Genomic DNA, 115343 nt, shown 5'->3' on the forward strand with positions numbered 1-115343 from the left:
CAGAGCCTGATGGCATTGGAGGCCGATGGATGGGTTGGCTTGTCGACTTGGGCGGCTTTACTTGTCAGCAAAGGAAATGTGGACCGCAGCTGCAATGCCTGTGATTGTACTGATAGAATTACTTTGGAACGTGCACTTAATTTAAAGGCAAATGGGATTAACTACGTGGGTCGTTATCTGACAGGCTATTGGTCTGTTTCCAGAACTGAACTTAATAATATGAGAATTGCAGGATTAAATTATATCCCAATCTTTGAACGTTCAGGAAAAGACATATTGAACTGTGATTATGATGTAACAGAAGCGGGATATTTTAACTATGCTCAAGGCCGGGCAGATGCTGCTTACGCGGTAGAAGCTGCCGAAAATTTAGGTTTGCCGAATGGAACAGTAATCTATTTTGCAGTTGATTTTGATGTATATGATTTTGAGGTCAATAGTAATGTAGTGCCCTATTTTAGAGGTGTAAAAGCGAGTATTGGAAGCTATAAAGTTGGTATTTATGGTCCCAGATATGCATGTACTGCTATTTCGAATGCAGGTTATGCAGAAAAGAGCTATGTGGCAGATATGTCAACAGGATTTTCAGGAAACATTGGCCAGCGAATCCCGGAAAACTGGGCTTTCGATCAATACTATGAAACTTCAATCGGCAGTGGCTACGGCGCAATGGATATCGACAAAGTTACGGCATCAGGCAGAGATGCGGGTGTTTCAAATTACGATTCAAGTGATCTTGTGCGAAAACTTGCTGAAAGCATGTTAGTATCCTTTAATTTGAGACCGATCGGCTGGGAATGGAATAACACCTATACGATTTTTACCACTTATTTCAATGTTTTTTATAAGATGGGGATTGAAGGTAACTTTAATCCAATTGTAAATTTAGCAGATATACCCGATAATCAGAAATCAGTCATTGAAATTGAGAATGGTGTTTTTGACAAACTAGAACTTGATCACGCTCAAGAAATCTACAAAGGCTTTACTTCGGATACAAAGCTCGCGTTTGGTAATGATGGATTTTTATCCGCTTCGGTTGAGCTTGCAAATACAATTGGAAAAGGTTCGGTCACAGTCTCTTTTGATGTACAGGGTGGCTTACCGTCATTTGGTATCCTGGTTGAACAGATCGTTCATAAAAGTCCAACGGATACTGAAACAGTATATTTTGAGATTAAAATGACGGCCAATCCCGCAGCAGGCGCAATGCCTGAAATGGCGACAGTGAATGAGTACGGATATGCTGTTTTAGTTACTGTCGGATTACTTTTATTTGTTCCTCTTATTGGACCAGGTTTAATTGCCGGTATACCAACTTTTCTTCCATCTTTTGGAGAATTTTTAACCAAAGTTTGGGCTTTACCTGCTATGTAACAAACAAGGGCTGTCACTTTAATGATGAACCGATCCCCGTCAAATAGACAATTAAAAAAATAAAAATTTCTGCCAGTGGGTTTAACTCACTGGCAGTTTTACGCTGCCAGCAAATATATTTCGTGTTTTTCCATAGTAGAATTTTCTCACTGTTTCCTATTTAGTTATAGAATTTAACCTATTAACCATAATTTTTGAGTTGATAAATTTTTTAAAATCGTCTGGCGATCCTTGAATAAAGCCTCTTCTATGAATTACAAAAAAAGAATATCCAAAATAAACAATCCATATCTTCCCTTCATCCTCATTACGCAGACTTGTAATATCAGAATATTGATATTTTTTGTTTTTTATCTCGATAATTTCTTCAGAATCATTAAAGAGAACGGATTCATTAATAATATAGTCCTCATAAAAAAGGATTCTGCCTCTTGGGGTAAATCCAGATTCTTTCCATTTTTTCCTTTTTGAAACTGCTATTTTTTTCGCTAATACAAAGTTAATATATTTGGAAAAAAGGAGATACACTAAACCTACCCCCCCGAAAACCAGGCAGAAATAAAAGAGCACAGAGTAGAATGACAGAGTAAACGGATCTATTTGTTTAAATAATAAGTAATCAAGTAATAAAAATATTATAAAAAGAGTAATTTTTTTGCCTCTGTTCGGGAATTTTAAATATTTCATACTGATCTCGTTTGCTTCTTCTTCAGTAAATCGCTGTTCGTTTATATATAATAATTCCATAGTAAATCTCCTTTTCAGTAAATTATCCTTACAAAGTATATTACAAAACTAAACAAGCATAAACTTTCTTTAATTAATACTTTTTTACTATAATACAAGAAATTAAGATTGTCAAAAAAGTCAGCTTTAAAAGTTTAGCTTTTTGGGATACACAAAAAAAGAGGGAGAATCCGTGTGTTTAAAAAGCAGCTTGAAATGGAATAGCGTGGAAGTAATCAATACCGATATTGGAAAGTAGAAGCGGCTAGCTATCTTCGACCTGATGTGGTTTTGGTGAATGTCACACATATCGAAATCAACACCAATCTCAAAACGAAATCCAATGCTTCATTCATTAGAAACATTGGCTTTCTCACACAGAAAGTCACGAAAGGGATCAATATCAACACCGCTTTTCTCAATATCCTGATATTTCAATAAAAAGAACCCCTCAAGTTTTGTCTTTTTATTTTCATACAAAATAAATTTTAAATAGAAGCAGTGTCGTATTTCTTTAAAATTAAATCCTTTATATCCAGTTTTATCTAATCCATTATATCTTATATAATCATCATAAAAGTCAATACAATCAAAGGGTTCATCAATGAGACCCTTTTTGCGTCCGACTATCGATTTAAATTCTATCAGATAGTAATCGCCGCATGGAACCAGCAGGGCAAGAAATAGACAATATAACACGAAACCAAGCATAATTAGGTTCAACCATTGAATACTATTGGTAAAAACAAGAATCGGAAATAATACAAGGAATATAGGGGTAACGATGAAAATATATTTTATGCCCATTTTTAATTTCCGTTTCTCTTTGGCGGTTCGATAAGCCATATCGCCCCAAAACATGGCTTCTGAAAAGTGTTTCCGTTCCTTTTTATCCGTTGATAAAATAATTTTAAATAGCAACTTATCATCCATCTAAATTTACTCCCTCAGAAATCCGGCTTTATTTTTTAGTATACTTCTCAACCATTTTTAGAGCGTGTCTACTAACCAAACCCCAGCATTTCAAAGATTCCATTCTCAAGAATAATTTGGCCAAAAACATAAGGTTATAGAAAATATTTTGTACAGCAACAACATTATAGAATTGGATGCGCTATCTGCTAAAAAAATAAACGGATTTTATTAGCCCTATTTGATAAATTGCGCATTAACATTTTCATAGCTCCTCTCACTTAGCATTTGCTCCGCAATAATACTAATTCTTCCAACGAATATAGATTGATCTCTGATATCTGTAAAAGAATCCAAAATAGCAAGAGTATCTTCTTTATTTTTCCTTATCATCGGGTCTTTCTCGTCTCTCTCTGTCGTAATATCGGTACCGTAATACAAGTATTCCATTGTTACATTAAAATAAGCCGCTACTTTAGCTACCTTTTCAATTGAAGGTGAGTGATCCTTCATTCGTCCGATTGTTCCTTTTGCAAACTTCAGCTGTATTTCTAACTTACGAGCTGATAATCTGTTTTGCTGAAGCAAAGCCAATATTCTTTGATACATGATTTTCCTCACATTTTTTATATTATCAAACTATAATCAATTATATTTTGTTTAATGGACAAAATCAAGTATTCAAACACGCTTTGGTTAAAGGTCAGTTGTCTCGATTACGAAATGAGCGATTGGAATACCGCCTTTATCTTAGGCACTAAATAATGACTGCCGCCACGATCCTTCACATCTTCAACCATACTGACCACCATCAGTTGCTGACTGCTGGCCGAGTCTGCAATAAAGGCATTGAACCACCCAAGTTCTGTACCAGTGACGTCATCCTGGGATGCCTTGATTTCGGCTGTGCCTGTTTTTCCAGCGATGCTCATCCCCTCTATCCTGGCCTCATGTCCTGTGCCCGCCGGATTTTCCACTACTTGGATCAGGTCGTTACGGATGATGTCGCTGATATCTTTTGAGATGACTTGCTCCTTCCAATACTCTGGCTGTATATTTTCTTTGTATTCAATATAGGGCTTTATCATACTGCCATCATTTGTAAAAGACGAATAAATGGACGCCATATGCAGCGGATTGACTAAAATTTGTCCCTGCCCAAAGCCGCTGGCCGCCAGCTGGGCTTCATTGTCAAATCCTCCGCTTTCCGATATCTGGGAAGGGGACATATCCAAGTCAATGGGAATGGTCTCGCCGAAGCCTAATTTTTTCAGCGTGTCGGCAAAACGGTCCCCGCCGATTTTTAAAGCAGCTTTAGCAAAATAAATATTATCGGAATAAACCAGCGCATTTTCCAGATTCGCAGGCCCGCTGTATTCCTCCAATGTCGTGATGTTAAAATCCTCCCAACTGCTGTCCTGCTGCCAGACTAATCCGCTTGGCCCAAAGTCCTCATCCGCGGTAAAAGCTCCAGTTTCAAGACCTGCGGCTGCTGTCACTGGTTTAAAAGATGAACCAGGCACGTAGATGGACTCAAATCGACTGAACAGCGGATTAGCCGGATCGGCATTTAGCGCATGCCACTTCTCGTCGCTGAGCCCTAAAATAAATGTATTGGCATCGTAAGTTGGTGTACTCACAAGAGCCAGTACCTCACCTGTTTTAGGGTTTATAGCGACCGAACAGCTTTTATCTGCGGCAAACTGGTCGTACAAGGTGTTCTGAAGGTTAATATCAATCGTTGTTTTGACATCTTTTCCTCGCACAGGTTCTTTACTTTTTATGACTTCCTTTGCTATCATATTCGATTCAGGATAGGTTTGATTTACTGTAATTGTTATACCATCCTCCCCACGCAATCGTTCATCATAAAGTCTTTCCAGCCCGCTTTTTCCAATCACACTGTTTTCTGTATAGTCTTCATCCTTTTTTTCTGCCAGTTCCTCTGCGCTGATTCCCTGAATATAACCGGTCAAATGCGATGTTTTTTTGCCATAAGGATAAAAACGGACGCTTTCATCATTAATCATCACCCCTGGTATCTTCAGAAGTTCTGTCTCCAGCGCGGTATTTCCGCCTGCAATGGTTTTAACTGGGACAAAAGTATCATCAGTAACCCATTCTGCCGACAGTGCTGTCTGGATTGCTTCGACGGTCATACTCAAAAGCTCCGCCAGCTTTGTAAAGTCGGCATCCCTGGTTTCGGCGTTCATCTTTCCAGGCACCAGCCCAACGGCGGAAGCAACACCGGTGGTCGCTAAGGGATTCCCATTTCGATCTATGATATCTCCCCGCTTCGCTGGCTCCTCCGTGACGGTAACAGTTCCATCTTTCTGCAATTCCGGCAAAATAACAGAGGGCTCCCACACAATTTGATAAGGCTTGAAAATACCATTTTTTTGAAATCTCACAACACCCCACTCGGTGATTGGTCCGGCAAGTGTATCCATCGTAAATCCATAATCAATAATTTGATAATTTGATTTTACCTTTTGAATACTGCGAATCTCCTTAACAGCCATATTTTGACCGTTAATTCCTTCATAAATATTTTTGTTTTTTTCGATAAATTGAGTCTTACGATCTTCATTTTTTTCTTTGTCACTCGTCAAGGCATACATTCGCTCATAATCACGTTGATTTACAGCTTCAATATATTTGTTTAAAACCTTCTCAGGACTGTTCATTGCATTGAAAATGCTATAGCTCGTTATTATTGCAATTACGATTACTATAGCTATGAGTATTAATAAAATTTTTCTGTTTTTTATTAACTTGTTGTTCATTTTTCCATCCTCTTTTTAAACTATTTTATTAGCTACTTATCTTTATACAGCTTTCATAACCTACACAAACGCAATGTTTTTTGTAATGAATACATCTATTGTGGCAAAACTCTATCCTAAAAAACTCTTTTTTTAATGTATTCATAATACTTTTTTAAAATATCTGAACGTTGCCGATTACTGATCATTGCCGTTCCACCTCCTACTAAATAAAACGTACAATCTTTATAGCGAATCACTTTTGACATATTAATAAGGTAGCTTTTATGAGATCTTAAAAAACCGTATGGCTCAAAAATCTTTTCTAACTTAGAAATTTGATCAAATACTGTATATTCTCCTGTTTTAGTATAATAGGTCACTTGTCTTCGAAATGATTCTATATAATAAATATTATCTAAATGAAAAAAGTAGTGGCTTCCGTCACAATATACTTCATGTATATAATGACTTTTTTTATATTTTTCGATTGCTGCATTCAAACACTCTATTAAAATCTCGCTATTTAAGGGCTTTACTAAATAATTAAATATTTCATAATTAAGTGTATCGAAAACATACTCTCTATGACAAGAAATATATATAATAATGCAGTTTTTACCCATTGTTCGCAATAATTTGACAGTTTCTAATCCATCCATTGTTGGCATTTCTATGTCAATAAATAAGATATCAATTCTAGATGAATTCTTTTTTGACCATTCTATTAAATCTTTTCCATTATTAAAATAAAAAGTATCTATATCAGAATAGTGATCTTCTATACTCTTAATGTATGGAATTAAAAATCCAGGAACAGACTTATCATCGTCACATATAATGATATTCATTGTTATTCCTCCGAATTTCAGATGTTTAAGTTCATTTTACATTACTCACGGATTTTTTTCAAAAGCTGCATTAAGGTGTCTCTATAGCTTTTTTCTGTTATGGAAATCAATATATATTATGTTGTTATTATATTTATTTTCTTTTTTTCCTAGCTCTATCAGTTTGCCAATAACCTGCCATTTTGTTACTTGATTTTCAATCATATTGTAATAACTAATCAGTTCATATTCATCTTTAGAAAGATATAATTGTGGTTTCAACTGTCTTCTCAATATTTCTTTTTCGATTTTACTAAGTATTTTTTTAATATCACTTTTATTATTACTTCTATCTAAATTGTCTAAATTCAGATACTGTTGACACAATTCTGAATCTCCACCTTCTCTATAATTTTTTTTACTGTTATTTAAAAATAACATCTCATCTAAAGATATATTTAAACATTCAGAAATATATTTAATTTGTTTCAATGTGATTTCAGAATACTTACCAGTTTCGATTCTTTTTAAAATGCTTTCACTGATTTTTAGCTTTTTTGAAAGTTCGAAATATGTAATTTTTAGACTACTTCTTTTTTTTGCAGATTTTGGCCAACATTTATCCGTATTTCCTTTGAAATTATCATGGTACTACTCCTTTTTGAATTTATTATTATATTATCATAGTTGTCCACATCAAATTTTATTAATATTCTTTTTTCTTGCGATCGGTACATGTCTTTTAATTTTTTTCTTTTGTATCCGTAGGGCAGAGATAGCCTGTTTTCAGGAAAAATCAAAAAATAAAGGATACTTTTGATTTCAGTTATCTCTTTCCTGCCCTATCAAAAATTCTCTTCCAGCAGGTCCACTTCAAGGCGGTTTCCCGCATGTTTCTTTCGCCCATTCCCGTCCAGGCTTACCATTTAATCCATGGCGAAACACACAGCACAACATAGGACGTCCCCCGAGCCGCTTTTGTTTTACATGAGTCTGCGCTCTCCACCCCATTGACGACGGATTGGCATAAGTGGTCTGCCGCACCGCCGGGCCCACTCTCTGCATCTGCTGGGCCAGACATATTTGTTGTTTTGATACTGGGGATCAACAAAAGCCTAAAAACCACGGTTTGTTCGATTTTCGTGCACACAAATAAAGGGGAACGCGAAAACGAACTGCCTCCGGTTCCCCATTTTTCTCAACCTAATATCTTGATTTAATGATTAGATTTTTTTAGCTTTCTTCTTTTTCTTAGCTTTTTTCTTCCTTTTCTCAGGCTTTAGTTGTACTTTATAGACTGCGGTTGTCGCCTCGTCGTCAAGAAAGTATTCCATCGGAACCCCTAAAGCCTTAGCTACTTTTTATAAACTTACTGCGGACACACGTTGACTGTCTCGTTTCAAGATCGAGTAGAAGCTTGTATAGGGCATTCCTGCTTTCATAGCAAGCTGTTTAAAATTCAGGTTCTGCTTTTTGGCTTCCATTCTTATTTTCTGTCCAATACTCATTTTAATTCCTCACTTTATCTAATTCATATAGCCTGGGACACCATATCCCATTCCGTTGCCTCCTTTCGATCCTAAAAAAGCCAACGTTTTGTTACTAAATGTCTCCTTTATCATGAGTGCCATCATTCAATTTTCCCATTTCTAATGATCCCACCGGATCAGGTACTAGATAAATAGCTTATCGCTATTATCCGTGTGAGCAAGCATTTTGCCCTCTGTGTAGTTCTTAAGTGCCATAACTCTTTTACAGCGATGACATTTCATAGTAATGCCGGACAACACCGGCTGTTCCAAATTTCCTGAAAGTGTATAGCTGACTCGCATACTACATTTACACTTTTTACAATATAAACTAATTTTTTTCATCGTCTCTCCTTCTACAATACAAATGCGTTAATAAACAATTTGTGCTTGTAAAGGAAAAGGGAAATTTGTCACCTTTGCAAGTCCGTACTAAAAGGCGTTGATGAATCGCCTTTCGCAGTCGGCATATCTGAGTCCGCCCTCTAGGATATTGCCAACCGCGCATTGCCACATTTTTCACTTAACTATTTCCTCCCTTCATTCTTGCTCGAACACCTGTTCGTATTTTTATTATAAAAGAAAGTACCTCTACCAACAAGTGCAGCATCTTGCACTTTCCCTTACAATTCGCTTACGGATATAGCTCTTCAAATGTAATCTCAAAATACGCCAAAAGGCGCTTCACCGTACCCACTGACGGATTAGCACCTGCATCATTTTCTATGGTAATGATTGTTCTTTTGCCTAAGCCTGTTGCTTCAGCCAACTCCTCAAGGGTTAGACCAGCATCTAGTCTTAACTCCTTGAGGTTAGACTTGTATTTTTCCAACATTTTCACCCCCAAACCCAAAGCTACTTATCTAGTTTTTCTGCCATATTATGTATGCATTCGCCAGCCCATTGCATATTTACAATATAGTCGCGTTTTCCATCATCCTCCGGATCTATCATTTCTTCTTTAATTTTGTCATACACCTCCTGATTAAATGGTGTACTGCCCCATTGTCCATCTGTAAGACATATAGCAAATCTTGATGGAACATCATCACTAATTTCCAAAAAGATTTCATCCACCTCATGATCAGGATCCTCTTGGGAGATATCAAACCTGATAAATAACTTCATAATCTCTATTACACGGTCATCTAGACTATGGTCAAAAATGCAAACTTTCTCTCGAAGATTGTTTCTAGAATCGACCAAGCGCAGTTTATACTCATCATCCATTTTTATCAGGTCATCTGTCTTTTTAGAAAAATCATCAAACATAGCAATATAATCTGCCACACGTTCTTCCGATTCACAAAGCTGAATCATAAACATTGATTCCATGTCATGATATAAAAGATCATATGTGTAACTATCAACATGACCGCATTTCGGACACTTATGCTCAAACAGGCAGCTTTCCATCATGTCAGCTTTTGCCTCCGGATTAAGCGTAGCATTAAGGCTCTGCCAAATAACAAAGCCGTCTTCATTTCCACAATTGGAGCACTTTACCAATTCTTCATGTTCCATAGACATAAAAAACACCTCCTCGTGTTCGTTAATCAGCTCCTTTTAGTAGGTTCTGATTATACATTACACGACGAGGTGTACGTTAAAAATACCAGCTTAATTTTTACAAGATGCCTTTTAATTTTTGAGTATATAAGCGTTATAAGAATAAACCATTTATTTCTTACCGATAATATTAATCCATTTTTCACCGCGCAAAAGATTATCTTCAGTTATCCATAATTTTTCGATACTAAAAGAAGATGAATCAAAAAGCTCAACAAGTGAATTTTCGTTCAAATCAGTATAATATTTTCCATTGTTAATATGTTCCATATATCCATATTTCCATGAAGCGTATATTAGACCTTTATCCCTTAACGCCTTTCTTATTCTAGCAAATACCTCAAGCAGTTCACCTGAATCCACATGCAATAATGAAGCGCATGCCCATACTGCATTAAACTCGTCAACATAATCAAGTTCATTGAAAGTAATATTCCGTGCCTCTTTACATAAATACTTTGCAGCTAAGCGACACATCTCAATTGAACCATCTACTGAAACCACCTCGTATCCTTTGGATAAGAAATATTTAGAATCTCTTCCACTTCCACATCCTAAATCTAAAATCTTATCACCGGGGTTTAGATATGCTTCAAACTGATCATATAGCGCCTGCATTGAAACATTGACTGTCTTATTAAAGTATTCCTCCGCATTTTGGTTGTAATAAGTAATAGTCTGGTTCATCTAGATTACCCACTCTTCATACTCTTGTAACTTGGCAGAATCGTATACAAGACTAAGGTTTTCTTCCAAAATATTTCTAAACTGTTCTTCTGTATTACCCGGAATATAAAGCTTTTCTGTAGCCCATACTGCATTCAAATGCTGATTCTCACATCTATCAAAATAATGTTTCAAAATGGCGGCCTGGTCTTTACTATCATTAGCGAATATTAAGCTATATAAATAATAATTATACTTTACAAAATCCTTGATGTATCTTCGATCTGGTAACTTATTATTCTTGCTTGAATTTAAATTTTTAGCCATCGGTGTAAGATTCCATAATTCATCGTTCGATACATATGACCTTGGTACAAAATGATCCAAATCAAACTCATCTATAGACAACTCATTACCAGTATATATTTCATACAATGGTCTTCCTGTAACATCTACAGTAGCAATCCATAATTCTCTCGCATTCTTCAAGGATTTTCGTTTTTCTTCGGTTTCTGGGGCAACTTTATACATAACCCCAGGTACACCCGGATTACGATCTTGAATAAATAAAGCTTTATTAAATCTAAGCCATCCCATAATAACAGCATAGTTCTGAATAATAAAATTAACCCATTCTTCGTTGAGACGAATTTTTCTCATAAGCGGATTCTCAGCATCTACAATGTCATAAAAGAATTCATGATTCGCTTTGGTAAATGCGTTCAAATAAGCAATAAATCGTCCGTAGGTTTTTCTATCAATGTATTCTTTACCTTCCTTTTCAACGCTTGATTAATCTATATGGGACATAATCTGTCAAATGTAGCTTATCTTCCATCAAATTATCTTGATACTTCTTAATCAAAAACATTAGTCGATCTTTTGACGGAGTCTTGTTTCCAATTTCTTTCTTTGAGCATTCATAAAGAATTCTTATAGCATGTTCAAGAAAGTTTTCCGCATTTCCATTAACTGTATGTCCCAAACGAAGATGATAGTATGTAACCATACGCTATGCGCCAACTATCATCTCATCTATTACATCTTCAAATGTAAATAGCTGCCTATTTTGAGCAATTAACTTTAGAATTGCCTCTAGCCAAAAAAACTTATATCCCTGATCATTATTACTCAGCAGATTCTCAAATTTCTTTACGTCTAACTTATTTGAATATAATATTGTGCTTAATTTGTTTGAATCCACCTTCATCCCCCACTTTACGAATTAAACTGCTTTGCTACCGCTAAAAGTTCCTTAATACCTTCTACCGCTTCGTCTTTATCCGTTCCTGCTCCCCAACTAATACGTAATGAACTTTCAATCGTATCAGTATCAATTCCCATAGCTACTAATACATAACTAGGAGAATAATTTTTAGAGGTGCATGCTGATCCATTTGATACACCACAAAACTGTTTTGTAGATATCATTAAAGCTTCAGATGATACCCCTTTGAATGAAACATTAATAGTAGTATCAACGCAAAACTCTGGATCTCCGTTAACGGAATACTCTATTCCAGACTCATTCAATTCTTGAAGTATAGCCTTTTTAATATCACTAGCTTTTGTTGCATTATCCTTATACTCTTTATTTGCTATTTCGCAAGCCATACCACATCCAGCAACCAATGCAACTGGTATTGTACCAGGACGTATTCCATGTTCTTGTTGACCACCATACATAATATTCTTTACAGGTGGCAACTTATATCTTTTCTTTCTTAAAACAAGTACACCTATACCTTGAGGTCCCATTAGTTTATGAGCGCTAAACGAAAGCATATTATATTTAATACTTCGCAGCTCATCGACAAGTTTTCCGCAACTTTGAGTAGCATCAACATGAAATAAAACCTCTTTTTGTTCAAGTACTTCACCGATTTCCTTAACTGGCTGTATAATTCCAGTTTCATTATTTACATGCATAACACTAACAAGTAGGGTATCTTCTCTTACTTTATCTAAAATATCATTAGCATTTACTCTTCCATTCAGACCGGGCTTAACAAAATCAACTTCAAAACCATCTTCAGATAAGTGTTTTACGGTTTCAAGAACTGCCTTATGTTCAATCGCCGTCGTGATAATATGCATCTTTCCAGTCTTCTTACCATAATCCACTAACCCTCTTATGGCTATATTGTTACTTTCAGTGGCTCCACTGGTAAAAAAGATCTCATCAGATGATATTCCTAAAAGAGTTGCAACCTGCTTTCTAGCATCCTCTACCACTGATCTAGCCTTTTCGCCAAACCCGTGAGTCCTGCTGTCTGCATTTCCAATTGAATTCTTATAAACATCCACCATGCAATCTAAAACTCGCAAATCAATTGGGGCAGACGCATTGTAATCTAAGTACGTACTCATGTCCTTTTCTCCTTCACCGCAAGTTTTATTAAATCATCAAATTCTTTAATAAAACCTGTTCCACATAAATGAGCTATTCCACGTTCTAAATTCAATCTAAAATACTTTATTACAGTTTCGTTGTCCGTAGGCAATTTCATCTGTTGACACCATGCCTTAACCAATGCTTCATACAATTCATAATAATCGCCGCCAAAGGTCAACCAAGACATCTCTAAGTTACTATCTGCTGCAATTTGAATATCTGTTGGTATTGTTTTTTCGCTAAGCGAATAGCACAGTGCCCACCTACACAAAACATTCCAATTCTTAATCCCAGTCTTTCCTTTTAATCTAGATAACTGATCTTTCGCCTGCTGAGAAACTCTAACCTGCTTTATTATCATAATTACGCTCCAATCAAGTACCCACGTTCAATAGATGTACTTTTTGTTTTTTCATCATACTTAAGGGTGAACTCATCTCCAACATTTTCTTTCATCAAGCCATAATATGTACTGTCTATTTCAGAATCTGTTGATAGGATAATTGTCTGTTCTCCCGCATTAGGGAAATATGTATTTATCAACGCCGTTCTATGCAAAGAATCCAATCTAGATAATGGAGTATCAATAATTACAGGAAGCTTTTTCTTTGAACATATTGCTAACGCCCAAAGAATGGATATCACCATTAACTGTTGTTCTCCGGCAGATAAAGAATCTTGTGTCACCTCTTTACCTTCTTCAGATAAATACTTAATAGCCAAAGAATCCGCTTCCATCACAATCTTGTCAATTAGATTCTTTTTGTTAGCCAGTTTTTTGTAACAAGATGTAATTGTTTCAGCCAAGATATCAGTCTTTCTCTTCTGTAATTCAACTTGATATCTATCTAAAATACTAAGTGCTATATTGGAATATTTGATAGTTCTCTCAGCACTATCACGAGACTCTGCGGTTGCTAAATATGATTCGACATACTTGTTGAATTCAGATGTAGCTGTCATAGCCTTAGAATTTGCAGCACTCCTCTTTTGCTCTAACGCAGACATTTTCACTTGATCCTTAATCAGTTTCTCCTCGGCTTTTTTTATCCTCTTGTATACTTCTTTTAGCTCCTTCTCATTAATATCTAATGAAAGGTAGCTATCTAATTCACCGATTTGCTTTTGCTTCTTCTTATTCTCCGCTAATATTCTTTTTGCCTCTGTTTTTGAAGAATTTAAAAGACCTTCAACTAAATTGTTAACCTGAAACAATGCTTGATCTGACAAACTGTAAAAAGGTTCGTCTTGTGAGTTTTTCTGACGAGTTTTTACATATTCAACAAAATCAAAACTTGCCTTCGTATCACCATGATATTCATTTGCAAATTCATCCAAGATATCATCTAACTGCAACACAGCCTCACGCATAATCGTATCATTATGCTCATCTGTAGCTTGTAGCTTAATGTTCTGTAACAAATCCGAAACTAATACTAGCGGTAATTCATTACTTGCAATTTCCCTCAAATGGTTCTCTTCAGATAGCAACTCAGACTTTAATAAAGCTCTTCTTTGCGTGGTTTCCTGTTTCTTTTCTACAGCATCTCCACCTTTTGCGTTATATAACTGATGCAAAGCTTCAAGCTTATCATTGTCCTCAGCTAAAACATGTGTCAAAGATTCTATCTCTGCATCAATCTCCTCTAATTCTGCAATTGCTTGATCCTTTTCATCTCGCAACTTTTGAACCATTTCCGAAGATTTATCATTTAAATCATCCTTATTTATCTTCTTAATATTCCTTAGAATATCATTTCCCAATACATCTAATACTGTGATACCCAGCATAGATCTAATAGCATTCTTTAACTGGTTATTAGAGCTATCTACTGCCATTTCCGCAATCTTTTCACCATCAAAGAAGAAGAAACTTGATAACGCACTAGGTAAAATGTTTTCAACAAACATAGGCCAATTCTGTGTTAGGAATTCATTTGCCACGCCATCTTTATAAACAAAAATGCTCTCATCGGTTTTCTTATCAAGACTGTTCCAGGTTCTTTTTACTAAGTAGTTTTCTATTGTTCCGTTATTTATTTCGAACTCAAGCTCTACAATACACTTTTTGTCTTCTGCATTCTTATTAACAAAAGATTTAAGATACTGCGAATAAGACCTCTTCTTGCTTTCTGTATAAGCTACAGAATTAGATCCATATAAAGCGAGAAGCACTGCTTCCAAAAAAGTAGTCTTTCCTCGTCCATTCATTCCACCAACTAAAACTATTGGCTTATTATTCGTAAATAAAAATTCATTATCTCCTGCATATACTCCAAAGTTATGCAATCGTAATCTCCTAATAATCATAGATTATTCATCCTCATTATCTTCAAATTCAGCTTCAAGCGGTTGGTAATCCAAAAACTTTTCATTGTATTTACCACCGTTTTCTTTTTTTCTGACCATTATATTGGAATAGTACTCTGTTGCATCATTCTCATCTTTATAGAACGTTTTAGCTATAGTTTTATTGATATCATCCAGAATATTTTTTCTCTGATTCACATCGGAAGCCTTATTCTCAACATCAATCAGTGTGTACATCATTTCAAAAGCTAATTCCTCTTCCGGATACATTTCAGCACAAACCTTCTTAAGAATATCCCATTCATCTGACTCAAAATTCTCATTATGTAGCCACGTAGGATCTACAAAAGTTTTTCCCAATACCCTTTCATATATTTTAGGTAATGCATCATCAAACTCATGTTTATCATTCACCCAAATTCTTCTAATAGCCTGTAATTCTTCTATTTGAATCAGTTCAAGATCTCTAAATTCTTCAGGCCCATTCTCATTTATATCTTTTTGAATAGAAAGCAGTCTTTCTAACCATTGTTCGCGAACTTCTTTTTTGTATGGACCATGAAAAAGCTTTCCATAATTTCCTTGAAGATTGCCTTTCATTCGTCTAAAACTTCTTCGTTCTCTATCTCCTTCTTCATTACCGAATTCATTTCTAAATTCCAACAGAGCACTCATCCATTCCTTCTCTTGATCATTGGCAATCATAGCTTCCATCGACTTATCTTTTTCAACCATCGTGCATACCCAACAACCGAAACGACTCTTTCCACAAGATTGTGTAGATTTATCTACCTGAAGTGGACACTCATTATCAGCAGTTGCGCCTCGATACATTGTTAAAAGATCTTTATTGGAATAGTTCCAAGGATTTTTATATTGCATCAAAAAGGCCCAAACGTCGTCATCAGTCCAATCCTCCATAGGAGAAAAAACAAGTTCATTAGCTAAGGTCGGATTAGGACTAAGAAGTTCTCGAACTCTTTTCTTTTCAAGATTTGTCATAGTTCGATTTCTTCTTGAGCTTTCCTGCTTTCGAGTTCCCAAAACCAATATTATTTCACCATGCTCTGCAATTTTATTTTTAATAAAATTATTTACTGGCTGAATTTTCAATCTATCTGTACACCATCTGTACTTCATTCTAGGAAATGGATATCCACGTCCAATAAGATTCACCCAAAAGGTGTTATTATAATCTGGAATTAGCCTTTCTGGTATAATTGGTAAGTCACACTTCTCTGCTTCAACTCTCATCGATTCCAAAGATTTCTCTACCCATTTTGAAACCACTGGAGACTCAACCAAAGTATCTGTATTCATTATATGGATAGGTTTTTTTCTATCCTTTTTAGGAAGCTTCTCTAATGCCATCCATACTAATTGAACAGCTGCAGTACTATCCTTTCCACCGGAGTAGCCAACCATCCATGGAATATCATCTGCCAAATATAAATTCTGGATGGTTATAATAAGTCCATCTATCAATTCCTTTGTAATAGCCATATTCAATCCTCTAATCTTTTATTGTTTTCTTTAATGCCTCTTCTGCATTTATTTCTTCAGCACTTAATGCAATTCCGAGTTCCTTCTTTATTACATTTGAAATCAACAAAGCGGCTCTTTTACTAGTAATAATTCGACCATTCTTTCCAACTGCTCGCATATACCATTGCTTAGCACTTCTGCTCCAATTGATTTTTTCTAGATTTCGTAATCCTTCTTCCATATTATCTTGATGTGAAAAATAGTAATTTCCAATACGTCCAAGTGCCTGTATAACGATACTTTGTGTAGCAATATAGCTCTCCCTTAGATCTACTTTCGTAATTTCTCTATGTTGAAGTTCTTGCCATTGCACCATATGTTCAACTACATTATTCCAATAGTTCAACAAAAACTTTTCAGTATCCTTTTTTATAGTTCTTCCAACTATAGTTTTATTAGCAGTATAAAATGTATTAAGAGTAAACAAACTCGAAGAATACTTGCCCAAAATATCTTTCTCTTTGTCTGTATATGTGTTAAGAAAATCATTATTCCAAATCACATTTCTCGTTATAACTGCCATTTCGTCTCTCGAGTCATATAACTCAGAAATAGAATTTGATGTCTTCACCGCATTTTTATTTAAATCAGTAAAAATTTGCTGGCTTCTTCTAAGCCCTTTATCCGCGTAAAAAACTATAGAAATAGTTTCATTCTCTAATGATTTATCCTCTTTTAATGCAGCAATAATTGCAGACTTCCTATGCTGACCATCATTTATAAGAAAATGTGCATCCATTGATACTTCTAAAATCCCAGTATCATCGTCAGCCTTATTATTCTTGAATTCAAACTTACCATCTATAGATGCAGCTAGCGCAGAAAAAACATAGTTTTCACGGTTGTCTAAGATATACTTACTTATTATAGGTATTCTGCTCTCATTCAGTTTTCGCTGTGCTCTATACTCAGGCGGTATATACTCTTCTTCATCTGTTGAAAACAATTTTGAAAGCATTTTCAACGGAACCATTGCAATATAATACTCTGAACCAGCTTGAACGCCTCTAACTACTGGAAATCTATATACGTAATCCATATTTCCTCCAATATAAAAAGGATATACTTAAGTATATCCTTGAGTATATAAGGTGTCAATCTATTTCTCTAGCTTTCTACTTCAAAGAAACATACATCTTTCGCTGTAGATTTTCTTTCTTAATCCAATTCAAAATCTTATCATCAGCAGAGAAGATATCTTCCAGCGTCGCTTTTCCATTTCTTATTTTGCTTAAAAACGTTTTTATTTCTTCATCAAGTCCAAGGCTATCTATTAGTTTTTCGGCCTCATCAATAGCAGACTTCATGTCCTGAAGCTGATTTAGGTTATTATCCCAGGTTTTGGCGGCTTGAATTCTGGTTATACATGCTGATACCTTTTCCGGATTAATTCCTTGAATCACATTTAACGTTCCTAATGTAAATGCAGTCAACTGATCAAACTGTTTAGGCCACATTCTTTTTAACTCGGTTTGTAAACCCTTATAATTTTTATCAGCCGAATCAACCTTTTCCTTTTCAGCAACACCGTTTTCTATAGATTCCTCTAAAAGTGCAAGGGTACTCTCTGTATTAGAAATAAGCTCATCATCGGAATCAACATTCATGTTGTAATGCAAATATTCAATTGCATCTATCATTTTGTCTAATTGAACAAGCAGCAATCTGAATCTATTGTCCGTTGCATTTTGCTCATCTTGATTCTTTTGAATATTAATTTTTCTTTGCAGATCCTGCATGTCTTTTGTTGTTGTTGCTAATTCTTCAAAAATCATGCATTCACCATCCTTTCGAGTTTCTCTTTGTATTCCACTATATTCTTTTTCTCTTCAATATAGCGTTCATCCACTTCTGTTCCATCTAACCCTACCAAGCCAGATTTCTTGCTCATAATTTGATTCTTAGCTTTTAATACTTCATTTTCCAAACTATCAATGAACTCCAATAAAGGCTTAATAGTAGCTATAGGATCTCCTGAAAAAGCCATCAATATCGTCAATTGATCTTTTTCATCTAACACGCTTGCTATATCAGAAATAGCTTTAGCTAATGTCGGTAATTTTTTCTCACCTTCTAACCTACACTCTTTAACATTAATCTGCGTTTTGTTTGCTTCCTCAAAGAATTTTTTAGCACGTTCAACAAACTCTGTAAGCTCTTCCTCACCTACTTCATCGTCACCAAAAGCATCAAAAATCTTTTCAAGTTTTTCTCTTCCAAGTTCAAGCTCAGCCTTTGCAACGCTTTCCATTCTTTCTTCAATATCATTAAGAAAAACATAAGCATCTTTTCTTAATTTCACTTTATCATCACTCTGTTTTTCTTCTTCTGTTATTGTCAAATGATTTCTTTTAACTTTACTAAAAACTTTTGAAAGCAAAATTTGATCAAGTACTATAACTTTACTTCCACCACCCTGATCAATATTAAAATATGTACGAACAGTTTCTTGGTTATTCTTTGCAGCATTCTTCTGCTCCATAACACTTAGCAAACTATTCCACTCTTTGCTATGTGAATTCGAAGTATTCTTATTAGGTTTACTTGCAAGGAGTTCTTTAATGGTAAAGTTCTTTAATGTCTTCTCCCTGAATTCCCCTGTAAGAATCGTACGATACATCTCACCAGCAATTGCAGCCTCAATGTATTTAGTCTCAACTCCAGGCTTATATTCTTTAACTCTCGCAACAAGTTCCTTTTTTATTGATTCTGTCCATGTAGTAATCAAATATGCGTCAAAATCAGCGTCTGGATAATCCCAACTTTTGTTTCCGTACTCTTTCCATCTAATAAACGCAAGAATAATATTTATACTATTCCAATTTGCCGGTAGTACATACAATCCCTCGTTTTTAGTTTGGCCTTCTAAGGCAACAAAAAGCAAAGATGATTCTTTGACTTTTTTTGCATTATTAGTCGTAACGCCTTCGGCTTGCCAGTTGATCGCAGAGTACAGATAATCAGGAATCTCATCATAAATAGCAGAATGAACTGTTCCAGATGCACCTACTGTTGCAGAAATATCAATGCTATGTTCATTTGTCCACTTAGTCAACAACTTATTTGCTGCATCCAACTTCTTAATCTTCGCAACAGGAACGCTGACATCTGCAGTCTCAACCGGAGGGATTACCGGTTCCTCTGTTTGAGCATCTCCATCACTCTTTTTTTCAGCATGAACAGGTGCTTGTACCTTATCCATATTTAATGACGGAAAATTAAAATCATCAAAAGCATCTTTAGGGATTCCAGCAATAAATGTTCTACCATTCTCATCGTATTGATCCGGCTTTCCATTACCCCAAACGCTCATAAATTTTAAAACTCTATTTATCATTTTCTCATCACTAATTTGTGAATGAATTCTGAAGCTCAGAGTCTGATTTACGTTCACCACATCAATATCTACACTTGGGAAAGACTCTTTATTAAAGATTGCATCTCTAACCACAGGTTCAATAATATCTCTTATTATATATCGTGGAGTCTGATGTCCCTTTTGAAGCACATAATTATAAAAATAAAGTATACTTCTTCTAGTAAAGGGATAAATATTAATCTCTTTATTGTATCCTACATTAACAAATTCCCAATTCTTACCTTCTACAACATCATGTACTGGATAATCTTCGGGATTTGCATGTCCATTTACCCAATCAGCAATGCTCTCTTCATCCAAGGACATTGTATTAATATATCTAGCCACAAACTCATATAACCCGTCCTCATCCAATACATCACTTGGAATATAAATGTACTTGGTTATTCTATCCTTATGATTATCTTTAAAGTTGTTCTGCAGATAATTATTTGTTGTTCCAACTATTGAAGATATTCTACAAAGGTTTTCTCCATCTCTTTTACCAGTATGCTCTTCAATCAAAGCGTCTAACAATGCCGTATCCACACCAGTAAAAGAAGTTACATCTTCAATAAACAAGGTCAGCTTTTTATCAAGCCTATATAATTCCTTCCTTATATCTAAAAAAATCTGTTTAAAATCACCTGGCTCAATCCCAGCACACCTCTGAATAACCGCGCCAACGAACTGATTTAAATAACATGCAATTTCCTGTGCTTCATTTGGACCTTCTTCATCAGACATCAATTTCCTAGCCATCCTCTCAGCTTTGGGATCCGCACCAGCATTAGTTATATTGTTATATAGCTCTGAAGATACAATAAAATCATTTGTTTCAAACTGAGCAACTGTATCTCTATCTACAAGAGTATGTTCCGCAATTTTCGAATACATCCTCTCAACAGGCCCACTAGCCCCCATTAAATAATCATGTACGACTTCATTATTTAAGAAAGCTATTAACCTCTTTTTTCTTACTGTAGTCAGCTTAATATCTTGTTCATCTGAATCATTATTGATTTCAATAATGAAATTATGATAAATCATATCTTTAAGCTTATTTTCTTCTACAGACAGAGATGCCTTTACAAGTCTTTCATAAACCTCTTTATTAGAAATATCTTGTACTTCTGGCTTTTCTAAAAGCTGTCTTATCGTTCCCTTTAAAGTATTGTCACTTCGTCTAATAAATAAAATAACCTCATCCTTTGGCTTATTTTGCTCATATCTAGCTTCAAACCAACGTATAAGATGCGATTTTCCAGTTCCACTCTGCCCATATACAGCAATAAACTGATGCCTATCCTCTGGATTACTGATTAACTCCTTAAATAATTCTTCTTCTGTATATGATTTACCACCTGTAGGCGATAACTCAAACTTGTCTAAAACTTTAAGCTTTTTAACCGCTACGTGTGTAGCCAAGAAATCTCCTTCAGATGAAGTAATTGAGTCAGGGCGCGCAACATCTGAAATTCTTTCTTTAGCTATTTCAGCATTCATATTAATTACTCCTCCTAAAGTATCGTGATATTCGTAATAATCGAATCATTTGAGTACGCTTTCATCGGATATAGTGCCCAAATATCTTTCTGATCCAAAATATGTTCCATTTTCAAGAAGCCTGAATCCTGCAAGGCTCTTAATCCATTTGAAACACCATAATTAAACTTTTTGCTAGACGGATCTGAAATAATAATATTGGCTTTAGGAGATAAAATGTCTATAAATTCACTGATTGAATACATTTTATTCTTTTCAAAATTGGACTCTTTTATAATATCCTTTAAAAACACATTTGCATTTGGAATAACAAACATATCTTGCAAATATCCAAATCCTAAGAATGAAGCCCAAAAGCGCCATGCACGCATAGCCATCGCGTCTACCTGCAATCCTGTCATCTCCGAAAACATCGGACCTAAGTTAGCAATATTTTTGTCTTCTTTAAAAATATCGCTACCTTTCTCAAAAAAAGCGTTCGTTACTAAATAAAACTGTCCAGCATTAAATTTTTCCAACTGTTGGTTAATGTATGTCCTCATGTTGTCTGTGCTCTTTACAATTTTATCTTCTACTGCCAAGCTTACTAAATCATCCGATATTGAGATAAGTCCTAATTCTTCGGCCGCATTTCTATAGTCATTAAAATACGACGATTTATTTCCTAAAAAATCAGGCTCCATTTTTTCTTTTATCTCGGATGTTGTAACTGGACCTTTCTCAACAATTTTGCAAAGAGCATATACCCTTTCTGGTATTGCCGGAGTAACCATTTTTTCTTTAAACATCTTGTTCCTTTCTACACATAAAGAGTATCGCTTAATAAACTAGGACCATCCACCAACTCTGTAAAATTTTTCCCTAACTCTTCTAAATATGTGTTTTCTTTAATTATATGAATCACTCTTGTTTCACTTTTTCCGCATAGGTTATTTCTGACAGATAAATATTGCTTACCAATACTATCCCTACCTTTATCATAAATAACTGCAACTAAGCCAGATGTATAATAATAGCCACCAGCCTTTTGAATATTGAACAAATCACTTTGAGTTATAATCAAAACGTTTCTTCTTGAACTGATTCGAATAATATCTTCGTATTCTTCTTTCGTATCCGGTAAAACAAACGTTGTCACACCCTTGTTAGCAAGCTTATCTGCTAATTGTATTAAAGAATCATTATCACTTAATATCATCACTAATTCCGAAGCATCTCCAAAAGGTTGTCTTTGTTCATCTGATATTATCCTTAGAGGCTCTACTACACGATTCTTTAGCGGGAACTTGTTAACATCTCCTATGATTGCATTAGTATGTGCATTACAACCAGCGCAATACTCATACACTTTTGAATATGTATCATAGAATAACTCAGAAATACAATCTTTACAGTTAGCCCTAACCGCACTCGATATAGCATTATATGAAGAGTTGTAAAAACCCCACTCCTCTTCTCTATATTGCTCTATTAGTTCTATTAACTCATCGTTAATAACCATGAGCCTATCATCAATCACCTCTATCAAGATTACATAATGATCAATATCCTTTTTTACTTCTAGCATTTTTATTAAATTAAATCTGCGAAGGAATAAAAGGACATAAACATTCCAATTCATATCTGCATCACTTGTAGGCGAATCATCAAATTCATCAACATCTGCATAGTTTGGTTTTATTGAAGTGTCTATAAAAACCCTATTGTTTGATATGCGTTGAGATTTTGGATTATTATACAAACTATCCCATCTTCCAATTATTTTCTCAGGCGTCAGCACCCTTTTTTTGATACGATCACGTCCGATAGTTGTATCCTCTGGCTGCAGACACATTACGCTCAAGCATGGTAATCTATCTCTTCCTCCTCTACCTAATTCTTGATAATAGGTATTTGCATTTTGAGGAATATATGTATGTACAACAGTTCGTACATCACTCTTATCTACACCTACGCCAAACGCTGATGTTGCTATCATTATCTCATAGTCATCGTCTACCCATTTTTCTATAAGACTTTTTCTCTGAGTACCACCAGTTAACCCTGTAAAAGTTCTTGTATTTTTAACTCCATTAGAAGCAAGCATCTGTTTAATCTGATCTGCTTCAATAGGACGAGCTACATAAATGATCATTGGATGAAGCAGTTTTCTTACAAGTTCTAATATATTCTTCTGCTTTTCAGAGTAACTTTTTGCCCTTATAACGGTATATCTCGGCTCATGTCTTAGTGCATCGCATCTTATCTCGATCCATTTTTCATTAACTTCAAAGAAATTTCTTAAAGTTGCAACACAACGGTCTTCAAAAGTCGCAGATAAAAGAATAGTTCTCAATGATGGATTGGTTAATAGCAGCATATTTCTCCATGATTCTAAACACTGATAATCTACTCTAAAAGATGCCCCCCAATCCACTACAATATGAGCTTCATCAATTACTATATTTTTTAAATACCTACATTTGTTAGCTTCTTTAATAACCTCAGCAAACCCTGGATTTTCCAGTAACGCCTCCGGCGAAATAAAAAGAACCTTTGCTTTCTGTTCTTTTATTGCTTTAAAAATAGGTCCTGCCTTGACACCACTTGAATAAGAGAAAATCTCCTCTTCATTATCTGCTTTCTTAATTACTTTCTTAGTTACACGTTCTTGATCTATTGCCAACGATATTGTTGGTACAATAACAATAGTAAGGCCATCCTTTTGATATGATATTGTCTGTGTTACTAAGCTCTTACCTCCACCTGTTGGAAGAGAAACCAATGCCGTATATCCTTCGGGAGCATTTAATGCACCATAAACCGCCAACTTTTGAGCCATTGATTTAAAGTGTGAATAGCTGGTTAAGGAATATATTAAAGGATCAGTTAGCAAATCATTTCTTTTTACAAATTCAATAGCTTCAGTTTCTTTTACAAATGTATCGCTTACAAATTTTTCATTAACATACTTTGGCAATTGCATACTTGCAAAAAACTTGCCCTCAACAGCATCGTAATCAATTCCATATTTGATAGTTTCTTTAATTGGCTTTCCTTTGTACTCTTGTGCCACATCAAACGTGATCATGTAGTCTCTAAATGCAATCAAAAAATCACCCAGATACTCATCATTTGATAGAAACAATCTGTACGCTTTCAGTAGTCTTTTAACTGTATGATAGTGAAATAATTCTGCAGCGTTTAGATTTTCAATCTCCAAATTGAGTACAGTCTTATCATCTTCATTGAAGAAAGACGTAACATACTCAACCAGTTTTCCCTTAATCATTGTCTTCTCCAACCATAATTACAAAAGCAGCTGATTCCAATCTAATTCTTGGTCTCTTCATAGCTTCCAGTATTACGTCTTGTGTCTTCTTTAATTTATTAATACCGTCATCATCAATGCCGTAATAATCTCGATTAGCAACCCTCGCAGATAAATTACGCTCCATCTCCTCGCGAGCGCCGCGAATGTTAGATTTTTTCTTGAACACCTCTATAGCCTTTTCATAAGACTCTTTTCTTGCATCCAGAACAGATTCACTCCAATTTTCTCCTCCGTATTTTGAAATAAACCAGTCTATATTTCGCCCCTCAATTTCCTCTTTAAGATAACCAGCCTCACGAGATCTTTTACCAAGATGTATCGTTCTGGACTTTATGAATCCGGCATTTACTATTCCTCTGTATTCCCTGATAATAGTTTCATCATCCAAAGCATCTTCATTGCTTAATGATACTGGACACGTTACTTGTTCAGATAACAAATAGTTACGATATGGACTCATAGCATATATAGATACACCATTATCCATTATGTATACATTATTTGGTTCAATTGCCCATGTAAAAATAAAGCCAGTCCAAGTAATGTTACTCTTTACCGCAAAAGCACTACAGCACCCTTTACAAGAATTAATTGCATTATCTACTATGCAATCAAATACTTCATCTCCAGGTGCGAAAAAGTGTAAGTAATCATTTTCAATAGCTAGTTTTCGAGAAAATGTTCCCTTAATTGAACGATCTGAAGATTTCCTTTCCATCTTCTTATCAAACGCTTCCTGTACCTGAAGCAAGAACTTATTCTGATTCGAATTTAAATAATCATTCCACTTTGGCGGAATAAGCTGAGAATTAATTGCAGATTTTGGTGAGAAAGAAGTAGCCGAATATGTTATTTCTCCCTTTTTGTTCTTATGTCCATGAAAACCTGCTAAACTAGCCCAATTTGACATAGTTGTAGCAAACAACTCATTCTCATTTTCTGCATAATATTCAATCAATCTACGCAATTCAGCATACATTGGTCTGTATATAAATCCAGCTGCATCAAAATTTTGTTCTTTACGTATATCACCACGCATTTTGTTAGCAAGCTCTATAATCGCAGGTATTCTCTCTAATAAGCCATATTTAAAATCTGAAGAAATTGCCGATACTATTTCGTTATTAATATCGCGCATGATTATTTCCATTCCGCTCAACGACTGATTAAAAATCTGTAATCCATCTTTAAAGAACTTAAAAAGGGCCTCTTCAAAAGTATTAAGAGTATGAACCACAACGGAATACACCATCGGTCTAGCCATATCTCTCTCTAAACGATCTAAGCGGCCAATTCTCTGTTCAATAGCACTTGCATCCCATGGCAAATCAATATGAACTATATAATCCGCACATTGAAAGTTTCTACCTTCACCACCGGTATAATCGCAAAGCAAAATTCTACATTCTTCCTGTGATTGGAATCTATATGCATTCAATTCAGCCTCTTCGATTTGCATATTTGCCCCAAAAAAGCTAACCTCTTCCTCAGGAAACGCTTTTGCCAAAGCGCTTTTATATGCTTCAAATGTTTCTTCATAGTTTGTAAATAATACAACTTTTTTATCATAATATTCATCAAAAAGCGCGTTTAAAACCACTACTAAACGTGAAGCATAGCACTCATAATAAGAATCTGGATCATCCAATATTTCAACTATATGATCAATGTTATATTGTTCGCTCTCAATCCAGTTTTCAATCTTATCCTTTATCTCTTCCAGCCCAAAGTTTTTAATACGTGTTTCAAATGCCCAAGGGGAACTAAAAAAAGCAGACAAAAGAGGTTTTATATCAGATTCAACCTCTAAACTACCTTCTTCTAATCCAGTCATTATCCATTTTGCTAAGCCTTCATAGATTAAATGCTCATATACATTTCGATCTGTATTCGCATCATATGTTAGTTCTACCAAATCTCGTGATGCCATTATTCGTTCATCTGAATCATTAGACTCAAGAATTTTTCTTCTGTTTCGAATAATATTACTTTCAATTTGATAATTACCACAAATGTAAGAAATAACGACCTTTATTGCATAGACTCCCAAATCCTCTGAATCTACATCAATTTCTTCAAGTAATTCCGTAAGCTTCTGGTCATCAATTTCTTCGCAAATTTCTTCTAAATCAGACTGTATTTCTTCGACCAAATCGACACAATCCTCTGATTCATGAGGATCATCACCATCCTTCTCTACGTCCTGAATGGTTTCTTCTAGATCACTCAAATCATCTAAAATCAGTGCAGTTTTTTGGATAATTTTGCTTTGCTTTCCTATTAATTCGCTAAATTCATCCACAGTATATTTATCATACTTTTGAGGCAATAAAAGGCGTAATAAATCTAAATACTCCTCCTTTTTTTGCTGAACCGGTGTTGCACTAAGTAATAAAAGGTTCTTAGTACTCTCACTTAGAGTATGCAGTGTTTTATACTCTCTCTCAGAAAATAAAAACTTATGCACTTCATCTACTATTATAAAATCCCAAGATATATCCAAATCTTCACTAGATATATCATCTATGCACTTTACTGATAGCAAATTATTGTTTGCATCATATCCTTCAGGTATATTAAATTTTAATAAAAGTTCAGATTTCCACTGTTCCTTAAGGGCTGTTGGGACAACTACTAATGCTTTAGCATTACTCTTATTTAAAGAAAATATCTTGTAAACAGAAATCGCTTCTACAGTTTTTCCCATTCCAACCTCATCTGCGAGCATATATCTACAAGGACTTTCCTGTAAGCATCGCATGATAGAGTTTACCTGATGTGGCATTAGATATATTTTGGAACCAGCAAGCTCTTTAAAACCATAAATCGAGTTTTCCAAAATATTCATACTCTTAGAAACGACAGCTCTTCCTAAATACCAGCATGGATTCTGAAATTCATATCTTCCAAGCTGAGTGCAGGGATCAATATGTCCATTATTAAACAATGCAATTACTTCCTTTTCACAAACCTTAACTACCTGCTTATTGTTCTGATTTTGAATATAATAGTAGTAATAGCCATCTTTAGCCTTTTGAGAAGAAAGAACCTTACATCTTTCACGGTTATAAACAACTATTGATTCTATAAAGAAATTACATCTATCAACATTCCCTTGCAGTAATTCGATGATTCCCTTTGGCAAGTCTTCAAAAAACAGCAAATAGCCAAATGGATCGTGAATCTTAACTACAACAGTCTTTTTGAATTCGTCCACTTTCGTAATTTGACCGCATATAAAAACCCTTGGTTCCGCCATATTCTCTTTATCAGCTGGACATCTTACATACATCCCTGCACTTAACATAGACAGTTCTCCTAAATACAATTAATCTATCTGAGCATAGTACGAAATACATATTTCTCTGTTACTACAATACTGACACCACACATCAGTACTACTGCTAAAGGTGTCATCAATAAGTTTCTCCGTTGAAAGTTCCTCTTCAATCTTATTTGGTGAAACATCAATAAATTTGTCCTTTAATACGTCCCTATTAAACTTTCTAGGATTCTTTAACTGTTTATATATAAACAGTTCTCTTATCATCATAAATTTCCTATCCTCATCAGATAAAATAGGATATTTACTTACATTCCCCAAACGATTCTTAACATTATTAACAATGTCTATTCGATTCACATTTAAAGCAAATGGGAAATATTTTTTTAATTCGTCATATATCTCATTTATTTTTTCAACTAATATAAGATCACTTCCTGGGAGCCCTTGCATGCTTACTTTTAGCTCATTTTCGACCCATATTTCCAGATATTTAGCGAGCAAAAATTCATTCTTATAAACTGTATTGCCCTCTGTTAGTGTTTCAAGTAAGAAACGTCTTTTACAGATCTTATATCTATAATAATCATATGACGAATAAGTTCCTGTTGACGCATTTATAAACTGTATATCTGAAACATCTTCTAACTTTCTCTTTATAATACGATCAACATTTCTTTTCTTCTCAATCCCAAGTATTTTTAACAAATAATATGGTTCACGTTCTAAATCACCATCTCTTTTTACATAGCTAAGTTTATACTTTCCTCTATTAAACTCTAAGCCATATACAAGAGCATATCTCTTAAAGTTTTTATACTCTTTTCTGGCTTTTACAAAAACCTGATACTTCCAGTCCACCGGATTCTGCGCTACTTCAAAAAAGTCCGCATTTAACGGCCATGAAAACTCACGGGTTTTAGTAGAATCAATATCTTCATCCGTCAAACATGCAAAATGCATGATTTGATTACTATTCTTTGCTGTTCTTAATACATCACCATCTATCTGTTCGTAATTCCTTACAATCCAATTTGCACTTTTCCCTGGCTTTGTTTCCTGAACAAGATACAGCGACATAGTTGACTTCAAACATTCAAAAGATGCAGATGCGTCTATATTATCTACTTGATCTAATCTAGACAGCACTCGATTAATGATATCCGCAAATTCATTGCCAAGCTCCCTATCGTCTAATATTTCTTCTTGTAAATACTGTTTTAGCTTCTTATAGAAGTTCCTAAAATTGTTAGGGCGCTTTTCAAAGTCTTCATAGAAAAATGAAGCTAGTTCTTCTAAATCGTTCAGTGCTTGCTCTAACTCTTTTACCTCTTCACTATTAGCAGCATAGTACGAGATATGTGAAATGTACTCTAACCTTTTTTCATCAGATATAAACTTTTTATTCTTTTTAACCTTTTTTATTCTTGAAAGAATCTCATCAACAGACAAGCAGCCAACAAAAAGGCTCTCCATTTTTCCAAATGTAGAAACTAATCTTCCTGGCTCTTTTTCTTCCAAAATACCAGCGCCCAAGCATTCTTTTATATCATTTATATCAGAAATCAGTATCTCATTCGTTTCTGAATCCCACATATTAGCTACGGCAATAAAGAAATGCCCGAGTGGATAATTCAAAAACTGTCGTTCACCAAATTGTTCTGGAAAATATATTTTCAAAATATCATTAGCAGAACTATCAGCAGCATAAATCTGTTCGGTCATAGCTGACATAGGATGCTCTGAATCCTTTTGTTCTGCCTCCTCAAATATTTTTGCAACATATCCAGCAAATTCAATCATATTATCAAACTCAATGATTTCATATGGCTTATCTACAGTAATATCCTCTTTTCTACCTTCTAAAAGTTTCCCCATGTTTTGGGCAAGCATATTACCTTCGTAACTAATTGCAGACATATCTGTAGGATGATATTCACTTCCTTTATAATCGATCATCTTACAATCAAATGATGAATAAATATCTATCCATGTCTGATAAATATTTTTGTACTGCTCTTGGTAGTTAAATAGGAGAATTACTTTTTTGTATTTTGCAATTTCTTCTATCGTCCTTAGCATTAATGGAGAAAACTGATGAACTCCATGTATTACGATGTGATCCAAGTTTTTTATCTCTGTATTGTCAGGACCGTTACTAGGTTTTTCTTTTGCATTTTGCAAAGCCCGCAATATTGACTCATCAATTTCTTGCTCAGTAAAATCTTCCTTCAACTCGAAATCTTTACTTTTAGCAGAGTTGATAATCTCATTAAAAATGTAAACAATAAATTTCTGTTCAGGCGAAAGATACTTTTCCACAATATTATTAGGATTCATTCTTAATTCAAACATTGTCCTAATACTATTAAAGACTTCATCTCTATTAAACAAAAACGACTTCTTAATATTTTCTAACTCATTTTCATTAAGACCGCTTTTAATTGATGCCGTACTGATAATATTATCTATATCTGCATGCTGCTTTACTGCGCATGCAGTTCCGGTCCAATATTCGTATACTGCATCAGTAAGATTTTTTACAGTTGTCACTCGTCCAATCTGAAAATCTTTTCCATATAGCGTCTTTAAGCCATTAACTAAGGTCTGTGACACACAAAAATACGGACAATTCACTATTCCATTCCATAGCTCTTTATTATCTTTCAAGCCATATGAATTATGGTATGAATATATAACTATCGACATAATTATCCCTCCAATAGTGTTGCCCAACTAATACTTGGTGAACTATCAATATTATTTATCCAAATACAATTCCTTATAGTTCTAGTTAATGCAACATAAAGTATTCTAGCTTCTTCTGCAATTTGCTCATCAATTTCAGTGACTTCGTTATAATTTGAGTTTCGCTCTCTAATACTATTTTCGAACAATACCGTATAGGCCAACTTACTGTCATTATAACTAGCTTCAAGCTTAACCTTCTTTGTATCACTTATATCTTCATACGTGTATGGCAAAATTACAGTTCCATATTCGAGTCCCTTTGACTTGTGAACCGTTGTGCAAATAATATGCACTCCATTCTCTTCAGCCTCTAATGTTCTTGCTAACTGCTTCTGACCAGTAAGTATATTTATTCCCAAATAAACCATTATTTGATTTAAGGTCAAAGCATCAATTCTCGAAAACTTAATCATTCTTTCCAGCAAGTAATCATAATTTGCAATATATAATCTTTGTCTATCCTTAACAACGCTATAGTTTTCCCACGGCTGCAATTCATCAAAGATCTTTTTCAACACAAATAAAATTGGTTGCGAGTAAACCTTTTCTAATAACTCATGCCATGTAATACCCATTCTCTTCATAAAGAATTGATCCAAAACACCTATTAGTTCAGTAAGCTTATCTTCTTCAGATAGAACCTTCATTCTTTGATAATCTAGTTTGAGATTGATGTAGTTAGACTCAATCAAGTTGACCAAATAAACTATGTTCGTATTATGACTTAACGCTAATACAAGTTTATAAAGGTCTAGTGTTGATGCTAACTGATACAAATCTCCGCCTGTACTTATTTCAATATTAATGCCCTTCTTTGCAGCCGCTTTAACGATATTATCTACCTGCCAATTGCTTCGCACTAATACTGCTATTGTTCGCTCCTCTTTACTAAGCTCTTTTTCCTTACATAATTCTTCTATCTTACTTTTTTCTTCTAAAATCGTATCATTTAAAAGTTCTAATAGATTATCATTATCCTTTCCATGACATGGTAATTCTGTAAAAAGATCATTTTCGTCTCTATCAGTTTTTACGTCACTAATTAGCTGATCATCTTCCCTTTTGTATGGAAGTATTCCATCTGCTCCCATGCCTTCAAAAACAGAATCAAATAAATCCAGCAATCTACCATCTGTTCGATAGTTTCTATTCAACCGATAATGACTCCAATCCGCCTCTTTTCCATTTTGTAGTTTCTGAAAGGCATTCAGTTTAGCTCCTCTAAATCTATAAATACTTTGCTTTAGATCACCAACTACGAACAAACGGCAATCTGCATTAATGCATTTCTGCAATTTTTGAAAAACTTCAATCTGCACATCATCAGTATCTTGAAATTCATCGATAAATAAAAATTTAATCCTTAGATCTTCTAATTTTTCACATCCATTAGACAAAATTTTATCTAGTTCTATTAGACATTCTCTAAGATCAATATCATTACTATTTCGCATCATTTCCGTATAAATAGCTTCAGCCGGAAACATTACTTCAACCAACAACTCATTAAAATACGGGATATTATTTTCAACTACAGTCCCCATTTCTGCCGGTTTTATATTTTCAAGATTAATACTCTTATCAAATAGACGATCTGCAATACTCATCAACTTCTTTTTTAAATCATAAATAGGAATAGGAAGCTCATTAGCAAAATTAGAGTTTTCCTTTTCCATTTTCTCAAGGTATTCGCTAAGAAACAGGTCATATGCTTTTCCACGCTCATATTCATTTGATGATATTCTAAAGTTCGTTCCTAATCCCGTATATAATGACTCACCTCGCAAAATTCCTATTGCGAATTTGTGAATAGTTGAAATATATGCACGGTCTATATCTTCAACATATTTTAAATATCGTTCGTACCCAGTAAGCACAAAATAGTTCACAAACATCTGCTTTAATCTCTTTTTCATATTGATAGCAGCATCATTTGTAAATGTGACCATAGCAATTTCATCAGCAATATTCATCACAGGTTCGTCTTGCTTGTTACAGAGAAAAGCTATTCTAGACACCATAGAATATGTTTTTCCTGTTCCAGCTCCGGCTTCAACCAAAATATCTCTTTCAGTAGTTGCATGTTCAACATCATATTGTTGAATATTAAAAGATGAATGGTTTGATAGCTTACCTAAAATATTGTGCTGTTCTATATCACAGTTGCCATCTACAATAACCATATCTTTTGTAACAAGCGATTTGAGATCATTAATGTAATACAAAGAAAAATTAAAAGCAGAAAAAGTATCTGTATACTTTGTAATTGTAATGCCTTCTTCATATCCCACCTTTAAATTGTTCTTTTTATATTCCACATTATGTAGTTTGAAAGATTCATTTAATTTCTTCAAAAATGTCGTAAAGTCAGTCTGTTCACTAACAAAAACAATCTGTTTAACACCGTTGAAATACTCGCTTATTACATTTTCATATTGTTCTTCACCAAGTCCAGTTGTAAAAATCGATACCTTTGAATATGCCTTTTCTCTGTTGTCCTCTGTACTCACCTTAAAATCTGGTTCTAAATGCTTGCGAATACGCACCATTAAGTCATATGAAAAATCAGCATGCGGAATAAACTTGTTTAAAGAAAACAAGCGTTGGATTTTTTCATTCAGAAGTTTTCCATCTTCAATATCTTCTTTAAAAATTGTATACTCCGGTTCAGAAACGATATCTAAATGGATTCTCTTATATTGCTCTTCTGTAATGAATGGATAGCAAACCATATCTAATACAAGTGGGCTAACATTATATCTTTCAACTATCTTATTTAAAATCGCAAATCTATATGCTCGTGCCTGCTTTTTAGGTGATGTTTGAGGCTCATCATAACCATCAACAACAATGTTATCTACACCTTTTACATCTACCTTGTCTGGATCCCAGCCCTTTACCTCGATAATAAGAACACCTAGATTTTCTGCCAAAATGCAATAATCGTATTCCCGTCCATTTACCTCTCTCTGATTATATACAACATTATCTCCTGGCAGATTTGCAGAAAGACTGTCCCATACTTTTCCTTCTCCCTTCCAAGAAGGTTTATTGTCAATCATTTTTGCCATTGTTATCTATCCTCCCTGCATCTACCATATGTCACTAAAACTCTTTTTACCGTTGCCATAATATCCCCTACTTCTCTTTAGTCTCATTTTTTTCATAATGAATCAAATCACCAAAATCACAATCCAATTCCGAACATATTTTTTCTAATACGCTCATAGATACGAACTCACCTCGACTCATCTTCGCAAGTGTACTACTGCTAATTTTGATGTTCTCATTTTCAACAAGATCCATCTTTTTCATATTCTTGTCGATTAACATTTTCCATAATCCATTATAAGATATAGCCATATAGTTCCTTTCTTATGGGGATTACCCATACTGGTGAAAGACTGAAAAGTCCACAAAAATAGTCCTATAATAGATTATACTCTCATAATTGTATATTATCAAATTCTATTTTCGACTTCTAGAAGTATTTTTTTGGTTTTACGGCTAATAATTTTTATTTAACTTCAAAAAGCACTTTTTTTCTTGGTACAATCAAAACTAACATACTTTTTTCAATTTCAATTCATTACAAACATTCCATAAAGCGGTTTTAAAAGATTCCTTTGTTACCTTTAATTCACCAGAATGACTTCTTGCATCAAAAGCACAAGGCATATCTTCACACTGTCTGCACTTTTCAATAATGCTTGACCAATCACCAAGACCTGCAACCTTATGAGGACAAGCTCCAAAAATAATAGCAACATATCTTTCACTATTACTGATACGTCCTGCAAAGTTGACAACTTTCGTATAATCCGTTTCATACTCAAAGTCTTTCTTATGGAACCCATAAAGTTTAGCTATCCCGTTCATAGTATTCTGATCAAGGGCAGATGCTCCAAGAACAAGAATCTTGCCATTTCTTCCAAGTAAAGAATGCCCACCGATACCCTGTTCTTCTGTTTCATCCTCCTGGGCAGATTCGTCTTCAACAAAATTACGCATTCTAACAAGAGCAGCTTTATACTCTTCATTCTTTGCTTCAAGTTCTGCCATTCTGACCTTATCTTCAGAATTGAACTTTTCAATTTCTTCAAAAAGCTCATCGATATAATCCTGCATGCCATCAATAGTTTCGAGAAGAAGTCCAATTGTTATTTCTTTCTCACGGAAATTCATATCGTAAGCAGGCTCTATAACTTCTTCTTCAGTAATCTCATCTTCAATTTTCTGTTCTTCTTCAGCGAAGTCTACTTTTATATTTTCAAGAACAAAACTCATAGTTCCGAAGGATTCTTCCTCATTGCATAATGACAAGAAAAACTCATTTTCATCTTCAATATGCTTTACCTTGCGATCAGCAATTTTGTATTCATATTTGTTTCTAAGGCCACCAAGATTTCTATTAATATCCTTTATGTTTCTTGAGAAGAAACCTCTGATAGCATTTGATAATGTATGAAATGATCCAAAGTAATGACCACGATATTCTCCATATGAATTAAGCAGTGAAATCATAATTGGATTACCATAGTAATCCACAAAACCATTATCAAGCCAAAGATATACCGTGTCACGATCCGGTTGCATCTTACAAGTACACTTGCTATCTATATAAAATTTTGTTGCCTTCTCGTTTGTAATAAATTTTTTAAATGTCTCTGCACTAGAAATATTCTTTCCACTGAGTTTTGAAATACCTTCCAACACTGCTTCGGCATCATCTATAACAACACCATTTTCAATTACTAATTCGCTCATACCAGGTTCTCCTTCCTAAAAAATCAACCAAACCTTCACCACTATACTCTTTGTAATAAGGACAAGTCAAACAACACTGACCGCATCTTTTTTCTTTAATACGTTTCTTTCTTTGAAGCCAACATATAAATCTATTCATCTTCTTCATCCTCTTCATCAGACTCGCTTTCATCATCCAAAAGTCCCAAAACATCCAATGTTATCAGATCATCGATCAAATCTTCTTTTCCATCTCCTGTCCAATCAAATCCAAACATTTCAACACCTCCGATATTTCGTTCATTCATGAAATTCTTTTGATGATATCACTTTACTCTCTGACCTGTATGTTAAAAACACCAGCTCAAAATGACACAAAAAAAGCTTGGGAACTAGTCCCAAGCCATAATAATTATCTATTGTCATCCATCAACTCTATCTTTGATACAGGATTTCCAATTATTTTTACTTTTGATGCAATCCTGCAATATGTATGCTTGCAAAATTCCATCTTTCCACTTTTAAACACTCCTGCAAATCTATAAGGACTCTTAGCGGAATCCTTAACAAAAACTAAGCGTAACACATCTAAATCAGTATTCTCATCAATCCAATCTTCAGTCCTGCTGCCCTCAGCAACTTCGTATATTTCTGTTCCATCTTCACTAACAACATTCTTTCATTCTGAACTATTACCATAGAGCTTCGGCATCCAGATAATATATCTGTCTCCTGGCTTTGTTCCTGGAATGGCGCTATCCTTCTTATCCGGATATACTGCCTTGGCAAACATTCCACGCCCAACACCAAAAGCCTCATTCAAAATATCAATATTAATCCGAAAAACTGACTCCGGACTGTTTACCTCTAAAACATCTACCCTCTTAGGTAATATTTCTAACTTTGCCATTTCTATTTTCCCTCCATGCTTTCAAAATACTCTTTTCCATATTCTTTTCCCTTTTCCGTAGGAACCAGGTATTTCGTTTTCTTATTTCCCTGACGTTCTACAAAACCAATGCGAACCAGCTTTTCAATAACACCGGCTCTTGTTGCAGGTGTGCCAAGTCCTTTTCGCTCTACCTCATCCGGCATTTCTTTTGCACCGGCAGATTCCATAGCTGATAACAATGAATCCTCTGTAAAGCGTTTCTTTGGAGTTGTCTTACCTTCCTTTACCTTAGGATCTCTGGCAGGAAGCTCACGTCCTTCTTCCAAAAGAGAAGCATCTGCTTCAAAGATTTCAAGAACACTGTGAGATCCACCATCATCCTTTTTATCCGAGTCTTCCTCATCCTCATCTGTCTTCTTGCCAAGAATCCAATCCTCCAACAAATGCCAGCCAAGCTTAGTTAGACATTTGCTCTTCGCTTTAAAAGTATTGCCCACGCATTCTACTTCCAAAGCATATTCTGTAATTTCTGCCGAATCGCCAACAGAAGCCAGAAGTCTTGCCGTAACAAGGCCAAGAACCTTCTGCTCTCCAGAAGGTATTTCCGAATAATCCGCATCGGCTACATTTTCGGTAGGAATGATAGCATGATGATCAGATACTTTCGCGCTGTTCGTTACCTGCTTTGCGTGGATAGGAACCATCTTGGTGTAACCATACTTATTTTTCATAAGACCGCAAAGAGTCGCTGCACTATCTTCCATATCGTCCGTCAGATATCTACTGTCTGTTCTCGGATAAGTAACCAGCTTCTTTTCATAAAGACTCTGGGTATAATCCAAAGTCTGCTGTGCGGTAAAGCCATAATACTTATTGGCATACTGAATCGGGTTGCCGCAGTGAATCATCATGCCATTACCAACATAGATTCCTACGTGACCGGCACCGGATGTCTCATAGGTTCCCTGGAAAAAGATCAAGTCACCCGGCTTAGCCTCATCCCTCGAAATTCTGGTACAGCAATTATTGAGAAGTCCATCTGCAGTCTGCCTTCCATAGTTCCATCCATTTCCACAATGATTGATGACATAACTTACAAATCCAGAACAATCAAAGCTGGTACTTGGACAGCTTCCTCCCCATACATAAGGGTAGCCCAGATACTTCTCCGCTTCTCGAATCATATTGGCAAATCTGGTATCTGTAAGAGCTTCCGGTGGAATATCATAATTCTGATATTCACCAGGATCAGGATTGGAATAAGGATCTCCTTCAAAGAGATAAGACTTATTACCTCTGGTCTCCAAAAGCAGTTCATAGCGACTCATCTGATCTTCTGTAAGCCCCATATTTCTTACAACAGAATCCATCGTGTTATTGGTAAGAGTTGTCACAAGAACACGCCAATCATACTCAACTTCCACCGTATAAGTATAAGAGTGCACTTTGCCTTTCTCGTCCTTATAATGACCGGTTCTCGTTTCTGTTCTGGTTCTCTTCTCAGTCACTTCTCTGGTTGTAAGCTTATATTGAGCATTGAAGATTTCTGTAAGCTTTGCCTGAACTTCGGACTCGGTATAATCCTCATACAGGACAGTAAGTAATGCTGCCAACTGATAGGGATTATGATTAATCTCGGCCAGGTTATAGCGATACTCATCATAACCAGGATACGTCGTAGGAATATTATTAACCTGAGTCTGCAGGTCTGATTCCTTATTCTTATAATTCTGCTCAACCGCAAGAATGTCAGAATCATCTGCCGTATAAGAAGTTGCAATAGTCGTATCACTGAAAGAACCAAGCATTCCTCCTGCAAGTCCGGCACTTCCACTAAGCATCAAAACCACAATAAGAACTACAACTGCTAAGTTCAGCCTTCAAGGCCTCCTGGAAACCTTCTTTGAAACGTTCATAATCCATATTCAGTTTTCTCCTTTTCTTTTTGCATTTTGATCAATAGAAACACCGGCGCGCGCTTACCGGTTTCGGACAACAAAAAAGCGCCATGCATGACCTTTGAGGGTTGGTCATACAAGATGCTTATATCTGCTTCCTATTCTTCTGCAAAAGAAAAACAAGTGGGAGGCTTTTGTTTACCTCTCACTTGTCTATGATAATAATAGCACCGGCAAATCCTAAAGAAAAGCGCTAATGTCGGTCATGACGAGACATAATGAGGCAAAACGAGACAATGTCGGTCAAGGCTTAAATTCTAGCCAAAAGATTCTTTAATCCAAGTAAACCTTCTTCTCCCCAAAGGGTTAATGCCTGAGGAACCACCGCAACAATAATACCTACAATTATTCCCTGCCATCCAAGTGAAGCTGATCCATTACCAAAAGAACATAACCCGCCTATTACAAGAAAAGCTCCAATAAGTTTAAATACAAAGCCTGCCATGCCGCCAACAAATTCTACTGTAAACATCAAAAGAGTAAGAACAGCCTGAACTGGCAATAAAGCAACCTTAAGTATAAATCTAAAAACCATTCCGATACCATACAATACTGTCATTATAGGTTCCCCCTTTCCTTCTCCATCTGAACTTTATAAGCAATCAAGCGAAGTACATATTCTGGAGCTTGTCTACGACCAAGTTCCCACTCCTGCATAGTTCTATAAGGAATCCCAAGCCAATCAGAAAACTCTTTACGATTCATACCAGCCTTCTCTCTAATTGCTTTAAACTGATATGCTACAAGTCTACGCTCACGATTAGCAGCATCCTTATCTATATGCTCTACTTCAATTTCAACGCCTTCAATATTATAGATTTCTTTCTTCATAGCTACCTCTTTTCCATGTAGTCATTGCGTGTATTCTTACTTTCATTATAATGTAGTCAATGCGTGTACGTCAAGCAAAAAAGGATTACATATCTCAGTAGAATGTAATCCCTAACCTCACAATATATTATTCTATACAATTATATGAGAATGAAATTGAAATTCTTCTCCGTCATCTCTCTTTGGTAATGGTTCTCCTTTAGCTGCCGCTATTTCTACCGCAAATTGATATTTCATTTGTTTTAATTCTTTTTCATATACTTGTTCTCTACCAGATTCTTTCACTGATAAAAGATCCAACGTCTGACTAATACTCTGAGCAAGTTTATAAAGCATCCCATAATAAGCAGCATAGTGTCCATCACGTGCTTTTCGAATAGGTTTACCTTTTATAGCAACAATATTATATTCAAATGAACTCTCATCTTCATCTTTAGTTACTTCGTCAATCGCTTGTAGAGCAGCATCACACTTTAAAAACTCACAAATCTCATTATATGCAGAGTGCCAATCAAAAGGAATCGACATAAACAGATCGCTTTCAATTAAAGCAGACCAACATTCATGAATATATGATACTCCCTCTTGCTCAGTGCATTCTTTTATTAATTTATTTACTGCCGCCTCAGATAATCCTGTAAGATTACAAATCTTTTTCACCTGAGGATTATTTGTTCTAATCTTACTAAAACCAAATAAATAATCCGCTGAACAACCAAAATGCTTACAGTATGCATTGATAAACTCGCCCTGTACATTTTTAGTATCATCAGCGCTAAGATGCTTATTTATTTTCTTTTCAATACTGCCAATTGCATTTTTTCTCTTTTCTTCTTCACTGTTATAAATGTTGTCTTTCGAATTTACTTCCGCTAGTCCTTCATCATATAAGGAAGTAGCTAAATCGCGAGCAGCTTTATATTCTTTTTGTTCCATAAGATACCATAATCTATTTTTAAATTTTGACATATCGTCATGATTTTCAGTACGTTTCGCCATATTTACCTCCAAAAATTGGATAAATTCGTCTTTTCTTAATTATAACACGTCTAAAAAGGATGTTAAATAAGATAGTTTTTTCTCTTTTTTCTTTCTATACTATAAATGTCCAGAATAATTGAGTCGACCACTATTAAGGACTAATTGTTTACCTACACCTTGTTCCGGACGGGGAACAAGCACGAAAAAAGGAGGTCATTTATGAAAAATCAAAAAAAATCATTATTAGAATGGGTAAATACCCATAAGAAAGAACTAATGCTTGCAGGGATATGTGTATCTACACTGATTGCAATCATTTTATTCTCGAAAAACAGAGCAACAATTGAATCATATTGGTTTTCGCTTGAGCAATTATTAGAAAAAAGCAAACCCACCAGCAAACCAATCACTTACAGCCCTATTATAGAGTCATCAGCATCTAATGTACCAACTGAAATCATTAGTGATAATATCATTCCTTTTGCAAAGGCTCCTCACCATGTATGCGAGCACATACGCACCCTCCCAAATGGGTACAAAGCTTCTATGGCAAAATTGGAATTTGCAAAAAATGCAGGAATTAATTTATTGCCAGGTCAAACTATTGTTAACGCTTATACAACAGGAGGTATTGCCGTATGAAAAGAACAACTGAAGAGAAAAATCTACTTAAAAAGCTTGAAAGTGGAGTTCTTGATGGTATGGTAGGCGATGAAAGAGTCTATAGAGGTTATAAAAATGTATACTGTGGTAAATACATAAAAAACGGTGAACCCATTTCTTATCGTCAAGGTGAATCCGAAAGGTTTTTCAATGGAAAAGAAAACGAAAGGATTCCAGGCAAGCGCGAAGAAGAACACTACGACACTGATGAAAAAAAACTATGTTTTCTCCAAAAATATGGTTGGTTAACAAACGACGATGAAGTGAAAGCCTATAGCGCAAAATACAAACCAAATAAATAGATTATTAAGTCAGGGCAATCTTGCCCTGGCTTTTTATTAAAAAAATACCCGCAAAGCAGATATCATCTGCAATGCGGGCATCTTTGTTAATATTCAGTTTTTAAAGCAATCCTTCTACCTTACGCTTCATCACCCAAAAAACATCTTCAACTTCTCGATCTGAGAGTTTTTCAAGTAATTTGAAGAATGAACTATACTTGGCTGCCAGTCTCTGCTCTTCTCCTTCAGCGGTAAAATCTACAAAGAGTAGCTCTCTTACATCTACATTATAGATACGTGAAAACTGTGCAAGCTCATCTGCTGAGATAGTTCTTTTATTTGCTTCGGTCTGACTAATAACTCGCTTATTTGTTTTCATAAGTTCAGCCGCCTCATCTTGAGTATAACCAGCCTTAATACGCGCTTCTTTAATCATTTTTGCTGTAAATTCGGACATTTACAAACCTCCTTCCAAGTTACGATATTCGTAACTTTTTTCAAAATGGTCGATTTTTCTTGTTACGATTTCTGTAACAAAAGCTCCAAATTTTTGATCAATACATTCAGAAAAGGTTTGTATCACGATCTCATGGTCGGCTGATGAAAACTATTTTTGTAAAAAATATAGGGTGTCTTTGCAGACACCCTATACTAGGAATAGCTTTATTTCAAGCTTTTCTGGGTAATGAAACGAATTATCAGGATGATAAATCCTCATACATTGTCTCATGTAATCTTTCGAAATTTCCCAAAAAACAGCTCGGATCTTTTACTGACGTGACTCGGCGATAGCGGCCTGTGCAGCGGCTAAGCGCGCGATGGGCACACGGTATGGTGAGCAGGAGACATAGTTAAGTCCTGCACGCTGGAAGAAGTGGATGGACTTGGGATCTCCGCCGTGCTCGCCGCAGACACCGATCTTGAGGTCTGGTTTTGTTGTGCGGCCAAGCTTGACGCCCATTTCTACCAGTTTACCAACGCCACCTACATCAATGCTCTGGAATGGGTCGTTTGGCAGGATGCCTTTTTCTTTGTATTCACCAATGAATTTGCCCGCGTCATCTCTGGAGAAGCCATAGGTCATCTGAGTTAAGTCATTGGTACCAAAGGAGAAGAATTCTGCTCTTTCGGCAATTTCATCCGCGATCAGGGTTGCTCTTGGGATTTCCATCATGGTTCCTACTTTATAGTCAATGTCGGAGCCCTTTTCTGCCTTGATCTTTTCTGCGGTTTCTCTGACAACATTTTCGACATAGTCCAGTTCTTCTTTCATGCCGATCAACGGAATCATGATTTCTGGAACGATGTTGTAGCCATCTTCTTTTTTCACTTCAATGGCAGCTTCCATAATGGCTCTTGTCTGCATCACCGCAATTTCCGGGAAGGTGACTGCAAGACGGCAGCCTCGGTGTCCGAGCATCGGGTTAAATTCTTCGAGGCCATGGATCGTGCTCATCATTTCATCCATACTCATATCCATATCTCCCGCTAAAGCTTCGATATCTTCCGGTTCAGTTGGCAGGAATTCATGCAGTGGCGGGTCCAGCAGACGGACGGTTACCGGCAGATCCTTCATGGCTTTGTAGATACCCATAAAGTCTTCCTTCTGCATTGGCAGCAACTCGGCCAGATATTTTTCGCGCTGTTCTTTGGTCTTTGACAGGATCATACGGCGCACGCTCGGGATTCTGTCTTCGTTGAAAAACATGTGCTCTGTACGGCAGAGCCCAATTCCTTCTGCACCAAAGCTAACGGCCACAGCGGCATCTCTCGGGGTGTCGGCGTTTGTGCGCACGTTCATGGTTCTGCAGGAATCTGCCCATTCCATGAGCTGTCCAAAATGTCCGGAAAGCTCAGGTTCCTTTGTTCCGATGCTTCCCTTATAAACCTTACCGCCGGAGCCGTCTAAAGAGATATAATCGCCTTCGTAAATATATTCTGTACCGACACGGAACTGCTTGGCGTCCTCATCGACCTTTGCGTCCTCACAGCCTGCAACACAGCACTTACCCATGCCGCGCGCAACAACCGCCGCGTGTGAGGTCATACCACCGCGTGCGGTCAGGATACCATTGGCGGCGTACATGCCTTCAATATCTTCGGGAGAGGTCTCCTTTCTGACCAGGATTACTTCCTCACCGTTTTCTGCTGCGGCTTTTGCTTCTTCTGCTGTAAAGTAGACCTTACCGGTGGCAGCGCCTGGTGAGGCTGGCAGGCCGCTTGCTAGAACGACGGCTTCTTTCAACGCGACTTCGTCAAAGGTCGGGTGGAGCAGCTGGTCTAAGGATAACGGCTCAATGCGCATAACGGCTTCTTCTTTAGTGATGAGGCCTTCTTCTTCCATTTCCACTGCGATTCTGAGCGCAGCCGGGGCAGTTCTTTTACCATTACGGGTCTGGAGCATGTACAGCTGGCCCTTTTCAACGGTAAATTCCATATCCTGCATGTCTTTGTAGTGTTTTTCAAGGAGTTCTGCAGTATCGTGAAACTGCTTGTAAACTAAAGGCATAATTTTTCTGAGTTCATCGATTTCACGAGGGGTACGGATACCTGCAACAACGTCTTCGCCCTGGGCGTTTACCAGGAATTCGCCGAAGAGCTTATTTTCGCCTGTTGCCGGATTTCTTGTGAAAGCAACGCCAGTACCTGAGTCATCACCCATGTTGCCAAATACCATTGACTGCACGTTGACAGCTGTCCCGATATCGTGCGGAATATCATTCATGTCACGATAGACAAATGCGCGTGGATTGTTCCAGGATCTGAATACTGCTTCAACAGCCATCAACAGCTGTACATTCGGGTCCTGCGGAAAAGGTTTACCTGTTTCGGCTAAAACAATTTCTTTATAGCGCCCTACAACTTCCTGTAGGTGATCGGTTGTCAGCTGTGTGTCAATCTGGAAACCTTCACGTTCTTTAATTTCATCCAGAACGTTTTCAAATTTGTTTTTGTCAATTTCCTGCACAACATCGCCGAACATCTGGATAAAACGACGGTAACTGTCATAGGCGAAACGTTCATTGGCTGTCTTTTCAGCCAGACCTACAACGGTTTCATCATTAAGGCCAAGATTTAAGATGGTGTCCATCATACCAGGCATTGAGATTCTCGCGCCGGAGCGTACGGATACCAGCAAAGGATTGTCTTTATTGCCGAATTTTTTCTTGGTAATATCTTCCAGAACAGACATATGGCTGTTGATCTGGCCGATCATTTCATAAGTCAGCTTGTTTTCCTTCAGATACTCGATACACGCTTCAGTCGAAACGGTAAAACCCTGTGGCACTGGCAGGCCGATTCGCGTCATTTCCGCCAGATTCGCGCCCTTTCCACCTAATAGGTTCCGCATGTCCGCATTGCCATCACTAAATAAATAAACCCATTTTTTATCCATATTGACTACCTCCTCATAATGGTTGCAAGTATGAAATTCGCAATTTCTTCAATTGCTTTGGATGTAACGTCGATAACCGTACACCCTAATTTATCAAAGAGCTCCTGAGCCTTGTCAAGCTCATATTCCACTCTTTTTAAACTGGCATAATTTGAATCTCCGGTAAGCTTCATGGTTTTTAAACGCTCTTCTCTGATGCTGACAAGCTTATTGGGATTTAAAATCAATCCGAAGATCTTTTGATTAGATATCTCAAAAAGTTCTCTTGGCGGTTCTACCTCAGGCATAACCGGTATGTTGGCAACCTTAAAATTATTGTTTGCCAGATAAATACTGATCGGCGTCTTTGAGGTTCGTGAAACCCCAAGCAGAATAATGTCTGCCTTGTTAAGATGATCCATGCGTTTTCCATCGTCATATTTGACGGCAAACTCAATGGCTTCCACCTTTTTAAAATAATCCTCATCCAGCTTGCTTCTACTGAAAGGATCAAGATTCGGTTTAACGCCTGTTAAAATCCTCAGTTCATCTAAAAATGGATCCAGCACGTCGTAAACCGGCACCTTCTTTTCTTTTGCACTCTCTTTAACGCACTTTAATAACTCCGGCGTTGTGATCGTACAGACGATCAGAGCGTTTTTGCCCTTCGCCTCAGCTAAAATCTGATCAATCTCTCTCTTTTCATGGACAAAGGAAAAAACCCTAACATCCTCAATCGAGTTCTCAAAATGGCCTCTACCCGCCTTTGCCAATACTTCACCCGGTTCGCCAAGGGAATCGGAGACAACGTACAGAGTTAAAGGCTTGTTGTCATTCATTCGTATCATCGTCTTTACCTAAATTCACAACATAACGTGTAATATTGGTCCGGGAAACCTTCCCGAGCAGGATTAAACGCAGGTTGTTCTTTTCATCCATTTCTTTTTTTACAATGGGCAGCGATTCGACTTCGTATTCCATGGTCTTAACCGCTGCGTCATAAACCGATTCGTGTTCCTCCAGATAGACTATGTTGGGCATTCGGGTCATGATAATCGGAATCGGCAGGGTCTCAACATCCTTTCTGCCAATCATCGACTTGATAAAATCCTTACGCGAGACAATGCCGGACAGGTATTTGCCATTCACCACATAGAGCGTTCCGGCGTCTTTCGTAAACATGGTGATTATTCCGTCATAAATGGTTGTGTCTTCCTCAACGATTGTTGGCTCAGACTGGATGTCCATGACACTGATGGTTTTAATGTAGCTGCCCATAACATGCAGCAGCGAACGCCCCGTATAATTATACCCGACTTTTCGCTTTGCCTCCAGGATGCCCATCATGGTAAGCACCTTTAAATCAGGCCGGATCGTCGCCCGGTTGACCCCAAGCTGCTCTGCAATCTCGACACTTTTTACTGGCTCGCGCGCCTTAACAATTTCTACAATTCGATTCTGTCTTTCTGATAGCTCCATTCAACCACCTACCATTCATGTAACTTTTATATTATAAAGTATAACACATATGGCCAAAAAGTAAATAACTAATCCTGATACTTTTCTGTCATTTCATCTTATTATTTTGTTAAAACTTTGTCAACCTTTTCACAAACTCGTAAAAAAATAATTTTACAGTGTGATTGAATCCTTTAGCTTGTCAAAAACTTTGTCACCGATGCGGTCAACCTCCTTTAAATCTTCTAAGGATTTAAAGGCACCATTTTTCTCGCGGTAATCAATGATGCTCTTCCCGATAGCGTCACCAATTCCAGGCAGGGTTTTCAAATCCTCCAAACTGGCTGTATTGATGTTGACCCTTCCTGTACCAGACGCGCTCACGGCGCCTGTCTCTGCTGTCTCCTCTCTGGTGTAAATGTGGATTTTATCCTCATCCTCCAGTACTGATGCGAGGTTAACGCTGTCGGTATCCGCGTTTTCTGTTAGGCCGCCCAGCTTTTCGATGGCGTCGATCAATCTTGATCCTGGGGCCAGTCTGATGACGCCAGGGTTATTGACAGCTCCGGTGATATGCACATAAATCTCCGCGGTGTCTCCCGGGCTGTTTTCGGTCTGAACCGCTTCGGTATCCGAGGCTTTTAATACCGCTTTCTGCCGGCTGTCCTCTTGAAAAAAGAGCCACAGAACAAAGACAATCAAAGCTGCCGCCATGGCGCCGACATATATCCATCTTTTCAGGTTCTTATGTTTTTCCATGACGCTCAGATGCTTTCCTGAGCCCAGATGCCATTTTTTCGCACCATAATGGCTTTAAAGCCGACTTTTTTGAGCAGCGCTGAAACTTCCTCATAAGCATAGCTGATTCCCGCTGTCGTATGTGAATCGCCGTTTAGCGTGATTGGAATCTCCTTTTCTAAGATTGATTCCATCAGCCATTGTTCTGGATAGAGGCAGCGGTCTCCGTAACGTATCATTCCGCCGGTGTTCACCTCGATGATTGAGCCTGAAGCTTTAATCTTATCAAGGCATGCCTTTGCGGCTTCCTGGTACCAGGGCTCCTGGTCGTCAAAAAAACGGTTATCCACATTGTTTTTCTTAATAATATCCATATGACCGATGATATCGGGCCGAACCCTGAGGGCCATGTTACCCAGTGCTTCATAATAACGCTGGACAAAGGCCTGGACTGAGCCGTCAAAACAGTCCTTTATCCCTGTTTCAAAGATTTCGGGAGTATAATCAACATCTGCCATCAAGCCATTTTTCATCTTTCCAATGGTGTGGATCGAGCCAATGAAAAAATCCAGCTCTGGGATAAGCGCCTTTGAATCACTGCTGATGTCCTCATTGCTGATGAAATAGTCAATTTCCATGCCCAGACTAATGTCGATTTCTTCCTGATACTTTTCCGCCAGAGTCCGGACATCGTCCATATAACAGCGGACGGTTTCCTTTTTCATGGTCCAGTCGTTCTCATAGGGCAGCGGCGCATGGCCAGTAAAGCCAATACTGGTGAGCCCTGCCTGAATAGCTGCCTGCACCATCTCTTCCAATGAATTTTTGCCATCACAATAGTTCGAATGAATATGATAATTTGAGTGTACCATAGCGCCTCCTTTAGAAAACATATCTGAAATGCGACATCTTTATTATTGTAGCATAAAAAGATGTATAAAAAAAAGCCCCTAAGGGCATTTTTTGAAATACATTACACCACTAAAGAATCTTATTCAAGAAGCTCTGTGTACGTTCTTCCTGCGGGTTAAGAATAACTTCCTGGGGTGTTCCCTGTTCACAGATAACACCTTCGTCCATAAAAATGACACGGTCTGCCACTTCACGGGCAAAGCCGATTTCGTGGGTTACGATGAGCATTGTCATTCCATCATTGGCCAGCTCCTGCATGGTGGAAAGTACTTCCCCTACCAGCTCAGGGTCAAGGGCTGAGGTCGGTTCATCAAACAGCATGATCTTCGGGTTCATCGCCAGCGCTCTCGCAATGGCAACACGCTGCTGCTGTCCGCCGGACAGTCGCACCGGGTATTCATCCCGTTTATCGGCAAGCCCAACCATGTCTAACAGCTCTAAAGCCCGCTTCTGTGTCTCGGCTGAATCAGCCTTGCGCACAATCCTGGGGGCAATCGTGATATTATCTAAAACGGATAGATGTGGGAACAAGTTAAAGTTCTGGAAGACCATTCCTAAATCACAGCAAAGATTCTGTAGTTTTTCAGGGTCAATTTTTTCCAAATCTTTTCCGTTTTTACGCTTTTCCATCAGCTCGTCTTCAATATAGATTTCGCCTTCTGTAATGCGTTCCAGGCGGTTAAGGCAGCGTAGCATTGTACTCTTGCCGGAGCCGCTGGGCCCGATGATACAGACTACCTCACCGGATGCTACTTCAAAATCGATTCCCTTTAAAACCTCAAGGGAGCCAAAGGATTTTTTTACATTGACTAATTTTACCATACTCATTGTTGTTACCACCTATCTCTTTTCATATACGCCAAGCTTATTTTCCAATTTGTCGAATACCACCTGAAGGATGGTTGTCAGGAAAAGATAAATGACGGCCGCGTAGATATAGTAGACCCAACTACCTGTGGCACTGGCCATTGTTTTGACTGTCCTAAGTAAATCGAACAGAGCAATTGTGGAGACAAGGGAGGTATCCTTTAAGAGCATGATCAGTTCGTTACCAACTGGGGCTACCAGACGTTTGAAGGTCTGGGGAATAATGATCTTACTCATCGCCTGTTTATAGCTCATTCCCAAAGCTTTGGCAGCCTCCATTTGTCCATGGTCAATGGATTCAATGGCCGCACGGATAATTTCTGCGAGATAAGCTGTAGAATTCAGGGAAAAGGTAATGAACGCGCAGATCATCGGATCAATTTCAAAGGTCGCGCCGGTCATATCCAGATAAACAATCGGTACCGCGTAAAAGATAATGAATAATTGCAGTAAGAGTGGTGTTCCTCTGAAGAACCAGATATAGAACCATGAAAGTCCATTCAGAATCTTATTCTTTGAGATTCTTCCCAGGGCTATGATCACCCCAAAAATTGCACCGAAGATAATCGCGACAATCGCAATCTCAAGGGTAACAATCGTTCCGTCAAAAATCGCCCACAACTGGGTTTGGTTTAACAAATTAATCGCTCCTTCTTAAGTAACAAGTCCGGCAAAGTGGTTTGCCGAACTTATCACCGTTTTTTTCTATGGATTATTCAATGACTTTGATTTCAGAGTTGATATTATCTGTCATATCTTCTCCAAACCATTTCATAGAAATCTCTGTCATTGTACCATTTTCTTGTAATTTTTTCAATGTTTCATTTAATTTTTCGGTAAATGCATCTTCACCTTTACGTACAGTAACCGCAATTGGTTCATTGGTTAAAACTTCAGATGTTACCTCAAACAGCTCTGGCTTCTGGGCCACATAGTACATGGCTACGCCTACATCGGTCATAACATTATCAATCTGTTTTCCTTCAAGAGCGGCGAACGCGTCTAACATACCGTCATACTGCTTGATTTGTACATTCGTTCCTGTCTGTTCCTTCAGCTTCTGAGCGCCGTTATCAGCGGTGGTAGCCAGCTGCACGCCCACAGTTTTACTGGCGAGCTCTTCAAAGGTTTTTACAGGGGTAGCATCCTTGCGCGATACGATGACAATACCGTTAGATACGTAAGGATTTGTCTGATTGAAACCTTCCTGTCGTTCCGGGGTAATACTGGTACTGGAGATAATCGCGTCGTACTGCTTTGCGTTTAAGCCGTTAAAGATACCATCCCAGGCCACGGTTGTAAAGTCAACCTTTACACCAAGGTCTTCACCAATAGCTTTTGCGAGATCCACGTCAAAGCCGACCAGGTTGTTCTGATCATCCCTGAATTCCATCGGAAGATAGGTATCATCAACAGCAACAGAAAGAGTACCGTCTGCAATCGGATCGTCGTTTGAGGCAGAATCGCCTTTACCGTTACCACTACAACCAGCCAATGTCACAGAGAACACCAGCATAAATGCCAAAGACAACACCAAAAATTTCTTTTTCATCATTTCCTCCTTTTGTTTACGAAAATTGATTAAAAGCATTATATCGCATATTGTATACATACACAAGTATTTTTTATAAAAACACCTTGTTTTTTCATTTTTTTGCATGTTTATACAATTATTTATGCGATATATCGGAATTGTCAGGAGAATGTTTGTATAAAAATACCGATAATGTTGAGGCTGCCCGTAATGTTTCCAATGGCGCATCCGACATTGGTCAGAATGACCACCAACAGTATTTTGGTCACCTTATTATGCCACAGGCCTTTTAGAGAGCCAAGATCTTTGGGCAGAGATTCAAAATCCTCCACCTTGGGCTTTCTGAAATGCGCCTCTGTGATGCCGGAAAACCATCCGGCGGCCAAAACAGGGCTTAAAGCGGAAATCGGAGCCGCAACAATGGCGGTGAGAATTGACAGGATATGCCCTCCTGCCAAAAGCGCGCCAACACCAGCCAGCGACGTAGTCCACAAAAGCCAATTACGCGTTTGCTCCCAGCCCGAACCGGGGTTGACCGTAAAGGTCGCCAATACCAGAAGAACCAGCAAAACCGGGATTGACCAGCCGATGATCTTACCAGCCTTTGACTTTGGCGGTAAGGACTCAAGCTCTGTAATATCCTGATCCTTGTAAATCTCTTCCCTGATTCCCGGGACATGCGCCGCCCCCAGCACCGCGACCACCTTTTTACCCGGAGCGTTTTTGATCTTATACGCCAGGTACTGATCCCGCTCGTCGACCAGATATTTTTTTACACCCTTGAAGGAATTTCCAAGCTCGGACAGCGCGGCTGACAACATGTCCTCGGTTTTCAATTCCTCAAGCTCATCTTCGGTAATCTCCTCATCATCAATGATGCTCATGATGATGGTGGTCAGCAGCTTCATCTTTTCCCAGAGGCTGCAGCCCTTCCAGATACGGTTAAAAGTAACCTGGATGCTGCGGTCTGCCAGCACAAGCTGGGCACCGCACTTTTCAGCGGATTCAATCCCCTGCATCATCTCCTGGCCAGAGCGGATGTCAAACTGCTCCGCAAGCTTTCTCTGGTAATTTGACAAGATGATATTGGCAAATAAAAAGCCTGCCTTGCCATCCTTTATTACTTTTACAATGTCGGTATCTGCCCACTGCTCTTTTTGGTTCATAGACTCATATCTGCCTGCATCCAGCTCGATGCAGACAGAATCGGGACATTCCGTCTCGATAAGGTCCTTTACCTCGGATACACTTGTGGGGGATACATGCGCAGTGCCGATCAAAATGATCTCTTTGTCATTTACCTGCAGGCGCGTTATATTTTCTGATTCCAATCGTCCACCACTCCCTAATAAAGCATCAGATCGATGAACTCATCATCTGTCATGCCATTGATGTAATCCGACAGATCATTATCCTTGAGCAGGCGGCGCAGAACACCTTCCTCTGGCTTTGACCCCACCAGCTGTTTTTCAAGCTTTGTGATGTCGCCATTGCCAAAGAAATCACCGTAGAAGTGTATATCTTTAATAATACCCCTATCGACGGTCATTAAAACAGTTACAAGACCGCAAGGGTATTTTCTTTCTCTTCTCAGGTTGTATTCCGGTGATCGGCCGTAGTTCCATTCCCAGGTGGCGTACTTTTCTTCCTGCAGCTTCTTGATGGCGGTGATATCCGCTTCAGTGAGACTGCGCTCTTCAAGCTCGCCGTCCTCAAACATATAGCTGACAAGGGCTTTCTTGAAATCTTCCAGCGTAAAACCCGGCTCCAGATAGTCCGCGATATTGGTCACCCTGCTTTTGACGGATTTTACGCCCTTTGACTCAATTTTATCCTTTTTCACCTTTAAGGCGTTTTGGACAGTATCCAGCTTTGAATTGAAAAGAACCGTTCCGTGGTGGAGAACTCTGCCGCGCTTGGCGTACTGGGAATTGCCTGAAAATTTCTTTCCGTCAATGGTAATGTCGTTGCGCCCATTAAACTCGGCGTTGACGCCTAAGCTCTGCAGTGCTTTGACAACCGGCCTTGTAAAGGACTGGAAATCAAAAGGCTTACCGGAATCATTGTTCACGATGAAGGTAAAGTTCAGATTGCCCAGATCATGGTAAACAGCGCCTCCGCCGGTTAAACGGCGAACCACCTTGATACCCTGTTCCTTGACAAAATCCTGATTGATCTCCTCAATCGTATTCTGATGCTTGCCGACAATGATCGCATGGTCATTCTGCCATAACATAAAATAAGTTTCATTCTGGTCCATGGATTCGAAGACATATTCTTCAAATGCCAAATTAAACGTCGGGTCCGTGCTGTAAGTATTATTAATAAAAATCATTTTTAATATCCTCAAATACATGGATCGGCTGCCCATCAAGACAGCCGATAGCTTTTTTTATTCACTTTTCAGATTTTTAACAGAATTGCGCATCAGCATTTCGTAAGGAACAAAGACGGTTTTTGTTTCCCGTTCTTCCTTTTCGCACATTTTGATCAGCATTCTTGTGGCAATCGCTCCAATATCATACATTGGCTGGCCAACAGTTGTGATCTGGGGTCTGGTCCACTCTGCGATCCAGAAGTTATTAAAGCCGCAGATGCTCACATCGTCCGGAATAACCTTTCCGTTATCCTCAGCTGCGCGCATTGCGCCTAAAGCGATCTGGTCATTGAAGCAGAATACATTGGTGAATTCTCTTCCGCTGGCCAGGGCTTCTTCCATCATGTGATAGCCGCCCAGTGTGCTCTGGCTTCCAAAATAGACGAGGTCTTCGTCCAGCTCCACATTCCATTCGCCAAGGGCTTTCTTGATCCCCTGAAGGCGCTTTTGGTTAATGTAGCCTTCTTTATATTCATCATAAAAAATCGCGAATTTGGTGTGGCCCATCTTCAGGCACTCAATGGTCAAGTCATAGGCCGCGGCTTCATTGTCAATCAAGACGCCGCTCAGCTGTCCAGATTCATCCGGCACACAGCCCAGAACAATCTCGCTCGGGGCGTCGATCAGGTCGTCTCTCAGTTCATCGGTCAGATGCTTGCCGACATAGATGATCCCGTCACACTGTTTTTCAACAAGAACGCCCAGGGAGTTCTGTTCTTTTTCGTGATCAAAGTCTGTATTACTCAGGATGATGTTGTAATTGTAAATACCACAGACATCCTCTGCCCCACGCACCATTTCTGTATAGAAAGGGTTGGTGATATCCGGGATCATGATTCCCAGGGTGTTGGTCTTCTGGATTTTCAGGCTTCGCGCAATGGCGTTGGGCTTGTACCCAGTCTTTTTAATGGCTTCCAACACGCGTTCCTTTGTCTCTTCGTTGACCAAGGGAATGTTGTTTACAACACGCGATACTGTTGCCACCGATACGTTTGCTTCTTTTGCAACATCAACAATTTTTACTTTCAAAATAACACCTCCGTTTATTTATTTTTAGCATCCTGCTACTTGCTTAATGGCGTCTAAGATCAGCTGCGGCGCTTTGCGGCATTTTTCTTCGGATACGGCACATGGTGCAAAACGTAAGCCCTTTGCCAGCGCGACAATAAATACATTTTTTTCCATCAGCAGATCGCTGACAGCCTTTGGATCTTCACATGGGATGCTGATAAAGAATCCATCACAATAATTACAAAGCTTTAAACCAATTCTGTCCGCCTCGTCAAGGAATGCCTTAGCCCGCTTTTGTAAGATTCCCTTGTGGAAATCCTGCTCTGCGATAAAGCGGTCACGCAGATTGTCATCAGACATAATGTCTGCCAGCGTCTGCATTGCGCCGCGGGTTCCATTTGACCAGGTGCCGCGGTTGGAATAAGCGCAGGCAGCCGCAAATTCTTCTGCAATCTCCTCAGTCGGCGCGACACAGATAATGGCGCCGTTTCTCAGGCCATACATGGTAAAGCCCTTTGAAGCGCTGTAGGCGTAAAGCGGAAGAACGTTTTCCGGCAGTCCAGAAAGCAGCGGCATAAACGCCCGCGCGTCCTCGCCCTTGCCTGCAAAATCAATATAGGCGATATCACAGAGAATGATGATCCGCGCATCAGGATTGGCTTTTGCCATTTCAGTATAAAACGCTGTCAATTCTTTCCATTCATCCAGCGATATACTGTAACCGGTTGGGTTGTGGGCCGGTGTATTCAGAATGCTCAGCACTCTGTTCTGCTTTTTAAGCAGCTCAGCAAACGCCGTTTTATAGGCTTCCATATTAAAATTGCCCGTTTTATCAAACAGCTCAAAGGTTGTGGTCTTACGTCTGTTTTCATCGGCAATGGTGCTGTAGGGCGCCCAGTACCAGTCTGGAATCAGAATCTGATCGCCAAATTCGGTGTAATTACACACCGCGTGGCGCACCGCGCCGGTTCCGCCCGGCGTTGCCACTGCTCGGATATGGCCTTCCGGTCTGTAAGACTTAAAGCAGGCGTCTACCACCTTATCCAGAAACTCAGGAATCCCCGGAATCCCCGCATAATCACAGATCTGCTCATCCGGAAGCCCTTTTAGAACATCAAATACGGATTTGAAGGCAACCAGATCACCGTGATCATCCATCAATGCCCCAATCGTTGAATTGATGACTGCCTCGGTTCCCAATTCCTTTGTTCTCTGTGCAGCTTCGCCTGCAACTCTAAAAATCGGATCTGTTCCGGCCTCCCGGACAGAACTTTCAATAACCATACGTGACATTTCGTATTCCTCCTAATCAATAAATTTATTAGCGTATTTTTGACGTTCAGTTTCGTACAGGTTGTTTCCCTTTGAATCAATGACGACCAGCGCCGGAAAATCCTCTACCACCAGCCTGCGCAGCGCCTCTGTACCCAGTTCCTCATATGCCAGAACCTCGACGGATTTTATACAGTCCTGCAGCAATGCGCCAGCGCCGCCAACACATCCAAAATAAACACACTGGTTGATCATCATACTGTTGATGACCAGCTCCCCGCGGTTTCCCTTGCCGATCATGCCGCGCAGACCATTTTCCATCAGCGTGGGCGCGTAAGCGTCCATACGGTGGCTTGTGGTGGGCCCGGCAGAACCGATGATCTCGCCTGGCTTGGCAGGGCAAGGCCCTACATAGTAGATGATCTGATCGGTAAAATCGACAGGTAATGCGCCACCGGTTTCAAGCGTTTCAACCATTCTTTTGTGGGCTGCGTCCCTCGCCGTATAAATGACTCCGGAAATCAGAACCTGATCTCCAGCCTTTAATTTTACGGCGTCTTCCTTTGAAAGCGGTGTCGTTAATCGTATCACACTCATGTAAACCTCCTATAATGTCCGTTCCACATGACGGTTGACATAACAGCAGATGTTGACAGCAACCGGCAAACCGGCGATATGCGTTGGGAAAACGTCGACATTGACACTCAGAACCGTGTTGACGCCGCCGAGCCCCATGGGCCCGATTCCCAGATTATTACACCGCTCGATCAGTATTTCCTCAAGACCTTGAATGTGCTGCTTGGCATTTCGCACCCCGATGGGCCGGCTAAGGGCCTCCTTGGCCAACAGCGCGGCTTTTTCAAAGGTGCCGCCCACACCCACGCCCACAATGATCGGTGCACAGGCATTTGGCGCGCCCTTCTCAACGGTTTCCAGTACAAACTCCTCAACGCCCTTGATGCCGTCCGATGGCTTAAGCATTTTCATGGCACTGGTGTTTTCTGAGCCAAAACCTTTTGGCATGACCTTAATATGAAGGTCGTCCCCCGGGACCACCTTATAATGGATAATGGCGGGGGTATTCGTGTTGGTATTGTTTCTGATAAAGGGATCATCCACAACCGATTTTCTCAGGTACCCCTCACGGTAGCCCTTTTCAACGCCGTCCTGAATGGCATCCTCCAGGGACCCGCCGGTAATCTGCAGATCCTGTCCCATGGTAACAAAGACAACCGCCATACCCGTATCCTGACAGATGGGAATTTCCTTCTTCTCTGCTACCTCAAAGTTTTCGATCATTGTTTCCAAAATGGCGATGGCGCTCGGCGATTTTTCCCTAGCCAGAGCTACCTCCATTTCCTTGAGAATATCATCGGTAAGTACAGTGTTTGCTTCAATACACATCTCTGCAACAGTGTCTCTTATGTACTTAACATCAATTTTCTTCAAATTTATCTCCTTCTTTCGGCTGTTCTTTCTCTTTAAAAGATTCTTCTAATTCTTCCTGTTTGATTACATGCTCAATGTTATGAGCCTCAGTCCGCGTGATTTTTTTGTACTCCTTTTTACCCATGATAACAGACCTCAGGGAAAGGAAGACACCACCAAACAAAATAATAAAATAAAAGGTGATAATCCGCCACAGAATCAGGGCCACCGACATATTAACAGCTCCGTAAATCGGCCCGAACAGCAGGGCAAAGCCCGCTTCAGCACCGCCAGCGGCCCCCGGTGTCGGGATAAAGGCAACCGCTACATACAGGATCGCCTGCATGGATATGACCAGGAACGCGCTGGATCCGCTTAACCCCAGCGAACAGTAGACCCAGTAGTTAATGCTGTAAAAAATCAGAATCTGCACAATGGAGACCATGAAAAGCTTAAAGGTTTCCAGCTTGTGCTCCTTGAGCGCAGTAATGGCTTCTGAGTATTCCCCGATAAAATGGTCGACCTTAGCATAATATTTATCCGGGTCCTTAAAGACACGGATAAACAGCAAAAAACGGACGACGCCATTCATGATCCCCCTGGCCATCCTCGGGCTTAAAGCCAGAATAAAGACAAGGATAACCCCCGCGATATTGATAATCAGGCCAAAGGCGATCAGCCATCTCGCCGCAATCAGGCCGCTGTTGATCTCGGAAAGATTAAAAAGCGTGGCCAGAATGGCAAGAAGTGTGACCGTAACCTGGTACAGCGCGTATTTCTGCACCAGCACTGCGGTTCCTGTGCCCATACTGTAGCCCCGTCGGGACATCTCGTAGAGCTGAAGCGGCTGGCCGCCGGAAGATCCTGGTGTGATCAGATTATAATATTGTCCTATAATGGTGACAACCATCGCAAAGGACAGCTTCTCCCCAGGATAATCGCGCTGCATCAGCTTCAGGAGCATATACCCCTCCAGGAGCCAGTAAAGAAAAACGCAAACGATTCCCAACAAAAGAAAACCGATATTCGCGCGGCGCAAGGTGTCAGCGAACTCCTTGAGATCGACCTGCGTCAGGATTACAATAACGGTCGCGCCAATTAAGAAAACAAAAAAGATATAGTTCGAATACTTTTTCCAAAACTCAGAAAAACGGCTTTTCGCTTTTCCACTGTTGCTGTCATTCATAGTCACCTACCCGTAAACGTTTCTCACGCTAATGACGAATCGTTTACTTTTTCATTCAAATATTATAACACAGAATTAATGGAATTTAGAACACTTTTTGAAAATTTTTTCAGTTTTTTTCATTGTTTTTCATGATTCGCCGCATAAAGCTTAAATCAAGTCAGGAAACCCCTGTTGTCTGAGCGCTTCGTACAAAACAATATTGACTGAATTGGACAGATTAAGGGAGCGTGCCCGCTCGTGGTTTTTCATGGGAATGCGGAAGCGGTGATCCGGGTAGGCGCTGTGGATCTCATCCGGCAGGCCGGCAGTCTCACGCCCAAACAGCAGGTAAGCGTCCTCGGCATACTCGATATCCGAATAGAACGCCTTGGCGTGGGTGGTGAGCACATAGATTTCGGCGTCCGGATTCTTAGCCAGAAAATCCTCAAAATCGTCGTAGACCGCCAAATCCAAGAGATCCCAATAGTCCAGCCCTGCACGCTTCAGGTGTTTCTCATCCAGCGAAAAGCCCAGCGGCTTTATCAGATGCAGCTTCGTGTTTGTCAGCGCACAGGTCCTCGCGATATTTCCAGTGTTTTGTGGTATTTCCGGTTGATACAGTACGACATTCATTTCTAATTTTTATCCTCTTTCCTTTTTATTATTCATTTATTGATGTTAAAACCATAAAAAAAGATAAATCTCATTCCGAACACTCAGAACGTCATGAAATTTATCTTTATTGCTATTTTAAAATGGTCTTTGGCAGCACAATCGTAAAGGTGCTTCCCTGATCAGGCACACTGTCGATTTTAATTTTACCGTTATGTTGCTTTACTATCATATCCGCAATGCTTAAACCCAGACCTACGCCGCCTTTCTCACGGTTCCGCGCATCATCAACACGGTAAAAACGGCTGAATATTTTCTTTTTCGCTTCCTCTGTCAGTCCGACGCCGGTGTCTTTAACCGCGATACAGACATTCCGCTTTGTCATTGTCAGAGAGAGTGTCACCGTTCCTTCTCCAGGCGTATATTTAATGGCATTGTCGACCAGAATACGGATCGCCTGCTTTATCCGCTCCTCATCACCTTTGTAGTCAATGCCCTCTGCGATACTGCCCTTCAGCGCAATCTCATTTTCCCTGGCAACATCAAACATCAGGTCGATAATCTCGGCGCAAAGCGCGCTGAGATCAAACACTTCTTTTTTCATGATGACCTTTTTGTTGTCCGCTTGGGCAATCAGCAGCAATTCTGATACCAGATGGGCCATGGTTTCACTCTCAAGGCTGATGTTGTTGAGCCACCGGATATTATCCTTCAGCACCTCATCCTCCTTCAGCTTTAAAACCTCCACATTGGTCTGGATCACTGTCAGCGGCGTCCTGAGCTCGTGAGAAGCATCCGCGATAAATTTCTTCTGATTCTCAAATGTCTCCTTGATTGGCTGTAAGGATTTCCCGGCCAGAAAATAGCTGATCGGGATCAGTAAAAGGATCCCCCCGCTGCCAATAAACAGTAAAAAGGAAATGACATAGGTAATCATTGAGCGCTCAGTCGTGATCTGCTGAAAAACCTCGAGTGTGTGGGATTCATCCCCACGGCTGAAACGCGTCACATAAACTCTGTAATCTGCCCCGTTAAGATTAAAAACCTTAAAATCATTGTTGAAGCTTTGATCCATTGCCAGTTCATAGCCATGCATAATCAAATCGTTGTCTTCGACCTTCATGCTGACGGTCTGGTTATTTTCATCCCATTCAATATATTCATAGCCCATTTTGTCATGCATGGAATTATTGTTGAAAATACCGTCGCCCTTTTCAGACTCCGAGGAATTATTGATGATGCCCTTGGCAGTATCCATCAGATAAACCTCGCCGGTGAGCCCCAGGCTCCACTGAACGAGAAAACCCAGCAGCAGGATAAATAAAAAAAGAAAAGCAATGAGAATCAAAGTGTTGAACAGCGTAATTTGCCTCTTGATCTCTTTAAACATTATTTTTTACTCAAAGTGTAACCTACACCACGGATTGTGTCAATCTTAACGTTCGTATTGGCGAGTTTTTTACGGAGATTATGGACATATATTTCAATATTATTTTCATTGACTTCCTTGTCAAAGCCCCACACCCGGTCTAAAATCTGTTCTCTGGTAAATACCTGGTTTGGACGCTTCAGCAGCATTTCAAGAATCTTCGCTTCCTTCACAGAGAGCTTGTATTCATTTTCCGGCGTCTGCATCATGTTCTTCTTGGTGTTAAAGCTGACGTCCTCAAAGGAAATGATTTCCCCTTTTATTTCATGGTCGGGACGTCTGCTCAGCGCGCGGATTCTGGCAAAGAGCTCCTTGGCGGAGAACGGCTTGATCAGGTAGTCGTCTGCGCCGAGGTCAAGACCCTTGACCTTATCGTCAACCGTCCCCTTGGCGGTCAGCATTAAAACAGGGGTCGTGATGTCCCTATCCCGGACCTCCTTAAGAATCTCAAGGCCGCTTTTCATGGGCAGCATAATGTCCAGTACAATGACGTCATAAATTGGGTTGAGGGCAAAAAGAAGCCCCTCCTCACCATCGTTAGCCACATCACAATCTATATTTTGGATTTTACACAGCTCCTGGAGAGCATCTGTAATTTTCACTTCATCTTCTATAAATAATATGCGCATTTTATTCTCCTATTTTCTGGAATTTTATTATTATTAAGTATATAGTCCAATCCTTAAATTTGGATAAATTCGACGGCTAAAGCGCCTGAACAAGCGAAATTCATTGCATCCCGCCCCCGGAATCCTTATAATAAAGAAAGATAACAGAAGGAGGAACCCCATGGATTGCATACTTATTGTCGAGGACGATAAAAAAATTTCCCGCATCATCGAGCTTCAGCTGAACCACGCAGGCTATGAGACTGTCAAGGCGTTTAACGGACGGGAGGCCATTGATGTTTTCAACAACACCCCGGACATTGGCCTGGTCTTGCTAGACATCATGCTGCCGCAGCTTAACGGCTACGAGGTTTTAAAATACATACGCGAGCATTCTCCCGAGCTGCCTGTGATCTTTCTCACGGCCAAGGACGATACTGGAGATGTGGTAAACGGCCTAAATCTGGGCGCTGACGACTATATTACCAAGCCCTTTATTTTTGATGAGCTCCTGGCGCGCATTAAGGCAAATCTAAGAAAAAAAGCCGCCGCCTCACCCAAAAACAGCGTAAGCTTTGAGGATCTGGCCATCGACCTTGATACCTTTATGGTCACGCGCGGCGGCGAGAGTATTGAGCTTTCAAAAACCGAGTTTGACCTCCTGCACTACCTGGTGCTCAACCACGGTCTGGTCCAGTCCAGAGAGCAGATTCTGAACCAGGTGTGGGGCTTTGACTATTTTGGAAACGATAATATCGTAGATGTTTATATAAAATACCTGAGGGATAAAATTGACAAGCCCTTTGAAAGAAAGCTGATCCAGACAGTGAGAGGGCGCGGTTATGTCGTCAAATAAGGTTCAGGAACCAAAGCCGATGAAGCTTTACACGCGCATCGTTCTGTTTTTTGTGCTGGCGTTCTCGATTCTGCTGATCATTTCCTTTGTGATGGTGTTTTATTTTTCCCAGCAAATCGTTTTAAACGAAAACCGGAGTAATCTCATAAAATTCAACAGCTATATCATCAACGTGATTAAGGAAAACGAGGAGGCGCTTCTGTCGCTTCCTACCAACAGCCGTCTGGACTTTATCTCTGAAAAAATATACCCGAATGTTAAGGATAATACCTTGATTTCTTATAAAATTTCGGATAACTACGGGGATGTGTACCTGTCCTCCGAAGGGGTGGAGGATCTTTTGAACCAGGATAACTTCTCAGAATACAACATTGACCTCTTCAAGCTGCATATCGACAATCCAGCCGACCAGACCGAGGACAACGTGGCTGTTGACTCTTTCCGCTACAACAAAACCGAGTATTACTATCTCGGCTCGAGCTATCTTGTCAGCGACGACTACACCATCTACATCCAAGTTGTAAAAAACCTGAATGACAGCTTTGTCTACATGACCGCCCTGTTCAGTATCCAGATCGCCATCAGCATCGTCTGCCTCGCGATCATTATCTTTATCGGAATTTATGGCACCAAGCGGTCTCTTAAGCCGCTGATCGAGATTGCCGAAACCGCCAAGAACGTCACGGAGAACAATCTGAACACCCGTATCAAAGAAACCGGAAACGACGATGAGCTGGATCAGCTCATCAAATCTCTCAACCAGATGATCGGCCAGCTCGAATCAGCCTTTGACGCTCAGAAGCAGTTTGTCTCAGACGCGTCGCACGAGCTTCGGATTCCTCTGACCGTCATCCAGGGCTACTCAGACATCCTCTCCTCCTGGGGCAAGGAAAACCCGCAGCTCCTGGAAGAATCTGTGGATTCTATTAACGAAGAGATACAGAATATGAAAAAGCTGGTGGAGGAGCTGCTCCTGATCACCCGCCTTGAAAACAACTATTTCACACAGAAATTTGAGCCGGCTGATCTGGGCGAGCTTGTCACAAAGGTATACAATGAATGCGAAATGATCGACTCCACCCATTCCTTTGAGCTGACCCGGGCCGACCACTGTCTGGTGAAATGCAACGAATCGCTCATATTACAGGCTTTAAGGGCACTTGCCGACAACAGCATGAAATACACCCCGGCACAAGGAAAAATCTGTTTCAGCTGCACTGAGACGGCAAACAGGTGCATCCTGTCTGTCAGCGACACCGGCATCGGCATTCCTGAGAGCGAACTCGAAAATGTCCGCCGGCGTTTCTTCCGGGTCGACAGCGACCGCTCAAGGGAAACCGGCGGCACAGGCCTTGGCCTCTCCATCATCGAGAGCATTGTAAAACTCCACCGCGGAGAGCTTGTGATTGAGAGTACCCTGGGGCAGGGCACCACCATGAAAATCTTTCTAAACAAGTAAAATAAAAGAGACGCCAAAAGCTTGAGGGGGGGGGGACAGGGTCACCCTCTTTCTTTGGTTTGGTTTGGTTTGGTTTCATTTGGTTTGGTTTATATAATGTGTCCGGAACCATGTCCGGTTTGCTATCCGGAACCATAACCGGAACCGTGTCCGGTTTGCTATCCGGTTTGCTGTCCAGACACGCATGCTTTTATGCCGTAAAATGGCGTGTGTGATTACCCGGCCACCCGGATCATCGCACCCTCATAAAAGACGCATAGGCTTCCCCTGCCCGGCTCTGTCCCCAGATACCTCTGGGCAAGGTCAAGGGCGTTTTCCTCAAAATACTGGAAAAAGACGCGCTTGATCACCTGCTTGGCAGGCTGTCCTGAAAGCGCGGGCAGAAAGCTGTCCACAAAGGCTTCCTCCTTTAGCTGTTCAAAGGCCGCTGTTTTTGAGAGCGTCCGGTTTTCGAAAAAGCCCGGGAGAGACCGGTGCCCCTGCCTGAGATAATCCATTTTGATCAGCTCCCCGAGCATTTCTCTGTGGGGCGCCTCGGCGCCTGAGGCCGCAAATGCCTGCAAAATTCCATAGAGCTGCTCCTTTGATTTTCCCAGCTCATAAAACCCTTCCTCCCGCCAATGGTCCGAAAAAGCCTCAAAAAACTCGAAGGGAGAGCCCCAACACCGAGTCTCAAAAATATATTTCAGACTCAGATAAAAGGCGCCGGAATTATAATAGCGGTCCACCAAATCCTCAATGTCCTTTAAGCGCATGAGCTCATCCGCGGAGATAAAATCATTGCTGATTACCTCATAGGGCGGAAAGCTCGCGTAACGGTAATAAAATTTATCGGCTTCTTTCCGGATCTTTGTTCCTTTCAGCAGTTTCAAAAAGCCCAGCTGCAGCATATCCGGCTCAATGGCAATGGTCTCGTCAAAGGATTTTTTGAAAACCGCGTAGGTTTCCTTTGGCAGCCCGGCGATCAGGTCCACGTGCACATGGCAGTTTTTAAACCCGATGAGGCGGCTCACGTATTTCCGGATTTTCTCCAGATCCGTCTTTCGAGTGATGGCCTCCAGGGTCGCATCATTGGTGCTCTGGACACCGATCTCAAACTGCATCAGGCCCCTTGGCGCTTTCGCGATCATTTCCAAAAGCTCATCGTCAAGCAGATCGCCGGCGATTTCAAAATGAAAATTCGTGGTGCATTTCTTTTCGGCCAGATAGGCAATAATGGCCTTGGTTCGCCGGATATCAACGTTAAAGGTACGATCCACAAATTTCACCTGTTTTACCCGGTGGCTGATGAAAAAATCCAGCTCCCTGAAAACACGCTCAAGGGGCAGAAACCGCACCTTTTGCAGGGTGGATGAAAGGCAGTAGGAACATTGGAAGGGACAGCCGCGCATGCTCTCATAATAGATGATCTTGTCTGAGATTGGCTTGATATTATCATCATCATAGGGAAAAGGCAGCGCGCCGAGATCCTCGACAATCCCGATCTTTTCACCGCCGATATGCGAGTGGGACACATCGCGCCCAAACCAGTTGACATTCTCCATTTTCAGAAGCGGCGTTTTATCTCTGCCCTGCAGGGTCTCTATGAATTCGGGAAAAACGGTTTCTCCCTCGCCGGAAATAATATAATCCACAAAGGGATGTTCTTCCAGAAGGCGTCCGCTGTCGTAGGAAACCTCGGGCCCGCCCCAGAACACAACACAGTTGGGACGGCTCTTTTTCAGAACCTCACTGATTTTTGAAATGAACGCCATGTTCCAGATATAACAAGAAAAACCATAGCAGCTTGCCTGTATCCTCAAAAGTTTGCCGGCCACCACGTTAATCTGGTCATTGATGGTTACCTCACAGAGCTCCACATCCGCCTCTGGGGCAGCTGCTTTCAGGGCTCTTATGGCAAGATTGGTGTGCACATATTTTGCGTTGACACCCACTAATACACATTTACTCATTTGTTTCCTCTTTTACAGAAAAATCCCGAAACATGCGGTACCACGTTTCGGGACATTTTATTATACATTAAACCGGAAAAATGTGACGTCGCCATCCTGCATGACGTAGTCCTTACCCTCGATACGGGTAACGCCAAGTTCTTTGGCCTTTACGTCTGAGCCGGCTTTCACCAGCTGTTCATAGGTGGTAATCTCAGCCCGGATAAAGCCGCGCTCTATGTCGGAGTGTATCTTTCCTGCAGCCTGGGGTGCCTTTGTGCCTTTTCGGATGGTCCAGGCGCGTGTTTCCTCGGGCCCTGCGGTCAGGAAGGTGATCAGGCCCAGCAGCTTATAGCCGGCCCGGATAACCTGGTCTAATCCAGAAGCCTCAAGGCCGAGATCTGTCAGGAACAGAGCTTTTTCTTCATCGTCCAGCTCCGCAATTTCTTCCTCGATCTTAGCGGAAATTTTAATGACCTCACGGTTATCGCCGGATACCTTTTCTTTTAAGGCTTTGACCATGTCGTTATCCGAGATTAGATCATCCTCAGCCACATTGGCAATGTACAGAACCGGCTTTGTGGAAATGAGCTGGAGTCCAGAGACATACTGCCATTCGTCCTCAGAAAAATCTGTGTTCAGCGGCATTTTTCCCGCTTCCAGAATGGTCTTCAGCTTTTCCAGAATTTCGAGGTTCGCTCTTTCTGCTTTATCGCCCTTGGCGGCTTTACGCGTCTTTTCAACCCGGCGGTCCACCATTTCCAAATCGGCCAAAATCAGCTCGAGGTTGATGGTTTCCAGGTCGTCCAGAGGATCGATCTTCCCCTCGACATGGACGACATTCTCGTCCTCAAAGCAGCGGACCACATGGGCAATGGCGTCGACCTCACGAATATGGGACAAAAACTTATTGCCCAGGCCCTCGCCCTTGCTGGCGCCCTTGACCAGACCCGCAATGTCCACAAATTCAATGGTGGTGGGCACCACTCTTTTGGACTGATACATTTTCTCAAGCACTTCCAGCCGTTCGTCCGGTACGGTTACCACGCCCACATTTGGGTCGATGGTGCAAAAAGGATAGTTGGCGGACTCTGCGCCGGCCTTTGTTATCGCATTAAAAATTGTACTTTTACCTACGTTGGGTAATCCGACAATTCCAATTTTCATCTGTATACCTCTCTTTTTACAATTCGGTGTTCGTTAACTTTATAATTATACAATAGGAAAAGCATAATCGCAAGCAGACAGTACGCATAAACAAAGAAAAAGGACCGAATAAATATCCGGCCCTTTGCTTATTCAAAGGTAGAAGGTCTTGTGCCGTCTTTCCAGAGGCGTTCCAGATTATAAAACTGGCGTTCCTCTGCGTGGAAAATATGAACGATCACGTCATAGTAGTCCAGCAAAATCCAGCGGGCTTCTCGTTCGCCCTCGATGCTTTTCGGGACAATACCAAGCTTTTCGGCTTCATACTCGACATTGTCGGCAATGGCCTTAACCTGGCGTTCCGAATTACCGCTGGCGATGACAAAGTAATCGCCCAAGGTTGAAACCTCCGAAATATCAATGATTTCAACGTCAGTTCCATTTTTAGCGTCAATCCACTCTTTTACTTTTTCTGCAAATTCTTTTGATTCGATATCAATCACTCCTTTTTATTTTTTTCGCGATCCATTTTTTCAAGGATCAAATAATTACGTGCCGATACGGTTCTTTCGTGAATCAGGCCGCCGATTCCGCTGATATAGCGGATTGTATTGGTCAGCGCCTGGATCATCGCGTCGTCCAGATCTTCAAAAGCCATCTTCCTGAGCTTATCAACTCCCGGGTAGCTGCGCCCAGGCTCGATAAAATCAGCAAGATAGATAATTTTTTCGAGAACGCTCATGTTTTTCCGCCCGGTTGTGTGGTATTTGATGGCGCCGAGTATTTCCTTGTTCTCAATGCCGTATTCTGTACGGGCCACCACCGCCCCCACCGGGCCGTGCAAAAGCTGCGGCTCACGACGGGTAATCTCATCGACATTGAGATAATGCTTCTCGGCTGTTTCCAGAAGCTGGGCGTCGCTGTAGTTTTTGGCGCAGTCGTGCAGCAGGGCGGCATACTTCACCTTGTTTGCATCGCAGGGGTAGATTTCCGCCAGCTTCAGGGCAGATTCCACCACGTTTAGGGTATGCTCGTAGCGCTTGGGCTTCAGCTCTTTTTTTAGTTTCTTTTGAATTTCCGCATAGTTCATTCTGCATCTCCCATGGGCTGCTTCGCCAAATAAAGCTGATTTTCAAAAATATACTGCTCAACCGCCTCCGGCAGAAGGTATTTTATGGAATAGCCATTCTTTACCCTTCCCCGAATATCCGAGGAGGCAATGTCCATTTCCGAGGTAAATAGTTTATAGATCCTGGCGCCGTAAATTTCCTGGAGCTCCTCGATCCGCGCGTCCAGCTTATTATGTGAATAGCCCGGCCTGAAGGTCGTGATGAAATTAACAGACGCCAGCAGCTCCGGCGCCCCTTTCCAAAGCGTGATCTCAAACATGATGTCCGCGCCGGTGATAAAATAAAAATTACTCTCCGGATAGGTCTGCTTGATCTGCTCGATGGTATCGACGGTGTAGGTCATCCCCGGCCGGTCGATCTCGATGGACAGCACCTCAAAATAAGGATTGGACTTGGTCGCGAGCTCCACCATTTTCAGGCGGTGCCTGCGGTCGATCTCCTTATCCATCTCTTTAAAGGGATTGTTGCCGGCAGGTATAAACAGCACCTTATCCAGACCATACTGGTCTCTGGCCGATTCTGCCAGCAGAAGGTGCCCGTTATGGACCGGATTAAAGCTCCCGCCTAATAAGCCTATTTTTTCCATACTTACCTCTTTAAAAGCTACCGTTTGTTTTTCTTTTTCAGCGTCTTTGAATTTTTGGACGGCACTTCTATCTTTGTTTTCAAAAGATTCTTTTTATACAATATGAATTTATTGCCAATGGTACAGACCACCTCTGCCTTTGTGGCAGCGGCCAGCGTCCGGGCGGCGTCTTCCACCTCTTCCATGGAATTCTGCTGGATTTTTCCCTTTATCAGCTCTCTGGCTACAATGGCGTCTCTTGTCTGCTGAATAACCTCAGGGGTGATCCCGTCCTTTCCGATAAAAATAATATCGGGAATATCCATGGCAAGCTTTCTCAAATAGCTTCTCTGTTTACTTGTTAGCATTTTTCTCTCTTTCTATTATAGCATATCTCGCTCAATTTTATTTAAAATATTCAAATTCGATATCCTGAAGCCGGACGACGTCTTCGTCCTGAATCCCCATTTCCTCGAGCTTTTTGAATATGCCCTTGTCCTTGAGCACTCTCTGGAAATATCCGATGGAGTCAAAGTCCTCAAAGTTGACGGAATTGATCAGCCGTTCAAAATCACCTTCCACCACGTAGACATCGCCTTCTTTGTGGACCGTGAAGGGTTCTTCATCAAAATCGGCCTTGTATACCACATCCTCATCGGCTTCCACCTCAAAGATTGGTTCAACCTCGCCGATTTCATCGAGCAGTTGAATCACACGGCTGAGCAGGGCATCAATACCCTTTCCGGTAGCGGCAGATATGGGGAATACCTCATAGCCCATCGCTTCAAATTCAGAAACCAAGAGCTCCAGCTCCTCAGGATCAGAGATCAGGTCTACCTTATTCAAGGCTACTACCTGCATTCTCTGGGCCAGACGCTCGTTATATTCTTTTAATTCCTCATTGATGGCCTTAAAATCTGCCAGAGGGTCCCGGCCTTCACTGCCAGAGGCATCCAGCATGTGGATTAAAAGCTTTGTCCGCTCAACATGGCGCAAAAACTGGATTCCCAGACCGGTGCCTTCATGAGCTCCCTCGATAATTCCAGGAATATCCGCGATGACAAAGGGATCGTAATCCTTCCATTCCACCACACCAAGGTTTGGCACGATGGTTGTGAAATGATAATTCGCAATTTTGGGCTTAGCGGCTGTTACCATGGAGAGAAAGGTTGACTTTCCAACGTTTGGGAACCCCAGCAGCCCGACGTCAGCCAAAAGCTTTAATTCCAGCACCAGGGTTCTCTCCTGCCCCTTTACGCCGCCCTGGGCAAATCTCGGGGCCTGTCTGGTGGAGGTCGAGAAATTCATATTTCCGAGTCCTCCCCGGCCGCCCTGGGCCACAATACAGGATTCGCCGTCCTCGCTTAAATCGCAGAGAATCCGGCCTGTTGTCTTATCCTTGACCACTGTGCCCACCGGCACCTTTATGAGCAGGTCCTCACCGGATTTACCAGTCGAGCGTCCCCCTGTTCCATTTCCGCCGCTTTCCGCTTTATATTTTTTGCGGTATTTAAAAGCCAGCAGCGTTCTCAGGCCATTATCCGCCTCGACAATGACATTGCCGCCCCGGCCTCCGTTTCCACCGTCCGGCCCGCCGTTCGGGACGTATTTTTCCCGGCGGAAGCTCATTCCGCCATGACCGCCGTTACCGGCAGTTACATATATCTGCGCTTGATCAACAAACATTATAACACCTCATTTCCAATGTTTATATACCCATATATAAGAAAAACCTCTTATCATAATAATACAATAAGAGGTTTTTGATATTATTCGACTGTCGTCCTGAAAGAACTACATTGCTTCTCGAGGATAAATGCTGACCTGTTTCTTGTCTTTGCCTTTACGTTCGAAAGTTACGACACCGTCACACATCGCAAATAAAGTATCATCGCCACCGCGGCCTACGTTCTTGCCGGGATGAATATGAGTTCCTCTCTGTCTTACTAAAATGTTACCAGCCAATACGAACTGACCGTCTCCTCTTTTAACGCCAAGACGTTTGGATTCACTGTCACGACCGTTTCTAGAACTACCTACCCCTTTTTTGTGGGCAAACAGTTGAAGGTTCATTTTAATCATTATTTTCACCTCCTGTTAATTATCAATTATTTTAACATAATCTCTATAAGCGGCTTCTGTAGCGCACAGCCCTAAATGGAAAGTATCCATCAAGGCGTCCGCCTGAATTTTCTGCACCGGGTCTTTGATTTCGGGAATTTCAAAGGACGTATAGCCCTCATCTACCCGACGGTTTAAATCGGTCAGACCAACGATCTCACTCAAGCCATTCAATATACTGATGGTTAAGATCGAGACTCCTGCGCATACGATATCTTCGCCTGAATCCGCATATTCTCCATGTCCGGATACCTCTACTTTTCGTATCGTATCGCGGTCTCTCTCAAAAGTTACTGTAATCATTACGCTTCGATTGCTGTAATTTTAACTTTCATGAACGGCTGTCTGTGGCCCTGTTTTTTACGGTAATCTTTTTTAGATTTATATTTATAAACAATTACCTTTGAAGCCTTAGCTACTTCTAAAACTTCGCCTTTAACCACTGCATTTTCAACAACCGGAGTACCAACAGTTAATTCACCGTCTTTGTTCACAGCTAAAACATCGCTGAAAGAAACTTCCTTCGCGCCGTCTTCGAGATTGAGTTTTTCAATTTCGATCACATCGTCCTGCTGAACGCGGTACTGCTTACCACCTGTTTTAATGATTGCGTACATAATAAAAACACCTCCTCATACCAGTCTCGCCACGAAAGGTGCATTTCTGACTTATAACCTTACATGTGCGGCTTCATAACTCGTTAATCATAACACATGCTCAAAGTCTTTGTCAATCACAAATAAAATTTTTTTCTTTTTAAAACGCAGGTGCTTTCTTTTTAAGGTAATTATGCTAAAATAAACCCGTTACTATTTTTGATAAAGGAAGCCAAAATGAGCCAAAACCCAAAGACTGAAAATAAAAAGACAAGCAACAGGATCATAAACAGCATTTGTATTATCGTCATTATCGCCTCACTGGCTGGCCTGATTTACTACAGCCTGCCTTATATCCGCCAGTATTTTAAAAAAGAAGCGGTCGCCAGCATTGCCCAGCCAACCGCGGAGGATACAGGCGTTGACTTCGATGCCCTCAAGGCCGTTAACCCGGACACTGTCGGCTGGATAAAAATAGAGGGCACCTCCATCGATTATCCAGTTGTCCAGACCGACAATAACGAAAAGTATCTATACACCACCTTTGAGGGCGAGGAATCCCAATGGGGCGCAGTCTTTCTCGATTATACCTACAATTTTAACCGTGTGCCAAAGGCCCAGAACAGCGTTCTGTATGGGCACAGCCACAATATCCAGAAATCCTCCACTTTCGGAGATCTTCACAACTATCTGGATGAGAGCTTCTTCAGGGCGCATCAGACCATCGAGTACGACCGAGTCGGTGATCCGGGGAAATGGGAGATCTTCTCTGTCTACAAAACCGAAGCCGACTATGACTACCGGCGCCCCGATTTTGCGGGTGACGAGGACTTCCTATCTTATTTCCAGCGCATCCAGAACCGCAGTCTCTATAAAACGGACGTAGTTCTTGAGCCAGACGATGAAATCCTGACCCTTTCTACCTGTGTTTTTGACATGGACGATGGCCGGCTGGTTGTCACAGCTAGGAAAATTTCATAAACAAAAATCCCGTCTGCACTTACGCACAGGCGGGATTTTTTCAGTTCATCTGCTTCTTTTTAAGCTTTCTCATTTCCCTTTCAGGAATCAGGATATTTTCCTGATAATCAAAGCATTCCTGGGCGATCACCTTGTTGAGCACCAACAGACAGATAAGATTCGGAATCGCCATCAGGCCGTTCATGGTATCGGAAAAATCCCAAACGATCTGCAATGCCGTTGTCGCGCCCAAAAACGTGACAACCGAAAAGACAAACCGGTAAATTTTAACTGCCACAGTTGACGGGATCAGATATTCCAGTGACTTTTCACCATAATACTCCCAGCCCAGTATGGTCGAAAAGGCGAACAGCATAATACCAATGGTGACGATCATAGCGCCTACCGGGCCAATGGCAGACTCGAAGGCCCTGATGGTCAGGTTTGCCCCGGTATAGATCTCGCCTGCCGCGTTAGTTGTGCCCAGCACGCCCGAGGAGGCGATGACAAGGCCGGTGATGCTGCAGACCACCAGCGTGTCAAAGAAAGTACCGGTCATATTGATATACCCCTGTCTTGAGGGGTGGTCAGTTTTGGCCGCTGCTGCCGCGATCGGGGCAGAACCGAGCCCCGCTTCATTGGAGAATACCCCACGGGCAACGCCCCAGCGCATGGCTGAGAGCATATTCGCAATGATGGATCCCCCTACACCGCCGGCAACCGCTTCAGGTGAAAAGGCCATGCGGAATATCTCGACGATTCCCGCCGGTACGTTATGAAAATTAATGATAATAACAAGGATTCCGGCTACAAAATAGAAAACAGCCATGATCGGAACAATAAAGCCGCAGACACGGCCAATGCTCTTGATACCGCCCAAAAGGACGATCAATGCCAAAACAGTCAGAACAACACCGGTTATCCAGGTCGGTACCCCAAAAGTATTCTGAACCGCATCAGAGATGGAGTTCGCCTGTGTCAGGTTACCAATACCAAAGGATGCGATGACGGCAAAAAGTGAAAACAAAAACGCCAGCAGGCTTCCCAGCCATTTAACTTTAAAGCCCTTTTTCATGGCGTACATGGGCCCGCCAGCCATCTCACCCGACGAGTTTGTCTCACGGTATTTGACCGCCAGAACACTCTCGCCGTATTTGGTAGAAAGGCCAAACAGCGCGCTGATCCACATCCATACCAGTGCCCCCGGGCCTCCCAATACCATGGCTGTGGCAACGCCGACAATATTGCCGGTCCCAATAGTCGCAGCCAGAGCTGTCATTAAAGACTGAAAAGGCGAGATATCCCCGCTGTGCTCCTTGGCATTTTCATCTTTGGGCGGGCGGGTAAACACCGATCTCAGAGCATACCCCAGATTCCGCCAAGGCAAAAACTTCAGCCGTATGGTCAAAAAGACACCTGTACCCACTAACAGCACAAGCATATATGGTCCCCATACAAAGTCATTGACCACCGCAATAATTTCAGAAAAACTCATTTTCTCCCTCCCTTTTCTAAATATACCTGTTCATTTTACCACATTTCACGTTAGTGCACAAGTTGCGGGTACAAGTGTCCTCATTTTACGGTCTTTTTGGCCTGTAAAAAAAGATCAGGCTGAATATTCCCAATCTACTTTAGACATTTCTGCCCTGTCCTGATTTGTGATGGAATGGATATATAACTGTAATGTCAATGCTGCGTTCGAATGTCCCAATATCCTGCTCAAAACAGATATCTGCATGTTTTTACTGGCTGCGATGGTGGCAAAGGTGTGGCGGAGCGCGTGAAAATTGACTTCCTTGACCTTCGCCTTTTTTAAGACGACTTTAAAATACTGCTGATACACCCTCGGATCAATAAAGGTCCCCGACTGATTTTGAAAAACAAAAGTATTTTCATTGATGTTTCCCCACGACTCGGTTACGACCATGCGGTGATAGGCCTTCAAATACTGGTATTGGCCGTTGTTCATGGGAATATCCCGTACAGAGTTGGTCGTTTTTGTTTCTGAGACAACCAGCTTTGTTTTTGGCCCGGCCGGGTCAAAGGTCTTAACCCGCTGAACCGAATGTCGGACGTGTATCACCCGGTTAGAGAAATCGACGTCGCCCCACTTGAGGGCCGCCAGCTCGCCAAGACGCATCCCGGTTTTTAACGCCATCAGAATCGCAACGGATTTGGGATTATCATCCGTGTGAAGCAGCACATACTCCAACCGTTTACACTCATCCGGCTCCAGATAGACCGGCTTATGGAATCTTTTGGGCGGCAGCGACACCTTTCTGCAGGGATTTTTAATCATCAGCTCCTGGTCCACCGCCAGCTCCAGCGCGCTTTTTAAAATCATCATATAACTCCTGACCGTCGCAGGCGACAGGCCTGTATCGTCATTCTTCGCGTTTTCACATAAATATTTAACAAATTTCTGAATGATATCCGGTGTCAGCTCCAGCAGATTATAGCTGCCGATCTGAGGGATGATATGCTTGTAGATCACATTATAATACCGCATATAGGAGGTTGCCCGAATCGTATTTTTCTTATGCCCTTCCAGCCACTCGATCATCCATTCCTGAAGTGTCAGTGTCCGGACCACTTTCAGCATTTCATCATGGCTGAAGGCTCTCTGTAAAATCCCGGTTGTCTGCTGCTGTGTTTTCTGCCGGCGCAGCAAGCGCTGTAGCTCAACCTCCTCGCGAACTCTTTCCTCCGCCTCTTCCAGAACTTCTACTGCTTCCTCATAGGTATGGGCATAGACTGACCGGTATAGGGCCTTTCCGTACACCCCTTCATACCCCACAATGTAACGACCTTCATAACGGTTGTCTTTCCGCTTGTAGATGTTTCTTCTCTGTTCTTTCATAATTTCCTCCTGATAAATAAAATTTCTATATCATTTTATATTCGGAGATAAAAATCGGCTGAGATTTTTTGTGATAAACTATGTTTATTTGTTTTAAACCCTTTTTTACACAAAAATAAAAAGAACCTGCAGACTTACCTTCTCTGCAGGCCCCTGTTGATCATAGACTTAAGGGTTTACCAGATAAACTTCAGCACACTCTGCTTAAGCAGCTCTGCACTGTTCTTTCCCGCTTTACTTTCATAATATTCTTTAAAGCGTTGGTCTTCTGTGTACATCCGAACCAGTCCGCGGTGTGCGTCCGGGTTAGTGCTTCCCCACGCCAGCGTGATCCACTGTTTATGAAGCCGGGCAAGCTCCTCCCCTTCCGGGCTGTCGATGCTTCCCAGCCGGGTTACTTCTGTTAAAAGCGTGAGGATGCTTTCTTCCAGCCCGACAAATTCATTATATTTTTCCGGTGACATGTTCTTAAACTGGGCATTACTTTTATCAACCGCTTCGGCGCCATATTTTTCACGGATTTCCTCACCATAACGGTCCTCGTTTTCATCAATCTTGTTTTGAATAAAGCCTTTGAATTTTTCGTGATCTTCCATTGTCTTTTTCCCTTCCTTGCTCTCGATCGTTCTGGTCACAGTATTGATTAAATCGTCAATCTGCTTCTTTTTAAGAAGGAGCTGCTCTCTGTGGGATTTCAGAGCAGTCAGGCTGTCAAAGCCCGGAGCATCCAGAATCCGTATGATTTCTGCCAGCTCAATTCCCAGCGCGCGGTAAAATAAAATCTGCTGGAGGCGGTCGACCTCACGCTCCCCATAAATCCGGTAACCCGAGCTGTTGATACGCGCCGGCTTCAACAGCCCAATCTCATCGTAATAACGCAGTGTTCTCGGCGAGACCTTTGCCATAGCCGCCAGCTTTTTAACCGTATATTCCATATTCTGCTCCTCCTGTCACACATTATAGACGTTGACGCCGCGTAAAGGTCAAGGCCTTTTTTGATTTGCTGTAAAAAAATATTTAAGCTATAATAGATGATAATAAGACAATTCCATAAAATCAAAGGAGTCCGTATGAAAGAGCATCCTTATCTTCCTGATTTAGATACACCAGTCGATTACAGCCTCAATCAAAACTGGCTGTGTCTGCCTAAAAAAATAGCCAGGCCTGACGACAAGCCCATCGATATTTTTTACCTCTACCCCACCGCCTACTATAAAACACCGCATGGTCCTAATATCTGCGAGGTAACCAATGAAGCCATGCGTATCCGGGCCGCAGAGCACCTCCAGACAAAGGCGTCCGTCTTTTCGCCCTACGGCAATTTTTACGCGCCTGCGTACCGCCAGGCCGCCCTCGAATGCCTTCTCGACAATACGCCGGAAAACAATCTGCTTTTCACAAGGGGGCCTGTCACCTGCGTACTGTCTGCCTTTGACTATTACATTAAACACCATAATAACAGCCGTCCCTTTATCCTGGCTGGCCACTCCCAGGGCTCGCTTTTGCTCCAGTTTATTCTCAGCCTCTATTTAAAAGAGCATCCAGAGGTTCAGGCGCGAATGATCGCCGCCTATGTGATCGGCTACTCCATCACTCGGGGGTACTTGAAAGACAATCCTCATTTGTCTTTTGCGCAGGGCGCAAGGGACACAGGCGTTATCATCTCATACAACACAGAATCACCAGGCGTTACGGGTGATAACATCACCCTGCTTCCAGACGCGGTGTCCATCAATCCAATCACCTGGATCCTTACCGATAAAAAGGCCGAGGCGTCGCAGAGCCTTGGTTCGCGCCTGGTCATACGTGACAGCGCAGGTAAACTTGTCGGCATGCAGGATCTTCCGCACTATGCCGACGCCGCCCTTGATCTGGACCGCGGCACTGTGATCTGCAGTACTGCGGACCCGGATGCTTTTAAGGTCATCGGCCAGGAGAGCGCTTTCCCCTCCGGTGTTTTACACACCGGCGATTACCCGCTTTATTACTATGACCTTCAAAACAACGTTAAAACACGCATAAAATCCTATTTTTCAAGCCATCCTCAAACAGATGGAAAATACGCTCTTTAAAAGAAAAAGCTCCCTCAGATTGAGAGAGCTTTTTTCTTATTTTACTTCCTTCATCCAGGCGTCATAAACCGCCCTGGCAACCGCCGGAGCGACGCGTTTATCAAAGGGACTTGGCATAACATAGTCCTCATTCAGTTCCTCTGCACTTACAAGGCCAGCGATAGCATAGGCTGCCGCTACCTTCATACCTTCAGTGATGCGCGACGCTCTTGCGTCCAGCGCGCCTCTGAAAATCCCAGGGAAGGCCAAAACGTTGTTGATCTGGTTTGGAAAATCAGACCGGCCCGTTCCAATGACACGCGCACCTGCTTTTTTAGCCAGATCCGGCATAATTTCAGGGATAGGGTTCGCCATGGCGAAAAGAATGGCGTCTTTATTCATTGACGCTACCATCTCCTCTGTCACAATGCCAGGGCCAGACACACCGACTAAGACATCGGCGCCCTTGATGGCATCCTCCAGGCTTCCGGTAATGTGTTCCTGATTTGTATGCTCAGCCAGCCAGAGCTTATGGCCTGTCAGGCCGTCACGGCTGATATCAATGATGCCGGTACGGTCACACATGACGATGTTTTTTACATTTAGGGACATCAGCATTTTCGCAATGGCCGTCCCGGCAGCACCCGGACCGCTGATGGCTACTTTAATCTCAGAAATATCCTTCTCAACTATTTTCAAGGCGTTGATGAGGGCAGAAGAAACGACAATGGCCGTCCCGTGCTGGTCATCATGAAAAACCGGAATATCGAGGGCTTCCTGAAGCTTTTCCTCAATCTCAAAGCACTTCGGCGCAGAGATATCCTCCAGATTAATCCCTCCAAAGGTCGGCGCGATGTTAATGCCTGTCTGGATAATCTCATCAGCGTCCTGTGTGCTGACACAGATCGGAAATGCGTCGACATTGCCAAAGGATTTAAACAGGACAGCCTTGCCCTCCATAACCGGCATAGCGGCCTCACCGCCGATATTGCCAAGACCCAAAACAGCTGAGCCGTCTGATAAAACCGCGACCAGGTTTCCCTTGGCGGTATATTTATAGACATCCTCTTTATTCTCCGCGATTTTACGGCAGGGTTCGGCAACACCCGGTGTGTAGGCGATGCTCAGATCATCTTTATTTTCAAGTTTCATCTTAGAAACGACTTCTACTTTACCTTTGCACGCTTCATGGGCTTTCAGCGCTTCTTTATTGTAATCCATACTTTCCTCCGGTTTCTACATTTATGTAATGAAATAACGGCCTTATTATAACACAACCCCGTGTGGGTTTAAAGACGGTTTACAAGAAACTTTCAATATTGTGACAGCAAAAGAAAAGGCTCGCTTGGGGATGCGAGCCTTTTCCGGGTTAGAACAAGTTATGAATGTGGTAAAAATTCATAAAATCAAGGAGTATCGTTGGAGTTAGAAAAAATAATTTGTTATGTTTATCTAACTTTAAATCTATTATAGAGCCTTCAGCCTGCTTTGTCAACCCTATTTTGAAATTTCTTAATTTAATCTTCAGGTTCTTACCAAAACCACGAATACCGCCAGTTTTTTTCTTTTTCTTTTAATAAACTTCTGGTATAATTGACAGAAACAAATAAAACACTTTTGATGAGAGGACACATGAAAAAGCGATTATTTATATTGTTATTGATTGTCACCACCCTGTTTACAGTAAGCAGCTGCGGCCAATCCGAACCACTGGTAAGGTTCGACGAAGGCAGCGGGCTTTTTATCACCTACGGATTTGTTCCCGTCGATGATAAAAACACACAGATCATCAGTACAGCGGTCAACAATTCGGATTATGAGATTACTGACCTGAAGGTTACCTACGGCATTAAGGATTCTTCCCACACCATTGAGGAGAGCGCCGACAGTGTTAATTCCAAGTCCAGCCGCGATCTCTCAAAGGTCACGCAGAGCTATGTACATTCCCTGGATGAAGGAAAGCTCTATATTTCTCAAATTGACTATACCGTGAAGAAGGATAAAAAAGCTCAGAAAATCACCTATCATCCTGACTCTGACACTTATGACCTGAACTGAAAAATCCCTCCGGCGAAAAGCATCCGGGGATTTATATAACGATTTTATCCTGATTTATATCAAAAAAACAGGCGCCTGGACGCCTGTTTTCTTTTTTATTCAAACTGTTTTTTAAATTGGCGAAGGTCTCCATTGTAAAGGTCCATATCGATAAACCGTTCCTCACCGCTGTAACCATTGAGGATTTCTCTCTGGGAATACTGCCAGAAGAGCCACTCGTGACCGCCCTTCAGTTCAGGCTCCTGGTCTGAAATATCACAGATCCAGATCGGGATTTCAGCAAAGGCGTCGGACAGATAGGTGTTATAGGTATTGTAATTGGTATAGATGATTGGTGTCTTTTCATAATAATCTTTGAACCTTACGATCATATCATTGACAATGGCCTGTACCTTGTTCTTATCCATCGGCTTATCCAGATAGTCTCCATAGAGCTCGAGGTCAATAACTGGCGGCAGACTGTCATTTTCCTTGGGAACTGTGTTGATAAAATGGTCGGCCTGGGTTTTTCCATCCTGGTCAAAATTCACAAAATGGTAAGCGCCGACCTTCAGATGAGTCTTGCGCGCTTCCTTCCAGTTCTTCTCAAAATTTTTATCCACATGGTCTTTTCCCTCCGTCGCTTTAATGAAGGCAAAGTATATGTCCTGGTCAGCCAGCTTTTTCCAGTTAATATCACCCTGATAGGCCGAAACGTCGACACCTTTTACATGGTTTCCACTGTTTCGCACGCTGTTAATCGCAAAGAAAAGGACCACCGCCACCAGTATTGCCGCGGCCGCACCGGCAACGATGATCAGGCCTTTCTTACTTAAAAATGTTTGTTTAAATTTTTCCATATAACCGCTACTCCTTTAAATTCTGCTTTACAGTATATCGATTCATTCTTAATATTAGCTGGTAGAAGTCTCTCAGCACTCTGACGCACCTTACCAGCGACGGTGCCTGCGGTCTTCATTGTTTTCATTATCGTTGTCATCATCCCTGTGCTTATTGCGGTAAAAGATCACAACACAGAAGCATAACAGTACAACGCCCCACATCCATGCCGGCAGCTGCATTTTCCACCTCCTCAGAACTCACGGTGCTGGCTCTCATCGATAGCGATGGCCTCCAGCTGTGTTCTCAGCCAATGTAAATATTCTGCCTTATTAGGATCGGTCTCCTTGCGCTCCGCGTGGTTGACCACCATCACTAATTTGTCAAACTGCATTTGTATCTTAGGGAATTCTTCCACTGATCTGGTTCCTCCTGTTCTCTATTTTCGGCTCTATTGTAACACAAGTTTTCCCAAAAAACAAAGAAGATGTCACAGCTTGGATGACATCCTCTAAGGTAATTAACCATTTTTTGCACAGGCCGCTTTCATTTTCCGGACATATTCCTCGATAACCGGTCCAGCGGCTTCGCCGTTAGCCTCGATCATTTTTACAATAGCCGACCCCACAATCACACCGTCCGCGTACGCACTGATGCTCTCTGCCTGTTCCGGCGTAGAGATCCCAAAGCCGACAGCTGCTGGTGTGCTGGTATTCTCCTTTATAACCCTGATCATCGACTGAAGGTCTGTTGTGATCTCAGACCGGACACCGGTAACTCCAAGGGAGGATACTGTATAGATAAAACCCGAAGCCTCTCTGGCGATTTCTCCAATGCGCTGCTCGGAGGTTGGTGCGATCAGCGAGATGACATCCACACCATATCTCCCGGCAATGGGTTTAACCTCTTTATTTTCCTCAAAGGGCAGATCCGGAATGATGAGCCCGTCAATTCCCACCTCCTGGCATCTTGCGCAAAACCGTTCCACACCATAGGTAAAGATGGGATTGACATAGGTTAAAAACACCAGGGGCACCTGAACCTTTTCCCGCACCCGGGCCACCATGTCAAAAATTTTGTCTGTTGTGGCGCCCTGGCTGAGCGCGCGGATATTTGCCCGCTGGATCACCGGCCCTTCTGCGATGGGATCAGAAAAGGGAATCCCCAGCTCAATGAGGTCCGCTCCTGCCCGCTCCATGAGCGTGATGAACGCCTCTGTTTTTTCAAGGGTCGGGTCACCCGCTGTGATAAAGCTGATAAAGGCTTTGCCGTGGTCAAAGGCCTTTGCGATACGATGGTTACTCATGTAAATCCACCCCCTTATAGCGCGCGATGGCTGCCACATCCTTATCTCCGCGGCCCGATAAGCAAATGATGATGCTCTCATCCTCTGACATGGACGGCGCCAGCTTTCTGGCATAGGCCACGGCGTGAGCACTTTCGACTGCCGGGATAATCCCCTCTGTCTGCGAGAGGTACTCAAAGGCTGCGATGGCCTCGTCGTCGGTGACAGGCACATACTCAGCTCTGCCAAGATCGTGCAGATGGGCGTGCTCCGGACCGATGCCGGGGTAATCCAGCCCAGCGGAGATCGAGTATACCGGGGCGATCTGGCCGTAGACATCCTGGCAGAAATAGGATTTCATACCATGAAAAATGCCGGGGGTGCCCTTGGCGATGGTGGCCGCGTGCTGGTCAGTATCCACGCCCTTTCCGGCCGCTTCGCAGCCGATGAGCCGGACGCCCTGATCTTTTATAAAATGATAAAACATTCCCATGGCATTGCTGCCGCCTCCGACACAGGCCAGCACAGCCGCAGGAAGTTTTCCCTCTCTTTCCAGAATCTGCTCTCTGGCTTCTCTGCTGATCACAGATTGAAAATCACGCACCATCATGGGAAATGGATGCGGCCCCATCACTGAGCCCAGCACATAGTGGGTGTCTATAATCCGGCTGGTCCATTCCCGCATGGTCTCATTGACCGCGTCCTTTAAAGTCATGGTGCCGCTGGTAACAGAGTGGACCTTTGCGCCAAGCAGCTCCATCCGGTAAACATTCAGGGCCTGGCGGTCGGTGTCCTCTTTTCCCATGAATATTTCGCATTCCATATTCATGAGCGCCGCCGCAGTGGCGGTGGCAACACCATGCTGCCCTGCGCCTGTCTCCGCAATGACGCGGGTTTTGCCCATTTTCTTTGCCAGGAGCACCTGTCCCAGCACATTGTTGATTTTGTGCGAGCCGGTATGGTTCAGATCCTCACGCTTCAGGTATATTTTCGCGCCGCCAAGATCCTTCGTCATCTTTTCGGCATAATATAGTAATGATGGGCGGCCTGCGTAGTTTTCCAGCAGGCTGTTCAGCTCGGCATTAAAGGCCGGATCATTTTTATAGTGTTCGTAGGCCTCCTCAAGCTCAATCACCGCGTTCATTAATGTCTCAGGGATATACTGGCCCCCGTGCTGTCCGTAACGTCCTTTTGTCATTGATCGAATCTCCTTATTTTTTTGATGATTTCCTCTATTTTACTGGGGTCTTTATACCCATTTGTCTCCACGCCGCTGCTGATATCCACGCCGTATGGCCGAAAGGTTCTGATAGCTTTTTCGATATTTTCAAGCTTCAGCCCGCCTGCCAGGAAAAAGGGCTTTTCGCTCACATTTCCATCTAACAGCTCCCAGTTAAAAGCGCTGCCTGTACCGCCGTAGGCATTCTTATTATAGGCGTCCAGCAGCAGGTAATTCGCCTGGCCGTAGGCTTTAAGCGCCGCCAGGCTTTCTTCCCCCCTGATTCTAAAGGCCTTTACCACGGGACAGCCGGTCTCACGGCGCACCCTCTCGGCAAAGGCCGGGGGCTCATCGCCGTGAAGCTGGACGATATCCAGAATACCCTGGCTGGCAATCTTCAGAACAGTCTCCAGACTGGGGTTGACAAAAACACCCACGCTCTGGATTTTTGGGTCGAGCTGTCTTTTCAGCGAAAGGGCCTGCTGTGGTGTCAGGCGGCGTCTGCTCTCGGCAAATACAAAGCCAATATAATCTGGCCGGGCCGCATTGACTGCTTCGATATCCTGCAGCCTTGTCAGGCCGCATATCTTAATCTTGGTCACCATGCTAAACACGCTTTCCCCGAAGCCTTGCCAGCGCCTCCGCCTTGCGGCTGCTGCGCATCAGGGCTTCGCCGATAAGCACTGCGTCTGTTCCGTTTTTCCTGAGTGCATCGATGTCTTCAGGCGTTTTGATGCCGCTTTCCGAGACAAAGATAACAGATTCTGGCGCCAGCTGCCTGAGCCGCTTGCTGTTTTCGATATCAACCTCAAAGGTTTTAAGGTTCCGGTTGTTGACGCCGATCACCCGGGCGCCGGCTTTCAGCGCTGAGCGAAGCTCTGTCTCATCGTGAGCCTCCACCAGCGCTGTGAGGCCCAGTGTGTCGGCAATCCGGAGGTATTCCTCTAAGGTTTGTGTATCGAGAAGTGCACAGATCAGCAGGACTGCGTCTGCGCCGATAATTCTGGCCTCGTAAATCTGGTAGGCATCAATGGTAAAATCCTTTCGGATAACCGGGATGCTCACCGCTCTCCTGACAGCGCTCAGATAGTCGTCGCTGCCTAAAAAATATTCGGGCTCTGTGAGGACTGAGATGGCGTCTGCGCCGGCGGCCTCATAATCTCTGGCAATGTGCACATAGGGAAAGTCTGGTGCGATAAGCCCCTTTGAGGGCGATGCTTTCTTGACCTCACAGATAAAAGCGATATCTTCCTTTTTCAGAGCCGCCTCAAAGCAAAAGGGCTTCTCCGGCGCCATTGACAGCGCTTCTTCCCTTACCGCTTCCAGGGGCTTTCCTGCCTTTAACCGGTCAACCCGCGCCCTGGTGCTGGCCGCTAATTTATCTAATATCATCTTTACACCTCATGGGACAAAGCGACGAACCGGTTCAGCTGTTCCATGGCTTTTCCGCTGTCAATGAGGTTTTGGGCATAGCGCACACATTCCCGGAGGGTCATCTGATTATAGGTCATATACAGGCAGACCGCAGCGTTTAAGAGCACCACATCGCGCTTGGGACCGTGAACGCCGCTCAGGATCTCCCGGGCGATCTCAGCATTTTCCTGAGGGTCGCCGCCCACCAGCGCTTCCTTTGCGCAGCGTGTCAGGCCCAGCTGCTCCGGTGAGAGGAAAAAGCTGTTAAGCTGGCCGTCGTTTATCTCACAGATGGTGGTGGTGTCGCACAGGGTAATCTCGTCCAGGCCGTCGTGTCCGTGGACTACCATTCCCCGCTTAACGCCCAGATTTGAGAGCACTCTGGCAAGGGGCTCTACCAGATTCTCGTCATAGACGCCCAACAGCTGCATATTCGCGCCGGCCGGATTCGCTAAAGGCCCCAGTATATTAAAAATGGTACGCACCGCGATTTCTCTGCGGACTGGGCCTGCATATTTCATAGAAGCGTGATAAACCGGCGCAAACATGAAGCAGATTCCTGCCTCCCTCAACATCCGCGCATTCTGCACTGCATTCAGATCAATTTTAACGCCCAGGGCTTCCAGACAGTCCGCGGCGCCGCATTTGCTGGAAACACTCCGGTTCCCGTGCTTGGCGACTGGCACCCCGCCGGCTGAGACGACAATGCCGGAGACCGTAGAGATGTTAAAGGTGTTGGCTTCATCGCCTCCGGTGCCCACGATTTCGAGAACGTCCATCCCTGGGTCAAGCTTTGTGCATTTTTCGCGCATCACCGTGGCGCAGGCTGTGATCTCCTCAATGGTCTCGCCTTTCATCCGCATCGCTGTGAGGAAGGCGCCGATCTGGGCGTTGGTGGCTTTTCCCTCCATAATCTGGTTAAAAGCCTCCCTGGTAGCGTCCAGATCAAGGTCCTGTCCGTTTAAAACCGTATAGATTGCATCCTGTATCATTGTGCTTTACCTCCCAGCGCTAAAAAATTCTCGATAATACGGTTTCCCTTTGGCGTCAATATGGATTCGGGGTGGAACTGGAGCCCGTACATATCAAAGTCCCGGTGCTTAACGCCCATGACTTCGTTGGCATTATCCTCAGCGATGATGAGCAGCTCGTCGGGCAGGCTGCTCCGGTTTACGGCCAGAGAATGATAGCGGGCCGCGTCCATAATAGGCGGCAGACCTTTAAACAGCTGGCTTCCATTGGCAATGTGGATACTGCTCTTTTTCCCGTGGATCAGCTCGCTGGCGTAGGTGATTTCTGCACCAAAGGCCTCACAGATGGCCTGATGCCCCAGGCACACGCCTAAAACCGGAAGCTTACCCGCAAAGCGTCGGACCACCGCCTCGCAGACGCCAGCGTCGGCAGGCCGTCCGGGGCCTGGCGACAGAATGATATGGGATGGGTCCAGCGCCTCGATTTCGTCCAGACTCAGGACATCGTTCCGGATGACTTTCAAGTCAGGATTTACGCTGCCAACCTGCTGCACCAGATTGTATGAAAAGCTGTCGTAGTTATCAATGATTAATATCATCAGTCCATTACCTCCACCGATTGTTTTACCGCTTCAACCACAGCCATGGCCTTGTTGATGCTCTCCTGGTATTCCTTCTCAGGGTCACTGTCTGCGACCACACCGCCGCCCGATTGGACATAGACCAGACCGTTTTTCTTGACGGCTGTCCGGATAGCAATGCAGACATCCATATTGCCAGTAAAATCAATATAGCCGATGGCGCCGCCGTAAATACCGCGCCGTATTCCCTCCATCTCATTGATGATCTCGCATGCTCTTATCTTGGGCGCTCCTGAGAGTGTGCCCGCGGGGAGCACTGCCGCTACCGCGTCAAGCTGGTCCATATTTTCTCTCAGCTGCCCGGTTACAACGGAAGTGATGTGCATAACATGGGAATACTTCTGGATTTTTAAATATTCCTGCACCTTAACGCTGCCGTACCGGCTTACCCTGCCGAGATCGTTCCGTCCAAGGTCTACCAGCATATTGTGCTCTGCCAGCTCCTTCGGGTCTTTGAGCAGGCGCTCCTCAAGCTCGGCATCCTCTCCGCTGGTTACGCCCCTCGGGCTGGTGCCCGCTATGGGGAAGGTCGAGAGCTCGCCGTCCTGAAGCTTTACCAGTGTCTCAGGGGACGCGCCGGCGATTTCGAGGTCGTCACACGCGATATAGTACATATAGGGGGAGGGATTGATGGTCCTCAGCACGCGGTAGGTATTAAACAGGCTTCCCTCCATCTCGGCGGTCAGACGGTTGGAGGGCACTGCCTGAAAAATATCACCCTCGCGGATATAACTTTTGGTTTTCTCCACGATCTCGCAGTAGGCTTCCCGGTCAAAATGGGGCTTGAAATCACTGAGCAGCCTCGGTTTCTCTCTGCTCTCCGGGACATCGCTTCGAATCAGGCTTACCAGATAACTCAGCTCCCTGACAGCGTGATTGTAGTTCACCGCCAGATGATCAGTTTTGATGGTGACCATGATCACAATTTTCTGCCGCAGCTGGTCAAAGGCAATGACCTTTTCAAACAGCATAAGGTCCAGATCGTTAAAGCCTGCGCTGTCGTCACCGTCAAAGCGCAGGGCCGGCTCGCTGTATTTCAGATAGTCGTAGGAAAAATAGCCGACAAAGCCGCCGGTAAAGGGTGGCAACCCGGCCACCTTAGGGCTTCTGTACTCAGACAGGATGCGCCTTATTTCCTGTCCCGGATCATCGGTCTCTACCCTGACCGAAGTGCCATTTTTGATTTCCATGAGTCCGTTCTTGCACTTCACCTCGACCACTGGGTCGAAGCCGAGGAAGGAGTACCGCCCCCACTTCTCAACCCCCTCGACGCTTTCCAGCAGATAGCAGCGCGCGCTGATGCTCTTTAATATTTTCAGCACCTGAATCGGTGTCTTGATGTCCGCAAAGATCTCGCAGCTGACAGGAAAGGCCGCGTAACCCTCTGATTGTCTCTGTACTGTTTCTAATGATGGTATTTTCATAGGATACTCCTTCTAAGTAATGATCACAAAACATTGCTGAAATAGCAATCCAGAATGGTGAATTTCACCAATGTTTTGCGTTCGTTTTGTTACCGGGGTAACCGCTAACGCTCCTTTACCCCTGCCAATTTTTTTAAAAATTGGACAAAACGTCAAAAAACACTCGCCCTGAAATAAACGCTGATATGTTTATTAAAGGACGAGTGCTGTAAATTCTATGAAAACACCCGCGGTGCCACCTTTATTCACGAGACGCAAAAAAGATCCCATGCTCTTTGCAGCGGTCCATCAACCGCCTCTTCAATAACGCAGAAGGTGCGTCGCAGAGTAATGGGAGCTTTCGCTCTGTTCACTGCGCCCTCGGTGATCCATTTAACAGGCTGCGTTCTGCCAGGCTCTCAGCATTCCCGGCTCTCTGTAAGTGCACGAACTGTTTTTATCTTCACGTCAATGGTTTTTAAGGCAAGTATTCAGTTGTTGTTTTAATTGTGCTTTATTTTAGCACTCAAGATTTAGGCTGTCAAGCTTTTATGAGTTAAAGTTTTTGTTCTTTTTTTAGAGCAATCTAATTTTCAGGCTTTAATCCCCTTACCAAACTCAGTCATAATGATAATAAGCTTCGTACAAGCTGCATTTTTTGATTTCTCCACGGTGGAAGGTGCCGGTCAGAAAAACACCTGGCGTCTCTCTTTTTTCATCTGTTTCATAGAGATAAAGCGTATCGCCGTCGATTTCATAGTAACGCTCGGTCCGTTCAGGATACGCTTCACGCATTCCGGACTGGTACAGATCGCTGTAGGATTCGTCACTGGCATAGCCCGAAGCGCCGGTGACGGTAAAAATCAGGTGGTTATCAGCGATGGCGTAGGTGCCGGAAGGGCCATAACCATAATAATCGTGCTCGCCAAACACAAAATTCCTGACAGCATCATATTTTCCAACATCATTAAATTTAATTTCCAGACTCTCCACTGGCAGTTCCCCGGCGTTATCCTCATGCCAGGCGCCAACTAACAGTGATTTCTCGGGCGCGCAGCCTGGCAGCAGGGCCAGAAGGCCCACCATTACCATAATTAGCATTACTCGTTTCATTTCAGCCTGCCTCCTCTCCATACCCTTATCGCACAAACGTATATATTCCATTGACCATACTGCCCTTCTCAACATTTACTTTTTTGCTCATAATGTAGAGCTTATTGCCCAGCAACTTATAGCAAAATTCGCGATTATCCATTCTTCTGGCATAGTTTGTCAGGGCCAGTCCCTCGTCAAATTTACCGGGAGGCGCGTCGATCAGAGGCTTCTTCTCCCAATCGTCTGACCCTGTCATCTGCTTTTCATAAAACGCAGTCGCATCCTTGTCAATAAACAGGGCTTCCTCAGACGGCAGGTAGGATATTCGGCTTAATTTCAGATAGCCGGAGTCGGGGTTGCTGCCGTAGCTACCTTCAAAGGACAAAACTTTGTAGTGCCCGTCTACATTAACGCCCCGTCCGTCTGAAAAAGTTCCGTCGTCGTTGAACATAATCTGATGATTCTGCATATCCCCCTCTATTGGACAGGTCTTCTCAAAATATTCTTCCTTCCACCCGCCTGTAATATCGCCCCCCTGTCCGCATCCGATAAAAACAAAGCAGACAGACAGCACCGCCATTCCAATCAACAGCTTTTTCATCTGGCTCACCCCTTCCTTTTCTTCATTATAGCACATTTGAAAACGAATAGCATTCTGCTTTTAATGAAAATTAATCCATTTTCAGGTATAATGTGCTTTACGATATAAGGAGAAGACACCACTCTATGAAAAACATCACGAAATATGATCTTAAGATACTAAAAAAAATACAGAAAAACCTCTGCTCGCCAGCGCTTGACAAGGTGATGATCGGGGCCACAAAGCTCGGGACTGCCGGCGCTGTCTGGATTGGCATTGGCGGGCTGATGATGCTCTCAAAAAAATACCGCCGCTGCGGCTTTACGCTCGCAGCAGCGGTATCCTTTGATGTTGCCGCCAACAATATTCTGGTTAAAAACATTTTCCACCGCGCGCGGCCCTGTGACGTTGACCACACCGTTTTGCTGAAAATCCGGCGTCCTTTCGGCGCTTCCTTTCCCTCTGGCCATACGCTGACCTCTGTGACTGCCGCCACTGTCCTGACACTGAACAAAAAATCCTTTGGCCTTGGGGCCATTCCGCTGGCCGCACTCATCAGCTTTTCCAGAATGTACCTTTTTGTCCACTATCCCTCTGATATTGCGGCGGCTACCGCTCTGGGGATCGGGCTGGGCTCTGCGGCCTATGCCCTTGAGAAAAAAGCTCTGCCAGCCCCTAAAGAAGGGGCTTAAGCCTGTCTGCCCACAGCGCGTAAGCCGGCTCTGTCAGGTGTACGCCGTCGATGGTGTACTCTGGCAGCAGCTCGCCGTTTTCTGTCAGGACATCCCACAGATCGACGCATTTGGCATCGTATTTTTTTGAAAGCTTTTCAATTTCCCGGTTAAGGGCTGCCACCCGGCTGTTGTCAAAAACAAAAAAAAGCTTCTCGGGGTTACAGGGCAGCGCCTTGTGCACATAGATGGCGCTTTCAGGCGAGAGCGTCCTGATTTTCTCAAGCACAGCATCGTAGTTACGGGCGATAAAGTCCGTGCTCTCCCCGGTGATGATGTCGTTCACCCCGACCATTAAAAAGATTTTTCCTGGTTTTTTCTCCAGGCTTCTGCCAATGCGCATGAGCACGCCCTCTGTGGTGTCGCCGCCCATGCCCCGGTTGATGACCGCTTTTCCAAACAGGGCGTCCCAGTCACCGTATTCGATCAGGCTGTCGCCGATCATTAATATTTCATCCCTTTTCATTTCTCACCTCAGAATCCATTATCCGCGGCGCTGCCGCTATACAGTATGACAAAAAACCCAGCAGACGAAGCCTTTTGCCTAAGGAAGAAAAAAGCAGCCTGCGCAGCACCGCCGCTGTTAAAAGTTTACCCCACCCTCTGCCTGCCGTCAACCTGCCACTTAGCTTCTGTTTACGACCACTTAGCGAAAAAGCCTTGCGTCCGGCCTGGTTTCGCGTATAATTAAATCAACCGTTAACGGAAACACCAAGGAGGCTTCTCAAAATGGATGTTGAAATAAAAATAGACCCCGGACTGCAAAAAACCCGGGTAATTATCTGCACAAATGCCCTGACCGCTGAAATCACTGACCTGGCTGAGCGCCTTTCGGCCGACCACCCCAGCATGATCACCGCGATCTCCGGCGACCGGATTTATCTGCTGGACAAAAAGGAGATTTTCCGTTTTTATACGGAGGATCAGAAAACCTTTGTCCGGTGCGCACAGCAGACTTACCGGGTAAAGCTAAGGCTTTACGTGCTGGAGGAAATGCTTTCGGGCGGCAGCTTTGTCCGGATTTCCAACTCTGAGATTGTCAATTTCAGCCATGTCAAAAACCTGGACACCAGTATCAGCGGCACCATCAGCCTGCGGATGACCAACGGGGACAAAACCTATGTGTCAAGGCGCTATGTCTCCAAAATCAAAAAATACTTAGGATTGTGAGGTACTTAAAATGACTGTAAGAAAAGCACTGGGCTTCGGACTTCTGGGCATCCCCATCGGCATTGCCATCTCCACAACCATCGCACTGGCGATTTCTCTGGTCTTTGGCAGCTACTCGCCGGTATCCCTCCCGCTCATCGACCGGATGGGCGGCCTGATGAACGCGGTTCTGTTCCAATACCTGGCCAGCGCGGCCCTTGGTTTTATCTGCGGGTTCGGGTCTGCCATCTGGGCAGTGGAGCGCTGGAGCCTTCTGCGGAAAACGGTGATTCATTTTCTGCTGTTGAGTTTCACGCTGCTGCCTGTCTCCATTGCCTGCCGCTGGGTAAGCCCCCATTTCATCAGCATTCTGATCTATTTTGGGATTTTCGCGGCGCTTTACCTGATCATCTGGATTGTCCAATACCTGATTATCCGGCACAAAATTTCTAAAATGAACGACCGCCTTTATGAAAAAAGGCCCTAAACGTGTTATAATAGAGGCATCTACTTTATCGAAATGAGGTGTTGAAATGAAAGTGGCATCCTTTGTGCTCAGCATTGTGGCACTGGCGGCGGGCACTACCGGCCTGGTTCTCAGCTGTGTGGCCCTTGGAAAATCTAAATAACAAAAAACACGCAGGCTGGCCCTGAGGCTGTCTGCGTGTTTTTTTATTTTCTGGAATAAACCGTAATCCCGTTAAACAGATAGACATCCGAGGTGATCATGGCGTAATCCATAAGGGCCGGATCAAAGGGGTTGGCGGTAAAGACGCCGTGTGTCCAGTCGTAGTCCTTAAAGACCTTGAACTCTCTGATATCGCTGCAGTTTTCCACAAAATCATCATAGGCTTCCATGGTATAGGGCTTGTTGCTATACAGACAGTCGCCTAAAAAGATGCGCTTGCGCTGTTCGTCTACTGCTACAATGTCAACAGTTTCATCGTTTTTGTTCCAAAATGTGCCGATGCGGTCGATTTTAAAGGGGATTCCTCCCTGCTTGCAGGCCGCGGCAAAAATCTCCTTACAGGCTGTTTTAAACCAGAATTGTATATAGCCTGGAAAAGCGCGCTTGATAGCTTCAAAGATCTGAAGCTCCTGGCCTGCTTCCAGGTGTTCTTTATTCTCAAAAATGAAGGTGTACCAGAAGTCCATAAAGGGATCGGAAAAATAGTACTGAACCTTACGGTTGGATGGGCCGGCCTTTTTCTCCGTAATGGGCACTCTGGCCTCCAGGTAGCCCAGGGCCGCCAGGTTGCTCAGGCAGTGGTTCACTGCGCCTGGCTTCATCTCCAGATACCTGGCGATATCGGCCGGGCGGTGGTAATTGTCGGCAACGGCCTTTAAGACCGCGTTGTAGTAAGCTGGTTCCCAGACATCCCGCTCGATCAGGTTCATGGGCTCCTCATATAAAAAGCTGTTTTGGCCCAGCATATCCTCTCGGACCACGCCCATGTAATCGATGGTCTTCTCACAGGCGGCAAAAAATTCCCAGTATTTGGGGACGCCCCCCGCGATGGCGTACAGGGTCATCAGCTGGTTAAAATCCTGATGGGGGTAGTCCTTGATCATCTCCACAAAGCTGATGGGCTTAAGCTTAAGCTGGGTGGTCACGCAGCTGATGAGGGTGTTGCTCTTACTCTCCAGATTGACTAAGAGGCTGTTGTTGGGCATTACCACGATCAGCATCACGGACGCCTGTTTGAAGTACCGCTCCCAGGCGTATTTTAAATCTCTGGCAAAGGAAGGGTCCGCCAGCATCAGATAAGCGACATTGTCGATGACCAGTACCTTTCTGGAGGTCTCTACCCGCTCGGCAAAGGCCTTGAAAATTTCCTTCCAGCCTGGCAGCTTCGCCGATGAGCTGAGGGTTTCTCCGCAATATTCTGCAAAAGTTTTAAGGAAGCGCCGTCGGCTTAAAACATCAACCTCTTCTTTCGCGGTAAAGTAAAACGCCCGCTTGCCTTTCAGAAAATGACGGATAAGGGCGGTTTTTCCCACACGGCGCCGTCCGTTCACCATGACAAAGGCATTTTTACTGGTATACGCGTTTTCAAGAAGCTGAAGCTCCTGCTTTCTGCCTATAAAAGGTCTCATATTCGATGCCTCCTAACAAAAAATTATCCTATGATAATTATACGCTTAAACCTGCGGAGGTTCAAGATTTTTATGGACTCTGGCGACATTTTAAGCGAAACACAAGCAATTCAGACTTACTTAGCAGGATGAAATTTACATCTTTTTTACTAAGCAGGGCCGCATTATGATATAATAAAGAGGTAAATAATGATTATTCGAGGTGACACGATGAAAAATATCAGTATCATAGGCTCTACGGGGTCCATTGGCACACAGGCCCTGTCGGTGGTGGACGAATTTCCCGAAGCGCTGAACGTTGTCAGTATTTCCTGTTTTAATGAGATTGACGCCATGGAGGAACAGATTCGCAAATACCAGCCTGAGCTGGTGGGCGTTATGGACCCGGACGCTGCTTTTAACCTGAGAAAGCGCATCCAGGCCGAGTTCCCGGATATCGAGGTGCTCTCCGGCATGGAGGGGCTTATTGCTGTGGCGACCTGCGATTCGACGGAAATGCTGCTGACTGCCGTCTCCGGCATGGTCGGCCTGCGGCCAACACTGGCCGCCATCGAGGCCGGGATCGACATCGCCCTGGCCAACAAGGAAACCCTGGTGGCAGGCGGCTCCATTGTCATGGAGGCTGTGGCGAAGAAGGGCGTGGCCCTGCTGCCAGTGGACAGCGAGCACTCCGCCATTTTCCAGTGCCTTATGGGCAACAAACACGAGGAGCTGAAAAAGGTCATCATCACAGCCTCCGGCGGCCCCTTCCGCGGAAAAGACCGCGCTTATCTGGAGCAAGTGACCCTGGCCCAGGCGCTGAAGCATCCCAGCTGGTCCATGGGGCCAAAGATCACCATCGACTCCGCCACCCTGATGAACAAAGGGCTGGAGGTGATCGAGGCAAAATGGCTCTTTGACCTGGAGCTTGACCAGATCGACGTGGTGGTTCATCCCCAGAGCATTATCCACTCCATGGTTGAGTACAAGGACCGCGCGGTCATGGCTCAGCTTGGCCTGCCGGATATGGCCCTGCCCATCCAGATCGCTTTCTTCTACCCTGGCCGTGTCGAGAACACCAAGCCTTCTCTGGACCTCGCTGAGGCGGGCATCCTCACCTTTGAGAAGCCCGATAAGGACACCTTCCGCTGTCTGGCGCTGGCTTACGAAGCGCTGGCGGCCGGCGGTTCCATGCCCGCCGCCCTCAACGCCGCCAACGAGATTGCGGTCGCCCGTTTCCTGAGGGAGGAAATCGCCTTCCTGGATATTCCGAGAATCAACGAGGCGGTCATGCACCAGCATGTGCCGGTTAAGACCCCGACCCTCGAGGATATCCTGGATGTGGACGAATGGGCCAGAACCGTCGCCAAAAGCCTGTAAACTTTATAAAAAGCCCTGTCCCGCAGCCAGATGATGCTGTGAGACAGGGCTTTTGTTTTTACCGGGTGGATGACGCTAGAGCAGGCCCTCGCCCTGGATAAAGGACAGCCGCTGGCCAGCGGCTTGGTTCAAAAGCGACATTTGCGTCATTTTAATACATTTTATTCTGAATCCTTTGTTACCAATGCTTTTCATAAAAACAAAAACAGATACGTCGAAACGGCGTACCTGTTTAGATTGTCAAAAAGGCCGGGCTTGGCCACTTCCCTGACCGTCCGCCTTGCCGCCTTCTGCCTAATCGGGCTGAATGGCGGCCCGGATTTTCTCATAGAGGACGCTAACGTCCAAGGGCTTGGAGATATGGCCATTCATACCGCTCTCCAGACTTTTGTTTACGTCGTCGGTAAAGGCGTTGGCGGTCATTGCAAAAATGGGAACAGTGGCGCTGTCGGGCCGGCCCAGGGCGCGGATGCGGCGGGTGGCCTCATGACCGTCCATTACCGGCATCTGGATATCCATCAGGATAAGATCGTAGCAGCCGACAGCCGCGGCTGCAAATTTGTTTAATGCTTCCTGACCGTCGACGGCGGTATCCACAGTGGCCCCGGTCACGCTGAGCAGCTCACAGGCGATCTCACGGTTGATTTCATTATCCTCTGCCAGCAGGATGCGGTATCCGCTGAAATCCCAGCTTTTTTCGGCTTCTTGCCCTCCACGTTCCGGTTCGCCGGCGGCAAGGGCCTCTGCGATGTTGGACGGGAACAGCGGCCTCAGGATCACTCCTGTCGCGCCTGCGGCGGCGGCTTCTTTTTTCAGCCCGGTCATCCGGCTGGTGGTCAGGAGATAAAGGCCGGCTTCGTCTCCTATCAGGGCTCTCATACCTCTCACAGTCTCAAGGGCCTCTGCGTTTTGAAGCCGTCCGTCCACAAAATACAGCGTATAGGCTTTCCCCTGGAGGGCCAGCGCTCTGGCTTTTTCCAGACTGCTCACAGTGTCGGTCTGAATCCCGAGACTTTCCAGGACCAGGGCAATATGCCTGCCCACTTCTGATTCTCTGGCCAGGACCAGGGCGCTCATGCCCTGGCTGTCAAAGGCGGGCTGGGGCTGGCCGGGATTGCCAAAGGGCAGCTCGATGCAAAAGGTGCTCCCCAGTCCCTCCTCGCTGGCCACATTCACGGTGCCGCCCATGGCCTCGGTAAAATTGCGGACGATGGAGAGGCCGAGACCGGTGCCGCCGTAGTTGGCGGTAATATCTGCGTCTGCCTGCTCGAAGGACTCAAAAATATGGTCGACATTCTCTCTGGCAATGCCACAGCCGGTGTCGGTAACCTCGAAGCTGAGCCAGATGGCCTCGTCGCCTTTGGAAAGCGCGCTTACCCGGAGCTCGACCCTGCCGCCCTCCGGCGTAAATTTGCAGGCGTTGGAGAGCAGGTTGCCCACGATCTGCCGGAGGCGCAGCGGGTCGCCGGTCAGTTTCTCGGGCACGCTGCCCACCAGCAGGGTTTCGAATTGTATGTTTTTTTCCTCGGCCTGCCCGTAGTATGTATCGCAGATTTCACCGAGAACCTCTCTGAAGTCGAAGAGGACGTGGCGGAACTCGACCTTTCCACTCTCGATCTTGGACATGTCCAGGATATCGTTGATCAGGGACAGCAGGTGTTTTGAGGAGGCCTCGACCTTCTCGAGACACTCGGCGGTCTTTTCCCGGTCATCCACATTCTGCTGCGCGATGGCGGTCATGCCCATGATGCCGTTCATGGGGGTCCGGATTTCGTGGCTCATGCGGGAAAGGAAATCGGACTTGGCTTTACTGGTTTCCACAGCCTTTTCCAGCTCGATCCGCATGACTTTTTCCTTGGTATGGTAAAAATTGAACAGCAGCAGTACGGCCGCTGCCAGGGCGATAATGCCCACACAAATGCTGATAAACAGCACAGGATTGCCGTAGAGCAGGGATTTAAGGCTTACGCTTCCCTCCCGGATGGACAGGCTGTTCTGCAGGCGGATGGTCTCCCGCTCCTCATCGGACAGGTTGTTGATGGCTTTGCTGAGTACGGAGTATAAGGGCACGTTGACGGGGTCTGACAGGGCAAGTGTCAGCTCCTCGGGCGCGTTCATATCCGCTACCAGATAGATGTTGGGGTAATAGTTCTGAGCGTACAAGTCTTCCATAAAGGCGGCGGGAATGGTGGTGTAGTCTGCTTCGCCGCGGTCCACTGCCTCCATGCACGCTTCATAATTTTGATAGTAGCGGACGCTGTCCTTTTCGCTGGCTGGCTTGTTGTCCATACTCTCTGGCAGCGCCATAACCTGGCCGGTCCCGGTCTCGGCGGACTGCTTGTTTCGGAGCATGACGGTATCCAGGGTCGCGAAGCGGGCTGTCCGCACAAGCCCCATGCTGGCGGCGGAGTAGTCGCCGTTGGTGAACCAGCTGGCAATATCCGCCTTACCGGTCTGCACCAGCTCTAAAAGCTCCTTGTAGCTGTCGCCGTATACATACTCAAAGGTGAGGCCGGTGCGTTTGGTGATCAGCTCCAGGCAGCTGGGAATAATGCCGACATACGCGCCGTTCTCCTCATAGTGCAGGGGATACTTGTCCCGGATCACGGACACCCGGATGGGGCCGCTCTGCTCGATAAAGCGCCGCTCTCCCTCGGTAAAGGTGATGGCGTTCACGTAGGAATCGGGAAAGTATTTCTCGTAAACTTCTTTCGCGAAGTTCGGATTGGCGGCGTAGATGGCCTCCATGGCTGCTGAGAGCTCGTCGCACAGCCCGGGCTCGCTCTTGGCGGTCACGATGTAGTAGGGCTCGGTGTCGAACTTGGCGGCCACATTGTACCCGTCCTTCATGTAGACCTCGCTGCCCAGCATCAGATCGACCCGGTCGGTTTCAAGGCACTTCTCGTATTCCCTCACGTTGTCATAGGACACCAGCTCACAGCTCAGACTGTTGAAATCCAGATATTTTTGAAGCCGCTCAATTTTGGCGGTGGCCATTTTATACACGCCGATGCGCTTTCCGTTGAGGGTGCTGCTGTCAAAGCTCCGGATGGACTCGTCGTTGTTGCGGTAGATCAGCAGGGAGTTGTTGGAGCCCATGATATACTTGGGAAAATTGTAAGCTTCGGTGTAGCCCTCCACCTTGTACATGCCGCCCATGAGATCGTATTTCCCCTCGACAAATTCGTCATACAGGCTGTCGGCATTGCCGGTGACAAACTCATACTTCCAGCCGGTATATTTGGCGATTTCCTGTAGCCAGTCGTACACACAGCCCCCGTAGGTGCCGTCTTCATATACCTCGTTGATCCCCTTGCTCTCAGGAAAGGCGACCCGCAGGACCCGCTGCTCTTCCCCGGCGGCGCTTACGGCCGGGCAGAGACCCGACATCAGCAGCACTGCGGTGAGGCATGCTGCCAGTAACTTTTTCCATTTTCTTCTCATCGCTTCCCCCTCGTCCTATTATCAAAGAATCGGCTTTCTATGTTTGGCATAACGTTAACATTTATATTTTAACATATGAAGCGCGGCATGACTACTTTTTTCTATGGCCAAACCGGCGTGGCCATCTTGACATAAAAAAACAGGTGCGCCGTTTCAGCGTACCTGCTCGGGGTGTTGTGTTGTTTTGTCATGATGTGTCGTTTCGGCGCATCATCTCCGCGCCTTTTTTATTTTTCGTCCGGGGCGTCGAAGCGGAAGCGGTCGTCCTTTTCGGCGTTCACATCGTCGCCGGGCTCTGAGTCGAGCTTTGCGCCGAAGAAAACTTCGTCCTCACGTTCACGCTCGTCCTCGGATTTCTCCTCGCGCTGCTCTGCTTTTTTCTCCTCGGTGGCACCGACGGGCGCTCCAAAGCGGAAGGCGTCGTCCTCCTCGGTATTGACATCAGCATCGCGCTGGTCCTGGTTGACCTTTGCGCCAAAAAATATTTCATCGTCGCGTTCGCGCGCGTCCTTTTCCGGTGTGCTGTTCTGATTTTTCATGGTAAATTCTCCTTTCGGTCTGTTATTTCTCTATTTACCCGAAAGGGGCGGCTTTAACCGGGCGGGCGCCAAAAGCTTAACAGGACGCTCAAAACTTCATAACGCAAAATCCCAAAATGCGCCCATGCGTTATGAAAAAGCGCTAGAACCCGCAAGGACAGGCAGTTTGCGGGGCATCCCATCTCATAACGCATATAAAACGCATGGCCGGGGCTGTTTTCAGGCGGGGCGGTCCTTTGACTGGGCGATCCATCTGGGATTGACCATGTATTTGTAGAAAACACGCTTGCCGCTCTGCTCCCTCTCGATTTTCAGATAACCATAATCCACCAGGATATTCAGAAAGACTTCTGCGTCCGCGCCTTTTTTAAAGCTCTGGTTTTTTAAACTCCGGGCGACCTCGTAGGCGGTAAAGGCTTTCCAGTCTTGTTGATCAAGGGCTTTAAGCAGCGCTACGGCTCTCTTCATGTTTTTATCCGAGCCCATGATCTGGTGGGCGTGGCGGGCGTGGTCGATGTAGTAACTCCAGGCCAGCTCGCAGGCTTCCTTCATCACAAAATAGTCTACGGGCATTTCTCCTGCCTCCTTTCGGTAGGTGGCCACATGCATGAGTCCGGCCAGGCGCAGCACCTGGCCGGGCAGCTTGGAGGTCCACTCCTTCAGGTTGGCGAGATCGCCGTTGTTCCGTTCATCGGCTGCTTTTCTAAAGCCTGTGAACAGGTCGGCGGCGTCTTCGCTCAGGGTCAGTATTTCGTAGGCATCCTCCTCTGCCAGGGCAATCAGTTCCTCCAGCAGGTCGTCATAGCGTTTTTTTATTTCTGGATCGAGCTTTGGCGCGCCCTCAATTTTGCGTCTGCCCAGCTTGCTCTCGGGCAGACTGAACAGGAAGCGGGCGGGCAGGCCCCTTTCCAGCAGGGTTCTGTTTTTGACGACCTGGTCCAGCACATCGGGCTGAACCATGAGGTTCATGGTCAGGCGGGGATCATTGATATACTCTCCGGGGCGGCCGACCCGGTCTACGATGATGGCCTCTCCCGAATAGGCCTGAAGGTAGTTGGTAAAATTGGGCTGGCTGTCGTAAAGGCCCGCAATGTTGGAAAACACTGCACCCTCGGCGGAAATAATGCTGATCCGTCCCTTATTCTCCTGGAGCAGGCCTGCCAGCTTCTGGGCGGTAACGTCGTTGGCCACCAGCCTGGGCGGCGCGGATTTCTCCAGCGCTTTGATCTCACGCAGCTTATCCTCCATTTCGACGAGCTTGATCTCCCGCGGCCCGCCCTTAAGGCTGCTGCACTCCCTGCGCATGGCCTCGTAGGCGCTGCGGGCCATGTCGAGGCGCACTTCTATCTCAATGGCCTTGTCGGCATAGTCGCTGAAAAGTTTGGTCTGGTGTTTAAACAGGGGATTAGTTACGGCCTTCACGAGGTGGCTCTTTCCCTCTCCTGGGCGGGCTACTCCCAGGACAAAAAGGCACAGGGGCTCCTCCCATCCTGGCTCTGGGCTGATGCCGTAGCGCCCCTGCAAAAGGGCGGCCAGAGTACCCAGCATGGCGGTACCGGCCAGATCGGCGGACATCTCCATGGCTTCGGACAGGTTCTTGCAATACTCAAAAAGCGCGATGGGCAGGTTCTCCATGGGGAATCTGGGAAGGGTGGTGTTTTCCTCCAGAGGGCGCAAAGGCTTATAGCCGTCCTCTTTGGCCTGGGCCTGTTTTAAGGCTGCGAGTATTTGCTCGTATTCTTCATTTTTCAGCTCACGGCGTTCTCCCTCATAGCAGATTTCCGCCGGAAAATCCTCGGTGGCGGCCTCTCCGTAGCAGCAGTGGGTTTCGCCGTTCTCGTCCACTTCCTCAATGATGGGCGTGCTGACAACTCTTCTGGGCGGCCTCAGGGTGATGCCGTTCTTATTTTGCCACTGCTGGCGTTCTTCCTCATCATCGTCGATCATCACCACTTCCAGCGCCTCGGGCGGCATCTGCGTTGTTTCCAGGTTCGTGTCTTTTTCATCCATGTTCATCTTTATTTCCTCTCTCTCAAACGCGCCAGGGTATGTGCGTTATATGCGTTATGTGTTTTGGCAGGCCGAAAACCGCCTGTTCATGCGGATTTCAGCTCTTTTTCATAACGCAGGCGCCTTTTTTTGAAAATTGCGTTATGAAAAAGGGGCTATCTTTTTGGCCCGGACGGCCGGCTGGCCTCACAGGGGACTGCGGTCTGGCATTTGCCGCAGCCGTATCGTGGTGAAAACAGCTCACGCGTGTGGTCTAAAAAGGCGGCGCAGGGCGGATGCGCCTTGCCGCCCTCCTGTGTGATGGCCCCTGCCGGACAGCGTTTGACGCAGGCGCCGCACTGGGTACAGTGTTCGTACACTTCTGTGTAGGGCCTCGGGGTAGGCGCGGCCGCCAAGGTCGTGATGACGCTGAAAAAACGTCCGGCCATTCCCTTTTCGGTGATAATCCCCCTGGAGAGGCCAAAGCTGCCCAGCCCACAGGCGTAGGCGGTGTGCCGCTCGGACCAGTTGCTGGTAAAGGCCAGGCCGCCGGGCACCTCTGGGCCGTCCGCGTCGGACCAGGACTGAAAGCGCGGGTCCAGCATGGGGGCGTTCACGGCGCCGCCGCTGCTCCTGAGCGCGTCCATCAGGGCTTCGCAGAGGAGGCCCTGAATCAACTGCTGGCCCTCGATACGGCCGATGAGCCACTCCGGACTCGGCAGACGCTTATCCGCGCGGTTGGAGGCCCGCACAGCCTCCGTATAGGCCAGAAAGACGGACACTACACTCTGGGCGCCGGGCAGCCAGTCCTCTGGCAGCAGGTAGTGGGGCCCCACCACGCCGGGCTCCCTGAAACGCCTGAACAGCGGATCATCCGCCGCGGCCACGCCCACCAGGGCCTGATCATAGAGCCTGAGCCCCTCTGGCCCGGCATGGGGCGCCCCGGTCTCACAGCTCCGCTCATTGAGACCGCTGTGCTGCAGTAAATCGTCTATCAGGGCTTTGATTTCCTTGGCTTCCATTTTTTATTCCTCCTTGGGTTATGTTTTTCAGCAGCGCTTTCTTCTTTACTTAAGCTGGCGGGCCACTGCGCGGCAGAGATCGCAGGGTGAAAAATAATCCCCGGCGCTCACCTCAATCCCGGCCTCTCTGGCGGCGGCGGTCAGGCCGCTGAGGCCCCGCTCAAGCAGGGCGCGCATGAGGGGCTGGCCCATGGGATTATAGCCTTTTAGTATTTCTGCCATGGGCTTTTGGTGCAGATTCCCGATGGTAAAGCCGCACACCCGCACGCTGCCGTTCGGGTCCACCACCAGGGCTGTGGGGGCGTCGAGGCGCTCGGTGTATGGGGCGGTACCGCACTGAAAGCCGGTATCCAGCGGCGTCCTCTGAAAATAATCGGAGCGGTAAATCCTGGCGTTTCCACCCGGGAAAACGCGGTTTCCCTCCCCCACAGGCAGGCGCAGGGGCTCGAACCGGCTGAGGCAGGCGCTGGTCTTCACATCATCGGGATCGCCGCTCCCGGGGCCTTTGATCCACGCGGGGTGCAGCGCGGTAACGCTGCCCAGCCCGGCCTGGCACAGGGCGCGGGCAAAGCTGTACTGCTCTGCCAGGGGCAGATACTCGGTGTGGAAGGCGTCCACGGATAAAAGGATTTCATTGACGCCGCTGGCTTCCAGCTGGTCTGCCGTGTGTTCCCGAAGTGCCTTGTCGTGGGTAAAGCAGCCGCTGGTGACCAGCTGGCGCCTGGGGATGCCGAGCGCCTCTGCCCGCTGGTGTACAGCGCAGACAGTGGGCACACACAGCAGGGGCTCGCCGCCAATGGTCAGCACTGATTCCAGAGCGCTGAGGCTGGCCGCGGCCTCCAGGGCCGCGACGGCTGCCCCGGGCGGCAGTTCCCCGGCCACCCGGTCCGCCCCTAGGGAGCAGTGGGCACACTGGCTCCGGCAGCGGTGCGTCACGCTGAATTCAATCCGCTTTACATTTTTTAAATAGGGATTCATGTTAGCCTCCTCCCACGCCTGTTCCTCAGGCCCTCATCATGGCTTTTCCCGGGCTTCCGCGGCCATACGCGGCCATAAAAGTATAAGAATTTTTATCCAATCTAATAATTTATTATATTCATTATAGCACCCAATCCTGCTCTGGTAAAGCTTTATTTGAATTGATATTTTTTTAACTTTCCACCCTGCCCCAAGCCACCCAGCGGCAATAAAAAAGATGACGTGCCAAAACAGCGCGTCATCAGATCGTGTCAACAAACTTTAATGCTAAGAGGTAAAGAGCTAGATAGTGGAGCGTGGATCGTTCGGATAATACTTGAATGGAGAATGTAGAATTGAGAATTGAGAATTACAGGAACAAAACGCTGACGCGTTTTGACGAGATGCGGCCGCAGGCCGCAATTTAATCGCTTGACCCATAGCGAAAGCGTTCCAACATTCTCCATTCTCAATTTTCAATTTTCCATTGATATCGCTCAAACCTTTCTCTTTCCCTCCCATAGCCGACTTTGCCAACAGCCTGAAAGAGTCCGGAGGCTCTTTCTAAAGGGCTTCGCAGTTTTTGGGCAGGGTCACCTTAAAGGTGGTGCCAATCCCTACCGAGCTGGTCACCTCGATGGCGCCCCGGTTATTCTGGACAATGTGTTTGACAATGGCCAGGCCCAGGCCGGTGCCGCCGTTTTCCTTGGAGCGGCTCTTATCCACGCGGTAAAAGCGCTCGAAGATTCTCGGAATATCCTCCTCGGGAATGCCGCAGCCCGTATCCTCTACCAGAATGCAGAAATGCGCGCCGTTTTCGTAGACCGACACGTCCACCCTGCCGCCCTCGTCGGTGTATTTGATGGCATTGTCCACCAGGTTGATCATCATCTGCCTGAAATCGTCGGGATTGATAATAACGCTGATGTCGCCCTCCTTCTGATAGCGCAGATCAATGCGCTTGGACTCGGCAGTCATCTTGAGCATATCAAAGATGCGCAGAATTTCCTGGTTCACGCCGATGACCTCGCGCTTGTCCTCCCCGCTGCGCTGGTTGTTTTCCAGGTGGGAGAGAATCAGAATATCGTTAACCAGGCGGGTCAGCCGCTCACTCTCATCGGCGATGATGCTGTAAAAGCGGCTCAGGGTGGCCTCGTCGGTGATGTGGTTTTCCTGAATGGTCTCGATGAAGCCCCGGATGGTAGTGATGGGGGTTTTGAGCTCGTGGGACACATTGGCCACAAAGTCGCGGCGGATATTTTCCAGCCCCTTAATCATGGTAATATCCTCTAAAATAATGATATTGCCGTTGTAGGTCTGGTCGCCCTTGTCCAGCATCTGGGAGCTTGTGACCTTGTAGATGCGGTCCTCGATGCGGGTTTCGTAATCCAGCCACCCGTCCTCGGTCTCTGCCAGCTTGTCCTGAAGCTCATACACAAAGGGGTCCCGGTAAACCTCCAGAATGCTCTTCCCTTTTATCTCCTTTTTCAGATCGATCTTAAAAATCCCCCGGGCCGTATCGTTGATCAGAATGATCTTGTTGTCCCGGTCCACGGCGATGATTCCCTGGTTCATGCTGGACAGCACTGAGGAAAGCTCAATATTCTTGCGGTTGATCTTGCTGAAGGAGGCGTCCAGCTGCTCGGCCATGGTGTTCAGGGAGTCGACCAGATCGCCGATTTTATCGTCCCGCAGCATGGTAAGCTTTGTCTTATAATCGCCCCGGGCAATCTTTCTGGCGAAAATGGTCACCTCGTCCAGGGGTCTTGTCTCGTTGCTTAAAAGGAAGGCAAAAATCACAATGGCGATAAGGATACTGGCCAGGGCCACAAAGATCAGGTTGTTGATAATGCTGTAGCTCACATCCTCCATGACGTCGAGGGGCACCGCGATCCTGACAATATGGGTTATCTGCCCATCCTGATAGTATGGCGCTGCCAGGTAGAGCATGTTCTTCATGATGGTGTCAGAGTAGCGCACCGAGGTGGTGGGCGTCCCCTTCATGGCGCCCTGAACCTCGGGCCGGCTCAGGTGGTTATCCAGGGAGCCAATGCCGCTCAGGGACTCAAACAGGACGTTCCCCTCCACATCGATGATGTTAATGCGCTGGTTGGTGCTGGTGGCGTAGTGCTCCAGACCGGAGACGTCGCCCGTCCGGATGTAGCCGGGCATCAAATCCTCAACAATATACTCGCTGTTGCTTTTCAGGTTTCTCTCAGTGGATTCATAGTAGGCGTTTTTGAAGATCACATAGGAGAAAACGCCCGAAAAGGCTGTGACCAGCACGATCAGGATGGAAAAGACAATGGTGATGCGCTTTTTCATTGACCGCTTTCCAGATTTTCCACCAGGCGGTAGCCCACGCCGCGCACAGTCTCAATGTATTTTTCCTGGTCGTCCTCAATCTTTTTCCGCAGGTAGCGGATGTGGACATCCACTGTCCGGGTCTCGCCATAATACTCATAGCCCCAGATTTCATCCAGCAGCTGATCCCGGGTCAGCACCTTGTTCTTATTGTTGGCCAGATACAGAAGCAGCTCGTACTCCTTCAGGGTCAGCGACAGTTTCTTACCGTTTTTATACACCTCGAAAGAGCCTGGCAGAATGCGCAGGCTGCCCACTGCGATCTCCTCCGCGTCTGAGCTTTTGATCATCTCTGTCCGCCGCAGCACAGCCTTCACCCGGGCATAGAGCTCCTTCACGCTGAAGGGCTTGGTCATATAATCGTCCGCGCCCATCTCCAGACCAAGGACTTTGTCGAACTCCTCGCTCTTGGCGGTGAGCATAATGACTGGAATATAAGACAGGTTCTTATCCGCCCGCACCTCGCGGCAGATGGTGAGCCCGTCCTTGCCCGGCAGCATTAAATCCAGAATGATCAGATCCGGCCGGATATCCACGATTTTCTCAACCGCGCCGGCCCCCTCATGGACCCCTGCCACCTCAAAGCCCTGGGCTTCCAGATTGAATTTAATCAGCTCATATATATTAAGTTCATCTTCTATAATCAGGATTTTTTTCATTTTCGCTCCAATCTTCACTCACTTTTAACATAATCCGTAACATAATATGATTATAGCATATGTTGTGTTAAAGGCATGTAAAATCTGGATTAAATTTAGTTTATTAAAAAATGAGCGGCTGCCGCACTAAAAAGAGGCAGACTGCCGCCCGCAGATACCAAAGGCGCGATGCCGCTTTTAAGTCAATGGATTGTACAAAAAAGCTGTCCGAAGATTAAAACAACGGTCGGGTCGATTTCACAAACGACTTCTGAAAGTTGTCGTTTGTGCATAAGAGAGACCGTTTTTAATCCGCGGACAGCGCCAAGCTGCATCCAGCTTTCGCAATCCTTTGACCTTCCCCCAGCTTACCCGTCACTCCCCAAGCTCCCGGAAATGCTGTCCGTGAATCCCGATATGCCCAATCCCCAAAATCACCACAAACACGACCATCCAGAAAACCCTTCCGTAGATCCCCAAAAGCAAAAACGAAAACACCGGCAGCGTTGCCCCCGCCAAGGGCACACCGCAAAACCCCGAGTAAAAATCCTTAAGCTTCCGCCCGCTCCTAAAATACCGGACCCAGTAGCCCTCATACAGCAGCATCAGCGCAAAGGACAGTGCCAGCCACAGGCTCCAGGGCGTCAGGGGGCGGAGGTTAAAGTCTGTAAAGATCAGGGCACAGCAGCTCACCCCCACCTGCCCGATGCGCTCGCACCACAGCAGCAGCTTATTCTCATTTCCAAAATCATAGCCCTCGGGCTGATTTCGTGTCCAGATCAGGTTGGGGATAAACAGCATCAGCAGATACAGCGCGCCGATGTATGAAAATCCAAAATGGCCCATTTTTTGCCTCCTTCGTTTTTATGAATAGCGTCACCGCACAGTTAACACTGATATTATATCACCTTTGGATTAAAACTTTTACATTTTATCTTGACACCCGGAGCAAATGTGATATGATAATAAAAAAGCATAAAACATTTCAGGTGCTGCATGGCAGATAATAGGGAACTAAGTGAGATTCTTAGACGGGCCCGCCGCTGTAAGTGGATTGCCCGGCTCATCACCACTGTCCGAAAGGATGGGAAGGGAGCCAGGCGTGAATCCTCAGTCAGAAAACCTGCCTGAAGTGTGTCGACGGTCTTCATCTGAGCGATAAAGGCCTGTGGGAATGATGGAAAGTTCGCACCTTAGATTAAGGTCGGGCTTTTTTTGTTTGAAAAAATAAGGAGATACCGAATGAAAGCAGTTGTTTTAACAGGCCCCGGCGAGCTGGAAATGACCGAACGCGCCATTCCGTCCTGCGGTGACCACGAAGTCCTCGTCCAGGTCAAGGCCTGCAATTTATGTAAAACCGATCTCAAATGCCTGACCATGGGCCAGCGCGACCTGGTGTACCCGCGTGTGCTGGGCCACGAAATCTCCGGCGTTATCGCCGAGGTGGGCGCTGCGGTCACAGGCTACCAGAAAGGGCAGCGGGTGCACGTGCATCCGGGCATTGCCTGCGGCGGGTGTGCCTACTGCGAAGAAGGCGATGACAACCTCTGCGACCATATGCGCATCATGGGCTTTAACTATGACGGCGGCTTCCAGGAATACCTGATCGTCCCCGAGGAGGGCGTCCGCGGCCAGATTATCAACATCATTGAAAATGACACCCTGAGCTTTGAGGAAATTTCCTTTATCGAGCCCCTCTCCTGCTGCGTCAACGTCCAGGAAAAACTGAAGCTCGCGCCCTCGGATACCCTGCTGATCATCGGCGCAGGACGGATGGGCATCCTCAACCTGCGTGTGGCAAAGGCCCTTGGGGTACAGAAGGTCTTCCTGGTCGAGACCAACCCCGAACGGGCAGCGCGGGCGTTAAAGCTGGGCTTTGACGCCGTCTTTGAAAGCTACGAGGCCGTCGAAAAGGCCCTGCCGGCCCTGACAGAGGGCAAGGGCGTGGACGCGGCCATCCCCTGCTGCGCGGCTCCGGAGGCCATGAATCTGGCCCTGCGTGCGCTGAAAAAGCGGGGACGCTTCGGCCATTTCAGCGGCATTATCCCAGACGGCGCCACCCAGCCGGAAATCAATACCCTTCATTACAAGGAGCAGATCATGGCCGGCGCCTACGGGTGCGGCATCGCGCACAGCCGCCGGGCCAAGGCGCTGCTGGAGAGCGGCAGCCTGGTCGTAAAAGACCTGATTACAGAGCGCATTCCGCTCGAGGAGCTGGCGCACGGCCTTGAGCGTGTGCGGCAGCTCGAAACCCTTTCAACCATCGTTGTTTTTGATTAACACACCCTATGGAGGAATCGAATAATGGAAGCAGTTACAATGAAAGAATACGGCCAGGTGATCACCGGCCTCATCAACCGTGAAAATCTGACCAAGGAAGAATCTAAGGAAATGTTTATGGAAATCCTGGGCGACCGCCAGACGCCCATGCAGCAGGGCGCTTTTCTGGCCGCCCTCAGCGCCAAGGGCCCGACTGCCGCCGAGGTGGCCGGCAGCTTTGAGGCCATCTACGAAATCGACACCTGCAAGGTCACGCCCCAGACCGCTGTGCCCGTGGTGGAAAACTGCGGCACTGGCATGGATACCTTTAAGACCTTTAACATCAGCACCGTCGCCGGCATCATCGCCGCCGCGGACGGCGTCCCCATGGCCAAGCACGGCTCCCGGGCGCTGACCTCAGTCTGCGGCACCATCGACGCGGTGGAAGCCCTGGGCGTAGATGTGGACTGCAGTGTGGACGTGGTAAAGGCCAGCATCGAAACTGCGGGCATCGGCATCTTTAACGGCATGAGCCCAGAGGTTCACCCCACAGCTCTCGGACGGGTACTGTCACAGATTTCCTTTGGCAGCGTTTTAAACATCTCCGCCTCCCTGGCAAACCCTGCCCTGCCAAAATATGCGGTCCGCGGCGTCTACTCTCTGGACATGCTGGAATTTGTCCCGGACATCATGCACGAAATCGGCTATGAGCACGCTCTGGTCGTCTATGGCGAAGCCGGCAGCGGCTGTATCGACGAGGCGTCCACCGTCGGCCCCACCCATGTGGCTGAGCTCATGCCCGACGGCACTGTAAAGCGCAGTACCCTGACGCCGGAAAACCTGGGGATCAAGCCCGGCTGTCTGGATGAACTGGCCCCCTGGGACTCTGTGGACGCCGCCGCCCAGGGCATTGTCCGTATCCTGAAGGGCGCCTCCACCCCCACCCGCGCCAACATCGTCTGTCTGAACAGCGCGCTGATCCTCTACGTTGCCGGAAAGGCCGACAGCATTCAGGAGGGCTATATGCGCAGTCACGAGCTCATCGCAAGCGGCAAAGCCTACAAGGCCCTGGAAAAATGGGTTGCCACCCAGAACCGCAATCCCCAGGCCGGCCTTGCAAAACTGAAAGCCGTTGCCCAGGCTGCCGAGGTGTAAAATGAACCTTTACGCCTTTAAATCCGACAATGGCTACCTGAAAATAGCCCAAGACGGCTCCTACACCCTGGTCGGCATCAATAAAGCCAGTGTCTATGACGACAGCCGGCTGGACAGCCTGAAGGACCAGCTGACCGCCCTGAAGCCCGAGCTCAAAAACCTGAGGATCATTAAACTGGTGCTTGAGGAAGAGGATTATTTTTGGGCGTAAAAAAAGGACCGCATAAGCGGTCCTGCTTTCGCTTTGCATCCTGCGATCAACTTTTTCCAGTCGTCAATGATGTGACGAAACGGCACCTCATCTCTGCCTGGACCTTATGCGTCGTTTCGACGGGTCTGCTCTTTTGAAGTGTTGAGAATTTTTACATAAGATACCATTCTCCATTCACATTGCCTCACACTTTATCTCTGCACCGCATGATCGGCTTTTTCGACAACCTTCTCCCCGTCTCTCCCTCTGCGGGCTTCCAAAGCCCCTTTTGTGAGAAACAGCCCGCCATAGGCGGCAAGCATAAGCGCCGAACAGTAAGCGCCTTCCCAGAGAATAACGGGATGATCTGAAACTAAGCTCCATTTTGTCAGGAAAAACCATCCTAGTGAGAGGGCCAGACAAAGCGTTCCTGACTTGAGGCTGTCTGCCTTTTGAGGTATTTCAGCCGCACCAGGCACCGCCGTCAGCGACGCCACGATTCCGAACAGAAGAAAACGGACAAAATAAAGCGCTACATAAACTTGCTGCCCAACTTCATCTGGAATCTGGAGCGCCTTATACCCCAGCTGCCCAAGGGGGAATAAAAGCAGCAGAAATACCCCACAGGTAATCCATTCAAATTTTCTTCCACTCTTACCGCTCGTTTTAGGCGTGGATGTCACTCCCAAAAACAGCAGCAATCCCGCAATGGCAAAAAACCAGTTCTCATAGATTCTAATTGAAATCTCCTGTGCATAGAGCCAGTCCATCACACTACGCGGAATGATGTCATAAATCCTTTTTTGGAAAGCGCCAATCAAAAAAACCATCAACGCACCAACCAGATAGGCTTTGGATATCCTGATTCTCTTCACTCTGCCGCCGTGGGCCAAAAGCCCCAGTCCAAAGCCAATGCCAGTCCATTCCACCACATAAAGCACATTTTTTACTGTCAGTAAAAACTCATAGGGATACCAGTTTCCCGCCAGATAATGCCCCGCCGCGTCCATCAAAATCATGAATACAATCCCGCCCAGCATCAGCAGCACCGTTGATTTTCCTTCTTTTTTCATGGCTTTCCTCACACAAAGAACCCAAATCAAATGTCCACAGAAGTTTATCTTTATTATATCATATTTTTACGGATAAAAACAGTTACGGCAATGCAGCTTACTTTTCCACGCTTTCTATATGCAAAATCAAAAAAGACCCGCCTCACCCTAAGGTGAAGGGGGCCGGCAGCGCTGTCAGTCGTTTCGTTCCCGCACAAAGAACCGGATGGGTGTGCCATCAAAATCAAAGGTCTCCCGAATTTTGTTTTCCAGATAGCGCTGATAGGAAAAGTGCATCAGCGTCGCGTCGTTGACAAAGACCACAAAGGTCGGCGGGTTGACGCCAGTCTGTGAGGCGTAGAAAATTTTCAGCCGGCGGCCGCTCTTGGTTGGCGGCTGCTTCATCATAATAAATTCTGTCATGGCTTCGTTGAGCTTACCGGTGGTAATGCGTTTTTCCGTCTGACTCTTGACAAAATCAATGGTTTCGTAAATCTTGCTGACCCGCTGCCCGGTTTTGGCCGAGATAAACAGAATGGGCGCATAGTCGATAAAAGACAGCGTATCCCGGATTTCCCGCTTCATCTTATCCATGGTCTTGGTGTCCTTTTCCACAATGTCCCATTTGTTGACAATGATAATGGACGGCTTGGCGCGGTTGTGGGCAATGCCGGCAATTTTGGCGTCCTGTTCCGTCACGCCCTTTTCCCCGTCGATCAGCACCAGCACCACATCGCTCCGGTCAACAGCGGCAATGGCGCGCACAATGCTGTAGCGCTCAATATCCTCATAGATCTTCTTTTTCTTCCGCAGCCCCGCGGTGTCAATGAGGGTGTAATCCCGGCCGTTAAAGCGCACTTCGGTGTCGATGGCGTCACGGGTAGTGCCGGGTACGTCGCTGACGATGAGCCGGTCATGGCCCAGCATTTTGTTGATCAGGGTGGATTTGCCCGCGTTTGGCTTTCCGATCACCGCGATTTTCAGGTTATCATCCTCCTGCTCGTCCTCATCATAGACTTTCTTAACCCGCTCGATCACCGCGTCCAGAAAGTCGCCAAGGCCAAGGCCCTGCTCGGCAGAGATCGCCATGGGCTCGCCAATGCCCAGATTATAAAATTCAAAAATATTGTTTTCCAGCTGCTGGCTGTCCACCTTGTTAACGGCCAGCAGAACGTTTTTGCTGTGCTTACGGATCATGTTGGCCACCTCCAGATCAGAGGCGGTCATGCCCTCGCGCCCGTCCACCAGCAGCACGATCAAATCTGCCATGTCAATGGCCAGCTCGGCCTGGACACGCATTTGCAATAAAATATCATCCTTGGTGTGGGGCTCGATCCCACCGGTGTCGATGAGTGTAAAATGATGGTTCTGCCACTCCGCATCCGCAATGATACGGTCTCTGGTAACGCCGGGCGTGTCCTCCACAATGGCGATGCGCTCGCCCACCAGCTTGTTGAACAGGGTGGATTTGCCCACGTTCGGGCGTCCCACCACTGCGACAATCGGTTTTGCCATAGTATTCCTCCTTAATTCATCGCTTCCAGAAAGGCCGCACCGTCCACTGGGACAATGCGCACCTCTGCCTGAAGCGCCTTTTCAATCTCTTCTGTTGTCAAATCGTCCAGCAGGTCATGGGTCTGGCTGCGGACCATGTTTTCCGGGATCAGATAACGGTCTGCCCCCTTAGGCACCTGCCGGATAATGTCCTGTCCTGTGACCAGCCCGGACACGGTGATGTCCTCGCCGAAAAAATCGTTGACTACTGGGTAGACAGCAGGCTCCGCTCCGCAGACAGGGCGCACCTTGCAGGCGCAGTCCCGCATAAAATCTGCGGCCAGCCGCCCGGTGATAATGCCGACCTTTTGGGGTACGTCGTTTCGCCGTATCGCGCGGGCTTCGCTCAGGGCAGCCTCCAGGCTTTCCTTAAAATCTGTCATCATACCCACACCGTTTTCGATCTGCAGAAAACCGTCGTAGTAGACGGAATCCGGCAGCGTCTCACCGGCCAGCAGGAAAAACTCATCGCTGGCGTAGACAAAATTTGTACCGTATTGACTCCGCATCTGAGCCTGAATATCCCTGATGATGTCCAGGGTCTGTCTGGCGCTCTCCGCGTCAAATTTATGGAGCTTTGCCAGCCCCTCACGGTATTTGGACAGGCCCACAGGCACTACGGACACAGAGGCCATCTGCGGATAAAAGGCCATCAGGTCCTTCAGCGTCCGTTTCAGCTCATGGCCGTCATTATAGCCTGGGCACAGCACAATCTGCCCGTTCATGCCAATGCCGTTATCTGCAAAATACCGCAGGGATTCCATGATCGACCCGGCAAAGCGGTTGTGCAGCATGGCGCACCGCAGCTCCGGGTTAGTGGTGTGCACCGAGATATTAATAGGCATGATCCGGTAGCGCACAATGCGTTCCATTTCCGCCTCGGTCAGGTTGGTCAGGGTGACGTAGTTGCCCAGCAGAAAGGACAGGCGCTCGTCGTCGTCCTTGACATACAGGGTTTCCCGCATTCCCGGCGGCATCTGGTCGATAAAACAGAAAACACAGTTGTTTTTGCAGGTTCGGGTTTCCAGCATGTTTTCGTCAAACACCAGCCCCAGATCCTCCTCAAAGTCCTTTTCCACGTCCAGCTCCCAGATCTCGCCGTCGGGCTTTTCCACCTCGATCATCAGCTGCTCATCCGCCTGCAGATACCGGTAGTCCATAATATCTGCCACAGGCATTCCGTTGATGGTGAGCAATGTGTCGCCTTTTTCAATTTCCAGTTCTTCAAAGATGCTGCCCGGGGCAACACCCTCTATTTTAAATTTACCCACTGTTTTTCTCACTTAATCTATTTTTCTTCTATATTCAAGGCCTTCGTCAAAGGCCTGCAGCGCAGTTTTTTATTATATCATACTTTCCCCTTATTTGGAAAGCTTAGTTTTGATTCCCAGCCATAAAACGATCGATAACTTCCTGCCGTTCTTCTTTCAACCCCATATAAAAATTGGCAAAGGTAGCATTCAGATAAGGCCCCACCACGATGATGGCAATGCCCAGCGTCACAACGACCAGGAGCCACCATCCGATAAAGGTCAGGCACAGAAGAAAATATTCCAGCTTGTAATCCCGCATCATCAACTTGCTCAGGGTGATGGCGTCCATAAAGGACAGCGTCTCATAATCGTTCAGCAGGTAATAAGTCTGGGAATAGCTGATGGCCGCAATAATCCCAGGAATAATGAGCAGCAGCGCCCATAAAAAGGTCAGGATGCCCATGGCCAGACTGGCTAAAAAACACCTGCCAAAACGGTTAAAACCTGTAAAAAGATCTGCCACTCCTGCCTCCCGGCCGTGGTACAGGTTCATATAAAAACGCGAGGCCCCGTAGGACAGCGGTCCTGCCAGAACAAAGGATACGATGTTTGAAACCCGGTCATAAACTTCCGCGTCCAGATCCACGTTAAAAATCACTTTTTCCAGCAGGAGCATGATGGTCGGTACTCCGGCGATGGCCAGCCATGTGATGAACATGATCAAAACAGCCGCTCCCCAGTGTCCCTTGAGCTGTACCTTAGCGGACAGTTTCATGTCCTGACTTGTCATGTTTCTCATTTATTTCTCCTTTGGCACTAAAAAATCCCTCCATTGTATTTGTGCTGTGCTTTCACGAAAAGAACAGCCCCTATTATAAATCCAAGGCCAAAAAATATCCAGCCGAAGTGGGTACGGGTAATAAAGTCCGCCACACCTGTCAAAAAGCAGCCAATCCCCATAATCAGCAACGCCTTCCCAATCTTCTCTGTATAGGGTTTTTTATCCGCCTCAGATACACGCGCATAATGATAACTGTGGATCAGATTGATCCGCTCTTTTTTCCATATCAGCCAGCCCAGGTAACACATTAACAGGCCTATCAGGCCCATAAAAATCAATTCAAAAATCATAGTGTTCTCCTTATTAGGCGCACTCACAGGTTTTTCCTGAAATGCGGACAGTTCACCATGCACAGACCGCAGACCGAGCCGCGGCCAATGTGCTGATAAGCTTCCTTCATATGCTCGCTGCAGCTGTGGGCGTCTAACAGATAGCTGCGCTCCATGCCCAACTTCCAGAGCTTTCCCTCGATGGACATGGACGGGCAGGCCTTCACACAGGCCTGGCAGCTGCCGCATTCACTCTCCGCCAGGACCGCCACAGTATCAAGCGGCGCGTCGGTCAGCACCGTTCCCAGCCGCACTGCGGGGCCGTAATCCCTGTGGATAAACAGGGCGCTCTTTCCGATCCACCCCATGCCGGCAAGGACCGCTGCAGTTTTGTGAGCGAATAGCCCCCGGTATGGGTTTTCGCCCTTTACAGAGGGCAGCGACTGGGAGGCCGGAACAGCCAGCGTCATCGCACCCCCTTCCTCAAGGGCCAGCGCCACCCTCAGTGTAATCTCGTCGATCAGGCGGTTGACAATGCGGTAATGGCTAAAATAGGTGGCTGTGGGCGCGTCCTCTATCTGGGCCAAAATCCCCTTAGAAAGGCGCACCACCACCGATACGGCGCCGGGATAGCCCAGGTTTAGCCCATTCTCCAGGCTGCTCAAATCCGCAAAGCCAACCTGCGCCGCTCCAAGCCCCTTTCCCAGAGCCTCTATTTTTTCATTTAATGGATTCATAAAAATCTTCTCCTTTTACCACATTTGTTTTTAAATCTATGCTATAATGATAAGGTAACTTCAATTTTTCCAAGGGAGGTTCATCGCGTGCTTAACACTCAACATCAGGCTGAAGATAAGCTTATTATACTATACGTACTCAATAAAATCAAAACCGGCATCACCCGCGAGCAGGTGGCCTTTATCATTATTGAAAACCTGCAAATGAGCTATTTTGATATTCAGCTCTACATCGACAACCTCATCGAGGATGACTTTATCCGTTTATACCAGATGGATGATGATAAAACCGTGGTCGCCATCACCGCCAAGGGGCGGGAGACCCTGAATATTTTTGAAAAGGACATTCCTGCCTATATCCGTGAAATGCTGGAGCTTTATATTTCACAGAACAGGGACCGCATTTTCAGAGAGGTCAAGGTCATCGGCAACTACATCAAAAATACCGACGGCGATTACCAGGTACAGCTCAAGCTCCATGAAAACAACATTGTCCTGATGGAGCTGAACATCAACACGCCATCCCAGAAGCAGGCGCTGAATATCTGTGACAACTGGAAAAATGACACTCAGAACCTTTACGCTTCCATCATCAAGCTGCTCACCCAGAGCTCTTAGCCCGAATAGAAAAGCCCGCAGGCATGTATTGTCTGCGGGCTTTATTTTTATTTATCCCGGTGTACAAATCGTCCGATAAACTTGGTGATTTCCACAACCACCAGCGGCGCCAGTGACGCGGCCACAATGATCAGCCATTCCTGAGGGTTCAGGAAGGTCACGCTGAACAGCGGGTGGGCGGCCGGTATCAGAATGACGGCCAGCTGCAGGACTGCCGAGATCAGAATCGCGCCCCACAGGTACCGGTTGGTGAAAAACTGTCTGCTGAACACGGATTTGCTCTCAGACCGGACATTGAGCACATGGGTCAGCTGGGATAAACCCAGAACCGCAAATACCATGGTACGGCCTTCGTCCAGGCCAAAGTGGGAGTATCCATAATTAAAGACAAACAGCGAGATGGCTGCCAGCACAACGCCCTGGAAAATAATGCGTCCGCCCAGTCCGTGGGCAAAAATGCTTTCCCTGGGATCTCTCGGCTTCTTTTCCATAATGTCGTCATCGTTCTTCTCAACCCCCAGGGCCAGTGCGGGCAGGCTGTCCGTTATCAGGTTGATCCATAAAATGTGCACAGGCAGCAAAGGCTGAATCCAGCCGATGAGCGTGGCGATAAATAAAATCAGGATTTCGGCGATATTGCAGGACAGCAGGAAGTGGACTGCCTTCTTGATGTTCTCATAAATCCCCCGGCCTTCCTTGACCGCAGAGACGATGGTGGCAAAATTATCGTCTGTCAAAATCATTTCAGCCGCCTCCTTGGACACGTCAGTGCCCGTAATGCCCATGGCGCATCCAATATCGGCCTTCTTGAGCGCCGGAGCATCGTTGACCCCGTCGCCGGTCATGGCGACCACCGCGCCTTTTTTCTGCCAGGCGTCGACAATCCGCACCTTGTGCTCAGGCGACACGCGGGCATACACAGCCACATGGTCGATCTTTTCCTCAAGCTCCGCATCCGACATGCTGTTGAGCTCTGTGCCGGACAGGGCGACGCTGTCCTCTCCATAGATATCCAGCTCCTTCGCGATGGCGACCGCAGTGTTTTTGTGGTCTCCGGTAATCATAACGGTTTTAATGCCCGCTGTATGGCACTCATGGATAGAATCCTTAACCTCCACGCGCGGCGGGTCGATCATACCCGTCAGGCCCACAAAGGTCATATCATTTTCCAGCTCTTCCATGGTCACGTCAGGTTCGCTGTCATAGCGTTTATAGGCAAAGCCCAGCACACGGAAGGCATCGTCAGACAGAGTTTCATTGGCCTTTTCCACCTCAGCTCTGGCTTCTGCGTCAAATGGCATGGCCGCACTTTCATAGGGGATGCTCCCCATTCCTTTGAGGTAATTTGCACAACGGCTCAGCAGCACATCCGGCGCGCCCTTGGTGAAGCTGTAATAATGCTCGCCGTCTTTATGTACTGTGGTCATGAGCTTACGGTCCGAATCGAAGGGGATTTCATTGACCCTTGGATATTTTTCAAGATACTCGTTTTTCTGATAGCCGAGGCTGGCCGCATAGGCGACCATCGCCACCTCTGTGGGATCACCGATCTCCTTCACGCCGCTGTCGTCTGTAACAATGGAAGCGTCATTGCAGAGCAGGCCGATCCGCACGACCAGGCGCTCACTGTCGGTAAAGCCATCATCCTTGATATCCTCAGCGCTCACAATCCCGTCATTGGCATAGACCTTTTTGATGGTCATCTTATTCTGAGTCAGGGTCCCTGTTTTATCTGAGCAGATCACCGATGCTGCGCCCAGGGTTTCGACCGCGGGCAGTTTTCTGATAATGGCGTGCTTAGCCACCAGCCGCTGGGTGCCCATGGCCAGCACCACAGTAACGATGGCGGGCAGGCCCTCTGGAATAGCCGCCACAGCCAGGCTGACAGCGGTCATAAACATTTCCAGCATATCGCCGCCCCGCACCAGGCCGATAAAGAAAATCACAATGCACGCGCCCAGACAGCCCACTGCCAGGATTTTGCCCA

Annotated in this window: 109 protein-coding genes and 1 riboswitch (1 of these 110 running past the window's edge); of the genes, 16 read left to right on the forward strand and 93 right to left on the reverse strand. The window is 44.6% G+C overall.

Translation table 11 applies throughout. The features are described 5' to 3' along the window. A partial coding sequence (locus tag DW091_RS13225) for a glycoside hydrolase domain-containing protein (RefSeq protein ID WP_118518374.1) occupies positions 1-1377 on the forward strand: 1377 nt, incomplete at its 5' end. 156 nt (positions 1378-1533) lie between these two features. Here DW091_RS13225 and DW091_RS13230 read toward each other — a convergent pair. The 31 genes from DW091_RS13230 to DW091_RS13380 form a co-directional block, all read right to left on the reverse strand. Further along, complete coding sequence (locus tag DW091_RS13230) at positions 1534-2124, reverse strand: hypothetical protein (RefSeq protein ID WP_118518375.1); 591 nt, start codon at positions 2122-2124, stop codon at positions 1534-1536. Positions 2125-2451: 327 nt separating this feature from the next. Next, complete coding sequence (locus DW091_RS13235) at positions 2452-3036, reverse strand: hypothetical protein (RefSeq protein WP_118518376.1); 585 nt, start codon at positions 3034-3036, stop codon at positions 2452-2454. 216 nt (positions 3037-3252) lie between these two features. Then, positions 3253-3624, reverse strand: a complete 372-nt coding sequence (locus DW091_RS13240) for a helix-turn-helix transcriptional regulator (protein WP_118518377.1) — start codon at positions 3622-3624, stop codon at positions 3253-3255. Positions 3625-3731: 107 nt separating this feature from the next. Further along, on the reverse strand, positions 3732-5801 hold the full coding sequence (locus DW091_RS13245) for a penicillin-binding transpeptidase domain-containing protein (RefSeq protein ID WP_118518378.1): 2070 nt from the start codon (positions 5799-5801) through the stop codon (positions 3732-3734). Between the two features lie 116 nt (positions 5802-5917). Next, the gene (locus DW091_RS13250; protein ID WP_118518379.1) at positions 5918-6631 is read right to left on the reverse strand and encodes a LytTR family DNA-binding domain-containing protein; all 714 of its coding nucleotides are present in this window, start codon (positions 6629-6631) and stop codon (positions 5918-5920) included. Between the two features lie 81 nt (positions 6632-6712). Beyond that, positions 6713-7189 (reverse strand): helix-turn-helix transcriptional regulator, encoded by a 477-nt coding sequence (locus tag DW091_RS13255; protein ID WP_118518380.1) that lies wholly within the window; start codon positions 7187-7189, stop codon positions 6713-6715. A 1584-nt stretch (positions 7190-8773) separates the two neighbouring features. Further along, a complete protein-coding gene (locus tag DW091_RS13265) occupies positions 8774-8974 on the reverse strand; it encodes a helix-turn-helix transcriptional regulator (RefSeq protein ID WP_118518382.1) in 201 nt (66 codons plus the stop codon). 20 nt (positions 8975-8994) lie between these two features. Then, positions 8995-9669, reverse strand: coding sequence for a CpXC domain-containing protein (locus DW091_RS13270; protein ID WP_118518383.1), 675 nt, complete (start codon positions 9667-9669; stop codon positions 8995-8997). Between the two features lie 150 nt (positions 9670-9819). Beyond that, on the reverse strand, positions 9820-10395 hold the full coding sequence (locus tag DW091_RS13275) for a class I SAM-dependent methyltransferase (protein WP_118518384.1): 576 nt from the start codon (positions 10393-10395) through the stop codon (positions 9820-9822). Further along, entirely contained in the window at positions 10396-11100 is a 705-nt protein-coding gene (locus DW091_RS13280; protein WP_158577896.1) for an HNH endonuclease domain-containing protein, read from the reverse strand. 286 nt (positions 11101-11386) lie between these two features. Beyond that, entirely contained in the window at positions 11387-11578 is a 192-nt protein-coding gene (locus DW091_RS13285) for a hypothetical protein (RefSeq protein ID WP_147365291.1), read from the reverse strand. A 14-nt stretch (positions 11579-11592) separates the two neighbouring features. After that, positions 11593-12744 carry an aminotransferase class V-fold PLP-dependent enzyme gene (locus tag DW091_RS13290; RefSeq protein WP_118518387.1) on the reverse strand — a complete coding sequence of 384 codons (1152 nt, stop codon included), beginning with the start codon at positions 12742-12744 and terminating at the stop codon, positions 11593-11595. Next, entirely contained in the window at positions 12741-13130 is a 390-nt protein-coding gene (gene dndE / locus DW091_RS13295) for a DNA sulfur modification protein DndE (protein ID WP_118518388.1), read from the reverse strand. The genes DW091_RS13290 and dndE overlap by 4 nt, the downstream gene beginning before the upstream one ends. Before the next feature lie 2 nt (positions 13131-13132). Beyond that, positions 13133-15079, reverse strand: coding sequence for a DNA sulfur modification protein DndD (dndD, locus tag DW091_RS13300; RefSeq protein ID WP_118518389.1), 1947 nt, complete (start codon positions 15077-15079; stop codon positions 13133-13135). Between the two features lie 3 nt (positions 15080-15082). Beyond that, positions 15083-16582, reverse strand: coding sequence for a DNA phosphorothioation system sulfurtransferase DndC (gene dndC, locus DW091_RS13305; RefSeq protein ID WP_118518390.1), 1500 nt, complete (start codon positions 16580-16582; stop codon positions 15083-15085). Positions 16583-16592: 10 nt separating this feature from the next. Continuing rightward, on the reverse strand, positions 16593-17663 hold the full coding sequence (dndB, locus tag DW091_RS13310; RefSeq protein ID WP_118518391.1) for a DNA sulfur modification protein DndB: 1071 nt from the start codon (positions 17661-17663) through the stop codon (positions 16593-16595). A gap of 76 nt (positions 17664-17739) precedes the next feature. Beyond that, on the reverse strand, positions 17740-18399 hold the full coding sequence (locus tag DW091_RS13315) for a hypothetical protein (protein ID WP_118518392.1): 660 nt from the start codon (positions 18397-18399) through the stop codon (positions 17740-17742). Next, complete coding sequence (locus tag DW091_RS13320) at positions 18396-21488, reverse strand: ATP-binding protein (RefSeq protein WP_118518393.1); 3093 nt, start codon at positions 21486-21488, stop codon at positions 18396-18398. The genes DW091_RS13315 and DW091_RS13320 overlap by 4 nt, the downstream gene beginning before the upstream one ends. Positions 21489-21502: 14 nt before the next feature. Next, complete coding sequence (locus DW091_RS13325; RefSeq protein ID WP_118518394.1) at positions 21503-22276, reverse strand: hypothetical protein; 774 nt, start codon at positions 22274-22276, stop codon at positions 21503-21505. Between the two features lie 11 nt (positions 22277-22287). Beyond that, positions 22288-24759, reverse strand: a complete 2472-nt coding sequence (locus DW091_RS13330; RefSeq protein WP_118518395.1) for a DEAD/DEAH box helicase — start codon at positions 24757-24759, stop codon at positions 22288-22290. Then, positions 24752-28108, reverse strand: a complete 3357-nt coding sequence (locus DW091_RS13335; RefSeq protein WP_118518396.1) for an SNF2-related protein — start codon at positions 28106-28108, stop codon at positions 24752-24754. The genes DW091_RS13330 and DW091_RS13335 overlap by 8 nt, the downstream gene beginning before the upstream one ends. Positions 28109-28129: 21 nt before the next feature. Further along, positions 28130-30793, reverse strand: coding sequence for a hypothetical protein (locus tag DW091_RS13340; RefSeq protein WP_118518397.1), 2664 nt, complete (start codon positions 30791-30793; stop codon positions 28130-28132). 2 nt (positions 30794-30795) lie between these two features. After that, the gene (locus DW091_RS13345; protein ID WP_118518398.1) at positions 30796-33906 is read right to left on the reverse strand and encodes a UvrD-helicase domain-containing protein; all 3111 of its coding nucleotides are present in this window, start codon (positions 33904-33906) and stop codon (positions 30796-30798) included. A gap of 67 nt (positions 33907-33973) precedes the next feature. Beyond that, positions 33974-34198 (reverse strand): helix-turn-helix transcriptional regulator, encoded by a 225-nt coding sequence (locus DW091_RS13350; RefSeq protein WP_118518399.1) that lies wholly within the window; start codon positions 34196-34198, stop codon positions 33974-33976. 198 nt (positions 34199-34396) lie between these two features. Further along, on the reverse strand, positions 34397-35602 hold the full coding sequence (locus tag DW091_RS13355; protein WP_118518400.1) for a hypothetical protein: 1206 nt from the start codon (positions 35600-35602) through the stop codon (positions 34397-34399). A 131-nt stretch (positions 35603-35733) separates the two neighbouring features. After that, positions 35734-35889 (reverse strand): hypothetical protein, encoded by a 156-nt coding sequence (locus tag DW091_RS20150; protein WP_158577897.1) that lies wholly within the window; start codon positions 35887-35889, stop codon positions 35734-35736. A 371-nt stretch (positions 35890-36260) separates the two neighbouring features. Continuing rightward, complete coding sequence (locus DW091_RS13360) at positions 36261-36491, reverse strand: hypothetical protein (protein ID WP_118518401.1); 231 nt, start codon at positions 36489-36491, stop codon at positions 36261-36263. Positions 36492-36493: 2 nt separating this feature from the next. Continuing rightward, positions 36494-38314: a CD1108 family mobile element protein gene (locus tag DW091_RS20350; RefSeq protein ID WP_187368473.1), complete on the reverse strand. Its 1821-nt coding sequence runs from the start codon at positions 38312-38314 to the stop codon at positions 36494-36496. 367 nt (positions 38315-38681) lie between these two features. Further along, positions 38682-38990: a hypothetical protein gene (locus DW091_RS13370; RefSeq protein WP_118518402.1), complete on the reverse strand. Its 309-nt coding sequence runs from the start codon at positions 38988-38990 to the stop codon at positions 38682-38684. Continuing rightward, positions 38990-39262 carry an XRE family transcriptional regulator gene (locus DW091_RS13375; protein WP_118518403.1) on the reverse strand — a complete coding sequence of 91 codons (273 nt, stop codon included), beginning with the start codon at positions 39260-39262 and terminating at the stop codon, positions 38990-38992. The genes DW091_RS13370 and DW091_RS13375 overlap by 1 nt, the downstream gene beginning before the upstream one ends. A 132-nt stretch (positions 39263-39394) precedes the next feature. After that, entirely contained in the window at positions 39395-40261 is an 867-nt protein-coding gene (locus tag DW091_RS13380) for a hypothetical protein (protein WP_118518404.1), read from the reverse strand. 201 nt (positions 40262-40462) lie between these two features. On the opposite strand from DW091_RS13380, the gene DW091_RS13385 reads away from it, so the two are divergent. Together DW091_RS13385 and DW091_RS13390 are read left to right on the forward strand one after the other, a co-directional pair. Continuing rightward, positions 40463-40885 (forward strand): hypothetical protein, encoded by a 423-nt coding sequence (locus tag DW091_RS13385; protein WP_118518405.1) that lies wholly within the window; start codon positions 40463-40465, stop codon positions 40883-40885. Continuing rightward, on the forward strand, positions 40882-41208 hold the full coding sequence (locus DW091_RS13390) for a hypothetical protein (protein ID WP_118518406.1): 327 nt from the start codon (positions 40882-40884) through the stop codon (positions 41206-41208). Before DW091_RS13385 ends, DW091_RS13390 begins: the two co-directional genes overlap by 4 nt. Positions 41209-41308: 100 nt before the next feature. Here the strand turns inward: DW091_RS13390 and DW091_RS13395 are convergent, their stop codons facing one another. The 19 genes from DW091_RS13395 to DW091_RS13485 form a co-directional block, all read right to left on the reverse strand. Next, positions 41309-41644, reverse strand: a complete 336-nt coding sequence (locus DW091_RS13395; protein ID WP_118518407.1) for a helix-turn-helix transcriptional regulator — start codon at positions 41642-41644, stop codon at positions 41309-41311. Between the two features lie 312 nt (positions 41645-41956). Continuing rightward, a complete protein-coding gene (gene ppdK, locus DW091_RS13400; protein WP_118518408.1) occupies positions 41957-44584 on the reverse strand; it encodes a pyruvate, phosphate dikinase in 2628 nt (875 codons plus the stop codon). 5 nt (positions 44585-44589) lie between these two features. After that, the gene (locus DW091_RS13405) at positions 44590-45411 is read right to left on the reverse strand and encodes a pyruvate, water dikinase regulatory protein (protein ID WP_058694900.1); all 822 of its coding nucleotides are present in this window, start codon (positions 45409-45411) and stop codon (positions 44590-44592) included. Next, on the reverse strand, positions 45395-46042 hold the full coding sequence (locus tag DW091_RS13410) for a helix-turn-helix transcriptional regulator (protein WP_058694901.1): 648 nt from the start codon (positions 46040-46042) through the stop codon (positions 45395-45397). The genes DW091_RS13405 and DW091_RS13410 overlap by 17 nt, the downstream gene beginning before the upstream one ends. A gap of 153 nt (positions 46043-46195) precedes the next feature. Further along, entirely contained in the window at positions 46196-46780 is a 585-nt protein-coding gene (locus DW091_RS13415; RefSeq protein WP_058694902.1) for a helix-hairpin-helix domain-containing protein, read from the reverse strand. 5 nt (positions 46781-46785) lie between these two features. Beyond that, complete coding sequence (gene hisJ / locus DW091_RS13420) at positions 46786-47631, reverse strand: histidinol-phosphatase HisJ (protein ID WP_158577898.1); 846 nt, start codon at positions 47629-47631, stop codon at positions 46786-46788. A 109-nt stretch (positions 47632-47740) separates the two neighbouring features. After that, the gene (locus tag DW091_RS13425) at positions 47741-48499 is read right to left on the reverse strand and encodes an amino acid ABC transporter ATP-binding protein (protein WP_082669311.1); all 759 of its coding nucleotides are present in this window, start codon (positions 48497-48499) and stop codon (positions 47741-47743) included. A gap of 12 nt (positions 48500-48511) precedes the next feature. Next, positions 48512-49177: an amino acid ABC transporter permease gene (locus DW091_RS13430; protein WP_058694904.1), complete on the reverse strand. Its 666-nt coding sequence runs from the start codon at positions 49175-49177 to the stop codon at positions 48512-48514. A gap of 73 nt (positions 49178-49250) precedes the next feature. Then, complete coding sequence (locus DW091_RS13435) at positions 49251-50072, reverse strand: ABC transporter substrate-binding protein (RefSeq protein WP_224168804.1); 822 nt, start codon at positions 50070-50072, stop codon at positions 49251-49253. Positions 50073-50233: 161 nt separating this feature from the next. After that, positions 50234-51403: a TraB/GumN family protein gene (locus tag DW091_RS13440; protein WP_074616055.1), complete on the reverse strand. Its 1170-nt coding sequence runs from the start codon at positions 51401-51403 to the stop codon at positions 50234-50236. A gap of 14 nt (positions 51404-51417) precedes the next feature. After that, positions 51418-52407 carry a lipoate--protein ligase gene (locus DW091_RS13445; protein ID WP_096919472.1) on the reverse strand — a complete coding sequence of 330 codons (990 nt, stop codon included), beginning with the start codon at positions 52405-52407 and terminating at the stop codon, positions 51418-51420. A gap of 57 nt (positions 52408-52464) precedes the next feature. Next, the gene (locus DW091_RS13450; RefSeq protein ID WP_058694908.1) at positions 52465-53478 is read right to left on the reverse strand and encodes a LacI family DNA-binding transcriptional regulator; all 1014 of its coding nucleotides are present in this window, start codon (positions 53476-53478) and stop codon (positions 52465-52467) included. Positions 53479-53502: 24 nt separating this feature from the next. Continuing rightward, a complete protein-coding gene (locus tag DW091_RS13455; RefSeq protein ID WP_118518410.1) occupies positions 53503-54753 on the reverse strand; it encodes an aminotransferase class I/II-fold pyridoxal phosphate-dependent enzyme in 1251 nt (416 codons plus the stop codon). 12 nt (positions 54754-54765) lie between these two features. Next, positions 54766-55329, reverse strand: a complete 564-nt coding sequence (locus DW091_RS13460) for a Fe-S-containing hydro-lyase (RefSeq protein ID WP_058694910.1) — start codon at positions 55327-55329, stop codon at positions 54766-54768. A 9-nt stretch (positions 55330-55338) separates the two neighbouring features. Next, on the reverse strand, positions 55339-56181 hold the full coding sequence (locus DW091_RS13465; RefSeq protein ID WP_082669312.1) for a fumarate hydratase: 843 nt from the start codon (positions 56179-56181) through the stop codon (positions 55339-55341). Next, positions 56168-57346: a lysylphosphatidylglycerol synthase transmembrane domain-containing protein gene (locus DW091_RS13470; protein ID WP_074616059.1), complete on the reverse strand. Its 1179-nt coding sequence runs from the start codon at positions 57344-57346 to the stop codon at positions 56168-56170. Before DW091_RS13470 ends, DW091_RS13465 begins: the two co-directional genes overlap by 14 nt. Positions 57347-57496: 150 nt before the next feature. Continuing rightward, positions 57497-57961 carry a tRNA (cytidine(34)-2'-O)-methyltransferase gene (locus DW091_RS13475; protein WP_118518411.1) on the reverse strand — a complete coding sequence of 155 codons (465 nt, stop codon included), beginning with the start codon at positions 57959-57961 and terminating at the stop codon, positions 57497-57499. 112 nt (positions 57962-58073) lie between these two features. Next, positions 58074-59330, reverse strand: coding sequence for a HAMP domain-containing sensor histidine kinase (locus DW091_RS13480; RefSeq protein WP_074616060.1), 1257 nt, complete (start codon positions 59328-59330; stop codon positions 58074-58076). Next, entirely contained in the window at positions 59330-59998 is a 669-nt protein-coding gene (locus DW091_RS13485) for a response regulator transcription factor (RefSeq protein ID WP_013380000.1), read from the reverse strand. The genes DW091_RS13480 and DW091_RS13485 overlap by 1 nt, the downstream gene beginning before the upstream one ends. 160 nt (positions 59999-60158) lie before the next feature. On the opposite strand from DW091_RS13485, the gene DW091_RS13490 reads away from it, so the two are divergent. Both DW091_RS13490 and DW091_RS13495 read left to right on the forward strand, forming a co-directional pair. Continuing rightward, entirely contained in the window at positions 60159-60833 is a 675-nt protein-coding gene (locus DW091_RS13490; protein WP_074616061.1) for a response regulator transcription factor, read from the forward strand. Next, positions 60820-62292, forward strand: coding sequence for an ATP-binding protein (locus DW091_RS13495; RefSeq protein WP_074616062.1), 1473 nt, complete (start codon positions 60820-60822; stop codon positions 62290-62292). Before DW091_RS13490 ends, DW091_RS13495 begins: the two co-directional genes overlap by 14 nt. A 215-nt stretch (positions 62293-62507) precedes the next feature. On the opposite strand, the gene DW091_RS13500 is transcribed toward DW091_RS13495, so the two are convergent. The 10 genes from DW091_RS13500 to rplU form a co-directional block, all read right to left on the reverse strand. After that, entirely contained in the window at positions 62508-64244 is a 1737-nt protein-coding gene (locus DW091_RS13500) for a B12-binding domain-containing radical SAM protein (RefSeq protein WP_118518412.1), read from the reverse strand. Between the two features lie 60 nt (positions 64245-64304). Beyond that, the gene (ychF, locus tag DW091_RS13505) at positions 64305-65390 is read right to left on the reverse strand and encodes a redox-regulated ATPase YchF (RefSeq protein ID WP_058694916.1); all 1086 of its coding nucleotides are present in this window, start codon (positions 65388-65390) and stop codon (positions 64305-64307) included. A gap of 128 nt (positions 65391-65518) precedes the next feature. Continuing rightward, entirely contained in the window at positions 65519-65872 is a 354-nt protein-coding gene (gene rsfS, locus DW091_RS13510) for a ribosome silencing factor (RefSeq protein ID WP_187368472.1), read from the reverse strand. Further along, positions 65869-66459: a bis(5'-nucleosyl)-tetraphosphatase (symmetrical) YqeK gene (yqeK, locus tag DW091_RS13515; protein ID WP_058694917.1), complete on the reverse strand. Its 591-nt coding sequence runs from the start codon at positions 66457-66459 to the stop codon at positions 65869-65871. The genes rsfS and yqeK overlap by 4 nt, the downstream gene beginning before the upstream one ends. Beyond that, a complete protein-coding gene (gene nadD, locus DW091_RS13520) occupies positions 66456-67085 on the reverse strand; it encodes a nicotinate-nucleotide adenylyltransferase (protein ID WP_058694918.1) in 630 nt (209 codons plus the stop codon). The genes yqeK and nadD overlap by 4 nt, the downstream gene beginning before the upstream one ends. Before the next feature lie 17 nt (positions 67086-67102). Continuing rightward, positions 67103-67432: a YhbY family RNA-binding protein gene (locus DW091_RS13525; protein WP_058694919.1), complete on the reverse strand. Its 330-nt coding sequence runs from the start codon at positions 67430-67432 to the stop codon at positions 67103-67105. Between the two features lie 37 nt (positions 67433-67469). After that, complete coding sequence (gene obgE / locus DW091_RS13530) at positions 67470-68750, reverse strand: GTPase ObgE (RefSeq protein WP_058694920.1); 1281 nt, start codon at positions 68748-68750, stop codon at positions 67470-67472. Positions 68751-68858: 108 nt separating this feature from the next. Further along, the gene (gene rpmA / locus DW091_RS13535; protein ID WP_013379990.1) at positions 68859-69146 is read right to left on the reverse strand and encodes a 50S ribosomal protein L27; all 288 of its coding nucleotides are present in this window, start codon (positions 69144-69146) and stop codon (positions 68859-68861) included. A 15-nt stretch (positions 69147-69161) separates the two neighbouring features. Next, positions 69162-69488: a ribosomal-processing cysteine protease Prp gene (locus tag DW091_RS13540; protein WP_058694921.1), complete on the reverse strand. Its 327-nt coding sequence runs from the start codon at positions 69486-69488 to the stop codon at positions 69162-69164. Continuing rightward, positions 69488-69802, reverse strand: a complete 315-nt coding sequence (rplU, locus tag DW091_RS13545) for a 50S ribosomal protein L21 (RefSeq protein ID WP_058694922.1) — start codon at positions 69800-69802, stop codon at positions 69488-69490. Before rplU ends, DW091_RS13540 begins: the two co-directional genes overlap by 1 nt. A 216-nt stretch (positions 69803-70018) precedes the next feature. On the opposite strand from rplU, the gene srtB reads away from it, so the two are divergent. Beyond that, positions 70019-70762 carry a class B sortase gene (gene srtB, locus DW091_RS13550; RefSeq protein WP_058694923.1) on the forward strand — a complete coding sequence of 248 codons (744 nt, stop codon included), beginning with the start codon at positions 70019-70021 and terminating at the stop codon, positions 70760-70762. Positions 70763-70802: 40 nt separating this feature from the next. Here the strand turns inward: srtB and DW091_RS13555 are convergent, their stop codons facing one another. The 3 genes from DW091_RS13555 to DW091_RS13565 form a co-directional block, all read right to left on the reverse strand. Beyond that, entirely contained in the window at positions 70803-72236 is a 1434-nt protein-coding gene (locus tag DW091_RS13555; RefSeq protein ID WP_058694924.1) for a sodium:alanine symporter family protein, read from the reverse strand. A 114-nt stretch (positions 72237-72350) separates the two neighbouring features. Then, positions 72351-73604, reverse strand: a complete 1254-nt coding sequence (locus tag DW091_RS13560) for a tyrosine-type recombinase/integrase (protein WP_096919467.1) — start codon at positions 73602-73604, stop codon at positions 72351-72353. A 176-nt stretch (positions 73605-73780) separates the two neighbouring features. Continuing rightward, on the reverse strand, positions 73781-74539 hold the full coding sequence (locus tag DW091_RS13565) for a MerR family transcriptional regulator (protein WP_118518413.1): 759 nt from the start codon (positions 74537-74539) through the stop codon (positions 73781-73783). Between the two features lie 135 nt (positions 74540-74674). Here DW091_RS13565 and DW091_RS13570 point away from each other — a divergent pair, with 135 nt between their 5' ends. Beyond that, on the forward strand, positions 74675-75676 hold the full coding sequence (locus DW091_RS13570) for a DUF3089 domain-containing protein (protein WP_158577899.1): 1002 nt from the start codon (positions 74675-74677) through the stop codon (positions 75674-75676). Between the two features lie 36 nt (positions 75677-75712). Here the strand turns inward: DW091_RS13570 and DW091_RS13575 are convergent, their stop codons facing one another. Further along, the gene (locus DW091_RS13575; RefSeq protein WP_058694928.1) at positions 75713-76876 is read right to left on the reverse strand and encodes an NADP-dependent malic enzyme; all 1164 of its coding nucleotides are present in this window, start codon (positions 76874-76876) and stop codon (positions 75713-75715) included. A gap of 411 nt (positions 76877-77287) precedes the next feature. Here DW091_RS13575 and DW091_RS13580 point away from each other — a divergent pair, with 411 nt between their 5' ends. Beyond that, the gene (locus tag DW091_RS13580) at positions 77288-77713 is read left to right on the forward strand and encodes a hypothetical protein (protein WP_058694929.1); all 426 of its coding nucleotides are present in this window, start codon (positions 77288-77290) and stop codon (positions 77711-77713) included. Positions 77714-77808: 95 nt separating this feature from the next. On the opposite strand, the gene DW091_RS13585 is transcribed toward DW091_RS13580, so the two are convergent. The 12 genes from DW091_RS13585 to DW091_RS13630 all read right to left on the reverse strand — a co-directional run bounded on the left by DW091_RS13585 (position 77809) and on the right by DW091_RS13630 (position 87196). Next, complete coding sequence (locus tag DW091_RS13585) at positions 77809-78552, reverse strand: GH25 family lysozyme (RefSeq protein ID WP_058694930.1); 744 nt, start codon at positions 78550-78552, stop codon at positions 77809-77811. A 90-nt stretch (positions 78553-78642) separates the two neighbouring features. After that, positions 78643-78774 carry a hypothetical protein gene (locus DW091_RS20715; protein WP_263422115.1) on the reverse strand — a complete coding sequence of 44 codons (132 nt, stop codon included), beginning with the start codon at positions 78772-78774 and terminating at the stop codon, positions 78643-78645. 11 nt (positions 78775-78785) lie between these two features. Beyond that, positions 78786-78926 (reverse strand): hypothetical protein, encoded by a 141-nt coding sequence (locus DW091_RS20155; protein ID WP_207665241.1) that lies wholly within the window; start codon positions 78924-78926, stop codon positions 78786-78788. 126 nt (positions 78927-79052) lie between these two features. Next, on the reverse strand, positions 79053-79838 hold the full coding sequence (gene trpA / locus DW091_RS13590) for a tryptophan synthase subunit alpha (RefSeq protein WP_118518415.1): 786 nt from the start codon (positions 79836-79838) through the stop codon (positions 79053-79055). Continuing rightward, positions 79831-81015: a tryptophan synthase subunit beta gene (trpB, locus tag DW091_RS13595; protein WP_118518416.1), complete on the reverse strand. Its 1185-nt coding sequence runs from the start codon at positions 81013-81015 to the stop codon at positions 79831-79833. The genes trpA and trpB overlap by 8 nt, the downstream gene beginning before the upstream one ends. Beyond that, a complete protein-coding gene (locus DW091_RS13600) occupies positions 81012-81641 on the reverse strand; it encodes a phosphoribosylanthranilate isomerase (RefSeq protein ID WP_118518417.1) in 630 nt (209 codons plus the stop codon). Before DW091_RS13600 ends, trpB begins: the two co-directional genes overlap by 4 nt. 1 nt (position 81642) lies before the next feature. Beyond that, a complete protein-coding gene (trpC, locus tag DW091_RS13605; RefSeq protein WP_118518418.1) occupies positions 81643-82428 on the reverse strand; it encodes an indole-3-glycerol phosphate synthase TrpC in 786 nt (261 codons plus the stop codon). Positions 82429-82430: 2 nt separating this feature from the next. After that, complete coding sequence (gene trpD, locus DW091_RS13610; protein WP_118518419.1) at positions 82431-83441, reverse strand: anthranilate phosphoribosyltransferase; 1011 nt, start codon at positions 83439-83441, stop codon at positions 82431-82433. After that, a complete protein-coding gene (locus DW091_RS13615; RefSeq protein WP_118518420.1) occupies positions 83438-84019 on the reverse strand; it encodes an aminodeoxychorismate/anthranilate synthase component II in 582 nt (193 codons plus the stop codon). The genes trpD (DW091_RS13610) and DW091_RS13615 overlap by 4 nt, the downstream gene beginning before the upstream one ends. Further along, complete coding sequence (trpE, locus tag DW091_RS13620; RefSeq protein ID WP_118518421.1) at positions 84019-85485, reverse strand: anthranilate synthase component I; 1467 nt, start codon at positions 85483-85485, stop codon at positions 84019-84021. The genes DW091_RS13615 and trpE overlap by 1 nt, the downstream gene beginning before the upstream one ends. Before the next feature lie 597 nt (positions 85486-86082). After that, positions 86083-86577, reverse strand: a complete 495-nt coding sequence (locus DW091_RS13625; protein ID WP_118518422.1) for a hypothetical protein — start codon at positions 86575-86577, stop codon at positions 86083-86085. A 25-nt stretch (positions 86578-86602) separates the two neighbouring features. Beyond that, positions 86603-87196 (reverse strand): hypothetical protein, encoded by a 594-nt coding sequence (locus tag DW091_RS13630; RefSeq protein WP_118518423.1) that lies wholly within the window; start codon positions 87194-87196, stop codon positions 86603-86605. An 89-nt stretch (positions 87197-87285) separates the two neighbouring features. On the opposite strand from DW091_RS13630, the gene DW091_RS13635 reads away from it, so the two are divergent. Continuing rightward, positions 87286-87831, forward strand: a complete 546-nt coding sequence (locus DW091_RS13635) for a phosphatase PAP2 family protein (protein WP_118518424.1) — start codon at positions 87286-87288, stop codon at positions 87829-87831. On the opposite strand, the gene DW091_RS13640 is transcribed toward DW091_RS13635, so the two are convergent. Beyond that, entirely contained in the window at positions 87815-88336 is a 522-nt protein-coding gene (locus DW091_RS13640) for a GDSL-type esterase/lipase family protein (RefSeq protein ID WP_118518425.1), read from the reverse strand. The genes DW091_RS13635 and DW091_RS13640 overlap by 17 nt on opposite strands. A 263-nt stretch (positions 88337-88599) precedes the next feature. On the opposite strand from DW091_RS13640, the gene DW091_RS13645 reads away from it, so the two are divergent. Then, positions 88600-89040, forward strand: coding sequence for a LytTR family DNA-binding domain-containing protein (locus tag DW091_RS13645; protein ID WP_074616076.1), 441 nt, complete (start codon positions 88600-88602; stop codon positions 89038-89040). Between the two features lie 10 nt (positions 89041-89050). Then, positions 89051-89506, forward strand: a complete 456-nt coding sequence (locus tag DW091_RS13650) for a DUF3021 domain-containing protein (protein ID WP_096919451.1) — start codon at positions 89051-89053, stop codon at positions 89504-89506. 185 nt (positions 89507-89691) lie between these two features. On the opposite strand, the gene DW091_RS13655 is transcribed toward DW091_RS13650, so the two are convergent. Then, on the reverse strand, positions 89692-91116 hold the full coding sequence (locus DW091_RS13655) for an ATP-binding protein (protein ID WP_118518426.1): 1425 nt from the start codon (positions 91114-91116) through the stop codon (positions 89692-89694). Between the two features lie 210 nt (positions 91117-91326). On the opposite strand from DW091_RS13655, the gene DW091_RS13660 reads away from it, so the two are divergent. Beyond that, on the forward strand, positions 91327-92475 hold the full coding sequence (locus DW091_RS13660) for a 1-deoxy-D-xylulose-5-phosphate reductoisomerase (RefSeq protein WP_118518463.1): 1149 nt from the start codon (positions 91327-91329) through the stop codon (positions 92473-92475). Between the two features lie 294 nt (positions 92476-92769). Here DW091_RS13660 and DW091_RS13665 read toward each other — a convergent pair whose 3' ends face one another. The 8 genes from DW091_RS13665 to DW091_RS13700 form a co-directional block, all read right to left on the reverse strand. Continuing rightward, positions 92770-95919 (reverse strand): transporter substrate-binding domain-containing protein, encoded by a 3150-nt coding sequence (locus DW091_RS13665; RefSeq protein ID WP_118518427.1) that lies wholly within the window; start codon positions 95917-95919, stop codon positions 92770-92772. 227 nt (positions 95920-96146) lie between these two features. Then, entirely contained in the window at positions 96147-96458 is a 312-nt protein-coding gene (locus DW091_RS13670) for a hypothetical protein (protein ID WP_058694946.1), read from the reverse strand. A 219-nt stretch (positions 96459-96677) separates the two neighbouring features. Continuing rightward, complete coding sequence (locus DW091_RS13675; RefSeq protein ID WP_118518428.1) at positions 96678-98474, reverse strand: YfjI family protein; 1797 nt, start codon at positions 98472-98474, stop codon at positions 96678-96680. Positions 98475-98623: 149 nt separating this feature from the next. Continuing rightward, positions 98624-99469: a 4Fe-4S binding protein gene (locus DW091_RS13680; protein WP_118518429.1), complete on the reverse strand. Its 846-nt coding sequence runs from the start codon at positions 99467-99469 to the stop codon at positions 98624-98626. Between the two features lie 45 nt (positions 99470-99514). Continuing rightward, positions 99515-100447: a radical SAM protein gene (locus DW091_RS13685; protein ID WP_118518430.1), complete on the reverse strand. Its 933-nt coding sequence runs from the start codon at positions 100445-100447 to the stop codon at positions 99515-99517. A 543-nt stretch (positions 100448-100990) separates the two neighbouring features. After that, positions 100991-102751 (reverse strand): ATP-binding protein, encoded by a 1761-nt coding sequence (locus tag DW091_RS13690; RefSeq protein WP_074616088.1) that lies wholly within the window; start codon positions 102749-102751, stop codon positions 100991-100993. After that, a complete protein-coding gene (locus tag DW091_RS13695; protein ID WP_058694952.1) occupies positions 102748-103449 on the reverse strand; it encodes a response regulator transcription factor in 702 nt (233 codons plus the stop codon). Before DW091_RS13695 ends, DW091_RS13690 begins: the two co-directional genes overlap by 4 nt. Before the next feature lie 354 nt (positions 103450-103803). Continuing rightward, positions 103804-104274, reverse strand: coding sequence for a hypothetical protein (locus DW091_RS13700; protein ID WP_118518431.1), 471 nt, complete (start codon positions 104272-104274; stop codon positions 103804-103806). A gap of 124 nt (positions 104275-104398) precedes the next feature. Continuing rightward, positions 104399-104574: riboswitch (cobalamin riboswitch) on the forward strand. A gap of 96 nt (positions 104575-104670) precedes the next feature. Between DW091_RS13700 and DW091_RS13705 the strand changes: the two genes are divergently transcribed. Genes DW091_RS13705 through DW091_RS13715 form a run of 3 tightly spaced genes read left to right on the forward strand, consistent with a single transcriptional unit; the run spans position 104671 to position 107053 of the window. Beyond that, positions 104671-105708, forward strand: a complete 1038-nt coding sequence (locus tag DW091_RS13705; RefSeq protein ID WP_118518432.1) for an alcohol dehydrogenase catalytic domain-containing protein — start codon at positions 104671-104673, stop codon at positions 105706-105708. 24 nt (positions 105709-105732) lie between these two features. Next, positions 105733-106842 carry an anthranilate phosphoribosyltransferase gene (trpD, locus tag DW091_RS13710; protein WP_118518433.1) on the forward strand — a complete coding sequence of 370 codons (1110 nt, stop codon included), beginning with the start codon at positions 105733-105735 and terminating at the stop codon, positions 106840-106842. A gap of 1 nt (position 106843) precedes the next feature. Next, entirely contained in the window at positions 106844-107053 is a 210-nt protein-coding gene (locus DW091_RS13715; RefSeq protein ID WP_118518434.1) for a hypothetical protein, read from the forward strand. A 191-nt stretch (positions 107054-107244) separates the two neighbouring features. Here DW091_RS13715 and DW091_RS13720 read toward each other — a convergent pair whose 3' ends face one another. From DW091_RS13720 to DW091_RS13745, 6 genes are all read right to left on the reverse strand, one after another. After that, on the reverse strand, positions 107245-108105 hold the full coding sequence (locus DW091_RS13720; protein WP_118518435.1) for a hypothetical protein: 861 nt from the start codon (positions 108103-108105) through the stop codon (positions 107245-107247). A gap of 174 nt (positions 108106-108279) precedes the next feature. Next, positions 108280-109599 (reverse strand): ribosome biogenesis GTPase Der, encoded by a 1320-nt coding sequence (der, locus tag DW091_RS13725; protein ID WP_058694958.1) that lies wholly within the window; start codon positions 109597-109599, stop codon positions 108280-108282. An 11-nt stretch (positions 109600-109610) separates the two neighbouring features. Next, positions 109611-110909, reverse strand: a complete 1299-nt coding sequence (locus DW091_RS13730) for a DUF512 domain-containing protein (RefSeq protein WP_224168805.1) — start codon at positions 110907-110909, stop codon at positions 109611-109613. 103 nt (positions 110910-111012) lie between these two features. Beyond that, positions 111013-111690: a DUF975 family protein gene (locus DW091_RS13735; RefSeq protein ID WP_118518437.1), complete on the reverse strand. Its 678-nt coding sequence runs from the start codon at positions 111688-111690 to the stop codon at positions 111013-111015. Between the two features lie 17 nt (positions 111691-111707). After that, positions 111708-112022, reverse strand: a complete 315-nt coding sequence (locus DW091_RS13740) for a DUF3784 domain-containing protein (RefSeq protein ID WP_224168806.1) — start codon at positions 112020-112022, stop codon at positions 111708-111710. A 23-nt stretch (positions 112023-112045) separates the two neighbouring features. Next, positions 112046-112738 carry a 4Fe-4S double cluster binding domain-containing protein gene (locus tag DW091_RS13745; RefSeq protein ID WP_118518438.1) on the reverse strand — a complete coding sequence of 231 codons (693 nt, stop codon included), beginning with the start codon at positions 112736-112738 and terminating at the stop codon, positions 112046-112048. Positions 112739-112825: 87 nt separating this feature from the next. On the opposite strand from DW091_RS13745, the gene DW091_RS13750 reads away from it, so the two are divergent. Continuing rightward, complete coding sequence (locus DW091_RS13750) at positions 112826-113356, forward strand: DUF4364 family protein (RefSeq protein ID WP_074616098.1); 531 nt, start codon at positions 112826-112828, stop codon at positions 113354-113356. A 47-nt stretch (positions 113357-113403) separates the two neighbouring features. Here the strand turns inward: DW091_RS13750 and DW091_RS13755 are convergent, their stop codons facing one another. Then, positions 113404-115343: the 3' portion of a calcium-translocating P-type ATPase, PMCA-type gene (locus tag DW091_RS13755; protein ID WP_118518439.1), read on the reverse strand. Its footprint extends 748 nt past the window's final position; only the last 1940 of its 2688 coding nucleotides appear in the window; its start codon lies off the right edge, out of view; its stop codon occupies positions 113404-113406.

It is taken from the genome of Eubacterium sp. AM05-23, assembly GCF_003477535.1.
GTDB lineage: Bacteria > Bacillota > Clostridia > Eubacteriales > Eubacteriaceae > Eubacterium > Eubacterium maltosivorans.

Coding starts and splice junctions, on each gene's coding strand:
- DW091_RS13230 (WP_118518375.1), bottom strand. CDS start 2,124: ATGGAATTATTATATATAAACGAACAGCGATTTACTGAAGAAGAAGCA.
- DW091_RS13235 (WP_118518376.1), bottom strand. CDS start 3,036: ATGGATGATAAGTTGCTATTTAAAATTATTTTATCAACGGATAAAAAG.
- DW091_RS13240 (WP_118518377.1), bottom strand. CDS start 3,624: ATGTATCAAAGAATATTGGCTTTGCTTCAGCAAAACAGATTATCAGCT.
- DW091_RS13245 (WP_118518378.1), bottom strand. CDS start 5,801: ATGAACAACAAGTTAATAAAAAACAGAAAAATTTTATTAATACTCATA.
- DW091_RS13250 (WP_118518379.1), bottom strand. CDS start 6,631: ATGAATATCATTATATGTGACGATGATAAGTCTGTTCCTGGATTTTTA.
- DW091_RS13265 (WP_118518382.1), bottom strand. CDS start 8,974: ATGTTGGAAAAATACAAGTCTAACCTCAAGGAGTTAAGACTAGATGCT.
- DW091_RS13270 (WP_118518383.1), bottom strand. CDS start 9,669: ATGTCTATGGAACATGAAGAATTGGTAAAGTGCTCCAATTGTGGAAAT.
- DW091_RS13275 (WP_118518384.1), bottom strand. CDS start 10,395: ATGAACCAGACTATTACTTATTACAACCAAAATGCGGAGGAATACTTT.
- DW091_RS13290 (WP_118518387.1), bottom strand. CDS start 12,744: ATGAGTACGTACTTAGATTACAATGCGTCTGCCCCAATTGATTTGCGA.
- dndE (WP_118518388.1), bottom strand. CDS start 13,130: ATGATAATAAAGCAGGTTAGAGTTTCTCAGCAGGCGAAAGATCAGTTA.
- dndD (WP_118518389.1), bottom strand. CDS start 15,079: ATGATTATTAGGAGATTACGATTGCATAACTTTGGAGTATATGCAGGA.
- dndC (WP_118518390.1), bottom strand. CDS start 16,582: ATGGCTATTACAAAGGAATTGATAGATGGACTTATTATAACCATCCAG.
- dndB (WP_118518391.1), bottom strand. CDS start 17,663: ATGGATTACGTATATAGATTTCCAGTAGTTAGAGGCGTTCAAGCTGGT.
- DW091_RS13315 (WP_118518392.1), bottom strand. CDS start 18,399: ATGATTTTTGAAGAATTAGCAACAACAACAAAAGACATGCAGGATCTG.
- DW091_RS13320 (WP_118518393.1), bottom strand. CDS start 21,488: ATGAATGCTGAAATAGCTAAAGAAAGAATTTCAGATGTTGCGCGCCCT.
- DW091_RS13325 (WP_118518394.1), bottom strand. CDS start 22,276: ATGTTTAAAGAAAAAATGGTTACTCCGGCAATACCAGAAAGGGTATAT.
- DW091_RS13330 (WP_118518395.1), bottom strand. CDS start 24,759: ATGATTAAGGGAAAACTGGTTGAGTATGTTACGTCTTTCTTCAATGAA.
- DW091_RS13335 (WP_118518396.1), bottom strand. CDS start 28,108: ATGTTAAGTGCAGGGATGTATGTAAGATGTCCAGCTGATAAAGAGAAT.
- DW091_RS13340 (WP_118518397.1), bottom strand. CDS start 30,793: ATGTCGATAGTTATATATTCATACCATAATTCATATGGCTTGAAAGAT.
- DW091_RS13345 (WP_118518398.1), bottom strand. CDS start 33,906: ATGGCAAAAATGATTGACAATAAACCTTCTTGGAAGGGAGAAGGAAAA.
- DW091_RS13350 (WP_118518399.1), bottom strand. CDS start 34,198: ATGGCTATATCTTATAATGGATTATGGAAAATGTTAATCGACAAGAAT.
- DW091_RS13355 (WP_118518400.1), bottom strand. CDS start 35,602: ATGAGCGAATTAGTAATTGAAAATGGTGTTGTTATAGATGATGCCGAA.
- DW091_RS20150 (WP_158577897.1), bottom strand. CDS start 35,889: ATGAATGAACGAAATATCGGAGGTGTTGAAATGTTTGGATTTGATTGG.
- DW091_RS13360 (WP_118518401.1), bottom strand. CDS start 36,491: ATGGCAAAGTTAGAAATATTACCTAAGAGGGTAGATGTTTTAGAGGTA.
- DW091_RS20350 (WP_187368473.1), bottom strand. CDS start 38,314: ATGCTTAGTGGAAGTGCCGGACTTGCAGGAGGAATGCTTGGTTCTTTC.
- DW091_RS13370 (WP_118518402.1), bottom strand. CDS start 38,990: ATGACAGTATTGTATGGTATCGGAATGGTTTTTAGATTTATACTTAAG.
- DW091_RS13375 (WP_118518403.1), bottom strand. CDS start 39,262: ATGAAGAAAGAAATCTATAATATTGAAGGCGTTGAAATTGAAGTAGAG.
- DW091_RS13380 (WP_118518404.1), bottom strand. CDS start 40,261: ATGGCGAAACGTACTGAAAATCATGACGATATGTCAAAATTTAAAAAT.
- DW091_RS13385 (WP_118518405.1), top strand. CDS start 40,463: ATGAAAAATCAAAAAAAATCATTATTAGAATGGGTAAATACCCATAAG.
- DW091_RS13390 (WP_118518406.1), top strand. CDS start 40,882: ATGAAAAGAACAACTGAAGAGAAAAATCTACTTAAAAAGCTTGAAAGT.
- DW091_RS13395 (WP_118518407.1), bottom strand. CDS start 41,644: ATGTCCGAATTTACAGCAAAAATGATTAAAGAAGCGCGTATTAAGGCT.
- ppdK (WP_118518408.1), bottom strand. CDS start 44,584: ATGGATAAAAAATGGGTTTATTTATTTAGTGATGGCAATGCGGACATG.
- DW091_RS13405 (WP_058694900.1), bottom strand. CDS start 45,411: ATGATACGAATGAATGACAACAAGCCTTTAACTCTGTACGTTGTCTCC.
- DW091_RS13410 (WP_058694901.1), bottom strand. CDS start 46,042: ATGGAGCTATCAGAAAGACAGAATCGAATTGTAGAAATTGTTAAGGCG.
- DW091_RS13415 (WP_058694902.1), bottom strand. CDS start 46,780: ATGGAAAAACATAAGAACCTGAAAAGATGGATATATGTCGGCGCCATG.
- hisJ (WP_158577898.1), bottom strand. CDS start 47,631: ATGGTACACTCAAATTATCATATTCATTCGAACTATTGTGATGGCAAA.
- DW091_RS13425 (WP_082669311.1), bottom strand. CDS start 48,499: ATGAGTATGGTAAAATTAGTCAATGTAAAAAAATCCTTTGGCTCCCTT.
- DW091_RS13445 (WP_096919472.1), bottom strand. CDS start 52,407: ATGATTTTTATTAATAATACTTACAGCACGGACCCGACGTTTAATTTG.
- DW091_RS13455 (WP_118518410.1), bottom strand. CDS start 54,753: ATGTCACGTATGGTTATTGAAAGTTCTGTCCGGGAGGCCGGAACAGAT.
- DW091_RS13460 (WP_058694910.1), bottom strand. CDS start 55,329: ATGAGTGTGATACGATTAACGACACCGCTTTCAAAGGAAGACGCCGTA.
- DW091_RS13470 (WP_074616059.1), bottom strand. CDS start 57,346: ATGAATGACAGCAACAGTGGAAAAGCGAAAAGCCGTTTTTCTGAGTTT.
- DW091_RS13475 (WP_118518411.1), bottom strand. CDS start 57,961: ATGAATGTCGTACTGTATCAACCGGAAATACCACAAAACACTGGAAAT.
- DW091_RS13480 (WP_074616060.1), bottom strand. CDS start 59,330: ATGTTTAAAGAGATCAAGAGGCAAATTACGCTGTTCAACACTTTGATT.
- DW091_RS13485 (WP_013380000.1), bottom strand. CDS start 59,998: ATGCGCATATTATTTATAGAAGATGAAGTGAAAATTACAGATGCTCTC.
- DW091_RS13490 (WP_074616061.1), top strand. CDS start 60,159: ATGGATTGCATACTTATTGTCGAGGACGATAAAAAAATTTCCCGCATC.
- DW091_RS13495 (WP_074616062.1), top strand. CDS start 60,820: ATGTCGTCAAATAAGGTTCAGGAACCAAAGCCGATGAAGCTTTACACG.
- DW091_RS13500 (WP_118518412.1), bottom strand. CDS start 64,244: ATGAGTAAATGTGTATTAGTGGGTGTCAACGCAAAATATGTGCACACC.
- ychF (WP_058694916.1), bottom strand. CDS start 65,390: ATGAAAATTGGAATTGTCGGATTACCCAACGTAGGTAAAAGTACAATT.
- yqeK (WP_058694917.1), bottom strand. CDS start 66,459: ATGAACTATGCGGAAATTCAAAAGAAACTAAAAAAAGAGCTGAAGCCC.
- nadD (WP_058694918.1), bottom strand. CDS start 67,085: ATGGAAAAAATAGGCTTATTAGGCGGGAGCTTTAATCCGGTCCATAAC.
- DW091_RS13525 (WP_058694919.1), bottom strand. CDS start 67,432: ATGCTAACAAGTAAACAGAGAAGCTATTTGAGAAAGCTTGCCATGGAT.
- obgE (WP_058694920.1), bottom strand. CDS start 68,750: ATGTTTGTTGATCAAGCGCAGATATATGTAACTGCCGGTAACGGCGGT.
- rpmA (WP_013379990.1), bottom strand. CDS start 69,146: ATGATTAAAATGAACCTTCAACTGTTTGCCCACAAAAAAGGGGTAGGT.
- DW091_RS13540 (WP_058694921.1), bottom strand. CDS start 69,488: ATGATTACAGTAACTTTTGAGAGAGACCGCGATACGATACGAAAAGTA.
- rplU (WP_058694922.1), bottom strand. CDS start 69,802: ATGTACGCAATCATTAAAACAGGTGGTAAGCAGTACCGCGTTCAGCAG.
- srtB (WP_058694923.1), top strand. CDS start 70,019: ATGAGCCAAAACCCAAAGACTGAAAATAAAAAGACAAGCAACAGGATC.
- DW091_RS13555 (WP_058694924.1), bottom strand. CDS start 72,236: ATGAGTTTTTCTGAAATTATTGCGGTGGTCAATGACTTTGTATGGGGA.
- DW091_RS13560 (WP_096919467.1), bottom strand. CDS start 73,604: ATGAAAGAACAGAGAAGAAACATCTACAAGCGGAAAGACAACCGTTAT.
- DW091_RS13565 (WP_118518413.1), bottom strand. CDS start 74,539: ATGGAATATACGGTTAAAAAGCTGGCGGCTATGGCAAAGGTCTCGCCG.
- DW091_RS13570 (WP_158577899.1), top strand. CDS start 74,675: ATGAAAGAGCATCCTTATCTTCCTGATTTAGATACACCAGTCGATTAC.
- DW091_RS13575 (WP_058694928.1), bottom strand. CDS start 76,876: ATGGATTACAATAAAGAAGCGCTGAAAGCCCATGAAGCGTGCAAAGGT.
- DW091_RS13580 (WP_058694929.1), top strand. CDS start 77,288: ATGAAAAAGCGATTATTTATATTGTTATTGATTGTCACCACCCTGTTT.
- DW091_RS13585 (WP_058694930.1), bottom strand. CDS start 78,552: ATGGAAAAATTTAAACAAACATTTTTAAGTAAGAAAGGCCTGATCATC.
- DW091_RS20715 (WP_263422115.1), bottom strand. CDS start 78,774: ATGCAGCTGCCGGCATGGATGTGGGGCGTTGTACTGTTATGCTTCTGT.
- DW091_RS20155 (WP_207665241.1), bottom strand. CDS start 78,926: ATGCAGTTTGACAAATTAGTGATGGTGGTCAACCACGCGGAGCGCAAG.
- trpA (WP_118518415.1), bottom strand. CDS start 79,838: ATGAGTAACCATCGTATCGCAAAGGCCTTTGACCACGGCAAAGCCTTT.
- trpB (WP_118518416.1), bottom strand. CDS start 81,015: ATGACAAAAGGACGTTACGGACAGCACGGGGGCCAGTATATCCCTGAG.
- DW091_RS13600 (WP_118518417.1), bottom strand. CDS start 81,641: ATGGTGACCAAGATTAAGATATGCGGCCTGACAAGGCTGCAGGATATC.
- trpC (WP_118518418.1), bottom strand. CDS start 82,428: ATGATATTAGATAAATTAGCGGCCAGCACCAGGGCGCGGGTTGACCGG.
- trpD (WP_118518419.1), bottom strand. CDS start 83,441: ATGATACAGGATGCAATCTATACGGTTTTAAACGGACAGGACCTTGAT.
- DW091_RS13615 (WP_118518420.1), bottom strand. CDS start 84,019: ATGATATTAATCATTGATAACTACGACAGCTTTTCATACAATCTGGTG.
- trpE (WP_118518421.1), bottom strand. CDS start 85,485: ATGAAAATACCATCATTAGAAACAGTACAGAGACAATCAGAGGGTTAC.
- DW091_RS13625 (WP_118518422.1), bottom strand. CDS start 86,577: ATGAAACGAGTAATGCTAATTATGGTAATGGTGGGCCTTCTGGCCCTG.
- DW091_RS13630 (WP_118518423.1), bottom strand. CDS start 87,196: ATGTGCTATAATGAAGAAAAGGAAGGGGTGAGCCAGATGAAAAAGCTG.
- DW091_RS13635 (WP_118518424.1), top strand. CDS start 87,286: ATGAAAAACATCACGAAATATGATCTTAAGATACTAAAAAAAATACAG.
- DW091_RS13640 (WP_118518425.1), bottom strand. CDS start 88,336: ATGAAAAGGGATGAAATATTAATGATCGGCGACAGCCTGATCGAATAC.
- DW091_RS13645 (WP_074616076.1), top strand. CDS start 88,600: ATGGATGTTGAAATAAAAATAGACCCCGGACTGCAAAAAACCCGGGTA.
- DW091_RS13650 (WP_096919451.1), top strand. CDS start 89,051: ATGACTGTAAGAAAAGCACTGGGCTTCGGACTTCTGGGCATCCCCATC.
- DW091_RS13655 (WP_118518426.1), bottom strand. CDS start 91,116: ATGAGACCTTTTATAGGCAGAAAGCAGGAGCTTCAGCTTCTTGAAAAC.
- DW091_RS13660 (WP_118518463.1), top strand. CDS start 91,327: ATGAAAAATATCAGTATCATAGGCTCTACGGGGTCCATTGGCACACAG.
- DW091_RS13665 (WP_118518427.1), bottom strand. CDS start 95,919: ATGAGAAGAAAATGGAAAAAGTTACTGGCAGCATGCCTCACCGCAGTG.
- DW091_RS13670 (WP_058694946.1), bottom strand. CDS start 96,458: ATGAAAAATCAGAACAGCACACCGGAAAAGGACGCGCGCGAACGCGAC.
- DW091_RS13675 (WP_118518428.1), bottom strand. CDS start 98,474: ATGAACATGGATGAAAAAGACACGAACCTGGAAACAACGCAGATGCCG.
- DW091_RS13680 (WP_118518429.1), bottom strand. CDS start 99,469: ATGGAAGCCAAGGAAATCAAAGCCCTGATAGACGATTTACTGCAGCAC.
- DW091_RS13685 (WP_118518430.1), bottom strand. CDS start 100,447: ATGAATCCCTATTTAAAAAATGTAAAGCGGATTGAATTCAGCGTGACG.
- DW091_RS13690 (WP_074616088.1), bottom strand. CDS start 102,751: ATGAAAAAGCGCATCACCATTGTCTTTTCCATCCTGATCGTGCTGGTC.
- DW091_RS13695 (WP_058694952.1), bottom strand. CDS start 103,449: ATGAAAAAAATCCTGATTATAGAAGATGAACTTAATATATATGAGCTG.
- DW091_RS13700 (WP_118518431.1), bottom strand. CDS start 104,274: ATGGGCCATTTTGGATTTTCATACATCGGCGCGCTGTATCTGCTGATG.
- DW091_RS13705 (WP_118518432.1), top strand. CDS start 104,671: ATGAAAGCAGTTGTTTTAACAGGCCCCGGCGAGCTGGAAATGACCGAA.
- trpD (WP_118518433.1), top strand. CDS start 105,733: ATGGAAGCAGTTACAATGAAAGAATACGGCCAGGTGATCACCGGCCTC.
- DW091_RS13715 (WP_118518434.1), top strand. CDS start 106,844: ATGAACCTTTACGCCTTTAAATCCGACAATGGCTACCTGAAAATAGCC.
- DW091_RS13720 (WP_118518435.1), bottom strand. CDS start 108,105: ATGAAAAAAGAAGGAAAATCAACGGTGCTGCTGATGCTGGGCGGGATT.
- der (WP_058694958.1), bottom strand. CDS start 109,599: ATGGCAAAACCGATTGTCGCAGTGGTGGGACGCCCGAACGTGGGCAAA.
- DW091_RS13735 (WP_118518437.1), bottom strand. CDS start 111,690: ATGAGAAACATGACAAGTCAGGACATGAAACTGTCCGCTAAGGTACAG.
- DW091_RS13740 (WP_224168806.1), bottom strand. CDS start 112,022: ATGATTTTTGAATTGATTTTTATGGGCCTGATAGGCCTGTTAATGTGT.
- DW091_RS13745 (WP_118518438.1), bottom strand. CDS start 112,738: ATGAATCCATTAAATGAAAAAATAGAGGCTCTGGGAAAGGGGCTTGGA.